Here is a 115,343-nt window from a genome sequence, read left to right on the forward strand (position 1 = left end):
CCGCATGCCCGAGACCAGGGCGACGCCCACTGCTGCCAGCACGACCTGAACCAGAAGCTCGATCCAGTCGAAGCCCTTGGTGTCGCTCAGCGAACCGACGATGGCGGTTCCGATGAGCGCAGCGACAATACCGACGACGATGGTCAGCCAGATCGGGATGTTCTGCTTGCCAGGGACGACAAGACGCCCCAGGGCACCGATGACCAAGCCGATGATAATTGCCCAGATGATGCCCGTGATGGTCATTGTGGTCACTCCTCATAGACATCCGGGCCGCTCCTCGGCCCGGTGCTGTCTCTAGATTGATCCACTTCCGCCAGAGCGCAATTCGAGAGCAATTTCGCTGGTCCGAAACCTTGACGACGAGTCGCCCAGCGGTGTCCGAATACGGCTCGGGCGAGTGGTCCGGTCATACTTCAGGAATGGACGAAGCCGGGCATAGCGGTCAGATCTTCGATCTCGGCCCCCGGCTGGCCTGGGTCTACCTGACCATCGGGGTCGCGCTCATCGCCACGATGGAGGCCATCGGGCTGGCCGCGCTGGTCTTCGCCCTGCTGCCCGCCACTCCCGCCGCCCTCGTGACAGCGGCCCTGCTCACCCCGTCCGTCCTGATCCTCGTGGTGATGGCCAGCGCGCTGAACGGCCGGATCATCGTTGATCCCGGCTCCCTGACCTTGCGCTTCGGTCTGATCGGGGGTGCCGCTGTGCCCCGGGCCATGATCGTCCGGGCCGAACGCTTCGACCCGACCACGGCCCTCAGCCCGATCGGTCTCGGGATCGACGTGCCGTTCGGCTCAGGCCGCGCCACCGTCACCCGGGGCGGTCCGGTGCACTTCGTCCGGGTGACGCTGCGCGGCCCGGCCCGGGTCCGGCTCACCGTGTGGCGGCACGCGATCGCGAACGAGCTGGTCCTGAGCACATCGCGCCCCGACGAGCTGGTCAGCTCATTGGTCTGAAGGTCGGTGAGCGCCTCGTCCATCATTCGTGCCTGACCGCAATCTGACCGCAACCTGATCGCACAGAGTGTCGCAACCCACCGGATTTGTGGTCGTTCGGCCATCGCCGCAGGGTGCAGTGCGGGGTCATGATGGATCGGTGACTACCGAGGCACCTCCGCACCGGAGGTTCAGCGCCGTCGATTCCGCCCTGACCGACCTCGGCCGGGGTGTCGAGATCTGGGGTCGCACGTCACTACCCGCCAGAAGGCTGCTCCTGGCCCGGGTGCATGCCCTGACCGCCCTGTACGCCCATGACTGGGTGCAGGCGGCGAGTGAGTTCAAGCAGCTCGCGCCCGACACCCCGCCGACCGGCGAGGAATGGCTGACCGGGCCGTACGCCCTGCTCAACGGCCTGGCCGCGCTCATCGACACGTTCCGCACCCTGCAGCGTGGTGGTAACCCCGTGGACGGGCACCGGTTCGGCACCGCTCCCGGCGGGCGCACCACGGTCAGGGTGCTGCCCCACGACCCGGTCGATCGCGTCATCCTCAACGGCTACACGGCCGACGTCTGGATGCCGCCCGGGGTCACGGCCGAGACCGTGAAGGCGCTCGCCGGCCGGGCGCAGTGCGAGACCGGGCGCACGGCGGGGATCGGTGCGGTGCTGGGTGCGGGCAACGTCACCTCGATCCCGGTGCTGGACGCCCTGCACGAGCTGTTCAGCGCGAACCGCGTGGTGCTGGTGAAGCTGAACCCGGTGACCGATCGGCTGCTGGGGGTGTTCCAGGCGATCTTCCGGCCACTCACCGAGCACGGCGTGATGCGCATCGTCACCGGGGGCGCCGAGGTCGGGGGTTACCTGGTGCATCATCCTGAAGTCGTACACGTGCACATCACCGGTAGCGCGCAGACCCACGACGCGATCGTCTTCGGTCCGGGGCCCGAGGGCACCGAGCGCAAGAAGGCCGGCACACCGCTGCTCACCAAGCCGATCAGCAGTGAACTGGGTGGCGTGGCTCCGGCGATCGTGCTGCCGGGGCGCTGGTCCACGGCCGATCTGCGGTTTCAGGCCGAGAATCTGGCGTCGCAGCGGCTGCACAACAACGGCTACAACTGCGTTGCCACCCAGGTGGTGGTGATCAGCTCGGACTGGGCTCAGAAGTACCAGTTTCTCGACGAACTGCGCGGTGCTCTGGCGCGGGCGCCGCGCCGTGCGGCCTACTACCCCGGCAGTGACGAGCGGCTGAAGGCCCTGCAGGCCGCTCTTCCCCGGGCCGAGAAGCTTCCCGGTGGACGCGTGCTGGCCGGTCCGATCGACGGTTCGGTTTCCTCCGCCGAACGCGACTACCTTTTCGATACTGAGGTTTTCGGACCGGGCCTGGGGGTCGTGACGCTGCCCGGCCTGGGCGCCGACTTCTTGGCCGATGCGGTCGACCTGGCGAACGACTCGATCAGCGGGAGCCTCGGCGCGCACCTGATCGCCCATCCCGCCACACTGCGATCACTCGGTCCCGAGTTCGAGAACCAGCTTGCCAGAATGCGTTACGGCTGCATCGGGGTCAACGTCTGGATCGGACTGGGATTCGCCCTGCCCGGTGTTCCCTGGGGCGCCTACCCGGGCAACCAACTCACCGACGTCGGAAGTGGAATCGGCACGGTGCACAACGCGCTGCTCCTGGGCGGTCCGGAGCGCACGGTCATCCGGGGCCCGTTCCGCCCGGCCCCGCGGTCGCTGTTCGCCGGTGAGCCGGCCCTCGCTCCGCCGAGGCCGCCGTGGTTCGTGACCCACCGCACTGCGCACCTGACCGGCGCGGCGCTCACGGCGTTCGCCGCCAAACCCGCGTGGAACCGGCTTCCCCGGATTCTGGCCGCCGCGCTCCGCGGCTGAGGTCCAGTTCACATCGCACGTCTGTCCTGATCCCGGGGGCCCGTGGCTCTGTCTGATGTGTCTCAGTCTCGCGTGTGGAATGGCGGAATGGTTCGCCCGGGGTGATCGTTAGCAAGCGTGGCAATGCCGCGTATTGCGTTGCCCCAGGCGTGTGCCTGGCAATAGTTAATGTTGCACGTCCTTTTTCGTTATGCGCCGCCCGGTCACTACTGCTCTGGTTGTACAACCTCAGGAGGATGCCAAATCGTCTGGGCGGCGATAAACCATTACCTAGGATTTCGGCCCCCGCTGTGGGGGCAGCGGCAATGTCGTCGAGTACAGGAGCATGACAATGCGGGTTCGCGCTCAGGCGAGGTGGGGAAAGGCGCTGGCCGATAACGGCTTACGCCACGCAGACGGCAGGATCGGCTAATGGCTCTGCTGCCTGTCGACTATGTGCCCCCACAGGTCGGTACGCAGGCGGCAACGGAGCCCAAACGCGTTGCGAAACAGGAGAAGTCCGAAGATCGGGTGCATCCCCGAGGCGGTGTGATCGGCCAGCTCGTGCTGGTTGTCGGCGCCTGGGTGCTCTATTCGATGGGGCGTTCCTTCTCCGGTCAGGACATCTCCGCCGCAGTACATCGCGGGCAGACCATACTGCGGCTGGATGACGACCTCGGGTTCAGCTGGGTGCTCGACGTCAATCAGTGGGCGTTGCAGCACGGCTTCCTTGCGGTGCCGTTGTCCATGGCCTATGCCAGCCTGCACTACCTGGTGACACCGCTGGTGCTGGTCTGGTTGTGGCGCAAGCGTCCCGCGGCCTACCAGTCCGCCCTCTGGTCGCTGATCGTGATGTCTGCCATGGGCCTCATCGTCTACATCACCATGCCCGTCGCGCCGCCGCGGCTCCTGCCCGGATTCGCCTGGATGGACATGCTGCGGGTCTGGTCGGACTACGGCTGGTGGGGTGCTGGGGCCAGCGCGCCCAAGGGTATGGAGCACCTCACCAACCAGTACGCGGCCGTGCCGAGTCTGCATGTCGGCTGGGCTGTGTGGTGTGCCTGGGCCTGGCACCGGAGCGGTGGCCGGTTCGCCCGGCGCTTCGGCTGGCTGTACCCCGCCGGGGTGGCCGTGACCGTGGTGCTGACCGGTAACCACTACGTGATCGACGTCGCCACCGGCGTCCTGGTCGCCGGGGTGGCCTGCTGGTTCACGCCCCGGCTGATGGCCCGGGCCGGCGCCTACCTGGCCTCCCGGAAGACCTCGATAGAACTACCGACGGCTTAGCCGATCACCGAAGTGGCCCATCCCGTCCGGGACGGGCCACTCGCGTCTTGCGTTCTTGACCCTCCCACCGTGTCAGGCCATAGACCAGGGGAGTCATGTTCACCATTGGAGACTTCGCCAGACACGGCCGGGTGACGGTGCGGATGCTGCACCACTACGACCGGCTGGGACTGCTGCGCCCGGCATCCGTGGACCCGGCCACCGGGTACCGGTTCTACGAGGCTGTGCAGCTGTCCCGGCTGAACCGGATCGTGGTGCTGAAGGGCCTGGGCTTCACGCTCGAGCAGGTGCTGTCGATCATCGACGGGAAGATCAGCACCGAGGAGCTGCACGGCATGCTGCGACTGCGCAGGGCCGAGCTCCAGGAGCGGGTACGTCAGGATCAGGACCGGCTCACCCAGGTCGCGGTGCGACTCTCCATCATCGATACGGAGGGCGTCATGCCAACCGAGGATATTCAGATCAAGTCCGTGCCGGCCGTCCGGCTGGCCCAGCTGTCCGCCCCGGCGGAGAACTTCGAGCCGACCTCGATCACCCCGGTGATCGGTCCTCTCTACCAGCAGCTGTACGACCGGCTCGCCCAGGCCGGAATTTCCCCGGTCGGCCCGGGAATCGCCTGGTACGAGGAAGATCCGGGCGGGGAAGGCGTCATCGTTCACGCCGGCTGCCCGGTGAACCTCGAGCTCGGCCCGTCCCATGATGTCGAGATCATCGACCTGCCGGCGATCACCCAGGCGGCGACGATCCTGCATCACGGCCCCATGGACGACGTGCTCACCTCGATCCAGCGGCTGGCCCACTGGATCGAGGCCCACGGCTACCGCTCCACCGGGCTGAACCGCGAGCTGTACGTCCATTACGGCACGGGGGACGCGGCGGAGTGGGTCACGGAACTGCAGGAGCCGGTCGTCAAGGTGTAGGGCCTGTCCTGGCACCTGCGTCGGGGTTCGGTCGGTTCCGCCGAACCCCGACGCAGGTGCGGACGCCTGAGGAGATTCCTTCGATGGACTCCGCCTCTGGCTTTGGGTCGAAAACAGTACTTTTATGGACGCGAGTACTACGGTGAGTGCCGAGGCGGTCACGATTCTTCAGTTCGGGCGGGGGTCGCATGATGTCGGAGTTCAGGCGCGTCGCCGCATCTGGCAGTGCAGTGGGGATGCCGCGGCCTAGGCTTGTGCTCATGCACGTGGCCTGGGACGACGAGGAACGGGCCGCTCTCGTGGCCCTCCTGCAGTCCAGGCCGGACGGGCTCTCGTGGGAACAGATCACCGATCGCGTTGCCGAGCTGGGCAGTGCGCGGGAGTTGTGGTCCCATCTCGTGCCCGCCGATCTGCTGGATCAGACCGGAGACGGCGACCCTCGGCTGATCGAGGCGCGTGCGCAGGTACGTTCCTGGCAGGATGCCCCTTTCGCGTTCCTGACCTTCATGAATGACTTCTACCCGGCCCAGCTGCGCGACGTGCAACAGATGCCACCGTTTGTCTTCGCTGCGGGCCGAGTGCTGGAAGACGATCGAGGCGTCTGCGTGGTCGGGTCCCGTCGGGCCACTGACCACGGTCTGAACATGGCTGCCGAGGTCAGTCAAGGTCTCGTCGAACGTTCGCTCACCGTGGTCTCGGGCCTGGCCCGAGGCATAGACGGCGCGGCCCATCGGGCAGCTCTCGATGCCCATGGTCGAACGGTCGCGGTCATCGGTACCGGGATCGAGCGTAACTATCCGCCGGAACATGCCGAACTACAGGCGCGGATCACATCGGAAGGCCTTGTGCTGTCGCAGTTCTGGCCGTCCTCGCCGCCGGGTAAGCAGACCTTCCCTCTCCGCAATGCCGTGATGAGTGCCTACGGCCTGGCCTCGGTCGTCATCGAGGCCGGGGAGACCTCAGGGGCGCGTATCCAGGCGCGGGTAGCAGTTGAGCACGGGCGGCCGGTTGTCCTGTTCAAATCTGTTGTAGAGAGCACCAGTTGGGCTCCTTCTCTGGTGGGTGCACCCGGGGTGTGCGTGGTGCGGTCGGCCGACGAGGCGCTCACCGCGATCGACAAGTTTCTTGAGGCAGATGCGGAGATCGACCGCTGGCTCAGTTCTGCCGGCGAGCCGTGGTAGGCGTAGACGAACGAGCGAGAATACGTCAGGTTCTGTATGACCGGGTCGGTGCCTTCTTCTGGAACACCAACTACGTCAAGGGATTCACGTGCCGGGTATGTAGGGGTCCCGCAGATCTTGAGTTCTGCGCTCGATGTCGTGGGCATCGAAGTGAGTATGGTTCGGAACTGGCAGATCTCGTTCTGACGTTGACCTATGTCAAGGGAGAGAAAGGCGCAGCGAACAGGCACCAGTCGGCCACAACGATGAGGCGGTACAAGTCCGAGCCGTCTTCACGGAGGGCCGCGGGGAACCTGGCGCTGATGGTTCACGCCGCATCGCTCCTGCATCAGGGCTGCATCACCGAAGCGTTGGGGACTGGGATGACCACCGGACTCTGCTCGACCGTCTCGCGGGGCCCTACGACGCGGCCCATTGTCCACTGTCGGGCATCGATGAGTCGGCCTGTCTCGGGGACGGGTCGGGGCGGCGCCGCAGACGTGGACCTCAGTGAGGATCACCTGGGTGTTGACGTCGCGGGGCACATAGAAAAAACTTACGGGTCATAGGTTTCCGGCTGCTTTGGCAGCCGGCGGTCCCCACCGACGGGTCAGCCACGATCCCGCTGCGTCGGCTGATATCAGCCGGAATGGCTCATGGTGCCCTCGTCACCCGTTTGCCAACTGCCGGGCGGGGCAACGTCGGTCCAGCGAGTGGTCGCTGTCTGAGGTTTTTGCGCCCTACCAAGGTAATCAGGATGATTCAGCGATGAGTTCATTGCAGGTCCTGACCAAGGGCGAGCCAGAACCTGGCGCCCGCCCCACCCCCGGGGGTCAAGAATCCGGGAGGCGTGCGCGTCTGGCGGCCGGAGCGCTGAAGGTCTGGAGCCGGGTCGAGATCTGGGTGATCAGCCGGGTCGCCGTGATCGGCTCGCTGCTGCTGCTCGGGAGTATGGTCAAGGTCTCCGACCAGCCCTGGGACGCCTCATCGGGTTGGGCCGCCCATCGCTTCGCGGCCTTCGACTCCGGGCAGTTCCTGCGGATCGCGGAGTCCGGCTACTTCCCCGGCCCGGTCCGCTGCTGTTCCCAGGCGTTCTTCCCCGGATACCCGCTGCTCATGCGCGCCATCGCTCCGCTGCTGGGTGGCCACGAGATCTGGGCCGGGATGCTGATCACGCTGGTTGCGGGCGTGATCGCGGCCGCCTTGCTGTGGCGTCTGGCGGCGGAGCACGGTGGTCCGGCGGCCGGGCAGGTGGCGGTAGCCGCTCTGGCCCTGAACCCGCTGAGCCTGTTCATGGCGGTGGTGTACAGCGAGGCCCTGTTCCTGGCCCTCGCGCTGGCCGCCTGGCTGCTCGCGCGACGGGGCCGGTGGTGGTGGGCCGGTCTGGCCGCGGCGGGAGCAACCGCGGTCCGGGTCAACGGGCTGTTCCTGATCTGCGCGCTGGCCGTGATGTTCGTGATCCAGCTGTACCGTCGGCGGCCGGGAGTGCGCTGGTACGCCGGTGCCTCGCTGGCGCTTCCAGTGGTTCCCGTCGCGACGTATTTCGCCTGGCTGCACTCCCAGACCGGGTCCTGGACGGAGTGGAACGACGCTGAGAAACTCGGATGGGACCGGAGGCTGGCGGCACCCTGGACCGGACTGGCCCAGGGCTGGTCCGATGCCTTCCTGAACGGTCGCGTCTCGATCCCGGCAACGGCTGATCTGGTCGCGGTGCTGGTCGGACTGGCGGTCACCGTGGCCCTGGTGGTGCGCAGGCGCTGGCCGGAAGTGACCTACATGGGCCTGAACATGGTGGTGCTGGTCTGCTCGACCACCCTGACTTCCTCCGCCCGGTACACCCTGACCTGGATCCCGATGTACATCCTGCTCGCCGAGATTCTTGCCAGACCAGGACGGCGCTGGCTGCAGATGCTTCTCGCCGCCGCCGCGATCCCGCTCCTGGTCTTCTTCACCGGTGCCTGGACGCTGCGTTGGTTCATCGGGTAGTTGCCCGCGACTCATCCCGCTGAAGCCGCCAAACGACGAAGCGCCAGACAGGTGCTTGTAGGCCTCTGACCTGGCGCTTGGTGGTGGAGCGGGTGACGAGAATCGAACTCGCACTGTCAGCTTGGGAAGCTGATGTTCTACCATTGAACTACACCCGCGTTGCCCGTCTTCCGACCGGGCCCGCACACACTATCAAGTCTGGGCGGCGTGTGGGGAATCCCGCCTCGTGGGATCTTGCCGCGGCGTGGCGGCTTGCGGGCGGTAACTCCTTGCTACCTTGTTCCGGTGCTGCTCAGCGACCGCGACATCCGTTCAGAGATCGAGAAGGAACGGATTGGCATCGACCCCTTCGAGGCGTCGATGATCCAGCCGTCGAGCATCGATGTCCGCATCGACCGCTACTTCCGGCTCTTCGACAACCACAAGTATCCGGTGATCGACCCGTCGGAAGAGCAGCCTGAGCTCACGCACCAGGTCGAGGTGCCGCAGGACGAGGCCTTCGTGCTGCACCCGGGCGAGTTCGTGCTGGCGTCGACCTACGAGAAGGTGACGCTGCCGGACGACGTGGCGGCGCGGCTCGAGGGCAAGTCGTCGTTGGGTCGGCTGGGGCTGCTGACGCACTCCACGGCGGGCTTCATCGACCCGGGATTCTCCGGGCACGTGACGCTGGAGCTGTCCAACGTCGCGACACTCCCGATCAAGATCTGGGCCGGGATGAAGATCGGTCAGCTCTGCTTCTTCCGTCTGACCAGCGCAGCCGAGCATGCCTACGGCAGCGCGCACTACGGATCCCGGTACCAGGGGCAGCGCGGCCCGACGCCGAGCCGTTCGTACCTCTCGTTCCACCGTACGATGGTCTGAGGATCTTCGACGGGAGGAAGCGTTCGTGGCGGCCCGCAGACGACGTGACCGGGCAGTGGAGCCCGTGGCCGAGGTGGAAGACGGTATTTCCGTCGTCGATCTTGCTGCGCGGCATCTGCTGCTCTGTCCGACCACTGTCGATATCGAGGTGGTCGACACCCTGGTGCGCGACCGTCTCCCGAACAGCGACCTCTACAACACCGGTGAGGTCCAGATCGGGCGGCACAGCCGCATCACAGGCCCCTACGAGCTCTCCATGGAAGATGCGGTCGACGCCGGCGTCCCCATGCCCTGGACCATCTGTTACTGCCTGGAAGCCCCGGTCGAGCGGGAAGACCCGCCGATGCCGGGCGTCGACGACCGCGACGGATTTGCCTACGCGTTCCCCGAGGGTCTGCCCTGGCGGGATGAGGGACGCGCGTTGCAGCTGCTGGTCAGTCTGGCGCGGCGGATCGGTGGTGCGGTGCGGGTGGCCGGCACCCTGCAGCTGATCCAGCCCGATCAGGAGCGTGCGGTCGACTACATCATCCACTCCCGTACGTGGCTCGAGCCCGACACCTTGCTGGGCATCGTGAACCGGGAGATGCCCGGCGCCGTGCTCGCCGTCGAGGGGGAGGACTGGCCCGGGCCACCGGATGCCGCCTACACCGGCGAGATCCTCATTGAAGACATCGGCCGGAGCCCGCTCAGCTCGCAGGATCTGGAGGCGCTGCACGCCCGCGCCGACGCCCGCGACCGCAAGATGCTTGCCGAGGACGATGTGATCGACGGCTTCGCCATCGTCGGTGACTTCGGCTGGGACGGCGTGGTCGAGATCCAGGTGCATCTCACCGACATCGACGACCCGACCGTGATCGGTCAGCCCTGGGCGAGCGAAGAACTCGTCACCTACGAGGTGCGCTGGCAGCCGCCGAACCCGGAAGACCGGGAAAAGCGCTATCCACCAGAAGCTTTCCGGGCCGGCCGGGCCCGCGTGGCTCCGGTCATCGCGCGTACCGCCCGGGCTCTGGTCGAGGCGGCCGGTGGTGTCGTCCTGGACGAGGACAATTTCGGGGTCGATCGCTACACACTCTGAGCACACCGTCTTTCATCAGCCCCTGGGAGCCCTGCTCCCGGGGGCTGCTCTGCGTGTTCGCGTCGTAGCGGTTCACTCCTCATAGGTATGGGGCTCTTTGGCGCCACCTAAATGATTCCTAAGGGGCCTCTGAGCAGGCCGCACGGCCTGATCCGGCTGATACGTTCTCGTATCGGCAGTTAATTTAAGACCCCTCACTAATCATGAATCCCACCCTGAAAGGGATCGCCATGAAGCGTGCTCGAATCGTCGTAGCCGGGCTAGCAGCCTCGGCTGCGGCCGTCGCGATGGTCGCGACACTGACTCCGCTGGGCGCCAGCGCGGCCAACCCTGAGGCCGCGACGGAATGCACCGGAGCCTCCTGGGCCAAGAACGCCTCGTACAACGGCGGCGACATCGTCACCTACGAGAATCACTCCTGGACCGCGAAATGGTGGTCCTACGCGGACGTTCCCGGCGCCAAGGGTGGTTCTGAGGTCTGGGTCGACGGTGGATCCTGCTCCGGTACCCCCACCGACGAGCCCACCGCGATGCCGACCGCCACCGGATCACCGACCGATGAGCCCACCGAACCTACGGACGAGCCCACCGACGGCACCACCACGGAACCCACCGACGACACGACCACCGAGCCCACCGACGGTTCGACGCAGGAGCCGACGACCCCCGCGGGTGGGGCCAAGGTCATCGGTTACTACACCAACTGGAGCACGTACGGCCGTGACTTCCAGGTGAAAGACCTCGACACCAGCGGTGCCGCCGACCACCTCACCCACATCAACTACGCCTTCGGAAATGTCACCGGCGGCAAGTGCGTGGTGGGTGACTCCTACGCCGACTACGAGAAGAAGTTCCCGGCCGAGGAATCCGTCAGCGGCGTGGCCGACACCTACGACCAGGCGGTCGCGGGCAACTTCAACCAGCTGCGCGAGCTGAAGAAGAAGCACCCGCAGCTGAAGATCGTCTGGTCGTTCGGCGGCTGGACCTGGTCCGGCGGGTTCGGCGAGGCCGCGGCCGACCCCGCGGCCTTTGCCCAGTCCTGCCGGGACCTGGTGGAGGACGAGCGCTGGGCCGATGTTTTCGACGGCATCGACATCGACTGGGAGTACCCGAACGCCACCGGTCTGAGCACGGACACCAGCGGCTTCGACAGCTACCGCAAGGTGATGTCGGCGCTGCGAACGGAGTTCAAGGACGACCTGGTCACCTCGGCGATCACGGCCGACGGCACCGACGGCGGCAAGATGGAGGCGGCCGACTACGGTGGCGCCGCGCAGTACGTCGACTGGTTCATGCCGATGACGTACGACTTCTACGGCGCCTTCAACGCGCAGGGCCCGACCGCCCCGCACTCACCGTTGACCGATTTCGCCGGCGCGCCGGAGCCGGGCTTCGATTCCGAGACGGCGATCGCCAAGCTGAAGAGCCTCGACATTCCCTCGGACAAGCTGCTTCTCGGCATCGGCTTCTACGGCCGCGGCTGGACCGGCGTCACCCAGGAGAAGCCGGGTGGTACCGCCACCGGCGCCGCGCCCGGCACCTACGAGGCCGGCATCGAAGACTACAAGGTGCTCAAGAAGAAGTGCCCGGCCACGGGCACGGTCGCCGGCACGGCGTACGCCAAGTGCGGCAGCGAGTGGTGGAGCTACGACACCCCGGAGACCATCGCCGGAAAGATGGACTACGCCAAGAAGCAGAATCTGGCGGGATCGTTCTTCTGGGACCTGTCCGGCGACACCACCGACGCCGAGCTGACCCGGGCCGTGGCGAACGGCCTCAGCTGAAAAAGCCTTTCGGTGCCCGGTCGGCCTGAACCGGCCGGGCCCCGCTGACCACCAGTTCGTGAACCTTCCCCGAAGAGGATCACCTCGCATGTCACAGAAACGTCTTTCGCGTACGCGCCGGACGGCGGTCGTCGCCTCCGGAGCGGTCGCAGCGGCCGTGATGGCGGCAGTCGCCGTCGCGGTGCCGGGTCACAGTGCGCCCGCCTCCACGGTGGCCGCCTCGACCGACGACTTCAGCACGGTCTGGTCGGACAACTTCGAGGGAGCCAAAGGCACCTCACCTTCGTCCGAGAACTGGCTCTTCGACATCGGTCACAGCTATCCCGGCGGTGCCGACGGCTGGGGTACCGGTGAGATCGAGGAGATGACCGACTCCACCGCGAATGCCGGCCTCGACGGCAACGGCAACCTGAACATCACCCCCATCCGCGACGCGTCTGGCAACTGGACCTCGGCACGCATCGAGACCCAGCGCACGAACTTCGCCGCTCCCGAGGGTGGCGTGGTGCGCTTCGAGAGCCGCATCCAGCTGCCCAATGTGAGTGGCGATGCGGCACAGGGTATCTGGCCTGCCTTCTGGTCGCTGGGCGAAGACTTCCGGGGCACGTACACCAACTGGCCGGGCATCGGCGAGGTCGACGTGATGGAGAACGTCAACGGCCAGAACACGGTCTACGGCACCCTGCACTGCGGCACCGCGCCGGGAGGTGTGTGCAACGAGTCAACCGGTCTGGGTGGCAGCAAGACCGGATTCAGCACCCGTCTGCAGAGTGGTTTCCACACCTATGCGGTGGAACTCGACCGCAGTGGGACGACCGAGGAGCTGCGCTGGTACGTCGACGGCGAGGAGTATCACACGGTCACCGAGGCCGAGGTCGGCGCGGACGTCTGGAAGAAGGCCACCGATCACGGATTCTTCCTGATCCTCAACGTCGCCGTCGGCGGTGGCTGGCCGGGCAGTCCGACGGCCGCCACCGCGTCGGGCAAGCCGATGACAGTCGACTACGTCAAGGTGCTCCAGAAGGGCGGGGACACGAGCGGCTCGGACGAACAGACGCAGGCACCCGAGCCCAGTGAGACGGCGACGACCGAGCCGGCCGCAGACCCGACCGCCGAAGTCCCTGCCACTGAGCCGGTTACGTCCAACGGTTCCGGAGAGCGCGACGCCTTCGGCACCATTCAGGCCGAGAGCTTCGACCGTCAGACGGGTATCAAGACTCCTGCGACGCAGGACGGCGGAAAGAAGCTGGGTTCCATCGCGAACGGCGACCTGGCGGTGTACGAGGGCGTCGACTTCGGTGACGATACGGCCCACACCTTCGTGGCCAAGGTCGCTTCCGGTGCGGACACCGGCGTGAGCGGTCTGATCCAGGTGCGCCTCGACAGCCCGGCGGCAGAACCGGTCGCCCAGATCTCGGTGGCGAACACCGGCGGCTGGGAGAAGTACAAGGCGGTGCCGGGCGAGCTGGCCAAGACCACCGGCACGCACGACCTCTACCTCACCTTCACGTCGGGCAGCACCCAGGAGTTCGCCGACGTGGACGCCTTCACCTTCAGTCGCTGACGAGAATTTAGGACGAAAAATGCCAAACCTGACTCGCCGCAACCTCATCCGTGGGGCCATCGGCGGTGGCATCCTCGGAGCCGTCGGTCTGACCGCGGTTCCCCAGCTGGTCCACGCCGCCAACGGGTTGCCCCTCAAGGTCGTGAACAACACCGGTAAGAGCAGCGACCAGATCTGGGTCCACGTCGTGGGTACCCACCTGTCCACCGGGAAGATGGGCCATATCACGGCGGACGGCAACTTTGCCGAGATCGCTCTTTCGGACAACGCTGCCAACGGCTACACCAACTACGGCATTCGCCTGAGCCAGCTCAACACGCTGCCGCTGGCCGCGCTTTCGGGACGCGTGTACATCTCGATCGGGGAGCAGCTCAAGTTCAGGGTGGTCGGCACCGGTAGTGGTATCGGTCTGCAGTACCCGGCCGGCTGGGTCAGCAGCGACCCGTCGTACAACATCGTGCACGACTTCATGGAGTTCACGAACAACGACAGCGGCATGTACTGCAACACCACCATGGTCGATATGTTCGGCCTGCCGATGTACATCACCCTGGGCGGTTCGAAGACCCAGTCGATCGCCCAGTACAAAGACGGTGCCCGGGCGAAGATCTTCGAAGCCCTGCGTCGGCAGAATGGTTTCGAGAAGCTGGTGCAGGGCGACCTGCGGGTGATCGCGCCGGGTCACGGTATCGATGCCGGGCTGTTCTCCAGTACCTACCTGGACGGGAACATCAACGCCCGGTGGTCGCAGTACAGCTCGCAGACCATGACGATGACGGCGAACAACCAGCAGTACACCGGCAAGATCGAGGGCTCGAAGTTCGTGTTCCGGCAGAACGGCGTGGTGAAGGCTTCGTTCGCCAAGCCGACGACCAAGGACGTCTTCTTCTGCAACGGCGCCCTGATCTCCCCGAACGACGGTGTGAGTGGCCCGATCGGGGCCATCCTCGCCGCCGGTCTCAACCGGGGAGTGTTGGTGCAGACCCAGCAGCCGGTCACCGACCCGGCCCAGTTCTACCCGGGCACCACGACGAATCACTACTCCCGCGTTCTGCACGCGAACACGGTCGACGGCAAGGCCTACGGCTTCGCCTACGACGATGTGTGCGAGCAGGCGTCGTACATCCAGGACAACGCGCCCAAGAACGTCACGCTGACGCTGCAGCCGTTCTGAGTCAGTGACTGAGACGACCTGAAGCGACCAGAGGTGCCCGGTGACCGTATCGACGGTCACCGGGCACCTCGTCCACCATCATCTGAAGGAAATCGATACATGCCGAACCTGAGTCGTCGCAATCTGTTTCTGGGTGCTCTCGGCGGTGGCGCGCTGGGCGCGGCCGGCCTGCTGGCCGTTCCCGAACTGGTGCACGCCGCGAACAAGCTCCCGCTGAAGATCGTGAACAACACGGGCAGGTGGAGCAGCGACAAGATCTGGGTGCACGTTGTCGGTACCGAGCTGTCGTCGGGACGTATGGGTCACGTCAAGGCCAACGGCACTTTCGTGGCCGCCAGCCTGGCGGACAACGGTGCCAATGGTTACGCAGCCTACGGAATGCGTCTCAGCTCACTGAAGAGCATTCCGATGGCCAGGCTTTCGGGTCGGATCTACATCTCTATGGGTCAGCCGCTCAAGTTCAAGGTGGTGGGTAGCGGCAACAGCGTCGGTATCCAGTACCCGGCGGGATGGGTGAAGACCGACCCTTCCTACAAGATTCTGCACGACTTCATGGAATTCACCTACGATGGCGGATTCCACACCAACACCACGGCCGTGGACATGTTCGGTCTGCCGATGTACATCACGCTCACCGGCGCCCGGAAACAGACCACCGGCCGGTTCGCATCGGGTTCCCGGGCCAAGGTCTTCGCCGAGATCCGCAAGCAGCCGGGCTTCAAGAAGCTGGCGATCGGGAACCTGCGCGTGATCGCCCCCAGCCACGGCCTGGACCGCGGGATCTTCTCGAACTCCTATCTCGACCCGTACATCGACGCCCGGTGGGAGCAGTACGCGTCGAAGACGCTCACGGTGGTGGCGAACAATCAGACCTATCTGGGCCGGGTCGAGGGCTCGAAGCTGGTGTTCCGCCAGGATGGCGCGGTCAAGGCCAGTTTCGTCAAGCCCAGCACCCGTGACGTGCTGTTCTGCGACGGGGCGCTGAACGCGCCGAACGACGGTGTCGGCGGGCCGATCGCCGCGGTGGTCGCGGCCGGCCTGAATCGCGGTGTCCTGCACCGCACGAAGCAGCCGATCAAGAACGACAACCTCTACTACCGTCCCTCGCGCACGAACCACTATGCCCGGATCCTCCACGAGCACACCGTTAACGGCAAGGCGTACGGCTTCGCCTTCGACGACGTCTGCGAACAAGCCTCGTTCGTGACCGACCCTGCCCCGAAGAGTGTGACGCTGACGCTGCAGGCCTTCTGATCGGCCGGAAGTCCCAGCAACGGGGGACGTCGCCGGTAGTTCCAGCGATGTCCCTCGTTGTTTGCGTTCGGGACTGTAACTCGTTCGGCCTCATCCGTTCTGGCGAGGTTGTCGGGATCTAGGCCTACTTGAGCCGTCATCTTTTCGGTTCGATCCGGTGGCGCTGATCTGATCGAGCGACGCGGTGTGCGGCTTTCTGGGTGAGCCCACCTGTGGCTTTTCGGGCGCACTCTCGACCGTTCGCGGCCCTCGCTCAAGATCGATCTGAGCGATCATGACCGGTTTGGGCGGCCTGTGTCTGCCGTCTCGCTCGGAACTGTGCAGGTGAGAGACCTGCGGGCGATCCGAAGGTCCTCGGTGCGACATTCGCGGTCACTGAACGTTAATAGACCGATTATCCGGTGTTATTCGTGATGCGTCCGGCGTCTGATGATGCGGGCGACACGTCGAGACAAGCCCTAAGTCATGACGCCATGTAGTCCTTCCCCTACAGTCTGTCGCGGGTCGCAGTCGTCGACCCGTGTCTGATCTCAGTGATAGCCCGACCCTGCCGGGCCCCTCCGCGACGGAAGTGCCGCGAGTGGGGGACGGGAGCTCACGGTCACGGGTCAAGGGGCGATCTCCACCGCCGGTGGGATCGCAGAGGAAGGAACAAGCTTGATGAACCTCCAGAGCAAAAATGCGCGCATTCCCATTGCGGCGCTGGGCGTCACGGCCCTCTGCAGCGCCGGCCTGGGGATCTTCGCCTCGCCGGCCTTCGCTGCGCCGGCGGAGATCGCGCTGAACAGTGGTGCGACATCGATCGCGGTCGGAAACTTCGGCACCGCCAGCGCCGCGACGGCCAATGCTGCGTATGCGTTGAAGATTCAGGAAGCCTCGGTTGCCAACGCGGTGCTGGCCGTGGACTCAGCGCCTACCAACGGTGTGCTCGCGTTCGATCAGGCGGCCAGCAACGCCGTGGCGGCCACCAATGGTTTCACGACGGTGCCGACTGCGGCGGTCAACGAGATCCAGACGTTGACCTTCGGTGCCACCCCTACCACTGGCAGCTTCGACATCACCATCGGCAGCAACACGACGGGCCCCCCGGTCTCTGCGCCGGTGACGAACACGAGCCTGGCGACGGCGCTCAACACCATTGTCGGCGACGGTGACGACGTGACGGTGACCTCGGTCGGCAACGTCTACAGCGCCACCTTTGCGGGGTCCATTGCCGGTACCGACGTGCCGACGATGACCTTCAGCAACAACACGCTGGAGGACGCCGGTACCGACCCGGTGTCCGCCACCGCGGCGACCCCGACGCCGGGAAGTGCGGCTACCGCGGTCGGCACTATCGGTTCGCTCGTGCAGACCGACTACGTGTACGTGACCGGCAACGTTCCGGGGACCTACAAGTTCCGGATCTTCTCGGACGCGAACTCCAACTCGGTCTACGACACGGCGGACGAGCGCAGTACCGCACTCGTCACCCTGAATGTCTTCGACACCGGTGGCCTGGGGACGACGGCATCCGACACGACCGACGACGTCAATCCGGTTCTGGCGACGACATCCCCTGCCCCCGTGGGTGATCCCATTACTGCGGATGTCACCTACAGCAAGACGCTTTCGTTGTCGGATGCTCGTGGTGCCTCGGTGGCCACCGGCCTGGGCGGGCGGCTGAACGATCTGACGTTCATCGACCGTACGTCCTCCGCCGCCGGCGTCGGGACGAACTCCAACCTGCAACCGACCTACTCGACCACCACCGGGAAGAGCACCTTCACGGTCGGTACGCCCACCGGAGCCGGGTCGATCACTCTGAAGAGTGACCTGGCCGCGGTCGCACCCGGGACCTACCCGACCGACAATGCCAAGACCATTGCCGTGGCATCCAACAATGTCGCCACGCTGACCCAGGGCACGACGGCGGTCGAGGGCAAGGTCAAGGTCACCGGCGGTACGGTGGCGGCCAAGTCCGGCACCGCTTCTCTGGAGTTCACCGCTACGGCGGCGGACAGCACACCGTTGCCGGTGGCCGGGGCGAAGGTCACCTTCACCGTTGCGGGCGACGCCACGAACGTGGCCAAGCTGACCGCTGACGGTACGGCCGGTACCGCGACGGCGACCAGCAAGGTCTACACCGCGACGACCGACGCGAAGGGTGTTGCCACCCTGAAGGTCACGTCGAGCGACTCGTCCTCGGGTACCTACACGGTCAGCGCGACCTCGAACAGTCACTCCGGCACCACGCAGACGGTCACCTACGCCGCGTCGGCGGCCACCGAGATCGCCACCACGAGCACCGCGGCCGAGCTGACGCCGACCGTCGGGGCGACGAGCGTGACGCTGAAGGGCGCCATCAAGGACCAGTTCGGGGCGCCGTTCGTGCCGTCCCAGAGCGACCCGCAGCAGGTGACCGTTCAGATTCCGGACGGCACGACCGCCGGATTCGCGCCGGTCTCCGCCACCGGAACGTTCTCGTACGTCTACACGGTGCCTGCCCCGGCTCCGGTGGTCGGCGACACGAAGACGTTCGACTTCGAGTACGGCTCGGTGCTCGATGGCGCATCGCCCGGGGGGACCATCCGTTTCGCCAGTGCTTCTGCTGCCTCGAAGGTGACGCTCACGACGCCGGTCACCGGCGCCATGAGCGTGGACATCCTCGGGAACGTCGCTCCGAGCCCGGTTCAGGACGCCACCGGTACGCCGCAGTTCGGCAACCTGACCGGTGCCGTGACCGGTACGGTCTTCGACGCCTCGAACGCTGCACTGGCGTACAAGGCAGTGACGCTCACGGGCGGCAACGGGGTCTGGTTCTCGACCACGGCCACTCCCAGCGCCACGGACAAGCTCGTCGAGTCGCTGGATGTCGTGACCGACGCGTCCGGTGCGATCAGCGGTGCGTACGTCTACTTCTCGAAGTCTGGTGAGCACACCGTCACGGCGACGTCGGGTACGGCCACCGCTACGTCCACAGTGACGGTCGACAAGCCGGCTGCCGCTGCCGGATGGACCGTTTCTGTCGACGACATCGCCGGTGCCCCGGGCTCGACGCTGATCGTGACCGGCAAGGTCATGGACATCTTCGGTAACGCGGTCCAGGGCGCGCAGGTCGACCTGAGCACGGGTACCTCGACGGTGGGATCGCTCGGCGACTCGACCCTGACGACCAACGCCGCCGGCATCTTCAGCACGACCTTCCTGACCGGCTCGAACTCCAGTGGCGATGTCGAGCTGACAGCGGAGATCTCCAACAACCCGGGCACCCTCACCGCGAACGCGACGCTGGTCGCATCCGGGTTCACCGCCCCGGCGGCGAAGGACACGGCCACCGGCGAGATCAAGATTGCCGTGGCCAAGCTGACTCTCAGCGCCACGGCGAGGGTCACCGCCAGTGCGACGGGTGGTACGGCGAAGCTGTCCGGCACCTACCTGCCGAACAGCTCGGTCGACATCTACTCGAAGGAATCCGGCGAAAGGTCTTACAGCCTGCTGGACTCGGTGACCACCGACGCCGAGGGTGAGTGGGGTCTCTCCACGAAGGTCAACAAGTCGACCTACTTCCTCGCCAAGTCGAACGGCCTGAGCAGCCCTTCCGACCTGACCGAGGTCTGGTCCAGCGTGAGCCTGACGGCCAAGGCCCTGGGTAAGGGCAAGGTGCGGCTCTCGGCCAACGGCGACCCGAACTCGAAGGCCACGCTGACCTTCTACCGCTCGATCGCGGGCGCCGACCCGGTGCTCAAGAAGGTCACATCCAGCTCCTTCGGTGCTGGGTCGGTCACGGTCGCGCTGCCGAAGGGCCAGCGTTCGGTCTACGTGACATACAAGGCCGCCGGTACCGGTCTGGGCACCAGCAAGACCCTGAAGGTCAACGTCAAGTGATTCCTGAGGGCCTGGCCCTCGTGAAGATCTGAACCGGCGATGGGCCGGCATCCCGAAGGGGGTGCCGGCCCATCCGTTTGGGCGGTCTGATGTCACCCCGGCTCGACCGGGAGCCAGAGCTCGCAGGTTGCGGTGCTGAAGTCGTCCGCCAGCTCGAGGATCGTGACGATCGACGGGCCCGGACGCAGGATCCAGGGATTCGAGGGGAACCACTCGGCCGCGGTCGCGGCCCAGGCATCCTGCAGTGCCTGGGGATACGGGCCGCTGGTGCGGAAGACCGCCCAGCGTCCGGCCGGCACCTCGATGGCGTCGAGGTCGTCCGGGACCGCAGTCCCGGCGGAAACGGCGACGCCGTGCAGGTAGGTCAGTTCGCTCCCCTCGGCCGCGTCGGGTGCGAGGTCGTCGGTGACCTGGAGCAGGCCGCTCGGCTCGATGTTCCCGAGAGCTTTCAACCGTGCGTGCTCCTCTGGCGGCAGCGATGAGATGTGCTGCTGGATCTGTGGATTGATCCCACGGTGAATGAGTGGGACGCGGACGGCGTGCCCGACCAGCCGGAACGAGGGCTGGTCAGCGATGCGGGTGTCCATGGGGGTGTTCCCTTCGACGGTCAGGCGGAACCTGAGCTGCGGTTGTGTCCGAAGGGGGCCTCCGTCGCGGCGGACGTCGCCGGGTCCCGAGCCGTGAACCGCCCGGAACGCCCGCCCGAAAGCCTCGGTCGATCCGTACCCGTACCGGACCGCGATGGTGAGCAGGTGCTCCTCACCCCGCACGACGGCGGCCGCGGCGACGGTCATGCGCCGCCGACGGACGTACTCCGACAGCGGCATCCCGGCCAGCGCCGAGAACATCCGGCGCAGGTGGTACTCGGTCGTGCCGAGCGCCCCGGCGAATTCCCGGACGTCGAGCTCCTCACCGAGGCGCTCCTCCACGAGATCCACGAGCTGGTTCAGTTCCGAGATCACGGACGACTCCCTTCCGGTATTCAGCCTGGATCAGGCTTCACCGCCCGCGCCCGATCGCAGTGATCCGATGCGATCAATCGAAGCAGTCTGAGGCTCAGTAGAGGTCGGCCGGCGTGATCAGCACGATGTCCATGTCATCATCCGCAGCAGCGAGGAGCTCGTCACTGAATCCCGGGCCGGCGAAACAGACAAGTTTCGCAGCTTCTGCGCCGTAGCGGTTCTGGCGGGTCAGGAGGTCTCGGATACGACGAAGCCGGTCCAGGTGCCCCAGGCCCATGACCTCACCCCACTTCGCCTCACCCACGGCGAGAAGGGGACGTCGATTGTCGTCTTCCAGGCCGAGAACGGCTACGTCGACCTCATGACTGGCCTTGCCGGCCGGATCGGTGATGGTTCCGCCGGCCACCAGGTTGGGATGCCCGGCGAACAGATCGAGCGGAGCCATGTATCGGGTCCAGTGCCGGCACACCTGCTCGAAGTGCGGGTCGAGGACCTGACCCGAGAAACGCCTCTGACTCTGCTGCCAGAGCCGGTTCCCGGATGACGAGTCCACAGTCTTCGAGCACGGTGAGCGGGTGCGCGAGGTCGCCCGATTTCCGGCCTAGATACGAAGCTATCCCGCCGCGGTGGGTGTTCCCGGTCGCTATTGCCGCGAGAACCGAGTGGTACAACGCAATGTCGTGGAGTTCTGGCTCGTGGGCCGACTTATGTGATCTGTGTCGCCTGAGAACGCCGGTCACGTGGGGTGGCTGGCTGGCCCGATCGGGTAGGTTTCTGCCCGGTCTCAAGATTCCCACTGCCCTGCCCGGGTATGAGCACAGGCCCAGGCCTTCATGCGTCCGGCCCAGCCACCGTGCGGCAATCGTCCGTGCTCGGGCGGCCTTGTACCGGCCGGGGGGAGGAGCTGCACCACCGTCGGTCACCGTCGCCGGCCGGCGTCTTCGCGCCTTCACCCGCCCGGCAGATATGGCCGTCACGCAGCCTCGGTAACTCTCAAGTAACGGGCCGTGACCGCATCGCCCGTACGTAGTCGTCCCTTGCGGATGGCTTGAGGGAGATGAGGGCTTGGGTGCCTGCTCGGCTTCGACTGGCTCTTGTGGCCGCACTGATCGCGGTGATCACTTTCGGATCGGCGCCCTGGGCCGCGGCGCAGGGCACCGGCACTCCGCCGGGGACGGCCAGCAGTGCGTACAAAGTCATGAAAGTTGTTCTCGACAGCGGAAAAACGATCAACGCACGGTGGAATCCCTGTCAGAGCGCCATCACCTACCGGGTGAACCTGAGCGGACTTCCGCAGAGCAAGAAGAAGGCCATGCTGAAGACGGTCAGGGCCTCGTTCGTCAGACTGAGCCACGCGACGGGCCTGACCTACCGGTACGCAGGACTGACCACATTCGTCCCCACCACCCGGAACCTGGCGAAGCAGCCGGCCGAGATCGTCGTGGCCGCGGTGGCGAGGACGAAGACTGACTTCCCGCTGACGAAGAACTCGCTCGGGTACGGGGGAGCACTCTGGTCGACCTGGTACGGCAGCCAGGGTGAGGGCGCGGCGATCGTCCGGGGTTACGTGATCCTCGAGGCCAAGGCCATCCAGAAGCTCAAGAGCGGCTGGGGCACGGGGACGCGGCAGAGCAACGTGGTCCTGCACGAGCTCGGGCACGCGTCCGGCCTGGACCACGTGAGCAGCCGTGAGCAGCAGATGTACCCGACCCTGACCTCGGCCTCACCGAGCGGGTACGGCAAGGGGGATCTTGCGGGCCTGGCGAAGGTCGGCACGAAAGCGGGCTGCATCGACATCCCGAGTTACGTCAGCGTGCGCGACCTGCGCTGAAGATCCACGAGGTCCCGGGCCCCGAAGTGGGGGCCGGCAACGACGGGCCGGTGAGCCACGATCGCCGTGGTGACACGCGTCCTCAATGCCCGCTCAAGAGTGAACCAGCCCCAGCCGATGAAAAAGCCAACGTCCGGACCCTGCGGTTGTCCTTGAAGGAGTGCGATGGAGGCGATCGACGAGATCGTTGCCGAGTTCCTGGTCGAGTCACACGAGAACCTCGACCAGCTCGACACCGACCTGCTCGCGCTGGAGCAGGACCCGACCTCACGGGATCTGCTGGGAAGCGTCTTCCGAACCATCCACACGATCAAGGGCACCAGCGGGTTCCTTGCGTTCAACAAGCTGGAGAAGCTCACACACGTCGGCGAGAACCTTCTCAGCCGTATGCGTGACGGCAAGATCCTGCTGAACGAGGACCGCACGAGCGCCCTGCTGGACATGGTCGACGCCGTGCGCGGCCTGCTCTCGAACATCGAGGCCAGCGGTGGTGAGGGGGATGTCGACCACACCGAGCTGGTGGCTCGGCTGGGTGATCTGCTCGAGGACGGGGTGATCGAGGCCCCGCCGCTGATCCCCGCCCAGGCAGGCAGCCCGGAGGCCGCCACCGGTGCCGCCGAGGCGGTCGCCGGGGCGGAGGACTCCACCGAGGCGGTGGTCGAGGCCGCCGCACAGGCCGCCGCCGCCCAGGCGATCGAGGCCGCGCACGAACTGGCCGAGGCCGCCAAGAGCCACCCCGAGGAGATCCCGGTCGGCGCGCAGGTCGTGTCCGCCGAGGTCTCGATCACGAATCTTCCCGAACCGCCTGCTGCGGCAGCTCCGCCACCTCCTGCCCCCGCCCCGAAGCCGGCGGAGAAGCCGGCCGCGAAGGCCGTGCCCGAACCAGGTGAGCCCGGTGAGCAGAAGCGCTCGGTCGTCGAGTCCTCGGTGCGTGTCGACATCGGGCTGCTCGACACCCTGATGTCGATGGTCGGCGAGCTGGTGCTGTCGCGTAACGCACTGGTCTCCGAGCTGGACGAGCAGAACGACAGCGCCCTGGCCCGGTCTGCGCAGCGCCTCTCACTGATCACCAGTGAGCTGCAGGAACAGGTCATGAAGACCCGTATGCAGCCGGTCGACACGGTCTGGTCCAAACTGCCCCGAGTCGTCCGCGACCTCTCCCACCAGCTCTCGCGCAACGTGCGCCTGGAGATGGAGGGCCGCGACACCGAACTCGACCGGAGCGTCCTCGAGGCCATCAAGGACCCGATGACGCACCTCGTCCGCAATGCGATCGACCACGGCATCGAGCCGCCGGACGTGCGGATCGGCAAGGGCAAGAACCCCGAGGGCGTGCTGATGCTGCGCGCCTATCACGAGGCCGGCCTGGTCCACCTCGAGATCATCGACGACGGTGCGGGTATCGACCACAACGTGGTCGGTAACAAGGCGGTCGAGCGGGGCCTGGTCACCCAGGCCCAGCTGGAGAAGATGACGCCGCGCGAGATCACCCAGATGATCTTCCTGCCCGGATTCTCCACGGCCGCCAAGGTCACCAACGTCTCCGGCCGGGGCGTCGGTATGGACGTGGTGAAGACCCGGATCGAGGCGATCGGCGGTTCCGTCGACGTCGTCTCGAACAAGGGCGCCGGCTCCACCTTCCGCCTCAGCATCCCGCTGACCCTGGCGATCATCCCGGCTCTGACGATCGGTTGCTACGGCCACCGTTACGCGGTGCCGCAGGTGAGTGTGCTGGAACTGGTGCGACTCTCGGGCGAGCACGCCCGCGGCGGCATCGAGCACATCTCCGGGGCGCCGGTCTACCGGCTGCGCGGTTCGCTGCTGCCCCTGGTGCAACTGGACGAGCAGCTCGAGCTGGTCTCGATCGGCACCTCCAGCGGCGGTGGCCGCAACGATGACGGGCGGGGCGGCTTCATCGTCGTCCTGCAGGCCGAGCAGCACCGCTTCGGCCTTGTCGTGGACGATGTCCTCGACACCCAGGAAATCGTGGTCAAGCCGCTGGGCCGGCACCTGAAGGCCCTGCCGATGTACCAGGGCGCCACGATCCACGGTGACGGCAGCGTGGTCCTGATCCTCGACGCGACCGCGATCGCCCGGCGGGCCGACGTGCTCTCCAACCAGGCCGCGGCCGCCAGCTCGTCGGTCATGGAAGAGACCACGCCGATCGACCCGGTGCTGGTGGTGGAGCTGTCCGGAGGACGGCGCACCGCCATCCCCCTGGACATGGTCACCCGGCTGGAGGAGATCCCCAACGAGACCATCGAGCGGGTGGGTGGTCGCGAGGTGGTCCAGTACCGGGGCCACATCATGCCGCTGGTACGCCTGGCGAACCTGCTCGGTGCCTACGGCGAGGAGACCGACAACGCGAGGGTTCAGCTGGTGGTCTACACCCGCGGCCAGCGCAGTGTCGGCTTCGCGGTCGAGCGGATCATGGACATCGCCACCGAGCGGGCCGGTTCGCGCTCCGACATCGACGACCATGCGCTGCTGGGGTCGATCGTCGTCGGTGACCGGGTGGTCGAGCTGCTCGACGTGCAGGCCGCGGTGCTCGCCGCCGACCCTGCGTTCTACCAGGACGACGCCGGCGCCACGACGGTGCAGCAGCTCGGCGACATGTACGAGGAGGCATTGTGACCCAGCTGTCGACGTTCCACGTCGGTTCCTACCTGTTCGGGGTGGAGGTTGCCCTGGTCCAGGAAGTGGTCCGGATGCAGACGTTCACCCCGGTCCCGCTCGCCTCGGCCGAGGTGTCCGGCCTGATCAACCTCCGTGGTGAGGTACTCACCGCCATCGATGTGCGGGCCCGGCTGGGTCTGCCGCCGACGACCGGTGAACGCGCCCAGGTCAACGTCGTGGTCCGGGTGGACGACGAACCCGTCAGCCTGCTGGTCGACGAGATCGGCGGCGTGGTCGAGGTTTCCCAGATCCCGTTCGAGGGAACCCCCTCGACGGTGAATGCCAGGGTCGGTTCGCTGCTGCTCGGCGCGTACACGCTGCCGGACAAGCTGCTCCTCGCCCTGGACGCTCGTGCCTTGCTGGCCTTCGACGAAAGTCGCTCGGCAGCTGCCTGAGGGCATCCGATAGAAGACCGAAAGGGGCGACGCGATGCGAGCCTTGGTGATCGACGACTCGCGAGCGATGCGATCGATCCTGACGAGGCAACTCGAGGCACTCGGTTTCGACGTCGCCCAGGCCTTCGACGGACGAGATGCACTGGACCTGATCGACACCGGTTACCTGCCACACGTGGCCCTCGTCGACTGGAACATGCCGCGGATGGACGGACTGACCTTCATCAAGGCGATCCGGGCCCGCGAATCGCTGAACGACGTTTCGCTGATGATGGTCACGACCGAGAGCGAACACGGCAACATCGTCCGGGCCCTGGCAGCGGGTGCGCACGAGTACGTCATCAAACCGTTCACCTCAGAGGTGATCGCTGAGAAGTTGGCGCTCTTGGGATTGGTGAAGGTATGAGCGGGGCAACCATCCGCGTTCTGATCGTTGACGACTCGGTGGTCATCCGCCGGTTGATCAAGGAGATTCTCGACGCCGACAACCGGATCGAGGTTGTCGGCGTCGCACACAACGGACAGGTCGCGATCGGCAAGGTCGAGGAACTGAAGCCGGACGCGCTCACCATGGACATCGAGATGCCCGTGATGAACGGCGTCGAAGCGGTCCGGGCACTGCGCAAGACGCATCCTCGCCTGCCGATCGTGATGTTCTCCACCCTGACCGAGCGGGGCGCGTCCGCCACCATGGACGCGCTCGCGGCCGGGGCCAGCGACTACGTCACCAAGCCGGCCAACGTCGGCAGCGTGATGGAGAGCCGGCAGAACATCAAGGAACAGCTGATACCGAAGCTGATCGCGCTCACCGGCGCGAGGAAGCTGGTGGGCACCAGAACCCCCATCCCGCCGGCCCAACCGCCGGCGGGAGTCTCGCGAGCCCCCGGAACGCCACGACGCACGCAGCCGTTCGGTCTGCTGGCGATCGGGAGTTCCACCGGTGGCCCGGACGCGCTGGCGACCGTGCTGGCGTCCCTGCCCGGAGACCTGCCCGTGCCGGTCGTGATCACCCAGCACATGCCTCCGGTGTTCACGAAAATGCTTGCTCAGCGCCTCGACTCGATCTCCCGCCTGAGCATCGTGGAGGCCGCCGAAGGTGACGCGGTGGAGCGCGGGAAGGTGCTGATCGCCCCGGGTGGTCTGCACATGGAGATGAAGTCGAAGGGCACCGGAGTTTTCGTGCACCTGAGCGATGCCCCGCCGGAGAACTTCTGCCGGCCCGCCGTGGACGTCATGTTCCGGTCGGTCGCGGCGGTCTACCGGAACCGGGTGCTCGGGCTGGTGCTGACCGGGATGGGGCGGGACGGGGCCGCGGGGGCCGGGGTGATCCGGTCTGCCGGTGGCGAGGTGTTCGCCCAGGACGAGGCGTCGAGCGTGGTCTGGGGTATGCCCGGTGCCACCGTGATGGCGGGGCAGGCCGACCGGGTTCTCCCGATCGAGCAGATCGCCCCGACCGTCGCAGCGGCGCTGATCCAGAGTCAGGGCGCCTCCACCCGTCAGGCAGCCGGCCCGGTGACGGGCGGGGTGCGGGCATGACCTTGCAGGACTCTGATTTCACCTTCGTCATCGGAATGATCCGGCAGCGCAGTTCGATCGACCTGCAGCCGGGAAAGGAATACCTGGTCGAGTCCCGGCTGGCGCCGGTGGCCCGGAAGTTCGGTGACAAGGACGTGGCCGCCCTGGTGCACCGCCTGCGGCGTAACGACCGGGAAGCCTGCGACGCGGTGGTCGACGCCCTGACCACGAACGAGACCTCGTGGTTTCGCGACGTCCATCCGTTCGACGCCTTCACCCGGCTGATGCTGCCCGAGGTGAAGAAGTTCGGCGGGCCCACCGTGAACGTCTGGTCGGCGGCCTCGTCCAGCGGCCAGGAGGCGTACTCACTGGCTCTGCTGCTGCTCGACTGGCTGCCGGTGAACCCGGGCCGGACGGCGAAGATCCACGGTACGGACATCTCTCCGACCATGGTGGCGCGGGCCACGGCCGGGAAGTACAGCCAGCTCGAAATCAATCGCGGTATGCCGGTCAAGTACATGGTCAAGTACTTCGATCAGGTAGGGAGGGACTGGATCGTCAAGCCGGAGGTGCGTGCGATGACCAGCTTTCGGCAGGGCAATCTGGCCCAGCCGCCGGTCGGCCTACCGCAGATGGACATCGTCTTTCTCCGGAACGTGCTGATCTACTTCGATCTGCCGACCAAGCGCCAGGTGCTCGCGAATGTTCGCAAAGTGTTGCGGCCCGGTGGATTTCTGGTTCTCGGCGGGGCCGAGAGCACCATCACCCTGGATACGAACTTCACCCGGGTGGAAACCGAAAAAGTAGTGATCTTCCGAAACGGAGGAGGGACATGAGCGTCTTCACCGAGCTGGATGACGATGCGCGAGAGGAACTCGGTGTGATCCTCACCGATGTGTTCTCCTCCGTGCTGAAGGAAGAGGCCATCATCACCAACAACCAGCTGCCGGTGGGCGACACCACCGTGTCACGCCTGGCCATTCACAACTTCGCTGACGACGGCGATCAGAGCGAGGAACAGTTCGCGGTGATCGAGGTCCGTGTCGGTGTCAGCCTGGCCCGGGTGATGGCGGCCAGGATGATGTCGATCAGCTCTCCGGGACCGAACGATCTGGTCGACGCGATCGCGGAGATCAGCAACATCGCCGGCGGGAACGTGAAGACGCTTCTGTGCACTCACGCCCGCCTGTCTCTGCCGACGGCGGAGATCATCGATGACGAGCGGTTCGAACAAGCGGAGCCCGCGGACGGCACCACGTGTGTGCGCGCCGTCGTGCTGGGGCACGTGGTCCAGCTCGCCATCCACCCCCATGCCCCGGTAGCTGGCCTCCTCTGGCCGCCGGAGATCAACGACGCAACCCTGGAGCCCACCTCATGAAGATCCTGGTAACTGACGACAGTCGAGCAATGCGGATGATCGTCATCCGGACCATGCGGCAGGCAGGTCTGGGGAAGCACGAGATCAAGGAGGCCGAGAACGGCCGCCTCGGGATGGAAGCCGTCAAGGACTTCAAGCCGGATCTCATCCTGTCCGACTGGAACATGCCGGAGATGACCGGCATCGAGTTCCTCAAGGCACTTCGCGCCAGCGGCAACACCACCCCGTTCTGCTTCGTCACCTCTGAGGGTGGCGGCGACAAGGCGGAAGAGGGTGTGGCCGCCGGTGCGATCGGATTCATCGTCAAGCCCTTCACCGCGGAAGCGTTCATGGACACACTCGGATCGGTGGTTTCAGCATGAGTGTCGAGACAGAACAGTCACCCCTGCCCAGCCGGCATTCGGTGCGCAACACGATCGAGGGCCTCGTCGGCCGCGACGTCGACCTGTCGGACGGCGTCCCGCCGCCGGCCAAGTCGACCAACGTGGTCGCGGTCTACGTCACGGACCAGCTGAAGACGTCTGCCCTGGTGGTCGTCGACCTGGAGTGCGCCGCACGGATCGGGGGCTCCCTGGGCATGATCCCCCGTGGTGTGGTGGACGAGAGCATCAAGGCTCGTGAGCTGCCGAAGGACCTCGAGGAGAACTGCTACGAGGTTCTCAACGTGATGGCGTCGATCTTCAACGTGCCCAACCACCCGCACGTGCGTCTCTACGAGATGTACGCCCCGGGCTCGGCCATCCCGGCCGACATCGCCGCGCTGGCCGCCACGGTCGGCAACCGGATGGACGTGAAGCTGAAGATCAGCGGATACGGCGACGGAACCCTGTCGGTCGTCATCAAGTAAGCGAGAGCGAATGTCATCGGACCCCGGATCCCTGTCCGAGGCCATCGCTGAAGCGCCGGTACCCACGGAAGCTCCACGGGTACCGGCGCAGACGCGCGTCCCGCCCGATGCGGTGCGGAACGTGCGGGTGGGCCGGCACGGGCTCTACGACGCCCGCCGCACCCTGATGGCCTACGAGGTGCTGTTCCACTCCGGCGAGAAGGACCAGGGTGACCGGGCGACGTCCCAGGTCATCGCCTCCACCTTCGGCACCTTCGGGGTGGACCGGATCGCCGGGCCCCGGCCCGTCTTCATCAGTCTCACCCGCGCCTTCCTCACCGGGATCATCCCGATCCCGGTGGAGCCCGCCGGTGTCGTCCTCGAGATCTCGGCGACCATGATGATGGACGCGGAACTGTTCGCCGGCGTCGAGCAGTTGCGTTCGGACGGATATCGTCTGGCGCTGATCGAATACCGCGGCCAGGCCGAGGCCTCGGTGCTCCTCGACCTCGTCGACTACGTGAAGATCGACGTGTCGGCCCATCCCGGCTGGCAACTCGCCGAGCTGGCCGCCCTGGTGACCGAGCGCGGTCGCGATCTCATGGCCGGTGGCATCCAGGACCAGCCCACGTTCGACCGGGCCCGCGAGCTCGGCTTCAGCCTGTTCCAGGGGTCGCTGCTGGAGAAGCCCAAGGTGCTGGAACGGCGCACCCTGACGCCGACCGAGTTGGTCTGTGTGCGCCTGCTGCGTGAACTGGCCGACCCCGACCTGGACATCGTCCGGCTCGAGCCCACCGTCGGCAGCGATCCCGGCCTGGCCCTGCGGCTGCTGCGCACGGCGAACTCGGCCGCGTCCGGTACCAGTGGCCAGATCTCCTCGCTGCGCCAGGCCCTGGTCGTCATCGGCCCGCGCCGCCTGCGTTCCTGGATCGTGCTGATGCTGATCGAGGGTCCGTCCAGCGCCTCACCGGTCAACGGCCTCTGGAAGGTGCTCGCCCGGGCCGGCACCTGCCGTCTGCTGGCTCCGAAGGAGGCCGGTGACCTGGCGTTCACCATCGGCCTGCTCTCCGGGGCCGCGGAGTTGCTCGGTGCGTCCCCGCAGACGGTGGCCGAGGCCGCCGGGGTCACGGGGGACGTCCGTGACGCCCTGGTCAGTGGGCTCGGCGGCGCCGGGGTCGCCCTGCACGCGGTGCTGGCCCACGAGCGCGACGACGACCAGGGCGTCACCGCCTCCGGTCTGAGTCTTCACGCCGTTTCGCTCGCCTACCTGGAATCGCTCAGCGAGTCGCTCCGCCTGGTCGAGGAGATCGCAGGTGCCGCTGACGATTGACGCCGGGCCGGTTTGAGAGACTGCTCCTCGTGAGCGAGCGCTTCTACTCCGCGTACCACCAGGGCTTCCTCCGGGTCGCCGCCTGCACGATGCGCACGGCCATCGCCGATCCGGACACCAACGCCGAGTCGGTGCTGCGGATCGCGCGGGACTGCCATGACGACGGCGTGGGGCTGGCGGTGTTCCCCGAACTCACGCTCACCGGCTACTCGATCGAAGACCTCCTGCTGCACGAGACGCTGCTGGCCGACGCCGAGCGCGCCCTGCGCACGGTGATCGACGGCTCGGCCGGGCTCACCCCGGTGCTGCTCGTCGGCCTGCCTGTGCGTTACCGGCACCGCCTGCACAACGTCGCCGCGGTGGTGCACGACGGGCGACTGCTCGGGGTGGCCCCCAAGTCGTACCTGCCGAACTACCGCGAGTTCTACGAGGCCCGCCAGATGTCCGCCGGGCGCGACGTGGGCGAGAGCATCGGGCTGGCCGGCGAACAGGTCCCGTTCGGTAACGACCTGCTCTTCGCCGCCACCGACGTGCCCGGTTTCGTGCTGCACGTCGAGATCTGCGAGGACATGTGGGTGCCCGTGCCGCCCAGTGCTACGGCCGCGCTCGCCGGGGCGACTGTGCTCACCAACCTCTCGGGCAGCCCGATCACCATCGGCCGCGCCGAGGACCGCAAGCTGCTCTGCCGTTCCGCATCGTCGCGCTGCCTGGCCGCCTACGTGTTCGCGGCCGCCGGGGAGGGCGAGTCCAGCACCGATCTCTCCTGGGACGGGCAGACGCTCGTCTACGAGAACGGGGTGTTGCTGGCCGAGGGGGAGAGGTTCCCGACCGGCGACCGCCGCACGATCGCCGACGTCGACCTGGACCTGCTGCGCGCCGAGCGACTGCGGATGGGCTCGTTCGACGACAACCGGGCCGCTCACGGCACCGATCTGCGCACGATCGAGTTCGAGCTCAAGCCGCCGGCGGGCGACATCGGGCTGCGGCGTGAGGTCGAGCGCTTCCCGTTCGTGCCGGCCGACGAGTCCCGGCTCGAGCTGGACTGCTACGAGGCCTACAACATCCAGGTCGCCGCCTTGCGGCAGCGGATGCGGGCGATCGGTCAGCCGAAGATCGTCATCGGGGTCTCGGGAGGGCTCGACTCGACCCATGCCCTGATCGTCGCGGCCAAAGCCATGGATGAGGAGAACCGTCCCCGCACCGACATTCTCGCGTTCACGCTGCCCGGCTTCGCGACCAGCGACCGGACGAAGAACCAGGCGGTCGGCCTGGGTCGCACGCTCGGGGTCACCTTCGAGGAGATCGACATGCGGCCGGCGTCCGAGCTGTTGCTGAAAGACCTCGGGCACCCGTTCGCCAACGGCTCGCCGGTGTACGACATCACCTTCGAGAACGTGCAGGCCGGGCTGCGCACCGACTACCTGTTCCGGCTGGCCAACCAGCGCGGCGGCATCGTGCTCGGCACCGGCGACCTGTCCGAACTTGCCCTCGGCTGGTCCACCTACGGTGTCGGCGACCAGATGTCGCACTACAACGTCAATGGTGGTGTACCGAAAACGCTGATGCAGCATCTGATCCGCTGGGTCATCACGTCGGGTCAGTTCGATGACGAGGTGGGCAAGATCCTGCAAGACGTGGTCGGTGGTGAGATCAGCCCGGAGCTGGTGCCCGCGGGCGAGGACGGCGTCACCCAGAGCACCGAGGCCAAGGTCGGGCCGTACTCGTTGCAGGACTTCTCATTGTTCTACACACTGCGCCACGGGTTTCGGCCCTCGAAGATCGCCTTCCTGGCCCTGCACGCCTGGGGCGATGCCGGGAAGGGCGACTGGCCACCGCATTTCCCGCCGGAGAGCCGCAACGAGTTCGACCTGCCGGTGATCCGGCACTGGCTCGAGGTGTTCGCACAGCGGTTCTTCGCGTTCAGTCAGTTCAAGCGTTCCGCCATGCCGAACGGACCGAAGGTCACTGCCGGTGGCTCGCTCTCGCCGCGGGGTGACTGGCGGGCCCCGTCGGATGCCTCGGCCCGGATCTGGCTGGACGAGATCCGTCGCGAGGTGCCCTGAGCGTCCTAACCGGCCTGGGCCCGGCGCTCAGCCTCTTCGGCGGCCCGCTTGGCCTCGGTCTCGGCCGCGTTCTGGGCGGCCTCGCGGGCGTCCGCCGCGTCCTTGTCGTCCCACTCCTGCTCGTACCGGCTGATCAGGTCCATGATCAGCGAGGCTCCGATCATGCACAGCAGAGCGACGATGCACCAATTCAGCACAGCTGTGTAGCCGTCGAGACCGCCTCTCTCGTACTGGATGTAGAGAAGCGGTCCCGCCAGCACGGCTGCGATCAAACAGCCGGCCTCCGGAGGAGTCGTCGTCACGAGTCCGCGCCACCCATGGCCAGCTGGGTGCAGAGCAGGGCGGCCCAGCCGACCCGGTCCACGCCGATCCCGTCGATCCGGACCACCGGCAGACCGAGCTGCAGCACCGACGCCGGCTCCCCGGAATCAAGGGCACCGTCCAGCGCCACCGCGTCGACCTTGCCCAGATACCTCACCCAGCGCTGGTTCTCCTCCAGCGACCGGGATCCGTCGAGTACTGCGATCACTGCCTCAGCTCCCACGGTCTGCAGGACCTTACGGACCTTGCCGGCATCTTCCGTGCGGTCGCCGTCGACCGGGACACTGACCACCACCGGACGGGTGATGGACACCAGATCCATGGCGCCGATCCGATCCGGACCCACCTCGTGCGGAACGGTGACCACCTTCCGTGGTTGTCCGTTGTGCGGCAGATCCAGTGCGGTGCGGGCGGCCTCGAGCCCGACGACATCAGAGGGGCCCACCACCGCGATCACCCCGACATCGTCCGGGATCGTCGGTTCGGGCATCGAGCCGAGCATCTGCACGACGGCCATGAACCGGTCACCGGACTGAAGATTCGCAGCCCATTCCGGCGGCACTCCGAGGTTGCCCAAGGCCGTCCGGTCGGCGGCCAGGGCCACGGCGGCGGTGGCCTGTTCGGTGGTCTGTTCGGTGCTCTCAGGTGCGGCCGGTTTCTCGGACATCGGGGACATCGGGGACGCCGTGGTCGCCCCGTCCTCACCGGCCCAGTTGATCTCCGGCTGGGTGGACCAGACAGAGGACGCGCTCCAGTCGGTGGTGTCCAGGTCCGGTGTCCAGGGGGCGGTCAGGGGGTCGCTCAGAGAATCGGCCGGTGCGGACAACTGGATCGGGATAGAACCGAAACTAGCGGTGGGAGAGGGCGCCGAGTCCGGTCCGGGATCGTCGGCGGGCGGTTGTGCGGTGATGCCGGGCAACGGCTCGGGCGGTGTGGACCATTTGATGGCGGACAGAGCAGCGTCGCCGGACAGGGCAGCGTCGGTCGGCAGGGCAGCGTCGGTCGAGGGAGCACCTTCGGTGAAGGGGGTCTTCTCGGGCGAGAACGCTTCGGGAGCCGGAGTGATCGGGATCGGCATCGTGATCGGCTCCGTCGAACCGGCCGAAACTATTTGCCCTGCGGATTGTTCCGGAACTGCAGTGATCCCGGGAAACGAGCCCGGCAGCGAGTCGGACGCCGACTCGGCGGCCGAAGGGGTGGTGGTTTCTGTCGCCGGCTCGGGTGCTGCACTGCTGGTGGAACCGAAAGGCGAGTCGAAGGGTGAGCTGAAGGGTGAGCTGAAGGGCGAGGGTGTGCTGGCCGGTGCGTTGGTTGCCGAAGGGGTGGTGGTTTCCGTCGTCGGCTCGGTGGCCGCGCCGGTGACCGAACCGAAGGGAGAACTGAACGGCGAGTCCGTCGTGGTGCTGGGCATCGCGTCGGACGGTGAGCCGGCAGCGGGAAGCGGGTCCGAGCCGAACGGTGAGGCCGCAATGCCCGGGACCGAGCTGGATCCGGAGTCCGCGGCCAGGCCGGCGGCCGAATCCGGCATCGAGGAGGTCGCCACCTCGGACAGCGGGTCGGCTGCCGTCGGTGTGACCGCCCCAGTGGCCGGTCCGGCCGGTGACCCGAACGGTGAATCGGCCGGTGCACTCAGGTTCGAACCACCCGACGATCCGGTCAGCGGGGCGGCCGTCGAGCTCGGTGCGGATCCGGTGACCGAACCCGGCGCTGAACCCGATACCAGACCCGGGCTCGAGCTCTTCACCGAACCCGGCGCCAGGCCTGGGACCGGACTTTCCGCCGATCCCGGTACTGATCCGGGTGCCAGGCCTGGGACCGGACTTTCTACCGATCCCGGTACTGATCCGGGTGCCAGACCTGGGACTGAACTTTCCACCGATCCCAGCGCTGACCCCGGCACCGGAGTCGGCTCTGAACCCGGCACCGAACTCTCTACCGAAACCGGGACCGAATCTGGCATCGAACCCGGGGTGGGGTTCGTGACCGCGTCCTTGGGCGCGTCCGTTGTTGGGGTTTCGGAGGTGGTGGCTTCCGGGGCCGGAACGGCCCAGGCCGCCGTGGCCTCGGCGGGGGAGGCCCAGCTCGACGTGGGGCCCTCATCGGGTGTTCCTGGCGCGGGGGCCGCGGGGGCGGGCCATTCCGGGCTGGTGTTGGCCGGGGTGGTGGCCCAGGTCGAGATCGTGTCCGTCTCCGCGCTGGGGGCGCTCGGCTGGGCGGGGACGATGGGCTGGGCGCTCATGTCCGGGGTGCCGGAGGCCGGGACTGATCCGGAAGTTGCCTGTGCCGAGGGATTCTGATCGGTGGCGGTCTTCTGGGCGGTCAGTACGGAGTGCGCGGCCGCGAGTTCACCCGCGGCCGCGGCCGCGCTGGCCCGGGCTGCCATGATCTCCCAGGCGGGAGGATCGTTGAGGGCGGCCCCGGTGGAGGATTCCATCCGCGGGGTCGGCACGGCCGGAGCCATCGGAATCGGGGCGACCGGGGCGGCGGTCTCCTTCTGGATCTCTTCCTGGGGCTCGTCCTTAGTCTTGGCCTTCTTGCGCCCGCCCAGTCGGATACCGAAAACCTTGATGCCGGAGCTCATCGCGGCCTCAGTAGGGGCAGTGCGAGCGGCGCTGACCGGCGCGGGGGCCACGGTGCCGTCGGCCGGCGTGCCCAGCGTCGGGTCAGTACCCGGGCCGGTGTGCCGCGCGTGGCTGCGGTCGCGGCGCGGGCGGTGCCGGCCACTGTCGTCGGTCATGGTCTCGGCGGACGTGGCGTCCGTCGGCGCGGTCGATCCCGGTGCCGTTGCCGGGCTCGGCGATGAAAGGGCGCTCGGCGTCGGCGCGGAGGGGGTGACTCGAAAAGAGGGAGCAGACATGGAGGTGGCTTCCGGCGTCTTTCGCGCAGTGGGCTCGTTCTTCTTCGAACGTCGTGACTTTCCCTTGGGCAGAACGGTTGTCGCCCGGGGAGCGGTCGCGGGAAGGTCGGACAGATCCGGCCCGGCGCCGAGAGTGGCCGTCGTCGGCGCAGCCGTGTCGGCAGACTGGTCGGACCCGGTGGCCGGGGCTTGCGGCGTGAACGCCGGGGGCGGCGTCCCGAACTGCTGGCCGGATTCCTGGGCCGCCTGGCCGAACTGCTGGCCGGGCTGGCTGAACGGGGATTCCTGGGCCGCCTGGCCGAACTGCTGGCCGGGCTGGCTGAACGGGGATTCCTGGGCCGCCTGGCCGAACTGCTGGCCCGGTTGGCTGAATGAGGACTGCTGGGCCAGTTCACCGAACTGCTGAGTCTGACCGGATTCCGGCGTCGGCTGACCGAACGACAGTGATGCCCCGAACGGCGAGGGGCCACTGAACTGCTGGCTCTGCTCTTCGGACGGCTGCGAACCGAACTGCGGCGTCTGCGGCTCGGCCGGGGCCCCGAACTGACCGAACTGTGCAGCGTCCGAACCGAACTGCTGAGCTGACGGGCTGAACGGAGTCGCCTCGGGCGCAGGAGCGGGAGCCGCGAACTGCGGTGTGACCGCCTCCGGCGAGCCCGGCTGGGCGGGGATCGACGCGACCGGGCCACCACCACCGGCGCTGGCACCGGCACCGGCACCGGCACCGGTAGCCGCGCCGAGGGCCGGGGCGGCCCACCGCTGGGCTTGGGCATCTTCGCCCCCGCCGGCCGGCTCGCCCCATCCTCCGATGAGCGTGGGGGTCTCCGCCAGGACAGGAGTTGCCGGAGAGGTCTCGGCCCAGGGCGATGCCGCCGTCGGTTCGGGAGCGGTCAATGGGCTGTCCCGCTCGACGGCGGGCTTGAGCGCCGGTGTGGCCGGCGCCAGGGCCGGGGTCCCGGCCCACTGTGCGGCCGCGTCATCGGGCGTGGGGACTACCGGTGGCGTGGGCGTGCTGAACTCAGGGGCCAGCGCCGGTCCGGTCGGATCCGCCCATTTCGCCAGAAGTTCGGCCTCCGGGTCTGGTGATCCCGGGAGTGCCGAGGCGACCGGGGACACTGCCGGAGCCAGACCCGGAACCGGGACGTCCGGTGTGGCCGTCCCGGCGCGGGCCTCGGCCTCGTCCGGTGCGGCAGCGTGCTTCGGGGGGTCGGAGGGTGCCCGTGCCGGGTCGTCCGCACCACCCGACCCGGAGCCGCCGGAGCGGGCCCGAGGTGGAAGCGGAAGAAGCTTCGGGATTTCCCTCACCGTCGATGGATCGGAAGGAACACTGCCCGTGTTGAGGGGTAGCGCACCGCCGGTCTGCGCAGGCTGTCCCCCGGACGGCGGCTGATCTGTCATCTCCACCCGGATGCCCGGCCGGGAGTCCGTCATCAGGGAACCGGGAAGCGCGGCCCGGCGCGAGAGGCCCTTGCTCGCCGGCAGCGTCAGGTCTGAGGTCGGCGCCGACCGGTCCGAGGCCGGGGGCGTCGTGCCTCGCGGACGGGCCCAGGCCGGCCGCAACTGGCTGAAGTCCAGGTCGTCGCCGCCCCGGGTCTCCACCGTCAGGCTTTCCGGGATCTCGATCTGCTGCGCAACTGTCGTCACGGTCAGGTCGACGGGGGCGGTGCGGCCCAGGGTGGACGCGGATGTCCTCCCACCGGCGTCGGTCACCTCGGTGCGAATACCGGCGGGCGGGGTGGTCACGTCGACGGAGGTGTGGCCCTCGGCGGTGCACGGTGAAGGGGCGTTGTGGCCGGCCACGACGGCAGATGGACCGGCCCCGGTGGTGGCCGCCGCGACATCGCTCCCCGTCTCCGCGCCGGTCGGGTGTTCCGCCTTCGTCGCGGCCGTACGCCGACGCGCAGCCGCCTTGGCCGCCTTGGCCCTGGCCTTGCGGGCCGCCTTGGCCGCCCGCTGGACGTGGATCTCCTCGGCCCGGGCGGCGATGCGGGCCGCGCGCTCCTCGATCTCCTGCTCCTGCGCCTCGAGACGCTCGATCTCCCGGCGCTCGGCCTCCCGATCCACCTCGTCCGGCTGGGACTCCGCAGCCGCGATGTCCTCTTCCCAGTCGTCCCACTCGGCCTCGTCCCCGGCGAATTCGCCCGGGTCTGCCGGTGCTGTCGGTGCTGCCGGTGTTGCCGAACGGGAGAGCGGCAGACCCCGGCCCGTCGGCACCCGGCGCTCGTGCGATCGTCCACTGCTCGGGGCCCGCCCGGCGGGGTATCCGCCATGACCGAGAATCTCCGCCAGATCGAGCGTCTCGCGAACCTCTTCCTGCCCGTAGGGGTCGAACGACGGACCCCGGCCACTCCGGGGAACACCGAGGCCCAGGACCGGCATGCGCTCGTCCGAGGCCATGGCCGCCTCGAACGCGGCCTGCCGGGCCATGGCCAGTACAGCGGCGTCCTCGGTCGACTCGTCCTGCGACCTGGCCTGCGACCCGGCCTGGCGGGCCAGGGTGATCAGGTCGCGGTAACCGGAGCGCTCCTGGTGCAGGGGAACGGCGGGCAGCGCGAGCTCTTCGTCGTCGAGCCCGTCACCGGGCACCTCGACGGCGACCTCGAAGCCCTCTTTGGCGAAGAATCCGAGGACGCCACCGCGGCGCACCTTCTCGGCCCGGACGATGCGGGCGAACGGACCACCCTCGTGACGTGCCTGCATGAGCAGCGCCTCGAGGTCGTCACCTTCAAGCAGCAAATTCATGACTACTACTCACCTGTCCGACGGTCTCGATCTGGTGAATGCCGGTCGCCTCGGTGAAGGCAATGACGGGCAACTGGGGCAGCGATCCACGCAGCAGTCGCCGCATCGGCAGCCGCAGAGGTCCGGATATGAGGAGAACCGGCAGCTCACCACGCTGTTCAGCAGTGGTCTGGAGGGCAGAGATGTCCGAGACCAGGCGTTGTGCCTGGACCGGGTCGAGAGCGATGACCACTCCCTGCTCACCGGCCCTCAGCGCCTCGCCGATCTGGGTCTCGACGGCGGGTTCGAGGGTGATGGCGCGCAGTACCCCGTCCCGCACGTAGTGCGCGGCGAGGGCCGGGCCGAGAGCGGCCCGGGCGGCCTCCAGCAGGGCGTCCGGATCGCTGGTGGAGCGGGCCCGCTGGCCCACACCCTCCAGGACCCGTCCGAGGTCGCGGATCGAGACCTGCTCGTCCAGCAGTCCCTGCAGCAGACGCTGCACCGCCGCGAGCGGCAGCACGCTGGGCACGAGTTCCTCGACCGCGGCCGGCCGGTCGTTCTTGAGCACCTCGAGCAGGTCGCGGGTGTCGTCCAGACTGAGAAGACGGGACGCGTTCTGGCGCACCATCTCGGCGAGGTGGGTGGTGACGACGGCGGCGCGCTCCACGATCGTGGCGCCGGCCAGCTCGGCCGAGGCACGGTACTCGATCGGTACCCAGACGGCGGGGAGACCGAACACCGGTTCGGTGGTGTGACGGCCGGGCAGGCTGTCCATCGAGTCGCCGATCGCCAGCAGGTGCCCGGGCGGGGCCTCGCCGGTGGCCACGCTGCTGCCGCCGATCCGGATCTCGTAGGTGCCGGGTGCCAGCATCGCGCCGTCCCGGGTCCGCACCGGGGGCAGCACCAGGCCCAGGTCCAGGGCGGTCTTGCGGCGCAGGGCCCGCACCCGGTCGAGCAGGTCGCCACCGCGGGCGGCGTCCACCAGGTCGACGGCGTCGGGGGAGAGCAGGAGTTCGAGGGGGTCGACGCGGAGCGAGTCGGTGACCGGGTCGCCGGTTCCGCCACCGGCCGGCAGCGGAACCTGGCCGGACGGCATCGCGATCGCGCCGCTGGCGGCGGCGGCCTCGGCCGCCATGTCGTCGCCGTGGGCGTCGGTGGAGCGGTAGGCCACGAAGAGCACCAGCCCGCCGACGATCAGGAACGGGATCTTGGGCATGCCCGGGACCAGGCAGAGAGCCAGCAGCGAACCGGCGCCGATCATCAGGGCCTGACGGTGGCGTCCGAGCTGCTGGATGAGGTCGCTGCCGACGTCGCCGGCGCCGGTCGAGCGGGTCACGATCACACCGGTCGCCACCGACATCAGCAGCGCGGGAATCTGCGAGACCAGCCCGTCACCGACGCTGAGGAGGGCGTACTTCTGGATCGACTCACTGGCGCTGAGGCCGTTCTGCAGCATCCCGATCGCGAAACCACCGACCAGGTTGACCAGGGTGATGATGACCGCGGCCATCGCGTCGCCCTTGACGAACTTCGTGCCACCGTCCATGGCGCCGTAGAAGTCGGCCTCGGCGGCGACGTCCTTGCGTCGCTGGCGGGCCGTGTCCTCGTCGATCAGGCCGGAGTTCAGGTCGGCGTCGATCGCCATCTGCTTGCCCGGCATGGCGTCGAGGGTGAAGCGGGCCCCGACCTCGGCGACGCGGGAGGCACCGCTGGTGACAACGGTCAGCTGGATGATGATCAGGATCGCGAAGATGACCAGACCGATGATCAGGTTGGCCCCGATCACGATGTGGCCGAACGCTTCGATCACGTGCCCGGCGAAACCGTCGCGCAGCACCAGCCGGGTCGAGCTGACGTTCAGGGCCAGCCGGAAGATGGTGGCCACCAGCACGATGGTCGGGAAGACCGCGAAGTCGAGAACGCGCTGCACCTGCAGCGAGACCAGCAGAACGATCAGGCTGATGCCGATGTTCAGGGCGATCAGGATGTCCAGGAGGGCGGCCGGCAGCGGCACGACCATCATGAGGACGACGAGCACGATCGCTATGGGTACGGCGATACGGGTCATCCGGTTGGACGGCACGGCGGCGACCTCCGACAGCAGGGCAGGTTGGATCTGTGTGAGGGCGGGCGCCTCACTCACGCATGAGGGTGAATCCCTTGGCCCCGCGGTTACGCCATCCGTGGCTGTTGCTCACATCGGCGGAGCACGGGTGGGACTTGAGTCGGGCGCGGCGTTCTGCCATCCGGGGGATATCCGGCCCGATCCCGGAGCCGGGCATCACCCCTGGGTTGCCTACCGTCTACTGGCTGTCAAAGTCTTTGCGGGGCGGCCCTGCCCGGTCGGACCACCTGACGTGCCGAGCGTGAAATGCGGCGTATTTTATGGTGAAGTGGCTCCTATCACTGTCGAAGCGGAGCAAAATAGACTCTGCTCGGCGGCCTGACACCAGACACCTGTTCCAGCCTCCGCACCCGACGACGTGTGCGTGCGCGTAGGTGAATGATGTCCGTATCCGTAATCGTTCCAGCACTTTTAGCACCGCCTCGGCGGAGGTCTCGAATGTCTGTTGTTATTGCCGTGATCGCTGTCTTCCCCGTGTTCACCCTGCTGATGATCGGCCTCGCCAAGGCTGAGAACGGCCTCTACAAGCGGAGCGCTCCGGCTGATCTCCCCTCGACCGCGGTGGAGTCGACCGTCAGCTGATCCCCCCGGCTACAAACCGTCTGCGGCCCGTATCTCGTTGTCGAGATCCGGGCCGCAGCCGCGTCTTCGGGAACTCACGTTCGGGCGGGGAGGCTGCGGACCAGCTGGGCGTGCACGTAGAGCCGCTCGGCGGCGGAGAACTCGGGGTGACAGGTGGTCAGGGTGAGCCAGGCGCGGCCCTCGGCCGTCTTCTGCTGGACGACCGAGATGTCCGCCGGATCGGTCACCCCCTCGCTGACCACCGAGTAGTCGAACCTTCCGCGCGCCGTCCAGACCTGAATCACGTCGCCGGGCCGGAGCTCGTTGATGCGCCGGAACGGCGCACCCCAGGTGGTGCGGTGCCCGGCGATGCCGACGTTGCCCCGCCGTCCCGGCTGCGGACTGCCCTCGTACAGGCCCAGCCCTTGCCGCAGAATGTCGGTCCCGGTACCGAGTTCCACCGGCATCCGCCAGTCCTGGCCCAGTCGGGGGATACGGACCACGGCGACCACCGGGCCGGCCACCCCCTTCGGGATCAGGACGGTCTCGGGTCCCTTCCCGACCGGAGACGTCCAGGCCTGGGTCGCGCGGTCGGCCAGACCGTGCGCGGTGGTGCGGGCCTTCCAGTTGGTCCACCACCAGCCGCCACCGACGCCGGCGGTCAGCATCACGCCGACTGCCAGGGCCACAAAACCGATGAGGCGGACCCCCGAGCCGCGGGTCCGCCCCATCGATGTCACTCCTGCATCCTTCCAGTTCTTTCGGTACGCGGCTGGTTACGCCACGTCGTCAGGGACGTGGAACTGGGTCTCGTCGTCCTCGCGCTGCGGGTCGAAACCACCGCCGACCGGACCGGCCGGCATCAGCGGCCGCCCGTCCTCGTCGTAGTCGTAGTCGTCGTAGTCGTCGGAACCCGGCTGCCAGGAGCTGGCGGTCCGGCGCATCCGCAGGCGCTCGGCGCCGAGCAGGCCGGTGCCGAGCAGCATCAGCAGCAGGCCCAGGGCCAGGCCCGGGATGAGCAGCACCGGGGTGCCAGTGAAGGCCAGGCCGCCCCCGGTGTCGTTGCCGCCGCTCCCGCCGGTGCTGCTGCCATCACCGTCACCGGTGTTGTTGCCGCCCCCACCGCCGGAGCCACTGCCACTGCCGTCACCGTCACCGTCACCGGTGTCGTTGCCGCCGCCTCCCCCGCCGCCGGTGCCGCCCGCCTCGACGACCGACACCTCGACGGTCTGCTCCGAGGTCTGGCCGAGGTCGTCGATCACCGACATCACGAAGGAGTCGTCGCCGAGTTCGTCGGCAGCCGTGTAGACACAGCTCTTACCGCTGTCCGAGATCTTCGTGGAGCCGAGCCCGTCCGGGGTGGAGCAGGCGGTCACCTCGAGGCCCGAGTAATCCGGGCCGCGCGGTGCGATCGCCTTACTGGCACCGAGCACCACATCGGTCCGGATCGTCACCGTCGCGGCGAGCACCGGGATGAAGGTGAACGCCTCCACGAAGCTCGTCGAGCCCGCCGAGTTCGTCACGGTCACCGTGGTGGGCCCACCGGCGTGCGGCGGCGTGGACACCGTCAGCACGTTCGAGGTCGCTGCCTTCCACCGGCTCAGCGCCTGGCCGGCCGACATCGGCCGGTAAGCCCGGGCCCTGGTGTCGTTGTCCCGGGTCGCGCGCCCCAGGCCGTTCTGCGTGGAAGCCTTCCGGGAAACCTTCTCGGGTCCGACCGAGGGGTCGTCCACGTCAGCACCGAGCGTCAGGTCGGTGCCCTGCACCCCGTCGAAGGTGACGGTGGTGGAGCTGTCGAACCCGGTCCCGCTGATCGTGACCCGGGTGCCACCGGTCACCGGCCCGACGTTCGGTGTCAGCCCCTGCACAGTCGGCAACCCGGTGCGCGGCACGTAGGTGAACAGGTAGGAGCTGCTGGTGCCCTGCGGGTTCCGCAGGAGCACGGCGATCCCCCCGGCCGTGTGGGCCGGTGTCTTCACCGACAGCGTGGTGCTGCTGACGAGTGTGAGGTCCAGGCCCTCGACCCCGTCGAACGTCACCCGGTTCACGTTCTGCATTCCGAGACCCCGGAACACCACGGTGGTTCCACCGGCGGTCGGGCCGCTGCGCGGCGTCATGCTGTCGACCACCGGCACGCTGTTCGCGGCCACGTAGGTGAAGTCGGAGGCACTGGCCCCGGTGCTGCTACCCAGCGGTGAGGTCACGATGACGCTGACCGTGCCGGCCGCGTGCTGCGGTGAGGTCGCGAGGATCGTGGTGCTGTTGATCACCGTGACGTTCGTGGCCGCACTGCCACCGAAGCTGACACCGGTGGTGGTGAGGAGCCCGGTGCCGTAGATCGTCACCTGGGTGCCGCCGTCGACCGGCCCGACGCTCGGCGTCAGGGCGGTGACCGTCGGCGCCACGTTCACCGGGAGGTAGGTGTACAGGCCGGTGTTGGCGCTCTCGATGTTGCCCGCACCGACGACGACCACGTTCACCAGACCGGCCGCGTGCTGCGGCGTGGTCACGGTGATCTGGGTGCCGGCGCCGTTCACGCTGAAGGCTGTACCCGCCGTACCGCCGAAGCGGATCCCGGTGGCCCCGGTGAACCCGGTACCGGTGATCGTCACGACCGTGCCGCCGGTGACCGGACCGGAAATCGGTGCGACCCCGGTGATGTTGGCGTCGAAGGCAACGTAGGAGTAGTTCAGCGTGACGATGCCACCCGCCGTGGCGATGATGATCGGGACCGTGCCCGTGGTCAGGCCGGCCGGCATGGTGAAGGTGATCTGGGTGTCACCGGTGACGGTGTAGTTGGTGATGACGTTGGCGCCGACGGTCAGCGCCAGGAGCGAGCTGAACCCGGTACCGGTGATGGTGACCTGGTTGCCACCCGGGAGGGGGCCGCTGGACGGCACGACCGTGGCCGGGCCGGCCGGGTTCGGCGTGTAGACGAACGTGCCCGCGGTGAGCGAGGTACCGCCCGGGCCCGAGAGGGTCACGGTGTAGGCGCCGGCGTCGTTCGACGGGGAGTCGAACTTCAGCGACGAGGCCGTGCTGCTGCCCTTCGGGTTCACCGTCTTGGTGCCGACCTGGACCGACGTGATCAGGTCGAAGTTGCTGCCGGTCACCGTCACCTCGGTACCGCCGCTCACCGGTCCGGTGATCGGGCTGATGCCGGTGGTCGTCGGAACCGGGTTGTAGGTGAAGTTGGTGCTCGTACTGGTCACCGACCCGGTCTTGACCGTCACCGCGATCGGGCCGGCCGAACCGGGCGGGGTGGTGACCCGCAGAACCGTGGGGCTCACGTACTCCGTGGTCAGTGCGGTGGTACCCCAGTAGGCGACGGACGACGAGGTGAAGTTGGTGCCGTTCACCGTCACCGTCGTGCCACCGGTGGCCGGGCCGTTGTCGGGGGTGAGGTTCCCGATCGTGGGCGTCGCCGCGACGTAGGTGTACGTACTGTCCAGACTGACGAGGCTCGTCCCACCGGCGGTGGTGACGGTCACCGGCACGACGCCCGGGGCGTCCCCGGGCGGGGTGGTGACCGTGATCGAGGTCAGCGTCGGGGTCCCGACCACCGTGGCGTTGTTGGCGCCGAACTTGACCGTGGTGCCGGTCAGGGTCACGAAGAGGCCCTGCACCGTCACGGTGTCGTTCCCGGCGATCGGCCCGCTGTTCGGGCTGACCGAGGTGATGGCGACGACACCCGGCACCGGGACCACCGGGGCGGGGTCGGCGAAGAGGAAGGTTCCGGCCGGAGTGGTTCCACTCGGGCTGATCAGCGTCACCGCCACGGACCCGGCGGCGTGGGCCGGGGTGCTGAAGGTGATGTTCGTGGCCCCGATGGTCGGGCCGGTGACGGCCGCGCCGTCGACCCGGACCTCGGTGACGGCGTCCAGCTCGGTGCCGGTGATGGTTACCGCGGTGCCGCCCGCTGTCGTGCCGGTCACCGGGGTCATCGCGGTGACGACCGGGACGGCCTGGTAGGTGAAGGTCTGGGGGGCCGAGGTGTCGGAACCGCGCTTGACCGTGACCGGCACGCCGCCGGCCGTCGTCGTCGCGGGCGTGACCGCGGTCAGCTTCGTGGCGCTGACGTAGGTTGTCGCCACCGCGTTGCCGTCGACGGTGATCTGCGAGTCGGTGGTGAACCCGGTGCCGGTGGCGGTGATCGTCGTGCCGCCGGTGATCGGCCCGGTGGTCGGGCTGATGCTGCTCAGGCCCAGGGCGTCCTGGTAGGTGTAGGCGGTGGCGGCACTCGCCGCCGACGTCCCCCCGTTGTTGGCGACCGTGACGAACACGGTGCCCGTTCCGGCCGGTGCGGTGGCCGTGATCGAGGTCGGGCTGTTGACCGTCACGTTGGTGGCGTTCGCGGCACCGAACTTCACGGTCGGGGTTCCCACCCCGGCTCCGCTGAAGCCAGTGCCGGTGATGGTCACCGACGTGCCCCCGCCCGGCGAACCGCCCGAGGGAGCCACATTGGTCACCGTCGGGGCGCCGACGTAGGCGAAGGTGTTCGTCCCGGTGCTCGCGCCGCCCGGCGTGGGGGTCGTCACGACCACGTTCGCCGCACCGGCCGCGTGAGCGGGGGCGGTCGCCGTGATCTGCGTGGTGCTGTCGATCGAGTAGCTGGCGGAGATCCCGTCGAACTCGACCTTGGACGCGCCGCGGAAGTTCGAGCCGGTGATGACGACGCTGGTGCCGCCGGTGGTCGGCCCGGTGGCCGGGGCGAGCCCACTGACCGTGGGCACGAGGGCGTTGGTGGTGGAGCACTCGGTGTGGCCGGCGATCACGTCACCGGCGCCGACGGCGTCCAGCAGGCCGCCGTTGCCGCCGAGCTTCAGGTGAAGGGCGTTGGTGACCAGCTTGGTCTTGCCGCCGGTCGTGGTCCGGATCTGCTCGTTCAGCGTCAGCGTGCCCAGGTTGGCCACGTTGATCACGGTGTTCGCGGCCGGCTGGTCGGGCGTCGCGTTGAGAACGCCGGAGAGCTTCAGCCCGGTGACGGTGGAGGTGGCGGTCACTCCGGAGGCGTCACCGGTGCACTGCGACGAGATCAGGTCGGCGGATACTCCCTGGAGGCCCAGCACGGTGCCCAGACCGAGGCCGTCGACCGCGGAGGTCGCGTGCGCGGTGTCTTTCAGGTCGTCACCATGGGCGGCCACGGTGGCCGTGCCACTGCTGAGGAGGCCGGGAACCCCGACGCTCGCGGTGGTCGCGGTCGCGGGACCGCCCGGCCAGTCGGCCTTCGGCGTCTGCTCGGTGCCGATCGCGGCGGCCCCCAGGAGCCGGACGTTGGCGTAGAGGCCGTAGGACGACGCAGCGGTCGAACCGTCGGCGGCCGCCGCGAAATTCTTCGGCCCGATCTTCTTCTTGTGCTTCGTCGGCTTCCCCTCCGCCGAGTGCGGGGAAGCGGCCGGGGCCGTGGACACGGTCGGGCCGGTCGTCAGGGGTGTTGCCGAAGCCGTGGCTGCGGCCAGGGGCAGCCCTCCGCCGGCGACGAGGAGACCCGCGACGACCTGCGCCACCCCTCGTCTGTGCCGGAAACGGGCACGGCCAGGTGAAAATGACCCCCCGCCCGGGTTCGTGCTGGTCCGTGTCAAGACACGCATGGAGGCGCCCCCGCTACCTGATTGCCAGGATCCATTGCGATCCGGTCGATCCGCGACTCTAGGTAGTGGTGTAATTACAGACTTGGGATTCCGTTCGGCGTGTCCTGAAAGATCTCTGGATGACTGACCGAATTTGCTCCTCGGTGACCGATTTTGGCGGGTGGAAGTGGTCAGCGCGCCCGATGTCGGGCTTCGCTGATTTCACGCCGCCGACGGGAGCTGAGCTCTGAACGGCTGGGCAGAACTTCCGGAACCGGCGTGAGAGTAGGTGGTTTCCGGGTTCCGGCATTGCGCCCCGGCTTGCCCGCCTGCATCACGAAAGCGAGGATCCGGGCGACGGCCATGTAGAGCTCGGCGGGAATCTCCTCGCCGACCTCACAGACCCGGAAAAGGGCTCTGGCCAATGGCTTGTCCTCCACAATGGGGACGCGGTTCTCCCGGGCGATCTCCCGGATCGCCATCGCCACGGTGCCGGAACCTTTCGCCACCACCTTGGGGGCGCCCTTGCCCGCCTCGTACCGCAGGGCGATCGACAGGTGTGTCGGGTTCGTCAGAATGACGTTGGCAGTGGGAACATCGGCCATCATCCGGTTGCGGGCCATGGCCATCTGCTTCTGCCGGATGGCGCCCTTCAGCATCGGGTCGCCCTCCTGCTGCTTGTACTCGTCCTTGATCTCCTTGGGCGTCATCATGAGTTGCTTCATGACCTCATGGCGCTGATAGCTGTAGTCGGCCAGGGCCAGCACCAGTCCCGCGGCAGCCGCGGCGTAGACCATCGAACGGATGCCGGCACTGGTGCGCTCCACCGTTGCCAGGAGCGGAAGCGTGCCTGAACCGACGAGTTCCGGGATCAGGTTCTTGCCCGTCATGTATACGACGAAGGCGAGCACGGCCACCTTGAGCAGAGCCTTCAGCGCCTCCCAGGCCGCGCGCAGACCGAACATCCGCTTGATGCCCTGCAACGGGTTCATCCGGCTGAACTTCGGCTTCATCGCCTTGGACGAGGGGTAGACACCCTGGGCCGCCATGGCGATGGTGCCTGCGAGCATCGAGGCCAGCACCATCGGCGCCGCACCGATCATCACGGTCATCGGGATGTCGTTCATGACCTGCAAGGCCCGGGGGACGCTCGGATCGTTGACGATGGCAGGTAGTTTCGAGAGCATCACGCGCAGGCGCTCATTGGTCAGGTGCACGCTGAGGGGAATCAGCGAGATCGCCACGGCGATCGACGCCCAGGTGCCGAAGTCCTGGGAGCGGGGGAACTGGCCGTCCTTGCGGGCGTCTTTGATCTTCTTCTGTGTCGGCTTCTCGGTCTTGCCGTCCTTGTCACCGGCCATGGATCACCCTCACCCCCCGACCAGCCGGACCATGGTCACCCCGGCGGTGTTGACGAAGCGTTCCAGGGCGCCCGGGATCTGCACCAGGATGAGGCCGATCAGGAAGAGGCTGAGCACGATCTTCAGCGGGAAGGCCAGGGCGAACGCGTTCAGGGCGGGGGCGGCGCGGGTGAGCAGGCCGAGGGCGATGTCCGCGATCAGCAGGGCGGCCAGGATCGGCGCCGTGATCTGGACGGCCGAGAGGAACATGGTCGAGAGCATCTTCAGCAGGGCCTCGGAGATCTCACCGAGGTTCATCCGGGCCATCGGTGAGATCTCGAACGTGCGCGAGAGACCGCGCAGGATCACCAGGTGCCCGTCGGCGCCGAACAACAGGGTGATGGCCATCAGCTGGTGCAGCCGGCCCATCACCGAGCTGTTCACCATCGACAGCGGGTCGAGGCTCTGGGAGATGCTGAAACCACCAGCCAGGTCGATGAAGTCACCGATGGCCTGGATCGCGGCCACGGCCATGAGCACGAAGTAGCCCAGGGCCACGCCGAGCAGCATCTGGAGCAGCATCTGCCCGATCATGGCTCCGGATCCCAGCTCGGGAGCAGTACGGATGGTCCACGTGGACAGCGGGATCGCCAGGGCGATGGCGGTGGCGGCGCGGACCTGGGAGGGAATGGCCCGGGTGTTGAACGGCGGGGAGGTCATCATGAATCCCACCGTGCGGCCCAGAGCGAGCAGGAACCCCGACAGGGTCAGCTCGGCGATCGTGAGGTCCACGGCAGGCTCTCAGCTGCGCAGGAGGGTGGGCACCATGTTGAAGAGCTCCCGGGTGAAACCCTCCAGAGTCCTCAGGCACCAGTTGCCGGTGAGCACCAGAACCACCGCGGTGATCACCAGCTTGGGCACGAAAGTCAGTGTTTGTTCCTGAATCTGAGTGGCCGACTGGACGATCGACAGCAGCAGGCCGATGGCCAGGGTGGCGAACAGCACCGGGCCGGCGACCTTGGTCGCGGTCATCAGTGCGGCCGCCACGATCTGGATGATTGAGTCTTCCATGGGGGACTCCTCGAACGGGTTAGCGGTAGCTGCCGATCAACGTGGTCACGATCAGCGACCAGCCGTCGACGAGTACGAAAAGCAATAATTTGAACGGGAGGGAGACGAGTGCCGGAGGCAGCATCACCATGCCCAGCGACATCAGGATCGCGCTGACCACGATGTCGATGACCAGGAAGGGTATGAAGATCACGAACCCGATGATGAAGGCGCCGCGCAACTCGCTGAGCACGAAAGCCGGTATCAGGGTGCGGAGGTCGACCTTCTCCCGGGTCACCGGGTTCGGTAGGTCGGCCGCCCGCGTCATCAGGGCCAGTTCCTCGTCGCGGGTGTGCTTCAGCATGAACTCGCGCAGTGGCTGGCTACCGGCCCGGTAGGCCTGCGTCACGGTCATGTCGCCCTTGGAGTAGGGCTGGATGGCCTTGTCGTTGATGGCGTCGGCAGTCGGCCCCATGATGAACAGGGACAGGAACAGGGCGAGCCCGACCAGCACCTGGTTCGGCGGTACCGACGGTGTGCCCAGGGCCTGCCGGGTGAGGGACAGCACGACCACGATCTTGGTGAACGACGTGCACAGCAGCAGCACCGAGGGGGCCACGCCGATGAGCGTCACCAGCAGGATGATCGAGATCACCTGGCTGCGCTGTCCCGGCACACTCACCGTGACGTCACTGCCGTCGGTGGCCGTGGGATTGTCCGGGTCGGCCGGGTTGTTCGGCTCCACCGGGGCCGAGACGGGGGCGGAGGTCTGGGAAGGCACCGCTGCCTGCGCGGCTGGACCCGGACCCGCGATCTGGAGGAGGCAGATCGCCAGGCCGAACAGCAGCCCGGCGACCAGCCGGCGACCAGCTCGCAGGCCCTTCCGGGGGGAATGGCCGGTCATGGTCACCCCCGCCGGACGGTCATATCACGCAGCGCGTCGACTCCCTGTCGCCACGTCCTGGGCGACAGCACCGATCCATTGATCTGAGGGTCTTGCTGCTGGGACCGGCGGCCCGAGGGCCGGGCCGGAGCCTGGGGTGCGCGTCCCTGCGCCTGGGCACGAGTCTGCTGGGTGGGAACCGAGGAGCGATCAACGCTGCCGGGCAGCTGGTTCCGGTCGGGCTGGGTGGATCGATGGGACTGAGTGGTGCGGCCCCGCTGGGCGGGCAGCACCGACTGGGCCCGGCGGGCCGGGGTGGGTGCCGGCACCGAGGCCGGCGGCTGGGCCCGCTCGGGACGTAGCGAGGGGTAGGCCTCGGCCTGGAACTCAGCCACCTGCCGCGCGGTGCGCTCCGGCAGGGTCTCCTGCCGTGCGGGACGCACATCGGCGCGAGAACGTGCCTGGAGATCGATGTTCGGACGCGGTCGGGGTGCGGTCGGGGTCTGGGCCCGGGTCTGGGCGTCGAGCGGCGCGGCCGGGGAGTCCGGGGCGAACGTGCTACGGGCGGCCCGCCTTCCGGGCCTCGCCTCGGCGGCCTGCCTCGGTGCCGGAACCGGTGTGGAAACCGGCCTGGAAACCGGCGCGGGCTGGGGTACTGGAGTGGGGCGGGGTGCCGGAGTGGGGCGGGGCATCTGGGCCGGCCGGGGCGCCGGGGCGGTCCGGCCGGCTGCGCGCAGTGCCGTGGCCAGGTCCGGGTAGTCGTCCACGTTCAGGGCACCCGGCAGAGGGGTGGGTGTGTCGTCGGCCGGGGCCTCACGCAGTGACGCCCGGTTCTCGGCGCGGGTGCGCGGGGCCAGGTCGACGGGCGGTCCCGCGGCCCGGCGGCCCGAGGGCCGGGGTGCCGGGGCGAGCGGGGGCGGGTTGTCCAGATCGAGAGCAACGGACGAGGTGCTCTCCCCGGTCGTCCCGCTCACCGTTGGTAGCGGGTCGACGGAGTCACGGACGTCGATGAGCAGCGAGTCGACCGGAGCCACGGTGTCGTGCTGTGCCTGCGTGCCCGGCCCGAACTCGCTCAGATGTTCGTAGCTGACGGCCGGCTCCGGCTCCGCGTACGTCTCGGAGTGGCCGTACGTCTCGCGGTAGTCGGATGTCTCGGGGTAGTCGGATGTCTCGGAGTTGTCATACGTCTCGGGGTGGTCATACGTCTCGCGGTGATCGTAGGTCTCGGAGCGGTCGTACGTCTCGGGACTGTCGTACGGCTCGGGCCGTCCGTACTGCTCGAGGTTGTCGGACCGCTCGAGGTTGTCGTACTGCTCGGTGTCGAAGGGTTGCTCGGCCCCGGACGGCTGGATCTCGTTCTGCTCGGTCGAGTTCTGCTCGAACAGGGCGGCCAGCTGCACCGCGGCGTCTTCGCTCTCGTGCAGCTCCTGGGAGTCGATGTGTTCCGGCCTGCTGACAGAACTGGGGATCCGGGTGGGCACCACGGTGGGAACCGTGACTCCCCGCGGACCGGCCCGGCGACGGCCCCGCCGCCGGGAGCGGCGGCTTGTCGGAGCAGGTTCGTCGTCTACCGTTTTCTTCCCGAAACCCAGCTGCTCGCGCAGGCTCGCCCCGATGAAACCGGTGACCCCGCTCGATGTCCGGGCGCCGGAACGGCTACGCCGGGATCCGGCCGAGTGGGCTGCGACCGCCTCGGCGAGCTGCTCGTGCTGCCTCTCGTTCCCCTCCTGCCCACCGTCGATGTCGGCGAGCATGGTCACCCCTTGCGCGGTGACGCCGAGAAGCAGCTTGCGGTCGGAGATCTCGATGACGGCCAGATTGGCCTCGCGGGAGAGACCGATGCGCTCGACGATCTTCAGGCCGCTGCCGCCGTTCTCACCGTGGGCCCGGCGGGCGATGCGGGCGACGAGCCCGATCGACACCAGCACCACGATCAGGCCGCCGACAACCCGGCCCAGCAGGTCCAGGTCGCCGCCCATCACGTCGCGTCCCGGGTAACGATCTCGGTGATGCGCAGGCCGAAGCTCTCGTCCACGACCACGACTTCGCCCCGGGCCAGCAAGGTGCCGTTGACCAGCAGGTCGGCCGGGGAGCCGGCGAGGCGATCGAGCTCCACCACGTCGCCGGGGGCGAGCGCGAGCAGCTGGCGCACCGACATCCGGGTCCGGCCGAGCTCGCAGGTCACCTCCATCTCGACGTCGCGCAGCATCTCGATGCCCCAGCTGTTGCCGCCCGTGCCCACGGCCGATCGGGAACCGCCCTGGGCGGGCACCGACGCGGCGGGCGGGGCCATCTGGGTGAGGGACAGGCCGATGACCGCGGTCGTCGTGCCGTCCGGTCCGGCCAGCGGGAGGATGACGACGGTGCCGCCGGTGAGCACGTCGAGGCATCCCTCGACGGGGGTCGCGGTCGGGTCGCCGTCCAGCCGGCCGCCCAGCGAACTGGCGATCGAGTCGAGCGCCGGGCGCAGGGCCTGAGCGGGCTCCAGTGTTCCGAAAGGGGTTCCGGCCAGGGCGTCGACCAGCTCCTGACCGACGACCAGGAGCACCTTGCCCTCGATCCCGCCGGAGAGGAACGCCGTGATCGCAGCCCCCGCCGGTTCGGGCAGGGTGGCCTGATCCGGTGCGTGGACGGGATCGCCGATGGTCAGCGGTGACGCGGACGGAATCTGCGGCAGAGCTTCCCGCACGGCCCCGATGGCGGCCTGGACCGCGGCGTCCCGGTTGCCGGCGCCGGCTTCGGCACTGCGCTGCTCAGGAACTAGGGGTGAGGCGGAGAAAGACATGAGGGGTCCTCGGTATGCGTGAGTCAGATGTTCGAGGTGGCTTCCATGCTGTTTCTCGGCTGCATCCCTGCGCTGATTGAGCTATCCGGGTGATCCGGCTGAAAAAAGCTTTCAGCCCGAGGCCGGGGGCCGTGCGTGGTTCGTCATTGCTCCTGCGGGTCGACGATCAGCGCTGCCAGCTGCTTGCCCGAGGCGCCCGGGATCGCGTACCCGAAGGTGGACGTCGCCGAGGTCACCTCCAGCGGCTTGGACGTGCGGTGACCCAGGCCGATCACGTCGCCGACGGCCAGGCTGCCGATCTGGGACGAGCTCATCTGGATCGGGTCGAAGCGGATGGACACGTCCACCTCGACATCGTTGAGCCGCTGGGTGGTCTTGGCGGCCGCGGCGGAACGCTGCTTCTGCTTCTCGCCGCGGTCCTGCGAGCGGGTGGCCTGCTCCAGCGCGGGCTGCAGCATCGCGTACGGCATGCAGAGGTCCATGGTGTTGATCCGCTCACCCATGACCAGCTGCAGGCGGGCCACGATCACCGGGTCGGTGGCCGCGGCGGCCTGCACGAACTGGGCGTTGCTCTCCAGCGTGAGCAACTGCGGGCGGGTGACCGCGATCGGTTCCATCGCGTAGGCGAACTCACGCAGCGCCCGGCCCATCAGATGCCGGATCAGCGTCTGCTCGATGTCGGTCAGCTGGCGCTCCGGCTGTTCGTCCACCCCGCGCCCACCCAGCAGATGGTCGATCATGACCATCAGTGTGCTGAGGTCGAGACTCATCAATGCCTTGCCCTGCAACGGTTCCAGCGACATCACGGCACAGATGCTCGCCTCGGGCAGTCCGGTGAGGAATTCGTCGTAGCTCATTTCCTCGACCTGAACGAGGCTGAGCACGCTGACCGCACGCAGACTCGTCGTCAGCACGGTGGTTGCCTGCCGGCCGAAGGTCTGCATCGCGACCTTCAGCAGGTGGGCATCTTCTCTGGCCAGCCTGACCGGCCGGCGGAAGTCATAGGTGCGAGCACCCGCCCGTGGGCGTCTGCCCGTGCTGGTCGCCTGATTGGAGTAGCCCACGAAAGTCCATCGGTGGGTTCCCCGGATTCCTTTAACGCGTGCTCCGAAGGTCGGCGGATTGCATGATCACGATCAGGAACGGGGCCACCGTCGGGACGACACAACCGCAAACTTACGGACGAAACCCAAAGAACGTAACCTTGCAAACGTTAGGCAACGCATGTAAGTTTTTGGCTGAGTCGAGATGCGAGCTACCGAGGAGCCACGATGAACGGCACCGTCACCGTCACCGAGATCGTTCTGCCCGGTCAGGTCGAGCCGGAGGGCCTGCAGATCCGCAGCCGCGAACTGCCACGGCCGGGTGCCGGGCAGGTCGTGCTGCGGATGGAGGCCACCGGGGTCTCGTTCGCCGAGCAGCAGATGCGCCGCGGCAAGTACTACGACCAGCCGGCGTTCCCCTTCGTGCCCGGTTACGACGTGGTCGGCACCGTGGTCGCGGTGGGGGCGGAGGTGGACGCCGCCCAGGTCGGCCGGCGGGTCGCCGCGGTCACCAAGACCGGTTCCTGGGCCAGCCATCTGGTGCTCGACGCGGCCGACCTGGTGCCCGTGCCGGCCGGTGTGGACCTGGCTGCGGCGGAGACGGTGGTGGTCAACGGCGTCACCGCCTGGCAGATGCTGCACCGCACCGCGAAGGTGGCCACGGGCGGCACGATCGTGGTGCTGGGCGCCAACGGCGGGGTCGGCACGACCTTGGTGCAGCTGGCCCGGCACGCGGGCATCACCGTGATCGGCACCGCGTCGCAGCGCAACCATCAGGCCGTGCGTGACCTGGGTGCGATACCGGTCGACTACCGCGACCCCGACCTCTACGAACGCATCCGCGAGCTCGCGCCCGACGGGGTGGACGCGGTCTTCGACCACGTGGGCGGTGAGGGCCTGGCGAAGTCGTGGCAGCTGCTGCGGCGCGGCGGCACGCTGGTCTCCTACGGCACCGCGGCGACCAAGGACGAGGAGGGCAACTCCCAGCTGCCGGTGCTCCTGCTCTTCGCCCGGCTCGCGCTGTGGAACTACCTGCCCAACGGCCGGGGCGCTCACTTCTACAACTTCTGGGCCGGCCGCCGCCTCCGCACCGCCACCCACCGGGCCCGGCTCGCCGAAGACCTGACCCAGGTGCTGCGCCTGCTCGCCGACGGTGCCATCGTGCCGCAGATCGCCGCCACGTTCCCGCTCTCCGAGGTCGCGGCCGCACTGACCCTCGCCGAGTCGCGTACCGTCGCCGGCAAGATCGTGCTGCTGCCCGACGCGTGAGCGCCGAAGGCGACCGCTCGGCGGCAGCCGGGACGAACGTCCACCATGAATTCCCCTGACCGGGCGCGCCGCCCCTTCGCAGGGAACGACGCACGCAGCCAGGGCGAACTGTCTTACTGCATCACGAACTCGGTGAAGTACACGTCATACACCTCGGGCTGAACGGTCAGCGCGGCGGCCCGCTTCTCCGCCTGCTCCGCGGTCAGCTCGTCGTTCTCATGGGCCTTACCCCCGCTGAACTTCTCGTTCGCCTTCTTGATCTCCTCGTGGGTGATCTTGTCGTGCGGCAGGTAGGCGAGTTTGATCCGGGCCACGAGCTCCTTCTTGGCGGCGTCCTTGCCCTCGGCCGACGTCAGTTCCTTGACGGTCCGGTTGCTGAACACATTGATGACCTGGTCCAGGGCCATCGAACCGTCAGGGGTCTCGGCCACGTCGGCGGTCGGTTGCAGAGCGATGCCGATCTTGAGGAAGTGGGCACCGGCCAGGTTGACCGTGATCGATTCGAGGGGGGCGATCGTGCCGGGAGTGGGGGCGGGCAGCGCCTTGGCCGCTCCGGACTCGTCCTTCGGCTTCAGTATGAAGAAGTAGGCGGCGGCGAGCACCAGCACGACGACGGGCAGCGCAATGATGATGAGCTTCTTGCGACCCCCACCAGTGGCTTCCTCGTCGCCCTCATTATCTTCTCCCTTGGCCATGTTTCGTATCCTCCTGTGAGCAGTTCATCCGTGAGATGGTCGGGTCTTCCGTGGTTGCTTGCGTGCCGGTACGGGGAGAAGTCAGTCGGCGCTGGAACTCGACGCGTTGCCGAGGTCCTCGACCGCCTGGCCGGCGGAGTCGTCGACCCGGGCCAGCACGATGATCTCGACGCGGCGGTTGACCACCACCGAGCGGGGGTCGCTCGCCGGCAGCCTCGGCTGGGTGTCGGCGTAACCGGTGAAGGTCATCCGGCCGAAGGGAATCTTGTCGCGGTTGTGCATGTAACGCAGCACATTGGATGCTCGATACCCGGAAAGCTCCCAGTTGGAACCAAACTTCGCGGTGCGGATCGGGATCGAGTTGGTGTGGCCGTCGATACTGAGCTGGTTCGGCAGGGCCCGGAGCGTGGGGCCCAGCGCGATGAGGATCCTCTCGCCCCGGGGCTGTATCTGGTCGCTACCGCTCTTGAAGAGCACATTGTCGGTGGCGATCGTGACCACCAGGCCGCGCTCGTTGAACCGGAAGGTTGCGCCATTCTTCAGGCCGGCCTTCTGGAGAGCCCTCTTCAGGTCGTCCCGGGCCTTCTTGAGGTTCTTCACCTCACCCTTGACCTGGGCCTCCTGTGTCGCCCGGGCCAGCTCGGCGACCTTCTGCGGGTCGATATTGCCCAGGTTGCCGCTCTTGCCCGAGGTGCCGTCGGTCTTCTGGTTACCGGACGAGCCGGACAGGTTCGGATCGTCCGGCGCGACCGCGCCACCCGCGTCCAGCAGCGAGGTGCCGCCCTCGAGAATCTGCGGCGGCGCCCCGAAACCATTGGCCAGGCCGGCCTTCAGCTCAGCGAAACGCTTCTCGTCCACCTGGCTGATGGCGAAGAGCACGATGAAGAGCACCATCAGCAGGGTCATCATGTCGGCATAGCTGACCAGCCAGCGCTCGTGGTTCTCGTGCTCCTCGTGTTCTTCCTCATGACCGCGTCGTTTACCGCCGCCCCCGCTCATCAGGCCGCCTCACGCACTTCGTTCGGGCCCGCCGGGGTCATCTTCGAGCGCAGCTTGGTGGCGACCACCCGCGGGTTCGAGCCGGCCTGGATCGCCAGCACCCCGTCGATGACCAGTTCCATCTTGGCGGCCTCCTGGGCCGTCAGGTACTTGATGCGCTTGGCCCACGGCAGGAACATGACGTTGGCCGACATGACGCCCCACAGCGTGGCGACGAACGCGCCGGCGATCAGGTGGCCGAGTTTCTCCGGCTCGCTGAGGTTCTCCAGCACGTGGATCAGACCGATGACGGTACCGACGATGCCGATGGTGGGTGCGTAACCACCCGCGTCGGTCCAGAAGGCCGCACCCACAGCGGCAGATGCCTTTTTCGCCCGTACCTCGGCCATCAGGATGTCGTACAGGTCGTCGGGGTCGGTGCCGTCGACGGCCATCTGAAGACCCCGCTGCATGAACGGGTCCTCGACCGAGTCCATCTCCGACTCCAGCGAGAGAAGCCCTTCGCGTCGTGCCTTCTCAGCCATCTTGACCAGAGGCTCGACCACCTCCTCGTGCTTCGGCGGCTTCGCGGTGAACGCGTAGATCAGCCACTTGAAGGCGGTCATCATCGATGCGATCGTGCCGCTGGCCATGCACGCACCTAACGTGCCCACGATCACCAGCATGATGGCCGGAATCAGGAAGATCGCCATCGGGCTGGAACCCTCAAGGATCATCGAGGTGAAGATGGCGCCCAGAGATACGACGAGCCCGGCAATCATGGCCACATCCATGGCTCACACCTCCCGCGAAGGCAGCCGCAGAACTCGGCCGAAAGTTGATTCATGGGCCGAGCGCTCCGCCGTGGAGACGTCATCCGCTGTCGCCGCGTCGTCCTCGCCGTAGCGCGCGAGGGTGAGTGCTGATGCGGCGACCGATGCCCGCCAGCTACGGACCAGATCGACGACTTGCGCCAAAGGTTCTTCGACGACCAGCTTGTGGCCGTCCACGAGGGTGATGACGGTGTCGGGCGTCGCCTCGGCGCGCTCGATCAGGTCAGGGTTGACGGCGATGGCCACCCCGTTACCCAGTCGGGTCACAATGATCACGCGAAGATCCATCCTTGGAGTTGTCGGGCCGTCCATGGGCCTCGCCCTTTCGTTCGGCATCGCAGCCGGGGGATTGAGACGTTCGGGGGGCGGCTACTCCGGTCGGGCTACCGAAAACTTTCCTGACTCACGGAAGGTGCCCTGGCTGGGGCGAAAAATGCCTTTCCGCGCGGTTACCCGGGGCTGAACGGTGGAACCGCCGAAAGAGGACCCGGTCGGCGACCAGTCCGGGTGGCAGGCCAGAGGGCCACCGGCCGCGCAGTGCGACCGATGGCCCTCGTCGGGTCGGGCCGTCACTACCTCTTGATGTTGACCAGTTCCTGAAGGATCTCGTCGCTGGTGGTGATCACCTTCGAGTTCGCCTGGAAACCGCGCTGGGCGATGATCATGTTGGTGAACTCGGCCGCCAGGTCGACGTTCGACATCTCCAGCGCGCCACCGGTGACCAGTCCGTGACCACCGGCGCCCGGGATGCCGATCTCGGCCAGGCCGGAGTTGGCGGTGTCGCGGTAGACACTGTCCCCCTGCTTCTCCAGGCCGCTCACGTTGTTGAACGTGGCCAGGGCGAGCTGCCCCAGGGACTTCTTCTGGCCGTTGCTGAAGATACCGGTGATGATGCCGTCGGGGCCGATCTGGAACTCGTTCAGGGTTCCTGCCGAGTAGCCGTCCACGGATTTCGGGGTCGGCGAGCTCAGCCCGGCGTAGCCGGTGAACTGGGTCAGGTCCACCGCCATCGTCACCCCGTTGACGGTGAAGGTGGGAGGGGTAGAACTGGCGGGGTCATACAGGCCGGCGCTGGTGAAGGCGATGGTGCCGGTGCCGATCGTGCTGCTGTTGTCGGCCGGGTCCTGCACATTGATGGTGTAAGTGCCGTCCGGTGGGTCGTTCGGCACCAGGTTCATGGGTACGGCGTAGGCCGCACCACCGGTGTCGTAGACGGTCGGGGTAACGGTCAGTGTCAGGGTGCCCTTCGGGTCCAGATTGCCGCCGAGGGAGACCGTGTTCGTCGCGTCGCCGGGAATGGTCAGGCCGGCCTGGAGCTTGAGCTTCGAGAGCTGGCCGTAAGCACTGATGGCACCGTCGACCGCCTGATAACCCTGAACGTACATGCCGTTCGGGTTGACCAGATAGCCGTCATTGTCCAAAGTGAAGGCCCCGGCCCGGGAGTACACCTGTGTACCCCCGTCGTCCAGTACGAAGAAGCCGTCGCCGTTGACCAGAAGGTCGGTCGACTTGTTGGTGATCTGTGTCGAACCCTGGGCGAAGTTCTGCTGCACAGCAGCAAGTTTCACGCCGAGGCCGATCTGGGTCGGGTCGAGGCCACCGCTGGTCTGGGTCGAGGCGCCGGCGGCGCGCATGAGCTGGCTCAAGGTGTCCTCGAAAACGATGTTCGAGGTCTTGAAGCCGGCGGTGTTGACGTTGGCAATGTTGTTGCTGACAACGTCCATCATCTGTGAATGGGCTTTCAGGCCACTGATTCCGGAGAAGAGTGAGCGGAGCATGCCGGACCTCCTGGTTCGGTCATCACTGCTGTCGGCATCCGTGCCGGTGTCGTCCGGCGCATCCTGCGCCCGGAACTTGCGGGCCGAACAGCGGGTATCAGGCCCCGTCGGCTTCCTTGCCGGACGAGGTGTCGGGGGTGGTGGACTTGGTTCCGGTGACCTTCACACTGGTCAGATCGGCCAGCGGAACCTTGACCGGAGTGCCGCTGGTGCCGGTGACCAGCAGCTGGGGGGATCCGTCCACCATCGTGATACCCGTGACGAGTCCGGAGCTCGCCTTCGTGCCCACGCCGTACTCGACCGTGGCTCCGATCATGCCCAGCGACGACTGCATCTGGCTGGCCGTCAGCAGGCTGGTGGTGTTGTCCACCATGTCGCCCAGCTTCTCCACGGTGGTGAACTGCGCCATCTGGGAGAGGTACTGGGTGGAGTCGGTCGGGTTCATCGGGTCCTGGTACTTCATCTGGGCCAGAAGAAGTTTCAGGAACATGTCCTTGTCCGACTTGGAGCTGTTGGTGGCTGCGGACACCGTCTTGGTGTCGGTCTTGGCGCTGTTGCCCGCCTGGATCTCGGCGATGTTTCCGATCGGTGAGGCCATGGGCGTTCCTCCTTGCGGGGGTGAGGTCAGATCATCAGATCGACATTTCCGTCACCCGACGCGCCACGGGTCGTCGCGGTGGCGTCCGGGCTGGTGCCCGTGCTGCGGGCTGTCGTGCTCACCGAGCTGACTCCCGATGAAAGCCCGCCTCCCTGGGGGGAGTTCTGGGGTGACGACTGTGAGCCGCCACTCATGGACGCCCCCGCGTCCATGCTCTGCTGCATCTGCACGTCGGCCAGGTTCAGGCCGGACTGCTGCATCTGCTCGCGCAGGTCGCTCAGGCCGGCCTGCAGCTGGGCCAGGGCCGCCGGGGCCGCGACCAGGTCGAGGCGCACATCACCACGGTGCACCGACAGCGTGACCGTCACGTCGCCAAGATCTTTCGGCGACAGGTGGATCACCGCACGGTGGCTGCCCTCCTTCAGGGTGCGCAGCTGGGCGGCGATCTGCTGCCCGATCTGTTCGGCCACGCTCTGGCCTGCGGTGTAGCCGCTACCCGGCACCGTGGCCGCCGGCCCGGCCGACTGGGTCTGCTGGGCCTGCCCCAGCTGGGTGCTGAAAGGCGATGCTTCGGTGTTGTTGTCGGTGGACTGCGTGCTCTCGGTGGTCGTGGACGCCGAGGTGGTGCCGGTGTCGGTCTGGGCGTCGTCATCGGAGCTGCCGGTCGGCGAACCCGTGCTTGAACCGGTGACTCCGGCTGCTCCAGCGGCTCCGGTCGCCCCGGTAGCCGCCGTGTCGGCGGTCGGCTCCCCGGTCAGGAGGGCCGCCGCGTCCGAGCCGTTCATCCACTGTCCGTCGACCATGATCCGGCCGGGCATCGGGGCGATCGCGGTGTCGGCCGCGGCACCCACCTTCTGGTTGCTGACACCTCCGTCAAAGTAGTTGTCGGCCTCGGAGCCGTTCATCCACTGTCCGTTGACCAAGACCTGGCCCGGTGTCGGGTTGGTGGATCCTTCCCCGAACTTGTTCAGGCCCGCGGCGGCAGCACCCGCGACGTCACCCGCGATCGCGGCCGAGGCGATGTCCGCGTCGGTCTTCACCTGGACGCCTCCGGGCAGCGGGGTGTTCGTGGTCTGCCCGGTGCTGCCGGCGGCAGGGGCTCCCACCGTGCCGGTCATGCTCTGCACGCCGGTGGAGGAATCGATCGAGGCATCCGAGTTCTGGCCGAGAAGTGCTTCCAGGGCTGTTTTCTCGTTCTGGCTGAGCGTCGCGTCCGGCACGGCGGTGCTCCCGGAGCTCAGGCCTGCCCCGGCCGTGCTCTTCGAACCCTCGAGACCGTTCAGGATGGCCAGGGTATCGGCGGCGGCGGCAGTCAGGTCGATCGACAGCCGGGTGTGGACGCCGTCCGGGCCGGTGGTGGTCTCGATCGACGTCCCGGTCGGCATCTTCCCCGCGGCCTGCGCGTCAGCGCCGGCCAGGGCCTGGGCGATCTTCTGCGCCACGGCCGCCTCGACGGCCAGAACCTGGGCCAGGGCCGATATTCCGGCCGCAGCCGTGGTCTTTTCGTCGTCGGCCGGGCGACCCCCGGCGTTCTGACCGGTATGGTCTTTCTGCTGAGCGGTTGTGGCGGCAGCCGTGTGATAGCGCTCGTTACCGCCCGGCTCGATCTGGGCTCCGTTCGAACCGTCCTTGCGAATCGCCTCGGCCAGGGCCCGACGGGCGGCGGCGCGCTGGTCGGCCGCCTTGTCCGCTGCCTTCTCGGCGGCCGTCCGGTCGTCGGCGGCCTTCTCGGACTCCGCTTCGGCGAGGACTTTCGACTCATGGTTGCGTCGGCGCGCAGCGTTCTGGGCTGCGCGTTCGGCGGCGTTCTGGCGCTGTAGGGCCTTCTCACTGCCGGCCCGGTCGCGGGCCGCAGAGAGCTGCTTCTCGAACTGCATCGCATGTTCGGCCGTTGCCGAAGAGTTGTTACGGAAGGTGGGCCGAAGGGCCTTCGGGCTGAGCAGGGCCTCGATCGAGCTCTGCATGTTGGTCGACGTCGTCATCGCAGTTGCCCCCAAGCTTTCTGTACTCGACGGACGTAATTCTCGGTTTCGGTGTACGGCGGAACGCCGTCGTACTTCCGGACCGCACCGGGCCCGGCGTTGTAGGCGGCCAGGGCGAGATCCACCCGGCCGAAAGTGCGCAGCTGGTCAGACAGGTACCGGGCCGCACCGTCCACCGCCTGGGCCGGGACCATCGGGTCCACACCGAGTTGCCGGGCGGTGCCGGGCATGAGCTGCATCAGGCCCTGGGCCCCGGCAGGACTCTTCGCCGAGGCGTTGTAATTGCTCTCGGTCCTGGCCACGGCAGCCAGCAGCGCCGGGTCGAGGCCGTAACGTTTCCCGGCCGCCGTGAAAATATCGGCGTACGGGGTTGATCCGAGGGCCGAAGCGCCCGTCGCACCGATCGCACCCGTCAGCTTCGCCAGGGTCGCGCCCACCGATCCCGGTGCCGAGGCGCCGGACGGATCGGCCGAGGTGCTGGCGGAGGTGTCGGTGAGCACCCGGCGGATCTGGCTGGGCGTCTCGTAGACGTCGCGGATGCGCACCACGTCACCGGCCTTCGGCGCGTCGATCATCTTGCCGTCACCCAGATAGATACCGACGTGGTGCACCGGAGAGCCGAAGAAGACCAGGTCTCCCGGCTGGGCCGCGGCGATCGACGACACCCGGGTGCCCTTCGTGGCCTGCATCGCACTGTTGCGCGGCAGCTCGATGCCGAGCTGGCGATACACCAGCTGGGTGAGCCCGGAGCAGTCGAGTCCGGTCTCCGGATCGGTGCCGCCCCATCGGTAGGCCACGCCCAGGTACTGCTTGGCGGTCGTGACCGCCTTCTCGGCGAGCGAGCCGGCCGACGAGGTGGTCCCCGGGGTCGGCCGGGTGCCTTTCACCAGGTCGAGCAGGCCGGCGAAGTTCGTCGAGCCGGCACTCTCGCTGGTGCCCGAGGTGGAACTCGGGTCACCGGTCGCACCCGTTGTACCCGTCGCCTTCGTCGGACTGACCGGCTGCGGGTTGATGAGTGACTCGATCTGACCGATCCGGCTGAGCACCGCGCTCATGCCTTCGGACATCAGGATCCTCCAGAGTCGTTGCCCGGGAAAACGCCCGGCCGGCGCCGGCCGGAGCCGGCGAGTTCGTCCATCTCCCGCTGCTCGGCGCGCTGGATCATCTCCGCGCGCTGCTTGCGGTAGCGGTCGTGCAGGGCGGCGACGGCGTGCACCTGCGCCCGGGCCTGTAGCCAGGTCTCCCGGCGCTCCGCCAGTCTCGCCGTGAGTTTCGTCATCTCGTGATCCACCTCGGCCAGGTCGCCCCGCAGCCGGAACCGGTACACCGCTTCGAGTTCCAGCTCGTGCGGGGTGTTCTGGCCGTGCCGCTGGGCCCGCAGGCGTTCCAGCAGGTCGTCCCGCCGCGCCTGGGCCTCCCGCACCGCGGACTGGGCCCGGTGCAGATCCTGTGCGGTCTCCTCGAGGCGCTTCTCCCTCAGTCGCTCCACGGTGGCCAGCCGGAAGCCCTTCCTGTTCATCGCCGCACTCCCAGCAGGGTGGCCAGTTCGGTCCACGACTGCTGCACCGGGATCGCCTCGTCCGGCCGCTGCCGCAGGAAGTTGTCGATCGCCGGGCGCAGCCGGATCGCGGCGTCGGCCACCGGGTCGCTGCCGCTCACGTAGGCGCCGACCTCGACCAGCTCACGGACGTCCCTCCACGAGGCCATCAGCCGCCGCAGGGTGAGCGCCAGCTGGCGCTCGTCCTCGGACAGCACCGCGCGTTCCACCCGGGACACCGACTCCAGCACGTCGATGCTGGGGAAGTGGCCGGCGGTAGCGAGGTCGCGGGACAGCACGACATGGCCGTCCAGGATGCCTCGGACCGTGTCGCCGATCGGGTCCTGCAGGTCGTCGCCCTCCACCAGAACCGTGTAAAGGGCGGTGATGGAACCGTTCTGGCCAGGACCTGAGCGCTCGAGCAGGCGGGGGAGCATGGCGAAGACACTGGCCGGGTATCCCCGGGTGGCCGGTGGCTCGCCCGCGGCCAGCGCGACCTCGCGCTGGGCCATGGCGGTGCGGGTGACCGAATCGACGACGAGGAGCACGTCCTCGCCCTGATCCCGGAACCACTCGGCGATGCGCGTGGCGGTGAAGGCGGCGGTGACCCGCAACAGAGCCGGGTCGTCCGCGGTGGCCACCACCAGCACGGTCCGGGAACGAGCCTGCGCGTCCAGGGTGTCTTCGATGAACTCCCGCACCTCACGGCCACGTTCGCCGACCAGGGCGACGACGCGGACCGGGGCGACGGTGCCCCTCACCGCCATGCCGAGCAGGGTCGATTTGCCGACTCCACTGCCGGCCATGATGCCGACCCGCTGTCCGGCGCCGACCGGGATCAGGGTGTCGAGCGCCCGTACCCCGGTGGGCAGGGCGTCTTCGACCCGGCGGCGCAGCAGCGGGTTGGGCGCCGAGGCCTCGACCGGGACCATGGTGACCCCGGTAGGTTTCGGCTTCCCATCGATCGGCCGCCCGAGGGGGTCGATGATCCGGTTCATCATGCCGTAGCCCGCGGGCACCCGGAGCTGGTCGCCCGTGCGCCGCACCGGGTCACCCGCCGCCACTCCGGCGGTGGTGCCCAGGGGCATCGCGCTGACGCCGTCCCGCTGCACCGCGATCACCTGGGCCGGCAACTGGCCGGCCGAGGTCTCGATCGTCAGCAGTTCGTTCACGGCAGCGGACAGTCCGCGGATACCGATGCCGAGGCCGACCACATCGCTGACCCGACCCTCGGCCTGTGGTGAGGCAGCATCGGCGGCGGCCCCGAGTCGTATCCGGAGCTCCTGCGCCAGAGAAGAACTCATGCGCGCATCACCTCCTCGGCGGCGGCCAGCGCCGCCGGGAGGTCCTGACGCAGGCGTTGTGCGGGCGTGAGCACGGCGACGCTGCCGGGGGAGAGGGTGATGTCGGGAACGATCGTCACACCCTCCGGGCCGTTGTCACCGAGCATGGCCGCGTCGTCGGGATGCAGGTGCACCACGGTCTCGTCGGAGGCCGCCACGTGCCGCAGGGCGGCCCGCACGGTCTGCCCGACCGCATCGTCCACCGTTTGCAGTTCTCTCCCCAACGCGGCGGCGGCGAGCTTCAGCGAACCCTCGATGAGCACGTCCGCCACCTCGTTCCACTCCGGCAGAGCGGCCTGACCGGCCTCCTGCACGGCCTTGCCCAGCATCTCGAGCAGCTCGGTCACCTGATCGGCAACCTCGGCCCGGATCCGCTGATTCTCCTTCTGTTGCGTCGCCCGGATCCGGGCGGTGTCCTCCGCCGCGGCCTGTCGCCCCTGGGCCCAGCCGGCCAGATATCCCTGTGCCTGGGCCTCCTCGCGCGCCGCCAGGCTGGCGGTGCGAATCATTTCCTCCAGACGTGGGTCGCTGTAATGCGGTTCGATCGTGGTGCGGGTCAGCGGCCGGTCCAGGTTCGCCGGCCGTACCGACGTCCGGACCTGTTCCGCCGTGAGCACCGGCGTCTCGGTGGTTCTGGACAACGTCACTCCACCATCGCCTCTTCGTCGCTGCGCTGGATGAGGATCTGACCGGTCTGCTCCAGGGCCCGGATCTCCTGGACCACCTTCGCCTGGGCCTCCTCGACCTGCTTGATCCGGACGGCACCGAGCATGTCGATCTCCTCGATGAGGTTCTCGGCGGCGCGGGTGGACAGGTTGCGGGTGATCTTCTCCTTGACCATCGGGCTGACACCCTTGAGTGCGAGTGCCAGATCGCCACTCTCGACGTTGCGCAGCACCAGCTGGATCGCCTTGTCGTCGAGCGTGAGAATGTCCTCGAAGATGAACATCTGGGCGCGCACGGTCTCGGCGAGTTCCTGGTCGACGGTCTCCAGGCCCTCGAGGATCATCCGCTCGGTCGACCGGTCGGCGCGGTTGATGATCGCGACGAGCGGCTCGACACCACCCACCGACGACATCTCCTGCGGGCCCAGCACCGTGGTCATCCGGCGCTCGAGTTCCCTCTCGACCAGACGGATCACGTCCGGGCTGGCGGGTTCCATCGAGGCGATCCGGTAGGCCACCTGGGCCTGCAGGCTCTGGGCCAGGCCCGACAGCACCACGGCGGACTGCTGCGGGGCCAGGTGGGCGAGCACCAGCGCGATGGTCTGCGGGTGCTCGTCGGCGAGGAACGAGAGCAACTGCCGGGCGTCGGCCCGGCGGATGCCCTCGAACGGCATCTCGGCCAGGGAAGCGCCGAGACGCTCCATGATCTCCTCGGCCCGGTCACTGCCGAGGCTCTGTGCCAGCAACTGCCGGGCGAGGTCCATACCGCCGCGCGACCCGGACTGGGCCGCCAGGTTGTCGTGGGCCTCGGACAGCACCGACTCGGCGTCGAGCGTGGTGACCTCTTTGAGGCGGACGATCTCCCCGGTGAGCTCCTCGACGATGTCCTCGGGGAGCAACCCCATGATCCGGGCGGCCTTCTCCTGGCCCAGCTGCACCAGGAAGATGGCGGCCTTACGCAGCCCGGTGAGGGGCTTGTTCGAGGTTGCGAGTGACATCTGCCACTACTTCCGTTCTGCCAGCCAGCCCTGGAGCATCGCGGCGACGTCGTCGGGCTGGTTGTCGACCATGGCGGATACCTCTTCGCGCATCCGGTCGCGAGACAGGTCGGCCTCCTGGGCCAGGGCGAGCTGCTGGTTGTGGGCGAGGGCCTGCGGTGACAGCAGCATCCCGTCGGGCAGGTCGGAGGCGGTGGCCTCGATCCGGGCCTCTTCCTCCTCGATCCGCCGCTTCTTGCGACGGCGCAGGAAGATGAGCACCACGACGAGCACCAGCAGGGTCAGGCCGGTCTGCTTGGCCAGACCCAGGTAGCCGGCCGTGCGCTCGGCGCTGGCCTGAGCCTCCAGGGCCTTTGACGCCGCATCGGCCGCCGTGGTGTCGAACGGCAGCACACTCACCTGCACGCTGTCGCCGCGGGCGGGGTCCAGACCGAGGGCATTGGTGACGAGTTGCGAAGCGGTATTGGTGTTCATGGCCCCTGCCGTCTTGCTGTTGAGCACGACCGCGACAGTCATCCGTTCGACCTTCCCCGGGGCCGCCTTGATCTCGGCCACGCTCTGGTTCACCGCGTTGTTCACGGTCGACTGGATCCGGTTGTAGTCCCCGGTGCCGCCACCGGCGTTGAGCGGCGTCGGCAAGGTCTGCCCGAGCGTGCCGCCGGCGGCCGCGCCGGTACCGCTGTACTTCTCGTTCACCTCGGCCTCGCTGAGCGGAGGGGGCGCTGGATCGGACTGGGTGTAGGTCTTGCTGGTGGTTTTCTGGGTGTCGAAGTTGAGGGTGGCGTTGACCTGGACCCTGGCGTTGTTCGGACCGACCACCGCGTTCAGCACGTTCTCCACCGACTTGTTCATCCGGCTCTCGAAAGTTGCTGTCTGATTGTCGGTCTGGCTGGCATCGTTGGCTGCCGACCCGGCACCGGAACCGGAACCCGAGAGCAGCTCCCCGTTCTGGTCGGTGACCGTCACGTCGTCGGGGCTCAGGTTCGCCACCGACCCGCCGACCAGCTGGGTGATCGACTGCACCTGGCCGTCGGCGAGCTCCGTGCCGGGTTTCAGCTTCAGCAGCACCGAGGCGGTGGGCTTGCGGGTTTCCTCGGCGAACACGCTCTCCTCGGGGATGGCGAGCTGCACGACCGCCTTGTCCACCCCGTTCATCGCCTCCAGGGTCTTGCCCAGCTCCCCCGAGAGGGCTCGCTGGTAGGCAACGCTCTGCTGGAACTCGGTGGCGGTGATGCCCTGGTCGTCGAGCAGCGACCAGCCCTCGCCGCTGCTGCCGTTCGCCGCCCCGGCGAGGCCGGCCGCGGCCAGCTTGATGCGCTCGGAGTAGACCTGTTCCTGGGGTACCAGGATCGCGGTTCCCGAGTCGGCGAGCTGGTAGGGCACCCCGTCGGTGTTCAGCTGTTCCGTGATCGCGTTGGCGTCCTCGCCGGAGAGGCCGCCGTACAGCGGCGTCCAGTTCGGCTGGGAGAGGTACTTGCTGAGGGCAAAAGCGGCCATCAGCAAGGCGATGACACCGATGATCACGACGGCGCGCTGTCCGGCGGTGAAACCGTTGGCGAACGTGCGGGCCCGCGTGGTGACTGCCTTGGCATTGAACTGAGGACTCAAAGCTGCATCCCCATGATCTGCTGGAACGACTCAAGCGCCTTGTTGCGCAGGGTCGTCGTCAGCTCGACGGCGGTCTGGGCCTCGACAGCGGCGATCACGTAGTCGTGCACGTCGTTGAGATCGCCGGTGGCGGCCCCGATCGCCTTGTTCTGGGCCGTGATGTCAAGGTTCTCGACGCTCTGCAGACCCTTGCCCAGCGCATTGCCGAACGATTCGCTGCGGGCCGACGCGGCCTCGGTGATCGCGGAGGTGCCGACCCCGGGCACCGAGATGTTCTCGATGCTGCCGACGTCGGCGGTGCCGAGCCCCGCGGCCATCTGGCTGTAGAGATCGGCGCCGGAGATCATGGCACCGGGGTCGGTCACGCCGACCGCGGCGACAGGCATGACGCTCATCTCAGCCACGTCCCATCTGGATCGCGGCCTGGTAGGCGGCCCGCACCCGGTCGAGATTGGCGGTGTTCGCCTGGTAACCGCGTTGTGCCATGACCATCTCGGTCATCTGGTCACCCAGGTCGATGTCCGGCCGCCGCACGTAGCCCTGGGCGTCGGCGTAGGGATGTTCGGGGTCAAAGACCAGCTGACCCTGGGCGTCGCCGAGCTCCACGCCGGCGACCCGCACGCCCGAGCCCACCCCACCGTTCTCGACCGACTGGGCGATCACGTAGCGGGCCTGGAAGGCATCTTCATTGCTCGGACGCACCGTGTTCACGTTCGCGATGTTGTCCGACACGGCGTCCAGCCAGTTCTGGTGGACATACATACCACTGCCGGAAATGTCGAGAGATTCAAACATGTCAGTTGCTCCTGATCGCGGCACGCAGCAGGCTGAAGCGATCGCCGGTCGCGCGAAGGGCCAGCTCGTAGCTCATTTCGGTCTTGACGCTGTTGACCGAGGCTTCGCCCAGGTCGACGTTGTTGCTCGTGAGATCGCCGGCGGCCCCGGAGTACGCAACCGTCGGGGTGACCACCTGGGTCGGGTCGTCGCCGTTCGCCAGTGCCTGCTTCAGCTGACCCTCGAAATCGACCGAGCGAGCCCGGTAATACGGGGTGTTGACATTGGCGATGTCATCGCTGATCGCCTGCTGTCGCTGGGACAGGCCGTCCAGTGCGGTGTGCAGGGCATTGATCGAGACGTCGTCGAGCATGGACATGGAACGTCGCCCTTCCCGGGAGAACGCGGGCACAATCGTCGAATGACTGGGGGTCGCGCCGATCCGTGGCGCTACAAGAGCGGTCCGTGCTCAGAACCAGGCTTCGACGTAAGCCCATCGGGTCTTGAGGGATGCTCCGTTCCTGTGAATGTCGTTCATCCGAAAGCACCAGTCGGTCTTGAGGTTCCCGGCATAATGAGATGCTGTGCGGGATTCGCGGCTTTTGACTGGCCCGGCCGGGCGACCACCGAACCGGTGAGGCGGACACGACCTCGAGAACGCGTTCTATGCGTCCAAAAGCAAGAAGCACGGCCATCGGTGGATGACCGTGCTCCTGCGGCTGCGCCTCAGCCGTTGATGTCCAGGGTGGAGCCCATGCGGGCCTCTGAGGCCCGGGTGAACGTGGGCCGGATACGCGAGATCTCGGATCGGAACTCCTCGCGCAGGAAGCGGGCGCGGAACTCCAGCTCGGTGATCCAGCGCTGAAGCTCCTCGGACCGGCGCCGGAAGGATTCCGGCGGCCGCCCGGGGGGCGGGGTGATCAGCGGCAGCGCGAAGACGTCGTGCCGGCTGAGGGCTATTTCGAACTCGTGCATCGACTGCTCGACGGCGTCGAAGTAGCCGTTCCAGGCGGTCATGGCCTCCTTATTGGCGGCCCTGACGGAATTGGTGGTGGTCATCGGATGTCAGCCCACCGGGAACGGGCTCGTCGATGCTTCCAGCGTGAGGGCCTGCTTCCAGGCGTCCCGCAAGGGTTCCAGCATCTCCCTTACCGCCAGAATACGTTCCGGCTGGGGTGGCAGGCGGCTGCTGCTCAACTCGGTGACCATCCACAGGTACAGGCTCTTGAGGCCTGTTCCCTCGGGCCAGATCGCCACGTCGAGGCTGCCCCACAGCTCCAGAATGATTTCCTGGGCATGCTGAATACGGTTTCCTACGGTCGAGTGGTCGCCGGTCCGCATGGCGGCCTCGGCCACCGCAAGATCACCGATCAGCCGGTCGTAGAGCATCGTCAGCAGGCGTTGTGGTGAGGCCGTGTGGGCGGTGTCGTCCGCGTACCGTGACCTGGCCAGTCCGTTCGGCATTGGTACTCCTTGACCTCGCAGGCATCTCTCCGGGCAAAGCTGAGCCGCAGGGCCCACGCCGGGATCGGGGCGGGCCCTGCGGATCGGATCAGCTGGACGACGAGCTGCTACTGCTGTTGAAGAAGCTCGCGAGAGAGCTCTGCTGCGCCTTCAGCGCGGAGAGCGAGCTCTCCATCGCCGTGAACTTCGCCGTGACGGTGGTGCGGTACGCCGCCAGGCGGTCGGTCCAGGCGTCGATCTGGGTCTGCAGATCCTTCACCTGGGTCTTGGCCGTGGTCTGCGCCTGTACCAGGGTGCCGGTCTGCGAGTCGCTCATCTGGCTGAAGAGCGAACCCAGCTGCTGGGCCAGCCCGGGCTTGTAGGTGAGGTCACCGATGAGCCCGGTGGTATTGCTGTTGACCGTGATCGACAGGCCGGCGGCGGGGTCTTCCGAGGCCGGCGGGACGGTCAGGATGTTGCCGATGCCCGTGGCCTCGATGCCATTGATGGTGCCCTTGATGTCGGCGCCCTCGGCGGTCTGGCTCACGGTGGCGCCGCTGACGGCGCTGCCGGTGGCCGTCTCGGTGAACTCCACATCGAAGGCGCCGGCCGAACCCGGGTTCGTCGAGGTGAAGGTGAGGTTGCCGCTGACGTCGGCGGCCGCGGTGATGCCCATGCCGGACTGCGCCAGCATGGTGTTCAGCTTGGCGGCGACGGCAGCGGCATCGTCGCCCGGGGCGGCGTCGTACTTGATCGTGGAGCTGCCCCGCAGCAGGGCGACGGTGCGGCCCACCACGCCGGTGCCGGGCGGAATCACCTGCCACTGCTCGGCCTTCGCCAGCGATGTGACGTTGATGGGGTAGTCACCGGCTTGGGTGGCCGCCGTTGCGCGGGTGTAGGTGGCACTGGCCGACACGCCGGAGAACGATGAGCTGGCGCCGTACGCCGCCATCGTGCCGGTCGGGTCGGACTTGAACGCCGTGTCGAACGTGGCCTTGTCGAACGTCACCTGTCCACCTGAGGTGACAGTCAGGCCCGGGGTGTTCATGCCGGCGACGGTGCTCAGGATCTGCTGCTGCAGAGCCCGGACGGTGCTGTCACCGAGCAGCGGACCGCCCTTCTTCGTGGCGGGGTCCCACGCGGTGTTCGTCGCGATCGAGCTGAGCAGATTGTTGATGTTGGTGACGACCCCGGAGACCTGGTCGGTCACCTTGGTGGTGTCGACCGAGCTGCCGACCGTGACGCCGGCCTCGACCTTGCCGACCGTGAACGAGAGGCCCTGGGCGACGTCGGTGAAGGTGTTCGTGGCCGAGGTGACGGTGTAGGCGTTGCTGCCGCTGCCACCGATCGAGATCTCGGCGTCGGTCCCTTCGGCCAGCACGTTCATCTGGGCGCCGGCGCCGGGGAAGCCGCTGAGCCCGGACAGGGTGAACTGGGAGGCCTCACCGGTGGTGGTCGAGGCGACCTGCAGGCGGTAGGTGCCCGGCGAGGTCTGGACCGCGGATGCCGTGACGCCGGCATTCGCACTGTTGATGGCCGAGACCACCTCGCTGAGCGAGCCGGTGCCGACATTGATCGAGGTGCTCGTGCCGTTCTTGTCCAGCGTGATGGTGCTGCCCGACGCCACCGTGGCGGCGAGCGAGTTCACCGAGCCGTTGGAGATCAGCGATTGCGCGCTGGCCACCGAGGTCACGTCGAAGGTGAGGGAGTTGGCCACACTGCCGGTCGCCGTCGCCGTCACCGAGGAAGACGAAGAAGTGGCCGAGGTGGTGGCCCAGGAGCTGGTGTTGGCCAGCGAGCTCATCTGGGTGACGAGCGAGCCGATGCTGCTGAGCATCGAGCTGTAGGCGCTGACGGCGCTGTTCTGCTCGATCTGACGGTTCTTCAGGAGTGTCTGGGAATTGCCCTGGACGGACACCAGTTTGTCGACGATCGATTTGGTGTCCAGACCAGAGACGATCCCACCGATGGTGAGCGAGGTCATGGGCGTGGTCTTCCTGTGCACTGTGCAGGGGCGGGGCTTGTGACGATGGGCCGGGCACGCGAAGCCCTGCCCGGCCCATCGTCACGATGTGAAACTGGAACCGGGTGGTGGTCTTTCGATCACCACCCGGTCCGGGATCACTGCAGCAGCTTGAGGATGCTCTGCGGCTGCTGGTTGGCCTGCGCCAGCATGGCGGTACCCGCCTGCGACAGGATCTGAGCCTGGGTGAAGAGCACCATCTCCGACGCCATGTCGGTGGCCTGGATACGCGCGTTGGAGGCGGTCAGGTTCTCCACCGACACGTTCAGGTTGTTCACCGTGTGCGTGAATCGGTTCTGGTAAGCACCCAGTGTCGCCCGGGTGGTGGACACGGTGTTCAGCGCGGTGTCGATGGCGTCGATCGCCGACTGCGCCGACGCCGTGTCGGCCAGGGACACCGTGCCGGTGTCCACGGCGAGACCAGCGGTGGTCATGGCCGTCCCGGTGAGGTCGGCCGTGATCCGGTCGTTCGCCGAGTTGTTGGCGCCGATCTGGAAGGTACCGGCGTAGGTGCCGTCCAGAAGGTTCTGGCCGTTGAAGTTGGTCGTGCCGGCGATCCGGTCGATCTCAGCCTGGAGCTGGCTGAACTCCACCTGTGAGGCGGCCTGGGCGTTGGCGCCCTGAGAACCACCGGATGATGCCTGAACGGCCAGGCTTCGCATGCGCTGCAGGATGACCTGCGTCTCGTTCAACGCACCGTCAGCGGTCTGGACGACGCTGATGGCATCCTGAGCATTACGGACAGCGACGCTCAGGCCGCCGATCTGCGCCTGCAGCCCCTGAGAGATCGCCAGGCCGGCCGCGTCGTCAGCCGCACGGTTAATGCGGTAACCACTGGACAGCTTCTCGAGGGAGCTGGTCTGGCTGGTCTGGGTGTTGTTCAGGTTGCGGTAGGCGTTGAGAGCGGCCGCGTTGCTGGTCACGTAGAGACCCATGATGTCCTCCTTGGTCGGGTCGAATTCCGATCCATCCGTGGACCGGGACAGCATCCTCATCGGCTGGAATGCTGCGGTCATGAAGGTTTCCGGCGAGTTTTCGCCGGGAACTACAACCGGGCGTCGACGTCCGAGGCGGACGAGAGGTATCGGCCGACGTCCACCCGGCTGCTGAGCGTGGAGCGCCGCGCGACCGCGTCCACATAGGCGTCCCGACGCCGTCCACGCGCTCCCTGGGTCGGCTGGCCAACAGCGCCCGCGCCGGCCTTGGCATCGGCCTCGAGCAGTCGGGACAAGGCCTCCCGCAGGAGTTCCAGCCCTTCCGCCCGCAGTTGCGACACCCGTGACTGGGTCACGTTCAGCTCGGTCGCGAGTTCGGTGAGCGGCCGGCCCTCCAGGTAGTACCCACTGACCACCAGACGCAGGCGGTCGGGCAGCTCGGCGATCGCGTCCCGGAGATAGCCCACCCGTTCCGCCGCGACCAGAGCGTCTTCCGGCTGCGGGGCCGGATCGCGCAGGGTCGCGGCCAGGCCCTCCCCCTCGGGGGTGAAGGAATCGAGGGAGAGCAGGGAGGCGCGGTCCTGGCCACCGCGGATCTCACCGATCTCGCTCTCGGTCAGGCCCGATGCGGCGGCGAGTTCGCTGTCCACCGGTGTGCGCCCGAGCGCCACGGTGAGTGCCTCGGACGTGACCGCCAGGGCCCGGGCCCGGCTGCGCAGCGAACGTGTCGCCCAGTCGCGCTGGCGCATCTGATCGATCATTGCCCCGCGGATGCGCGTGTTCGCGAACCGGGCGAACGGCACACCCAGGCTGGGATCGAACGATTGCGCCGCCTGAACCAGGGCGAGCGCACCGGCACCGGTGAGGTCGTCAGAGTCCAGGTGCCGCGGGAGGCGGGAAGAGGTCTCCCGGGCGATGTAACCCACCAGGGGCAGGTGCTCCCGGACCAGCGCCTCCACCTCGGCCGCCGAACGGGGGGAGGCGGACTTCCCGGACGTCTGGGGGGAGTTCAGAAGATCGGCCACGCTTGGTCTTCGACCGTTGCGGGCCCCAGCTCGACCACCGCCCAGGAGTTCCCCGGCAATGCATCCGGATGGAGCAAGACCCCCCGCCCGGGGGAGCGATTTCGGCACGGGACGGGCGGATCCAGGCAGATCGCAGTGACTGGATCGCCCACGAGGGCTCAGGTCGGCCACCCGGATGCCGACAGGCTTTGCATGCCCCGGTAGCGCCGGACCGTGTGCGCCCGGAAATGAAAGCCGCCAGGTGGATGAATACCCCGCCGCAGCGGTCAGCATCCCGGGACGCCCGCCGATCGACTGACTGGATGAACGCGTCCGGTGCTTGAAGAAACCGAACTCGGAAACCCTTTGGAGATGTCCCGATGAGCCTTCCCGATCTCGCCGCCGTGCTGTGGCGACAGCGAGAGCTGATCGAGCGGCTCTGCTACCGCCTGGAGTGCGAGCAGCTTCTGCTCGCCGCCGGCCGGATGAACCGAATCGCCTTTGCCGTTTCCGAGGTGGAGACGGTGGTCGAGGACCTGCAGGTGCTGGAGCTCCAGCGGGGCGAGGCGGCCGACCGCGCCGCCGCCGAGCTCGGTCTTCCGGCCGGCAGCGGCCTGTCCGACCTGGCTGCGGCGTCGCAGCCACCGTGGACCGGGGTGCTGCTCGAGCACCGCGCCGCCCTGATCGCCCTCACCACAGAACTTCACGCTCTCGCGGATGCCAACAAGGCCATGATCAGCAGCGGCATGGCGCTGGTCGAGGCCGCAATGAACTCTCTCGGATCGCTGTCGCCCCACCAGGCCGTGGGATACGACGCGACCGGCCATGCCGATCCAGTAACCGGGCGTCTGCCCGCCGTCATCGATCGGGTGCTGTGACCACATGAGCTTCAACATCCTGGGCAACGGACTGACCGGGTTGCAGGCGTCCCAGCAGGCGCTGAATGTCATCAGCCAGAACATCGCCAATGCCAGTACTCCCGGATACGTCCGCCAGCGGGCCATTCTCGAGAGTCAGCAGACCGCGCCGAGTGTGAACGTCTACACCGGCAACAGCGCCCAGTTTATGGGCGTCAAGGTCACCGGCGTGGAACGCATCTCCAGCGCGTTCAAGCAGGCCGCGCTGAACAGCGCCGTGGGCAGGCAGGAAGCGCTCTCGGCCCAGGCCGCCCCGCTGGACAACGTCCAGGGGCAGCTGCAGGAACCCGGCACCACCGGCCTGCAGAGCCTGATGACGCAGTTTTACCAGGGCTGGACCGACCTCGGGAACAACCCGGTCAAGGGCACTTCGGACGGCGGGGTGGCCATCAACGGTGCCGCCGCCGGCGTGGTGATCCAGCAGGGCGTCACCCTGGCCGGGAAGCTGAACTCGCTCTCCGACGGCGTGGCCTCGGAGTACCTGAACCAGTTCGCCAACCTGACCGGCATCGTCGAGCAGGTCAACGCGCAGACCCAGAAGGTCGCCGCCCTGAACCAGCAGATCATGCAGGGCACGGCCGGTAACAACAACGTCAACGCCCTTCTGGACCAGCGGGACTCGGCGATCACCGAGATCGTGAAGCTGACCGGCGCGACCGCCACGAGCCTGGACAACGGCTCCGTTCAGGTGTCTGTCTCCGGTGTGACCGTCGTGTCGGGCAATGCTTTCAACCTGATGTCGGTCTCCGGTTCCAGCAGCATCGAAGAGGCCGGTGGCGTCAACGCTCCCGGACTGCTGGTCGGCACCGTCAAGGCGTCGCCGGCCGGCGGCCAGGCCGCCGGCGTGCTCTCCGCCCTGAACACCGACCTTCCGGCGATCAGCGCCTCGCTGGACACCGTCGCCAACGGTATTCGCGACGCCGTGAACTCCGTGCACAGCGCGGGTTACACGCTCGACGGTACTCCGGGTGGGGACTTCTTCACCGGTGAAGGGGCTCAAGAGCTCACGGTGGCGGTGACTTCGCCCGATGAGCTAGCCATATCGAACGTGGCCGGGGTCTCGGCCGACGGCAGCAACGCCGGCAAGATCGGCGATCTGGTGAATCCCAGTGTGATCTCGGCGGTGCTCGGCGGGGCCACGGCACCACAGTCGGTGTACTCCGGGATGGTCACCCAGATCGGTACCCAGCTACAGGGTCTCAACACCGCGATCGATTCCCAGAGTGGCATTGTCGCCACCGCTCAGAGCGCCGTGGACTCTGAGTCCGGTGTCGACCTGAACGAGGAACTGACCAACATGATCCTCTTCCAGCGGTCGTTCCAGGCGAACTCCAGGGTGATCTCGGCCGCCAACGAAATGCTCCAGTCTCTGATCGGAATGGTGTGACATGGCTAGGGTGACCACGCTCGGCCAGGTGAACCAGTCTCTGGCCGCTCTCCAGGCCAGCCAGACGGCGGCCTCGCGCCTGCAGGAGCAGGCTGCCAGTGGCAAGCGCATCAACAAGGCGAGTGACGACCCGACCGGCACCGCCATCTCGATGCAGCTGCGCGACCAGCAGGCGGCCAATACGCAGTACACGCGTAACGCCGGGTACGCCAACAGCCAGCTCTCCACGGTCGACAGCACGCTTCAGTCGATCGTGTCGCGGTTCGGCCAGGTGCGCTCCAACATCATCTCGGCGACCACCACCACGAACGCGAACTCGCGATCGGCCCTCTCCGCCAACGTGACCCAGATCAAGAACGAGCTCGAGGGTCTGTACAACACCCAGTACCAGGGCCGTTCGATCTTCGGTGGCACCTCGGCGGTCGGGGCGGTGGACGCCTCCGGCACCTACACCGGTGACGGGAACCCGGTGATGGTACGGCTGAACGCGTCGACCAGTGTGCGGGTCGACGTCGACGGCGCCTCGATCGGGGCCGGCAACTTCAGCGGCCTGCTGGACAAGATCGCCGGCGACATCGCGAACGGCGAGGGCACCGACAGTCTCGACGACCTGGACTCGCTGATCAACAGCGTGATCACGGCCAACGGGAACGTCGGTGCGATCCAGAGCCGGGTGACCTCGAGCCAGGTCGCCGTCAACGCGCAGAACTCGGACATCACGGTGTCTCTGGCCGAGAACGAAGACGTCGACTACGCCGATGTCCTGACCCGCTTCTCGTCCCAGCAGGTGGCCTACCAGGCCGCACTCGGCGTGACGGCGCGGATCAACCAGACGTCCCTCCTCGATTTCCTGCAGTAACCCGCCCAGGTGCGTGCAGGAAAGCGCGCACCGCTACCGAAGGGTGCGCACCCGTTGGGTGCGCACCTCGCCCAAGGTGCGTGCAACCGTGCGCACCGGAGCCGAGAGGTGCCCGCTCAGCGGGACACCAGGATGGGGTGACAGGTCTTATGCATCCTGCTCTTCTCACTAACGCCAATGCCGATGCGGCGACCACCGCCGACGTCCCGGAGATTAATTTTATCCGGCCGATTCCCGGTTTCAGCGATCTGCGGCACTTTGCGCTGACCCGGATCGACGACCGGGAGGCGCTGATCTCGGAGTTGCGGAGCCTGGAGCGACCGGACGTGCGGTTCGTGGTGACCGTACCGGCGATTTTCTTCAGTGATTATGTGGTGCAGCTGGACGACCAGGACTGCGAACAGCTGGGACTGGAGTCTGCGGCGGACGCGCTCATCCTGACCGTTCTCACCCCGGGTGAGAACGCGAAGACCACGACCGCGAATCTGCTGGCGCCCATCGTCATCAACTCCAAGACCCGGGCTGCGGCCCAGGTCATCCTCACCGGTACGGAATGGCCGGTGCGCGCGCCACTGGGTTGATCGATGCTTACTTTCCGCTAGCCTCTCCTTACGGCCTGAAGTCGGCCGTGGTCGCGGCCCCTTGCTGATCGCGATCCAACGGGGTCCAGGGAGGGAGCCGCGGTGCTGGTACTGACACGTCGAGCTGGCGAGAGCATCGTGATCGGGGACGACGTGCGAGTCGTCGTCCTCGACGTGCGAGGAGACACCGTCCGCCTCGGGATCGAGGCTCCACGCAGCATCCAGGTGCACCGCGCGGAGGTCTACGCCGAGGTTCAGGCCGCCAACGCAGCTGCTGCGGCGGTTTCCGGGGAAAGCCTTGAGGAAGTGTCCGAGAGGCTGCGCCGCATGGCCCGCCCGGTGGTTCCTCGTCCGACCGCGCCGCACCGTCAGCCGGGAGAGCGGCGTCAGGGAAGGGCATCGACGCCGTCGACGCCCAAACCCGGTCCATCGCCGTCCGGTCAGCCCGGCCCAACGGCGGAAACAGCACCTGGTCAACAGCCCTCGCCGTCTTCCAAGTCGGCCGGGGCGCCGGTACCGAGCGCAGCGACGCGACCGGTGCCGGCACCACCCGCCCGTGGAGCGGGCCAGCAAGAACAGCGGGCCGGCCGCACCATGCAGGCCTCCCGGCCCGTTCCCGCGCCACCTCGGCCGGGAGTTCCGAAACCGGGTCCGATTCCGCGGCCCGGCCCGCCCGCCGAGGAGACCTAGAGCGTCCAGGTCATGTTTCGTGAGTCCGGTCCGGCCCGTTCATTCGGGCCGGACCGCTTGCGTTGGGGCTTCTGGTCGCGGGTTTCGTCGATGAAAGACGATGCGCTCACCGGACAGCGGCGGTCGCTCAGGGAGGACGATGCCCTCGCCGTTGTCACGCTCTCGTCGTCCGTTCGTCCCCTCTTTGTTCGTTCGTTCACCCTGAGCACGAACGGTTTGGGAGGGGTTCTACTCCGCGGGGGCCTTGCCGCGCTGCACCGCGGCCAGCAGCATCTGGGCCACGTCCAGCACCTGGACCTCTTCCCGCGCAGCACCTTCGGACTGCTGGGCGGTGAGCCCGTCGGAGAGCATGACCCGGCAGAACGGGCAGCCGACGGCGATCGTGTCGGCGCCGGTCGCGACGGCCTCCTCGGTGCGGGTGAGGTTGATGCGCTTGCCGAGCTTCTCCTCCATCCACATCCGGGCGCCGCCGGCGCCGCAGCAGAAGGAGCGTTCCTGGTTGCGCGGCATCTCCCGCAGCTCGACGCCGGGCAGCGAACCGATCAGCTCACGCGGCGGTTCGTAGATGCCGTTGTGCCGGCCGATGTAGCACGGGTCGTGATAGGTCGCTGTACTCGTACTGCCCCCATCGATGGGTGCGACGGGGGTCAGGCGCTTCTCCCGCACCAGCCGGTTCAGTAGCTGGGTGTGATGGACGACCTCGTAGTTGCCGCCGAGCTGCGGGTACTCGTTCTGGATCGTGTTGAAGCAGTGGGCGCAGGAGACGACGATCTTCTGGGCCTTGGACTCGTTGAGCACCTCGACGTTCTGCATGGCCAGCTGCTGGAACAGGAACTCGTTGCCGGAGCGGCGGGCCGAGTCACCGGTGCAGGCCTCGCCGTCACCCAGCACCGCGAACTCCACGCCGGCCTCGTTGAGCAGCTCGGCGATGGCGATGGTGGTCTTCTTCTGGCGGTCTTCGTAGGCGCCCGCACAGCCGACCCAGAACAGGTACTCGACCTCGGTGAGGTCTTCGATGTCGCCGCCGACCTGCTTCACCTCGAAGGACAGGCCCTTGGCCCAGTCCATCCGCAGCCGGGGCTTGAGGCCCCAGGGGTTGCCGTTCTTCTCCAGGTTCTTGAACAGGCCGTTCAGCTCGTTCGGGAAGGCCGACTCGATGAGCACCTGGTAGCGCCGCATGTCGACGATGTGGTCGACGTGCTCGATGTCGACCGGGCACTGCTCCACGCAGGCCCCGCAGGTCACGCACGACCACAGCACGTCCGGGTCGATCACGCCGCCCTCGGCGTTGTACGCGCCGAGCGGGTTGTCCAGCTCGTAGCCGGTGTCGCCGATCAGCGGACGCCCGGCGAGCGGCTGGGCGGCCTTCAGCACCTCGGAGGAGTCGGCGTTCTGGCGCGCCTCCTCCGATGCCAGCAGCCACGGTGCCTTGGCATAGGCGTGATCGCGCAGCGACATGATGAGCATCTTCGGCGACAGGGGTTTGTCGGTGTTCCAGGCCGGGCACTGGCTCTGGCAGCGACCGCACTCGGTGCAGGTGCTGAAGTCGAGCAGTCCTTTCCAGGTGAAGTTCTCGACCACCCCGACGCCGAGCGCCGCGGTTTCGTCCAGCTCGTCGACGTTCTCGAAGTCGAGAACCTGCCCCTTGATCGAGATCGGCTGCAGCGGGCCCAGGCTCGTGGTGGAGTCGTTCACCCGGGTGGGAGTGGCGTTGCGCTTGAACCAGATGTTGGGGAAAGCCAGGAATCGGTGCCAGGCCACACCCATGGTGTTGTTGAGGCCGATGGTGATGGCCCACGACATCGAGATGGCGATCTTGATTCCGGCCACCAGCACGATCAGGTTTTCGAGCGTGCCTTCGGACAGGCCTTCGAAGGCCCGGCCGAGGATCTGGCCGAAGGGGAAGTGCAGGCCGCTGGGGTTCAGCGCGTACTCCAGGCTGCGCAGCAGCAGGACACAGACCAGCACGCCGAGGATGACCGCCTCGACGAAGTAGGCCTGCCAGAAGCCGGACCCGAAGAACCGGGAGGAGCGGCCCTCACTGCGCGGGTGATGCTTCTGGCGCACCGCGATCAGCAGCAGGATGCCGGCCAGCCCGATCACGGTGATGCCCTCGGCGACCCACTCGTACGGAGGGAACGTGCCGATCAGCCACAGGGTCGTGTGCGGGTCGAAGATCTGACCGTACGCGGTGACCAGGGTGGTGAACAGGAGCCCGAAGCCGACCATGGTGAACCAGTGCGCGATCGCGACGATCGGCAGCCGGGCCATGCGGGTGTGCCCGAGGAACTCCCGCACCAGCGTCGTGGTGCGTGCGACCGGGTCGTCCGAGCGTGATCGGTCGGGCTCGCCGAGCCGGATGACCTGCACGAAGCGGTTCGCGGCGCGCGCCAGCAGCGCGATCCCGGCCGCGGTCATGGCGATGCTCACCACGATCACCGCGATCTGGAGCGGAGTGTTCATGGCCGAAGTCTCGCAGTCACAGATTCCCGCTCGGCAACGACCCGGCGTGGCGCATCTCATTCAGGACCGGCTTCACCCCCTCCGACCGGCGGGGGATCCGGTCCCGGCGGCGGGACGGCGATCAGAGCCCGATACCTCGGTAGCGCGCCAGGCGGGTGCTCAGGCGTTGTGCCGGGTCGGCCCCGAGCACGGTGTGCAGTTCGCGTTCCAGCGCGGCACCGATCCGTCGCAGGAAGGCTTCGGCGGTGTCGTCCGGGTACTCCGGCACCACGATGTCCACGATCCGGTCGCGCAGCAGGTCACGGGCCCGTACGCCCTGGGCGTCGGCGATCTGGGCGGCGCGGGTGGGCGTGCGGTGAAGGATTTCCGAGGCACCTTCCGGGGGCAGGGGCGAGATCCAGCCGTGCTCCGCGGCGATCACCCGGTCCGCGGGCAGCAGGGCCAGCGCCATCCCGCCTGCGCCCTGTCCCAGCACCAGACACACCGTGGGGGCGGTCAGGGTGGTCAGGTCGGCCAGCGACCGGGCGATCTCCCCGGCCAGGCCGCCCTCCTCGGCCTCCGGGGAGAGCGCGGCCCCGGCCGTGTCCACGATCGAGACCAGCGGCAGACCCAGCTCGGCGGCCAGCCGCATGCCCCGCCGGGCCTCCCGTAACCCCGCCGGGCCGATCGGTGACCCGGTGGCGGCCCGCCGGTCGTGTCCCAGCACCACGCAGCCGGTGTCACCGAACCGGGCCAGCGCCAGCAGCATCCCCGGATCGGCCTCCCCCTGCCCGGTGCCGTTCAGCGGCACGACCGGGCCCGCGGCGACCTCCAGCAGCTCCCGTACCCCCGGTCGTTGCGGGTCCCGGGACGCGGTGATCGACTCCCAGGCCGGGCGGTCCGGCAGATCGGCCACCACGGTCGTCGAAGGGGTCGTCGAAGGAGCCGCCGGCCCGACGACCGGTGAGCTGGTGAGCACGTCGAGTGCGTCGATCGCGATCGCCCGCAGGGCTGCCGGCTCGACCACGGCATCGATCAGGCCGTGCCGGAACAGGTTCTCCGCGGTCTGCACATCGGCGGGGAACGGCTCCCCGTTCAGGGCCTCGAACACCCGGGGGCCGAGAAAACCGATCAGCGCCCCCGGTTCCGCGGCGCAGACGTGCCCGAGCATGCCCCAGGAAGCCAGCACGCCGCCCATCGTCGGGTTCCGTAGGTAGACCAGGTACGGCAGCCCGGCCGCCCGGTGCGCGGCGACCACGGCGGAGATCTTGACCATCTGCAGAAAGGCCACCGTCCCCTCCTGCATCCGGGTGCCGCCCGACGCCGGCGAGGCGATGAGCGGCAGCCGGCGTTCGCGGGCGCGGTCGGCGGCGGCGACGAAGCGCTCGGCGGTGGCCACACCGATCGATCCGCCGAGGAAGGAGAAGTCCCCGACCACGAGCGCCACCGGGCGGCCACCCAGTCGTCCCTCTCCGGTCACGATCGACTCGTCCAGCCCGCTGCGCTCCCGGGCGGCCGCGAGAGCCTGCGCGTAGGCCTCGTCCACCGGCCCGTACCGCTCGTGGTCGGCCGGTGCGTCCCACGACCGCCAGGTGCCGGGGTCCAGCGTGAGTTGGATGAGATCGCGGGCATTCATGCCGCTCAGTCTGCAACGGCACTGCACCGTCGTCCGGCCTGATCGGTGTGGTGAACGAGACCGTGGCGGGTTGCCGGGGCTCTGAACAGGATTCGCGTTCAGGGCCGGTCAGGCGGCTGTCCGGCAGCGCTGCGGGCGCCGGGCGGAAAATCCGGCGTATCGATGCAACGTGGGCCCGGATCAGTGCGTCTGTAGACCGTTGCGCCTTAAGCAGACGGGTGCAAAGACCGTCAATCCGGAAGGGGCAACGATTCAGTCTCAGCATTAGCCCGATAGGCGGGAACTGTGCTGGAGCTGTGCATCCGTCCGATACGGTCGAGTAAGAACTGCGGACCCCTGGGCATCTGCTCGGGAGGTGCCGAACATCCGGTCGGCGAGGGGCCGAAACCGGACCAACAGCAAGGGGTGGGGTAGTGAACACGCGTTCCAAGGCAATGGCATTCGCGGGCTTCGGCCTGGCGGCCGCAGTCGGGATCACCGGCTGCGGATCGGGTTCCGACTCGGCCGACGGTGAAACTGGCTCGGGCAGCAACAGCGGCGGGTCTCCGAAGGAGAAGGTGGCCGCCGCGTTCCAGAGCCTCAACAGCTCGTCCAACGTCGGCTTCACCCTGAAGCTGGACAGCTCCACGGCCGATCTCGAGAAGATCAGCGCCGCGCAGGACTCGACGGAGCAGCTCGACGCCGAGGACAAGAAGACGATCGGTTACCTGCTCAAGGGCAGCGTCACGATGAACGTGTCCGCCCCCGAGGGCAAGACGTTCGCCGACGTCACCACGAGCAGCGCGGCGACCAAGTCCGACAACCTGCTCAAGGACCCGGCCGCGTTCGAGGCCGCGCTGAAGGACTCCGGTTCCGTGGCCACCTCCGTGGTGTACGACGGTTCCGGTCTGGTCGACTTCGTCAGCAAGGACGGGGTGTTCTACCTCCGGGCCGACGCGGACAAGATCGCGACGCTGTCCGGTCAGAACCTCAGCAGCCTCACGGGCACGCTCGGCCAGCTCCCCCCGGTCATCGCCACGCCGGCCCAGAAGCTGTTCGACGGCCAGTGGGTCTCTCTCGACCTGGTGAAGACCGTGCAGATCCTCGACAAGCAGGGTCTGCTCGACGAGCTGTCGAAGAGCCAGGACACCACCGCCGCCGACGCTGTCGACCCGGCCAAGGTGCAGAGCCTGATCACCTCGCTGCAGGCGTCGTACGACAGCGACTCCGAGGTCACCGAGGTCGATGGTGGCTACCAGGTGTCGGTGCCCTACGAGAAGACGGCTGACGCCGTCAACGACGACCTCGTCGCCCTGATCGGTGCGGACGAGGTGGCCGACTTCCGCAAGGAGCTGAAGCAGGCTCCGAACAAGAACCTCGTCTTCACCGTCAAGGTGGACGACGACAAGCTCAGCGGCGTCAACATCGACCTGCAGCAGTTCATGACCAAGCCGGTCGAGGGGGCCACGTTCGCGGTCGACCTCGCCGTCGACACCGGCGCCAGCGCGGTGCAGGTGCCGACCGGCGCCACGGCCGTCGACATTCAGGGTCTGTTCAACCTGATCCCGGCCGACAGCCTGGCGGGTCTGGCCCAGGGCTCCGGTCTCTGATCGGGTAACCCGTACCAAGCCGGCGGGGCCGGAACCTTCGTGAGAGGGTTCCGGCCCCGCAGTGCGTCTACCAGCTGTTTCAGAACATGGGATGCCGATCGGCGAAGTCGACCGCGAACACCCAGAGACCGATGATCTCACCACACACGGCGACCAGCGCGACCGTCGTCTGAATACCGCGCGACTGGCCCGGCAGCAGGGTTTTGGCCAGACTGCGGTTGAACTTCCAGAGCTTGTCCCAGAGCCAGTTCACCAGATCGACGAAGACGAAGAACGTGTCCCTGACGAGCCTTCCGGTTGCGTCGATCATCGCTGTCCTCCCGTCGTCCTGCGCTGAGGGTCTGTCCCGCGGATCACCATTCTGCGCACCGGCAGGCGCGGGCCGGGATGTACGCGCACTGTCGGGGTGCGAAGCCGCCGTGCACTCACCGGCACCGCCCTGTGCTCGGTTCCTGGGAGAGGCATGCGGGCATTGTCCCAATTCTTGGCGTCGTGCCGAAGGATTTCGGCCGGGCCAGGGCTGAGAGGCTTGCCTCATGGATCTGGCACCGCTGACCGCGTCCGGCGACCCTCGCCTCACCGCGCCCGTCATCACCACCGCCGACGGCTTCCCGCGCAGCGTGCTGCGTGACCGGCATCCGGAACTGCTCGCGAAGGTGCTCGACGGGGTGCCCTACCCGCCGGAGGTCCGCCTCGCCGTGAACGGCCTGCTCCAGGAACTCGACGGGCCGATCCTGCCCCTGTCCGACACGCATGCCGATGCGGCGCAGTGGGCCGAGTGGTCTGCGCCCTACCTGGGCCAGAGCTGGTACGAAGTGCCCTTCCTCTGGGCCGAGAACTTCTTCTACCGCAAGCTGCTGGGCGCCACCGGCTGGTTCGCCCCGGGGCCCTGGCAGAGCATCGATCCGTTCGGTCCGCAGAAGGATGCCGAGCTCGCCGGCGCCGCCGTACAGGCCGAGCTGGAAGCCCTGGAACAGCTGGAATCACTTCCCGACGGCCCCGACAGCAAGGCCCTCGACTCCCTCGTCCTGGCCGCGCTCTGGGGCAACCGGGCCGACCTCGGATTCAAGATCCAGCGCCCGACCGGCGACGACGGCGCTCCGGTGGTCGACAACCTGATCGCCGACCACCGCGAGGCTCTGCTTCCGCTGCTGACCGATGCGAGCCGGATCATCCTGATCACGGATAATGTCGGACGTGAGCTGCTACCCGATTTGGTGCTGGCTGACCGGCTTTTGGTAGGCCGATCAGGCGTCACTGCTTGGTTGCACGTGAAACCGAGCCCATACTTCACCTCCGACGCCATGCCCGCCGACGTGCTGAAGACCGTGCAGCGGATGATCGACGGTCCGCCGGCGGCGTCTGACATGGGCCACCGGTTACGGAATTTTCTCTCCGAGGGTCGCCTGGTGCTCGTGGCGCACCCGTTCTACGTGGCGCCCCTGACCTTCGATCAGGCTCCGGCCGATCTTCATAGGCACTACGAGCAGGCCGATCTCACGCTGCTCAAGGGCGACCTGAACTACCGCAGGCTGGTCGGCGACGCGTCGTGGCCCGCGACCACGCCCTTCAAGACGGTCACCAGTTACTGGCCCGGCCGGGTCGCGGCCCTGCGCACGCTCAAGTCTGACGTTCTGGTCGGTGTGGACGAAGGGCGGCTGGCCGACCTCGACGCGACCGGAGAGGCGTGGCGCACGAGCGGGCGCCACGCTGTGATCCAGCTGAAGTGATGGTGCACCCGGCCGCCATCGGGCCCTGACCCCCGATGGCAGCCGGGCCGTCTTATCGCCGGTACCTGAACAGGTTGTCCCTGTCGTAGAGAGGCACCGGGGTGAGGTTGGACGCCCGCGAGGTGAACACCACCGTCGAGCCTCCGCGGGAGATGGCCAGGCCGTGCCCGCCGCTCCAGGCGTTGGCCTGCGTGCCCGTCGAGCTGACGGAGACCCGACGCGTGGAGCCGGTCTTCAGGTCGCGGCGGAAGACGTCGTAGCCACCGTTGGTGTCGTTCGCGACCAGGTCACCCGCGAAGGAACTGAAGGTCACGAAGCGACCGTCCGGTGAGATCGTCGCCTCTCCGGAGGCCTCGGTGGGTGCCCTTCCGCTGCGCGTGACGGCGGCCAGGCGGGTCTTGCCTGTCGTGCGGTCATGGACGTAACCCCGGCCGATCTGCCGGGCCGGCTCCGGGCTGATCAGGCCCAGCAGAGCGAAACCGTTGTAGGTGACGACGCTGCCGTTGTGTGAGACGGTCGGCTGCCCGGCACCCAGCCCCTGCGAGGCGACGCCACCGGTGATCTGGCCACCGCCCGGGCCGATCGAGACCCGCCTCGTCTTCCCGGTGGTCAGCGAATGAGCGAAAACATCGGTGAGCCGGTTGGTATCGCCCGGTACGAGGTTGGCCGCCCCGGAGCTGAACACCACGGTCCGGCCGTCGCCGGAGATCTGCGGGTCGATGGAGTCCGGTCGCCGGAGGTCGGGTGCCGAGGTGGCCTGGCGGCCTGACGAGGTCACGCTGACCCGGCTGATCCTTCCGGTCGAGCGCTTCCAGACGAACACGTCACCCAGGCCGTTCGTGTCGCCGGGCACCAGGTCGTCGGCGGAGGAGAAGAAGGCGACCCGGCTGCCGTCGGCCGAGATGGACGGGCTGTCCCCGCCGCCGGAGTCGGGGGTGCCGCTGACCCCGACACTGATCTTGGTGGTCCTGCCGGTCTTCAGGTCTTGGAAGAAGACGTCGCCGCGGTAGGACAGGTCGTCGCCCGCCACCAGGTCGGTCGCCCAGGACGAGAAGGCCACGTAGCGGCCGTTCGAGGAGATGTCGATCTGCGGGCTGTCTCTGTCGGCCGAGGAGCCGCCCCCCGAGGTGGTCGACACCATGGTGGTGATGCCGGTCTTCGTGTCGCGGACGAAGACGTCCCAGCCGTTGTTGGTGTCTTGGAGGTTGCGGTCGATGTTCGTCGCCGTGGACGGAAAGGCGATGTACCGGCCGTTCGGCGTGACGGCAGGGTTCTTCTGGTCGCCGTTGGGTGTGCCGGTGCCCGGCGCCGCGTCGACCGGGAGTACCAGTTCGGTGGTGCTCCCGGGCGCGGCGGCCTGCGCCGGAACGGCCAGGAGGCCGCCGGCGACCACGACCGACACGGCGGCCAGTCCTGCAAGCCTGATGACTGCATGCTGCTGCACGGACGTTCCCCCTTGCACGCTGTTGCTCACCCCCGAGCAGAATCAGGCTAAGCAGGGATCGGGCCGCCCGGAGCCCAAACGGTGAAATTGCCCCAAAGCCCCTCCTTGAACCGATCGTGATCGGCCGGGCGACGGTCAGCCACCGAGGGCAGAAGACGGGCGCCGGATCAGATCGGCACGGGTGGACGCCGGTCACGCGGTCAGGCGGTCAGCACCGGTGGGTCCCGCATTTCCTGAGGGCTGTGGACAACGTGGGGAAGTTCCGGACCCGCCGGTACGGCAGCCCCTGGGGATTCTGCGAAATCCGGTGTGGGTATTCGCGAAATCTCAACGAAAGAGCGGTATTTCGATGTCATCGATGAAGCTGGCATTGTCCCCAGCCTGTGCAGAAACCTGTGGATAAGGAACTACAAGAATGAACGCGACAGTGCCCGGCAGGCATGCCGAACGGGTCCAGACTGGGCCAGGAGCCCAGGATCTGGGGCGTCGGTGGATAACTGGACCCTTTCCGGAAATTTTCGTCGCCCGCGGTTTTCATCGGTGTAACCGGAAAGACGTTGTGCGGAAACGTCGCTGCCTCTGGAACCGAGCCGCCCGCGGTCGCCGTTGTCCCATGCGGTGGCCACGAACGTTCGCCGGCACTCACTGGTTCGTGGTCATGTAATCCCCCGCCTTCGGCCGGGAGGTGCCCCCAATTCCCCGGGAAGTGGGGCATGATCACGAACGGGAGGATGGCCACCGCACTAGCCTGGGCACCCATGAGCGGTGTGGAGATCTTGCTGATCGTGGGCGCGGGCATCGCGGTGTACGCGATTGCCGGCAAGCGTGGCCTGCAACCCGGCATGGTCGTGGTGGTGCTCGCGGCCGTGGTCTCGTTCATCCCCGGCGTGCCGAGGCTGGAGCTGGAGAGCGAGCTGATCCTGGCGCTGGTCGTGCCGCCGCTGTTGTACTCGGCGACCCGGGCCACGCCGGTCAGCGGGTTCGCGGCCAACCTGGGGCCGATCGTCAGCCTCGGTGTGGTGCTGGTCGTGATCACCACCGGCGTGCTGGGGCTGGTCTCGAGCTGGCTGATGCCCTCGATCGGGCTGGCGGGGGCGTTCGTGCTCGGAGCCGTACTCGCCCCGCCCGACACCATCACCACCGTCTCGCACGGCCGGGAACTCGGCCTGCCCCGGCGTGCCACCCAGATCCTGACCGGCGAGAGCCTGGTCAACGACGCCACTGCGCTGACCGTGTTCAGCCTGGCCATCGCGGCGGTCAACGGGCAGGGCACGTCGGTCGGCGGTGGACTCGCGACATTCCTCCTCACCGTCGTCGTCGGTCTCGTGGTCGGCCTGGTGTTCGCGGTCGGCACCCTCTCGCTGCGCAAACGCCTCGGCAACCCGACCCTGGAGGTGGCGCTCGTCCTCTTGGTGCCGTTCACCGCGTTCCTGGTGTCCGAGGAACTGCACGGCTCCGGCATCCTCGCCGTCGTGGCGGCCGCGTTCATGGTCAGCGCCAACCTGACGTTCGACCCGAAACACCAGTACCCCGGCGCCCATCGCACCCGCCTGGCCGAGGAACAGGTCTGGAAGGTGATCGATTTCCTGCTGGAGAACTTCGTCTTCGCGTACATCGGGCTCCAGCTGAAGTTCGTGCTGGAAGACCTCGCCGACGCCGAGGAACTCACCGTCACGCTGATCTCCGCCGGGGTACTGCTCGTGGTCGCCATCGTGGTCCGGATGCTCGGGGTGTTCGGTCTTTTCGGGCGGCGGGCGCTCGCCGAGCGCTGGGCCGAGTGGATCATGAAGAACGACCCGCGGGCGAGGCTGCGCCGGCAGCAGCGCAACGAGCTCTTCGAGCAGAGACGTCAGGCTCTGCCCCTCGGGGCCACCAGTTTCCGGGAGAACGTGCTGGTCGGCTGGACCGGCATGCGCGGCATCCTGACCCTGGCCGCGGCCGCCGCGGTGCCGGAGACCACTACCTCGGGGGCCCCGTTCCCGGGCCGCGACGCGATCCAGGCGATTGCCCTGATCGTCACCCTGGGGACGCTGCTCGTGCAGGGCACGACGATCCGGAAGGTCGCCGTGGCCCTGAAGTTCGATGTCGAGGCCGAGAAGCTCGAGACCGTCCGGAACGAGGAACGGGGCCGCGAACTGGTCCGTGACGCCGTCGGCCCGGACGGCCCGCGGACTCCGGAGGACTACCAGAAGCAGCGTGACGCCGTGGGTTTCGCGATGGCGACGGAGCATCTCGACGAGTCGGTCATGCGTGAGATCGTTGAGGACATCGACCTGCGCCAGGCTGCCGCGGAGCGAGCTTAGAGCCGAATCAGCCAGCCGTCGTGGTGATCTCATCGAGCCGGGGGGAGCTGTTCGCCGGCGCGTGGTCGTGGTTCACCGGGTAGAGACCGGTCATCGCGTCTTCGAGCAGCACCACGTGATGGTCCAGGGTGCTGCGAGGTACTACCGCTCCTGCTGATCGGGGTGATCGGTTGTGGTACCGACGGCGGCCAGCGACCGGTCGGGCAGGACGAGGACGGTTCCGAGCAGGCCGACGGCGATCATGAAGACGGCCAGGTGATGCAGCCCGCTGCTGCCGGCGGCGTCGCCGAGCAGAGCACCCGAAGCGACGGACGAGAGAATGGCACCCAGATAGACGAAGGTGCGCAGCAGCCCGGCGGACGAGGCGATCCGGGCCGGTTCCGCCTGGTGGTAGACGGCGTTCTGGTTGGCCAGGTTCACCAGTCCCTGCGGCACCCCGAGCAGAACGGTGATCACCAGGAGAAGCCAGATCGGACTGTGATCGTTCAGCAGCAGGAGCAGGAAACAGACCGCCACCTGGCTGATCGCGCCGACCAGGAGCTTCATCCGGATCTCGGCGCGGCGCCCGGTCAACGTCGAGACCAGGATGCCCACCCCGAACAGCGGCAGCAGCACCAGCCCGGTCTGCGAGGCCGAGAGCCCTCGCCCGTCTTCCAGCCACTGCGTGTAGCCGTACAGGAAACAGTACGAGATCAACGCTGCCAGCATGCTTCTCAGATACGTGACGACCAGGGGACGATTGCCCGCCAGCACCCGCAGGTCGACGAACGGGTCACCGGTGCGGCGCTCGCGGATCACGAAGGCCACGGCGGCGACCGCGGCGATCACCAGGAGATACAGCAGGCTCGTGTCCGGCTCCATGAGGAAGAGCAGCAGGGCGATGAGAGTGCCTGCGAAGAGCGCGATCCCGGGCAGGTCGAGGGAATGGTCGGTCTTCTCGTCCAGTTGTGCGTTCTTCGGCAGGTACAGCAGGGCCAGCACCAGACAGGCCAGCCCGAGCGGGATGTTGAGTGTGAAGGTCGATCGCCAGCCACCGAGCCCGATGAGCAGTCCGCCCAGCGTCGGACCGACCACGAGGATGGTCTGGCTGGCCACCGAGAGCATGGTGAGAATGCCTGCCGGACTGTCCTGCCCCGTGCGCCGGGACTCGCTGCGGATCAGGTACATCGCCGCCGGGTAGCCGGCGCAGGTGCCGAGCCCGAGAATCACCCGGGCCACCACCAGAAAACCCAGGTTGGGGGCGAAAGTGCCGATCAGTCCGGCGATTGCGGTGAACAAAGCACCGGCCAGATAGAGATTGCGGGGGCCGAACATGTCGACCAGGCGACCCACCACGGGCTGCCCGATCGCCGTGGCCAGGTAGAGGGACGAGACCAGCCAGGCCGTCTCGGAAGGGGATGCGTGCAGCGCCCGCCCGATCGGGATCAGGGCGACCGCGATGATGCTGGAGTTGATCGGGTTGAGCACTGCCCCGATGATCAGTGGGGCTATCAGGGTGCGGTCGAAACTGGTTCTCGTCACCGTGGTTGCGCTCATACCCGGGTGATCCTCTCGATCAGGAGCAGGGCCTCGCGCAGATCGGCGATCTCGGCCTCGGTGGCGTGCTCGCGCAGCATCCGGGCGAGCCACTCGTCCCGGGCCTTCCGGTAGTCGCGCACGTAGTTCTCGCCGGTGCCGGAGAGGTTGATGAGCTGCCGTCGCCCGTCGTCGGGATCCGGCCGGCGGGCGATGAGCCCGCGTTCGTCCAGGGCACTCAGCGTGGCGGCCATGGATTGAGGACGCACGCGCTCGGCTTGCGCGAGCAGGCTCAGGGACGATTCGCCCTCCTTGGAGAGGCGCGAGAGCACCGACGTCTGCGACGGCGTCAGGTCGGAGGCGAACTCCCGGATCCGGCGCCGCATCCGGCTGTAGCTGACGATCAGCTCCTGGGCTGCCAGGGCGGCAGTGTCTTCCTCGGGTTCCACGAGTTCGACCCTAAGTTGTTCAGTCCAGACTGACAAGTTTTACCTGAGCAACTGCCGGAACGGCCGGGTGTTCGGGAAAGATGTCCGATATGCGTAGTCGCCTGGCCGGCCTCAGGGCTCTGCCGAACGATCTCTGGCAAGGAATTGCCCTGTGGGCCGCGATCTTCGGCGTCTTCGCCATCGGCCACGCCAGCGACCTCGTCAACGCCCGTCTCCAGGGGGACGAGTGGGCGTCCCCGGTCGTCGAGCTGGTCCTGGTGGCGCTCCTCCCGATCGAGGTCGCGGTGGTGATCCTGGTCGTGGCGCTGCGCCGCCCGGTGGTCGCCCTCGGTGTGGCCGTGGCCCCGGTCGAGGTCGTACTGGGGTGGGGGCTCCTGCTCGCCGATCAGGGCCCGATCGACGTCCCGAGCGTCAGGCCACCCCTCGCCACCCTGTGCGGCCTGATCGTCGTGATTTCGGCCCCCTGGCTGTGGTCGGCCCTGCCCCGAGCCCGGGCGACGCTGGCGGGGTTGCCGATGCAGCCGGACGAGGGCGCTGTCGCCGGATGAGCCGGGCTGGGCCCGGCAGAGCGGGCGGGCCGGCCGGGTTACCGATGGCCTGGCCGGACGGGTGTCAGTGGCGGCGCCAAGTCTTCTTGCTCGTCAACTGCGAAACTCGTTGGGGAGAAACCCCGAGCACGCGAGCCACTTCGAGCCCCGCAAGTCCGGAGTTCTTGAGCGCGTTCGCGGTATCCCGTATGGCTCGAGCCGCGACCTCCTGGGCGCGGTCCGCTTCGTCTCGTGCCTGCTTGGCTTCCTTGACCTTGGCAGCCATCCCGGGGCCGGGATCGATACTCACCAGCGAGACCAGGATGTTTTCGGCCGGGACACCTCGCATGAGGGATACGTAATCCGTGACCATCTCATCGACATCGCCCAGTGACTTCACCTGGGTCGTGCCGCCGTCGTCCAGGCGCAGAACCCACCATTTACCCTGCCGCTGAGCATGCACTTCGACGGTGATGTCGGCGCTCGTCATCCCAGCCACCCCTTCGGTCCACAAGCGATATCGGCTTCGATGCTGTCCACCACACCTGGCGAGATCTGCCGGTGCCGAGGAACTGCCGTTCGGTGTTTGTCGCTGCAGTCGCATAACCAAACCGTGTGCTTCCTGCCCTCGCGTAGTACTTCGCACCCAATGGCCCGCAAGGCGCGCTCAACGGCCCGCCTCTTCATCGGCGCTGTCACAGTCTAGTCCCCCTAGATACATTGATCTAGAGGGACTATAGCCAAGCTTGTCGACTAAGAGTAAATGGTCGGTTGCGCTACGAATTCACGGGGCTCCTCGCCACCGGTACTCGATCTCCGGGCGCCCGGCCCCGCCGTAACGGGAACCCCGATGGGCCAGGCCGGTTTCGACCAGATACTCGAGATATCGGCGGACCCCGACGCGGGACATACCCACAGCCTCCGCCGCCACCATGGCGGTGATGGCGCCGTCGCTCGAGCGCAAGGTGCCGATCACGCGTTCCAGGGAGTCGGCGCTCATGCCCTTCGGGAGTTGCTGTTCCGAGGATCCGCCGCGCAGGTCGCCGAGCATGCGATCTACCTCGCGTTGGTCGATCTCGTCGCCCGCGACCGAGGTGACCTGGGCGCGGAAGTCGGCGTAGCTGGTCAGGCGGTCGCGCAGGGTGGCGAAGGTGAAGGGTTTCAGCAGGTACTGGGCCACGCCGTTCGCCACGGCACCGCGCACGATGGCCAGGTCGCGGGCCGAGGTGACGGCGATGACGTCGGCATCCACGCCCCGGGCCCGCATGATCCGATGTACCTCGAGGCCGTGCAGGTCGGGCAGATTCATGTCCAGGAGCACGAGATCGACGCGCTGGTGCGTGACCTCGTGCAGGGCCGCGGCGCCGGTGCGGGCCACGCCGACGACGGAGAACCGGGGCAGGCGGCGCACGTACTCGGCGTGGGCACGGGCAGCGAGTTCGTCGTCCTCCACCACCAGGGTGCGGATCGGGGCGTCACTCATGTCAGGGGCAGCCTTACCTCGAAAACTGTTTCGCCGAGCGCATCGTCGCGGTACAACGAGATGGTGCCGGCATTCCGCTCGACCGCCTGGCGCACCAGCGCGAGCCCGAGGCCGCGGCCCGACCTGGTCTCGGTGCCGTTCAGACCGAACCGGGCACCGGCCTCGTCCACCTGCTTCGTCGACCAGCCGCGCTCGAAGATCCGTTCCGGGTCCGCCACCGGTGGCCCGGAGTTGGAAACCCGTAGCCGCAGTTCGGAGGTGCCCGCGTCGTCCTCAATTCTGGATGAATGGTGGACGTTCGCGGCCACCGCGACCCGACGCTCGCCGGCCGGCGTGGTCGGGTCGGAAAGGGTTGCCTCGAAAGCGTTGTCGATCAGATTGCCGAGCACGGTGAGAAGATCGCGGGAAGGGAGGACGCCGTCGGGCACCTCCAGGTCGGTGGGGAACTCCAGCCGGATGCCGCGTTCGGTGGCCTCGGCCGCCTTGCCCAGCAGGAGAGCAGCCACCACGGGTTCCTGGGCCTGCCCGATCACCCGGTCGGTGAGTTCCTGCACGTCGGCCAGCTCGGAGGTGGCGAACTCCAGGGCCCGGTCGGTCTCGCCCAGTTCGATCATGGTGATGACCGAGTGCAGCCGGTTCGCCGACTCGTGCGCCTGGGAGCGCAGCGACTCGGTCAGGCTCCGGGTCTGGCTGAGTTCGTCGGCCAGGGCCACCAGGTCGGTATGGTCGCGAAGGGTGACGACGCTGCCGAGGATGCGGCCGTTCCACCGGGCGGGGGACTGGCTGACCACGAGCACACCCTCGCGGGTCAGCTGCAGTTCGTCGACCTGGGTGTCGCCGCGGCTCATCGTCTCGCTCAGACTCGCGCTGAGGCTCTCGGGTAGGGGGAGGTCGGCCAGGCGCCGGCCGATCGCGGTCTGGTCGAGGTGGAGCAGGCGCATGGCCTCGTCGTTCATGAGCTGCAGGTGCCCGGCGGTGTCGACGATGAGCAGGCCCTCGCGCACGGCGTGCAGCACGCCCTCGTAGAACTCGAACATCTGCCGCAGCTCGGCCTGGCCCAGGCCCAGCGTCTGCTGTTTGAGCCGCCAGCCGAGACCGTAGGCAGCGCCGGCCCCGGCGATCAGCACCAGACCGCCCACGATGAACAGTGGGGGCAGCTGTCGCTGGGTCAGCTCGCCGACGTTGTCGATCGTGACGCCGACCGCGACCAGGGCGATCACCTGGTCACCGGCGTTCTTGATCGGTGCCACCGCGCGCACCGAGGGGCCGAGGGTGCCGGTGTAGGTCTCGGTGAAGGCCTGCCCGGCGCGCGCCTGCTCGGTGTGGCCGAGGAAGGGCTTTCCGATCAGCTCCGGGTTGGTGTGGGTGTAGCGGATGCCGGAGGGGGTCATCACCGTGATGAAGTCGGTGTTCGTGGCCTGCCGGAGTCGCTCGGTGTAGGGCTGGAGCTCGGCCGACGGATCGTCACCGGTCAGCGCGGACGTCACGCTCGGGGTGGTGGCGATGGTGCGCGCCAGGGCCAGCATCTCGTGGGCCGTGGCGTCGCGGACGCGATCGCGGGTCTGGACGTAGGCGGCCACCACCGTGGTGCCGACCAACAGCACGACGGCGGCCACGACGAGGCCGAAAGCCTGCCGGGCCACGCTCCAGTGCCTGGGGTCCATGGGCACAGTCTGCCGATCCCGGCCGGTTACTCAATGAACGAAAGCGCGACCAGCGCCGGATGGGCGGGCAACCTGCCCTGAGTGGCGCAGTTCACAGATGCGCCGGCGCACGACACCTCATTCGACGACGCAGGAGGCGGCCATGTCCGACACCCATGCACCCACCGCGCAGCAACCACCGCCCGTCAAGCGGGACCGCACGCACTTCCTCTACATCGCCGTGATCGCGGCCGTGGTGGCCGGCGCGATCGTCGGCCTGGTGTTCCCGGACCTCGGCAAGGAACTCAAGCCGCTGGGCACCGGTTTCGTGGCGCTGATCAAGATGATGATCTCGCCGATCATCTTCTGCACGATCGTTCTGGGTGTCGGCTCGATTCGCGAGGCGGCCAAGGTCGGCAAGGTGGGTGGCCTGACCCTCGCCTACTTCCTGACCATGTCGACCATCGCCCTGCTCGTCGGCCTGGTGGTCGGTAACTTCCTGCACCCGGGCTCCGGGCTCGACCTGAGCGGTCTGGAGGGTTCCGGCGCCGAGGCCGCCGGTGACACCGCGGCCGAGTCGACCACCGACTTCATCCTGGGCATCATCCCCACCACGATCGTCTCGGCCCTGACCGAGGGTGAGGTGCTCCAGACCCTGCTCGTGGCGTTGCTCGTGGGCTTCGCGGTGCAGCAGATGGGCTCAGCCGGTCAGTCGGTGCTGAACGCCGTGGGCGTCGTCCAGAAGCTCGTCTTCCGGATCCTCAGCATGATCATGTGGCTGGCGCCGGTCGGTGCCTTCGGAGCCATCGCCGCCGTGGTCGGCGCGACCGGTACGGACGCCCTGGTCAGCCTGGCCCGCATCATGATCGCCTTCTACATCACCTGTGCGATCTTCGTGTTCCTCTTCCTGGGCACCCTGCTCAAGGTCACCACCGGCATCAGCATCTTCTCGCTGCTGAAGTACCTGGGCCGCGAGTTCCTGCTGATCGTCTCCACCTCGTCGTCCGAGTCCGCCCTGCCGCGGCTCATTGCCAAGATGGAGCACCTGGGGATCTCGAAGCCAGTCGTCGGCATCACCGTGCCCACCGGCTACTCGTTCAACCTGGACGGCACGGCCATCTACCTGACCATGGCCTCGCTGTTCATCGCCGAAGCGCTGGGCGACCCGCTGAGCATCGGTGAGCAGTTCGCCCTGCTGGGCTTCATGATCATCGCCTCGAAGGGCGCCGCGGGCGTCACCGGCGCCGGCATCGCGACACTCGCCGGCGGTCTGCAGTCACACCGCCCCGACCTGGTCGACGGGGTCGGCCTGATCGTGGGCATCGACCGGTTCATGTCCGAGGCCCGCGCCGTCACCAACTTCGCCGGTAACGCCGTGGCCACGGTCATCATCGGTCACTGGGTCGGTGAGTTCGACAAGGAGACCGCGCTGCGTACCTTCCGCGGTGAGAATCCTTTCAACGAGCAGTCTCTCGTGGACGACCACGGCACCCCGTCGGTCCACGGTGGCGAAAATACCTCTGCCGTAGATATTTCGGCGAACGACCGGCCGGACCGGGTCGCCGTCTGAGGTCTTCCGCATCGAGGGGCCGGGGAGTCAAACCTCCCCGGTCCTTCCTCTTGGGGCACTCGTGTGACGCATGGGCCAAACGGTCCAGTTGAGCCCGGGGTGAAGGGCTGTTCTTTGGATTGCAGTGGAGCGTCCGGCTTGTCTGGTTCGTACCGTGCTGAGTATGGGACGCCAATTCAACTCGCCACCAGGCTGGCCGACCCCACCCGACGGCTGGGTTCCGCCGCGACGGTGGCAGCCCGATCCGCAGTGGCCCACCCCGCCGTTCGGGTGGCAGTACTTCGTCGAGGACCAGATGGAGGACGCCGATCACGACTCGGGTGGGTCCGGTTGGGGTCCGTCCGATGCGGACGAGGTCGCCCCGGCTCGGGTCCCACGGGGGTGGGCCCGATCCGACCTGGACGCATCGGTCGGGCTCGACGTCCCGGTCGATCCCTCGCGGTGGGCCGAACGCTCGGAGTGGCTACGCGAGGTCCAGGCCTCGGGTTTCTCCGATGACGGCTACCTGCCCGAACAGGACCTCGGCTCGCTGACCTGGGCCGCCTCGTCCTACGTGACCTCTGGCCCCAGCGACCCGTCGGACTGGCTGGACCGCTTCTACGGTTTTCCCGGCCAGGACGTGCCGCACCTCGACCTCGACCCGGCCGACCGCTCGTTCCGCCGCGGCCCCGCCCACGTCGCCGACGCCCCGGGCCGCTTCCGCGAGCCCGCCATGGGAGCGCACTGCTCCCCGAGGCTGCCCTGGTACACCAGGAAGGCCCTGATGGTGCCCATGGTCGTGCTGATCGGACTGGGTGGCTTAGGGCTGGGTCGCGGGGTGCTGGAGGCCGTGAACCCACTGGACGAGCAGGTGACGCTGGCCGACCCGCCGTTGCTGACCGGCCAGAAGGGTCCACACGGCCTGGTGAGCATGTCCGACGACACCCGGGCCACCACCAAGACCGGCGAGGGCAAGCTCAAGGCGGGAGTGAGCGCGACGACCGCACCCAGCGCGTCCCGGACCGATCAGAAGCCCGGGAAGAAGACGCCGGACAAGAACCCCACCACCACCGCCACGGCGCAGAAGCCGAGGGCGAACCGGGGCGACCGGACCCCGTCCTCGGGCACCGGCCTCACCCATCGTCCCGACTGGACGAGCAGTGGACGAGGGGACGAGGACGAGTCGAAGCCGGACCGGACCGACCGGGAGTGCGACCCGAACTACGCCCGGGCCTGCGTGCCCATCGCCATGGACGTGGACTGCGAGGGCAGCGGCGGCGACGGCCCGGCCTTCCTGAGCCGGCGGGCGCGCGTGGTGGGGGAGGACATCTACCGCCTGGACTCGAACGGGGACGGCTGGGCGTGCTGAGATTCGCCACGGAGGGTGACGAATGGGGATGGATCAGGTGGTCGCGCGGCCAGGCCGTTAACCGATTTCGTACTTCAGTCGAAGAACCGCTAAGGTAGATACCGCTCCCCAGGGAGCAAGCGCCCGTAGCTCAACGGATAGAGCATCTGACTACGGATCAGAAGGTTAGGGGTTCGAATCCCTTCGGGCGCACTCGTTGAGACAGCGACGAGAACGGCCCTGATCTGCGGAAACGCATTGATCGGGGTCGTTTTCGTTGGGCGGTGCTGGGCAGAGCACCCACAGCTTTCGAGGTGCACCTCTGACCGACCAGCTAGCTTCCACCGGGAGTTAGGGCGCTTACCCGTGACGTCGACAGTCCTGCGGCTTGTGGCGAAGGATCCGCGCGAGACGGACGGTCAGCGATTGAGGCCCTGTCGCAGAGCGCTTGAGTCGATGGCCTCGGATCGATCTCTGAGTGCATCAAGGCGCCGGCTTCGCGGTCGCAACCGCCGGGCTCAGCCCGGCGGATCACCCGCGTTGCCCTACGGAGCAGTGGGAACACGTGCTGCTCGCCTATCGGTGAAGCGCAGGGAGCCAAGCCGAGCCAATCACCCATATCTCGCGGCTCACCTTCTGATACCACGTCCTGACTCCCCATCAACCCCGCAGTCCCAGCGTGGTCCAGGTCTGTGCTCCGCACAGGCGCGTGCGGACGCAGGAGGTGGGGCGGGGCTCGAGTCGCAAGGACATCGGGGAACATTCGTGCGGTCACAGCGCACGGATCTTCCCCAGTCTGGTTGTGCCGACCGTAGCGGGTCGGTGTGCCATGGAACTTCTTACCCCGGCAACGTGTCCATGGCCCGGTCGAGCAGCACTTCGCGGGAAACTGCCCCGTCGCACGTGCGCCAGGTGTCGAGGGCGGCGTTCCAGCACTCCACGGCCGAGGCGACCAGGGCGCGGGGGCGGGGGTCCTGGTCGGCCGGCACCTCTCCGGGTAGCCGGGCGGCGACCACGGGACGCAGCAGTTTCTCCCACTCGTGCTGCTTCTCCCGGCGTCGCGTGCGCATCGTCGGGTTGGCCTCGAGCATCCGCTCGAAGTCCAGAGACTTCTGCGGGGCGTCGGCGTTGATCTGGAGCAGGACGTCGAACGAGCGGCGTAGCGAATGCCACGGCGGTTCCGTGGTGGGACGGGCGGAGAAGGCCTCGGCCAACTGGGGGCCGAGATCGGCGATCCAGGTGAGCACCACGTCTTCCTTGGTGCCGAAGTAGCGGAAGAACGTGGTGCGGGACAGCCCGGCCTCGGCGGCGATCTGCTCGACCGTGGTGTTGGTGCAGCCCTGCTCGGCGAACAGGCGCGTGGCGATGGTGCTGACCTCGTCGCGCATGGCCAGCCGGGTCCGGTCTCGCAGGGAGCGCTTTTCCGACGTCTCACTCACAAGCAGCAGCGTACCTGGTACCAACCTGCTACTCGGTACCACTTCGGGTTAGAGTCCCTGAAGTACTGACGTGCCGATGAGGTCGCGTCCCGAGAAACCAGAGCAAGGAAGAGACCGTGACGTCGGAATCCGTGAAGCTGTTCACCCCGGTCACCCTGGGCGCGCTGGAGCTGCGTAACCGCCTGGTGATGGCGCCGCTGACGCGCCAGCGCACCCAGGACGACGGGGTGCCGACCGATCTGCACGTCGAGTACTACCGCCAGCGCGCGTCCCTCGGCCTGATCATCACCGAGGGCACCTTCCCGATCCTGGAGGGGCGTACCTGGCTCGGGCAGCCCGGCATCGAGACTGCCGAGCAGATCGCGGGCTGGCGCCGGGTGGCCGACGCCGTGCACGCGGACGGCGGCTCCATCGTCATGCAGATCATGCACGGTGGGCGCATCTCGCACCCCGCGATCACCGGCACCGGTCGCACGGTCGCGCCCAGTGCGGTGGCCGCGCCGGGAGAGATCCGGATCACCGGCGGGGCCAAGGCCGAGCTGCCGGTGCCGACCGCCCTGACCCGGGACGAGATCCAGGGCATCGTCGACGGGTTCGTCACCGCGGCCCGCAACGCCATCGAGGCGGGTCTGGACGGTGTCGAGATCCACAGCGCCAACGGCTATCTCGTGCACCAGTTCCTCGGCCCGACCTCGAACCTCCGCACCGACGAGTACGGCGGCTCCCCGGCCAACCGCGCCCGGCTTCCCATCGAGATCCTCACCGCGGTCGCGGCTGCCATCGGTGCCGAGCGCACCGGTCTGCGCATCTCGCCGGAGCACAACATCCAGGGCGTCGTGGAGAGCGACTCCAACGACCTCTCCGCCACCTACACCGCCCTGGCCGAGGGCCTGGCGCCGCTGGGTCTCGCCTTCGTCGACATCCTGCACATCGACCCGGCCGGGGCACTCGTGCAGCAGTTCCGCAAGGTGGTGCAGACACCGGTCATCGTCAACACCGGCTTCTCGGTCAACACCACGCGCCAGGAGGCGATCTCCCACCTCGAGGAAGGGCTCGCCGAGGCCGTCGCCGTCGGCCGGGCCGTGATCGCCAACCCCGACCTGGTGGCCCGCTGGAGCCAGGACACCGGTGAGAACGCCCCGGACCCGAGCACCTTCTACACCCCCGGCGCGCACGGCTACACCGACTACCCCACCCTCGCCCAGAGCTGATCCACCGCAAAGGAACCACCATGAAAGCCGCTGTGTACTACGAGAACGGGGGCCCCGAGGTCCTGCGTTACGAAGACGTCCCGGACCCCACCCCCACCCCGGACGGGGTGCTGCTGCGGGTCGAGGCCGTGGGTGTGCAGGGCGGTGACCTGCTGCACCGGCAGCTGAGCCCGCTGCCGGCCACCCCGCACGTCGGGGGTTACCAGGCCGCGGGCACCATCATCGCCGTCGGATCGGAGGTGACCACCGTGAAGGAAGGCCAGAAGGCCGTCGCCATGGTCAATTCCGGCTCCCACGCCGAGCTGGTCGCGACGTCGGCGGGCAACGTCTTCATCGTGCCCGACGACATGGACCCGAAGATCGCCTCGGCCATCCCGGTCGAGTTCGCCACCGCCGACGACTGCCTCTTCGGCGTCGGCCGGCTGCAGGCCGGGGAGACCGTGCTGATCCAGGCCGCCGGCAGCGGCGTGGGCCTGGCCGCCGTGCAGCTGGCCAAGGCGGCCGGAGCCGCGGTCATCGGGACGGCCGGCAGCGACGACAAGCTGGCGCGCCTGAAGGAGTACGGCCTCGACCACGGCATCAACTACCGTACGGACGACGTGGTCGCGAAGATCAAGAGTCTCACCGACGGTCGTGGTGTCGACCTGGTGCTCGACCCGGTCGGCGGCCGCACCCTCGAGATCAGTGTCGCCTCCCTGGCCTTCCGCGGGCGGATCAGCTGGATCGGCAACGTGGCTCGCGACCCGGAACGGCCCCGGCTGGACGGCCTGATGGCCAAGAACGCCACACTCAACGGCGTTTTCCTGGGCGGGGCAAGGCCGTTCGAGGCTGAGCGGGTGCGCGGCGTGATCGAGCGCCTGATCGCCCGGATCGCCGCGGGTGAGCTGAAAGTCGTTCTGGACCGTACGTTCGCGCTGTCCGAGGCAGCCGAGGCCCACCGCTACATCGAGAGCCGGGCCTCCTTCGGCCGGGTGACCCTCGTTCCCTAGGCACCTTCTTGTTCGTGATCATGCAGAACCTCCCCGGGGAGGTTCTGCATGATCACGAATGTGAAGAAGGGGCAGGCGCTCAGAAGGCGACGAAAATCCCCAGAATCACCATGAAGAGCCCAGCCACAGCTGGAATGCGCCCGGCGGCCCCGGCTGCCTGGGCGGCGGCGCCGAGGAGAAGGAACACCACTCCGCCCCCGATCGTGTGTGAACCGAATACCCTTCGTGTACGTACGCATTCCGGTGCCGAAGGAGGTGGATGGGCCGGGCTTGACCCGAATTCCAGTTGCGCTTAAGACGGCCGCCCCTAGCGTGCTGGCCCGTCAGACCCATCCGAAGAGAAGGGCCAAGCATGCTCACCCTGAGAGCAAAGGCCGGAGTCCTGCTGGTCGGTGGTGTCGCCGCGACGGCGCTCGCCGCCGGCATCACGACCGCCGTGGTGTCACCCGCCCAGGCGACGCCCGCGGCCAAGCACCGTCCCCGGCCAACGGCCAGTGCCACAGCCACGGCCACAGCCACAGCGACAACTCAAGCGGCCCAGGACCTGGACTCGGCGGCGAAGAAGGAGATCGCGATGCAGCTGGTCTCCAGCGCCGAGAACTCCTCGCTGGACTGGAAGGCGCAGTACGGGTACATCGAGGACATCGACGACGGCCGCGGCTACACCGGCGGCATCATCGGGTTCACCTCGGGCACGCACGACATGCTCGAACTGGTCGAGCAGTACACCGCCGATCACCCGGTCAACGGCCTGGCGAAGTACCTGCCGGCGCTGCGCGCGGTGGACGGTACCGACTCGCACACCGGTCTCGGTAGTGGCTTCGTCACCGCCTGGACGGCGGAGGCCCAGGTCGTGGCCTTCCAGGAGGCCCAGAACAGTGAGCGGGACCGGGTCTACTTCGACCCGGCCGTGGCACAGGCCACGAAGGACGGCCTGCGGGCACTGGGTCAGTTCGCCTACTACGACGCCATGGTCATGCACGGCCCGGGCGACGATGCGGTGAGCTTCGGCGGCATCCGGGCCACCGCCCTGGAGAAGGCCAGGACCCCCGCCGCCGGTGGCGACGAAACCGCTTATCTAAATGCGTTTCTCGATGCCCGTAAGGCGGCGATGCAGACGGAGGAGGCGCACTCCGAAACCGGCCGCGTCGACACCATGCAGCGCAAGTTTCTGATCGAGGGCAACCTGGACCTCGATCCGCCGTTGCGGTGGACGGTGTACGAGGGCGACCCCACGTACGAGATTCTCTGAGTCACTGTCCCACCACGGGTTGCCCCCACCTGGATTCGGACGTATGCCCGAATTTAGGTGGGGCCCCAGTTGGGCTTAAGGCACGGTCCAAGATCATGCCGCCATGCAGAAAACCTCCACCCCGGGCGGTGGCCGGAGGGTTCCCTCCTGGCGCCTCGCGGTCCTGAGTCTCAGCGCGGTGGTTCTGGCCATTGCCGGCACCACCGTCGCGCTCCAGTCGGCGAATGCCGAACAGCCGACCGCTGCGGCCACCACGACCGAGACCGCCGCGAAGAGCACGACGAGCACGTCCACCACCGCTGAGGCGGCAGCCGAGAAGACGACTACCACCGCCGCGACCACCACCGCGGCCAAGGCGACCACGTCGTCCTCCGCCGAGACGACCGAGACGAACGAGACGACCGTGACCACCGCGGCGACCACGTGCACGCGCACGGCGTCGAAGACCGCGAAGACCCGGATCAGCAACATCAAGCTGCCGAACAAGGTGAAGGGTTACGGCGGCGAGGGTGACACCGAGGTGCTGCCGATGGCCATCGCCTCGGCGCCCAACGGCCGCTCCTGGCTGGCCTGGGTCAGCACGAACGACCGGGTCTACCTGCAGCAGCTCAGCTGCGCCGACAAGCTCATCGGCAAGGCCACCAGCTTCGCGGGCATCGACCTGCAAGACGTCTCGGCCGACGCCAAGGGTGGCGTGCTGCTGATCACCAAGAAGGGCAGCTGCGGCACCGGCCCGCTCTGCGGCGGCGCGTCCAGCCCCTGCAACACCATCCACATGATCCGGTTCAACACCAGCGGCAAGCAGGTCTGGGACCAGCAGGTCACGAACCTGACCAGCGCTCGCAAGGGCTACACCAGCGGCGCCCGCTTCGCCTGGTGGTACCAGCACCACGGCCGGCTGGCCTACGACGGCACGAACTACGCCGCCTACTTCGGCACCGCGATCACCGTGAAGAACGGCAACTGCGTCGACGTCCACGAGGGTGACCGCATGCAGGTGGTCAACAACGCCGGCAATATCGTCAAGAGCAAGAGTGTGGACGTCGGTTGCAGTCATGCGTGGACCTCGCGGATCATCTACGACCCGACGAAGAAGAAGTTCGTGATGGTCTGTGCCACGGACAACGACTGCCGCATCGCCCAACCGAATCCGTATCGAACGGTCGCGGCGAGCAAGTGTGACGGCACGCTGTTCGGTGGCGACCTGGTGCTGGCCGGCACGGGTTACTGGACGGCCTGGAGCCAGGGCAACGCGGTCAAGATCTCCCGCTTCACCACCGGCGCGGCCAACAAGACGGTGAAACCCGGCGTCGCGACCCAGCACCCGCACCTGGTGCGGTACAGCAAGAGCAAGATGCTGCTGACCTGGGGTTCCGGCACCAAGACCAAGGCCAAGGTGCTCAGCCGCTCGACCGGTGCCACCATCGGCTCGACGCTGACGATCAACGTGAAGGACCACGACTACATGTCCTTCAAGGAGTTCAAGGACGGCAGCGCGGCCTACGCGGCTGCCGGCGCCACCACGAACTACATCAAGATCGCTCGGGTCATGCCGATCTCCTGATCGTTCGGACACCAAAAAGCGCTCTCCCAGCCGTCCGCCCGCGGCTGGGAGAGCGCTTTCGGTTTGCTGAAGGGCTTACACGGCCCGGCGGTCCGCCCCGGAGACGGCGTCCTGGTCGGGGTCGGCCCGGCGGCTCGACACGATCAGGCTGGCCACGGTGGTGATGACCAGGGTGCCGATGATGACGGTGAGGGAGAGCCAGATCGGGATCTCGCCGTCGAAGGGGGCCCAGTCGGCCCAGTGGTAGGTGTGCATCGCGTGCAGCACGAGCTTCACGCCGATGAAGGCCAGGATCACCGAGAGGCCGAGCGACAGGTAGATGAGCTTCTGCAGCAGGCCACCGATGAGGAAGTACAGCTGGCGCAGGCCCATCAGCGCGAACACGTTCGCGGTGAAGACCAGGTACGGCTCTTCGGTGAGGCCGTAGATGGCGGGGATCGAGTCGAGGGCGAAGAGCAGGTCGGTGCTGCCCAGCGCGACGATCACGAAGAACATCGGGGTGATCATCCGCTTGCCGGCCTGCGAGACGGTCAGCGAACGGCCGTGGAACTCGTTCACCGAGGGAAGACGGCGCTTGACCAGGCGCATGAGCGCGTTGTCGACCGGTTCCTCGTCTTCGTCGTGCTTGCGGTACTCCTTCACCAGGTTGATCGCGGTGTAGATGAGGAATGCGCCGAAGATGAAGAAGACCCAGGAGAAGCGGCTGATCGCGGCCGCACCCACGGCGATGAAGATCGCCCGGAAGATCAGGGCGAGGATGATGCCGATCGTCAGGGCGTACTGCTGGAGGTGCCGCGGCACCGCGAGCTTGCCCATGATGATCAGGAAGATGAACAGGTTGTCGATCGACAGGCTGTACTCGGTCAGCCAGCCGGCGAAGAACTCGCCGGCGTAGCGCGAGCCGGCGGTGGCCCAGACGCCCAGACCGAAGACGATCGCCAGGGCGACGAACGTGGCCACGAAGGCCCCGGCCTCTTTCATGGACGGTTCGTGCACGTTCCGCCCGATGACGAACACGTCCAGGGCGAGTACGGCGACGAGGACCACCGAGGTGATGAGCCAGGTCGAGGTAGAGACGTCCATAGAGACGAGGGGCCTTCCGGTTCGCGGTGTGGTCAGGGCAGGGATGGGGCAACTGCAAGGCCCAACGCTGTCCGTACACAGGTGGTTCCGGGGAAGCACGCAGGGGCGTCCCAGGTCACACCGTCACACCGCGAACCGAAAGATGGTTGCTCGGAAAAACTATTGCAGGGTGACCCGGATCGCGCTCCAGGAGACCGCGGGGAGGGCCAGCCGGAGCTCACCGTCTTCCACCACCACTCCCTCGGCCGCCACCGGCACCACCCGATCCGGATCGTCCGCCGTGTTGGAGGCAGACAGATCATCGTCGGTGAGCGTCCACGCCTCGGCGACCGTGAACGTCCCCTGCTCGAAACTCCCCAGTGGCACCGACAGGGTGACCGCCTCGTCCTGAGACCGGTTCACCACGAACACACTGATCTCACCGGCCTCCTCGTCATGGGTGGCCACCGCGTCGATCACCGGCACCTCACCGAACCGGGCTGTCTCGTACACCGGCCCGTGCGGCTCCACCCGCAGCACCTTGCCCCGGGCCAGTCGGGAGGTGATCGCGAACGGATGGAAGATCGTCTGCCGCCAGGCCGGACCGTCCGGTTCACTGCGGATCGGCGCGATCACGTTGACCAGTTGTGCCTGGCAGGCCGCCGTGACCCGATCGCTGTGCCGGAGCAGGGAGATGAGCAGGTTACCCACCACCACGGCGTCGGTGACGTCGTACCGGTCTTCGATCACCCGCGGGGCGATCCGCCACTCCGACGACAGATTGCCCAGGCTTGCCTCGAAATCGCTTTGGCGCCAGACGTTCCACTCATCGAACGACACCATGATCCGCTTCTTGCTCTTCAGCTTGGCGCCCACGCTGTCCGCGGTGGCGACCACGCTGTCGACGAAGTGGTCCATGTCGACGGCCGAGGCCAGGAAACTCGCGACATCCCCGTTGAGCGGCTCGTAGTACGCGTGGGCCGAGATGTAGTCGACGGCGTCGTAGGTGTGCTCCAGCACCTCCGCCTCCCAGGCCGCGAACGTCGGCATGGACGAACTGGAACTGCCCACAGCGACCAGCTCGAGGTCCGCGTCGGCCGAGCGCAGGGCCCGGGCGGTCTCGGCCGCGAGCCGGCCGTACTCCGCCGCGGTCTTGTGCCCGGTCTGCCAGGGACCGTCGAGTTCGTTGCCCAGGCAGAACATCCGGATCCCGTACGGCTTCTCGCTGCCGTTGGCCCGCCGCAGCTCGGCGAGGTGGGTGCGGTCGGGCTGGTTGATGTACTCGTGTGCGTCGAGAGCCTCCTGCACACCCCGGGTGCCCAGGTTCAGCGCGTACATCACCTCCACCCCGGCCTTGTCCGCCCACTTCACGAACTCGTCGATGCCGACCTCGTTCGTCTCCAGGCTGTGCCAGGCGAGATCTCTTCGGACCGGGCGCTCCGAGACCGGGCCGATGCCGTCTTCCCAGCGGTAACCGGAGACGAAATTGCCTCCGGGATAACGCACCAGGGAGACCCCGAGTTCACGGGTGAGGGCCAGCACGTCTTCCCGGAAGCCGTCACCGTCTGCCGTCGGATGGCCCGGCTCGTAGATGCCGGTGTAGACGCAGCGGCCCATGTGCTCGACGAACGAGCCGAACGTGCGACGGGAGACGGGAGCGACAGTGAAGGCCGGATCGAGCCGGAACGAGGCGGAGAGCACAGGTTTTCTCCCGTTGTGTAGCCGAGTCAGGGTCACTTGAGGCTTCCCACCGTCAGGCCGCCCTGCCAGTAACGCTGCAGGGTCAGGAAGGCGAGCACGAGCGGGAGGACCGAGACCAGTGAACCGACGATGATGAGGTTCCAGAGTGACTGCCCGCCACCGTTGTTGGAGGCGGCCAGTTGTTCCCACAGGCCGATGCCGACGGTCAGCGGGTACAGCTTGGAGCTGGAGAGCATGGTCAGGGGCAGGAAATAGTTGTTCCAGGTGGCGACGACGCTCAGCAGCATCACGGTGACCACCCCCGGGCGCATCAGGGGCAGCGCGACCTGCAGGAAGATCCGCAGCTCACCGGCCCCGTCGATACGCGCGGCGTCGACCAGTTCCTCGGGGATCGACCCGGCCGTGTAGACCCGCATCAGGTACACCGCGAACGGGCTGAGCAGCGACGGCAGGATCACCGCCCAGATGGTGTCGGTGAGCCCGGCGTTCGACATCATCACGAACGTCGGGATCACCAGGGCGGTGAGCGGAACCATGACCGACCCGAGCACCGCCGCGAAAACCAGGTTGCGTCCGGTGAACCGGTACATCGCGAAGCCGTAGCCGGCGAGTACCGAGACGATCGTGCACCCGATCCCGCCGACCCCGGCGTAGAGCACCGAGTTCCACAGCCAGCGCAGGTATTCGCCGTTGTTGTAGGTGAACAGGTCGCCCAGGTTGCCGAACAGGTGGAACCCGTCGAACCAGAGCGCACCGGATCCGGAGAACAGACCCTGCGCGTTCTTCGTGCTGGCCACCAGCAGCCACCAGACCGGCAGCAGGAAGTAGCAGACCAGGGCCAGCAGAATGAGTTTCGCACCGACGTGACGAGGCTTGCTCATGTGAACAGCCCTCCTCGCTTACGGGTGGCGAAGGTGAAGATCGCCACCGCCAGGAACACCACGAACCCGAGCGAGAACGAGATGGCCGAGGCGTAGTTGAACTGCGCGTACCGGAAGGCCAGGTTGAACGCGTAGATGTTCGGCGTGAACTCCGGTGTCACCGAGCCGTTCGCGATCGGGCTGACGATCTGCGGTTCGGTGAAGAACTGCAGGGTGCCGATCAGCGAGAAGATCAGGATCAGCACGAGTGCCGACGTGACCAGCGGAACCTTGATCCGCAGGGCGATCTGCCGGGCGTTGGCGCCGTCGAGCCGCGCCGCCTCGTAGAGCGAGGAGTCGATGCTCTTCAGGGCCGCGTAGATGATGATCATGTAGTAGCCGGACCACTGCCAGGTGACGATGTTCAGCAGACCGTAGAAGATGTTGCCCTGACTGAGCAGGAACGGTGCCTGCACGTTGAACAACGAGGCGATCTGCTCCATCGGGCCGAAGCTCGGGCTGTAGAGGAAGCCCCACATCAGGGCTCCGATCACAGCCGGCACGGCGTACGGCAGGAAGATCATCAGCCGGCTGAAACTGGCCAGCCGACCGGTGATCTCGTCCAGCAGCAGGGCGGCGACCAGCGCCACCCCGATCTGCAGCGGGATCACCACCAGGCTGAACCGGACCACCAGCCAGAGGCCCTTGCGGAACGCCGGGTCACTGAACGCCCGGGTGTAGTTGTCGAACCCGGCGAAGGTGGTGCCGGTGGCCAGGCCCTTGGTGTAAAGGCTCAGGTATCCGGCGTAGAGCAGAGGCGCCACCAGGAAGGTCAGGAAGACCACCAGGAAGGGCAGGACGAACAGCCAGCCGATCTGGTCCCGGCGAAAGCGTCTACGTTTGGACGATGTGGGCACCCGGGTAGCCGGGGAGCCTTTCGCGGTGATGACGGTCATCGCACGGTGAAACCTTGGCTCTTGGCGTACTCCACGAGCTGCTTCTGCAGATCGGCCGCCGCCTGGTCACCGGTGGTCTCGCCGGCGAAGAGCTTCACCAGCTGGGCCTGTAGCTGAGCGTAGTAGTAGACCGTGAAGGGGCTGTACGTGGCGCCGGCGTAGGCGTTCTCGGCCGGGACGTAGATGTCCTTGTTCGCGGTCTGGCCGCCGAAGAATTCCACCTTGGCGTTGACGAACTCGTCCGACTTCAGCACGTTCTGGTTCAGCGGGAAGATGGTCTGGGTCTTCCAGCCGTCTTCCAGCGAGTCGTCGTCGGCGTAGAGCCCCATCGCCACCTCGGCCGCGGCGGCCTTGTCCTTGGCCTGCGAGGTGACCGCGAAGGTCGAGCCGCCCCAGTTCACCGAGACCGGGTTGCTCTCGTCCCACTGCGGCAGTTCCGCGACCGCGAACTGGCCGGCGTCCTCACCCTCGCCCACGCCCTGGCCCGTCAGGTAACCGGGCGCCCAGGCGGCCGAGACATAGGTGGCGTACTTGCCACCGACCACACCGGAGATGTAGTCGGTGGTGAACTGGTCCTCCTTGCCGACCAGGCCTTTCTTCACCAGGTCACCCCAGTAATTGAGGACGTCCTTGGTCGCCTGGTCGTCCAGCTTGATGCCGATGTTCAGCTTGTCGGTGAGGTCGTACTGGAAGGGCTGTGCGCCCTTCTGGATCATCAGTGCGGTGACCAGCGCCTGCACGTTGCTGCCGATGTCCCCGAAGGCCGGACCACCCGCGTCCTTCAGTTTCTGGGCCGCCTCGGCGTACTCCGCCCAGGTCTTGGGCGGCTCGATGTCGTACTTGTCGAAGATGTCCTTGCGATAGATCATGGCCATCGGGCCGCCGTCGATCGGGATCGCATAGACCGCGCCGCCCTGCGACACGTCCTTCCAGGCGCCCTCGCTGAAGTTGCCCTTCACCTTGTCGGCGCCGAGCGGTGCAAGATCCACCAGAGCGTCCTGGATCTCGAAGCCGGTGAGCTGCTCGGCCTCGAGCATGATCACGTCCGGCGCGCCCTTCTTGGCCGCGATCGCGGTCTGGAACTTGTCGTACTGGGGTTGGCCCTGACCCGCGTTCGACCAGCACACCTGCACGTCGGTGTGCTGGTTGTTGAAGTTGTCCACGACCCTGGCCATGTTCGGGTACCAGGCCCAGACCGAGACCTGCTTGGCGTCGGCGTGAACGATCTTGTTGGTGCACTTGGTGGACGAGGCGGACGAACCGCCGTCACTTCCACCTCCGCACGCGGTCAGGCCGATCGTGGCGATCAGGCCGGTGACGATGACTGATGGTTTGCCGAAGCGCATGTCGATGCCTCCTTTGGTCATGACATGGGGTGGTGCCGCCTGGGACTACGTAAAGTCACGCATGGGGCAGTTGGCCCGGGCCGGTGAGGGCTTCCGGGCTGCGTGTGTCTTATGTGGTCCAAGTCCCATTGCAGCGCTGCAAAGGAGTATGCCCGCGCCATATCGGGGTGACAAGGGTTGATCTGACGGAAATACGATGGGCGGTGCGGGTGCGTGGGCCCCGCCTAGGTGAGAGGGTGCCCATGAAAGAGGCAACACTGCGTGACGTAGCCGATGTGGCCGGGGTGTCCCCGCGCACGGTGTCGAACGTGGTCAACGGCTACGCCCGCGTCACCGAGTCGACCCGGCTGAAGGTGGAGCAGGCCATCGCCCAGCTCGGCTACCGGCCCAACGTGCTGGCCCGGCACCTGGCCACCGGCCGGTCGGGTCAGATCGTCGTCGTGGTGCCCTACATCGACACGCCGTACTTCGCCGAGCTGTTGCAGGCCATCATCCCGGCGGCCCGGCAGGCCGGCTACAACGTGCTCATCGACCAGTCCGACGGTGACCGCGAGCACGAAGGTCAGCTGATCGGAACGCATTCGCACCGCAGCCTGTTCGACGGCATGATCTACAGCCCATTGGGTCTTTCCCAGCAAGACCTTTCGAATCGTGACCCGGCACTTCCCCTGGTCGTGATCGGAGAACGCACGTCTGCGGCCAATTTCGACCATGTCGGCATCGACGACGTGGCGGCCTCGACCGAGGCGGTGCGGCACCTGATCTCACTGGGGCGTCGTCGCATCGCCGCGATCGGCGACCAGCCCTACCCGACGGGCGAGGCGGCGCAGCGGCGCACGGCGGGTTTTCGGGCCGCTCACGCCGAGGCCGGTCTGGAGGTCGACGAATCGCTGATCGTCGGGACCCCGCGCTTCAACCGGGTGGACGGCGCCGATGCCATGAAAGCCCTTCTGATGCTGGATAACCCGCCGGATGCGGTGTTCTGTTACAGCGATCTGGTGGCGTCGGGGGCGATCCACACCGCTCTCGCGCGCGGGTTTCGGGTGCCGGAAGACATCGCGGTGATCGGGTACGACGACATCGAAGACGGCCGCTACAACCGGCCCACGATCAGCACCATCTCCCCGGACAAACGCGAGATCGCCCGGCTGGCGGTGGAGCGACTGGTGATCCGGATCGGCAGCAAAGAACCGGTGCCCGGCGTCGATCTGAAGGCGGGATACCGGTTGGTGGCGAGAGAGAGCACCACGGGGGGTCACATTGATCAGTAAAGTCACGATGGCGGCAATCTGTGGACGAGGCGCTACAGCCCACTCCCGAACTGGACCGCCCCGCCGACCGACTGGGCACCCCCGGTCGGCTGGCGGCCCGACCCGTCCTGGCCCCCGCCCCCGGAGAACTGGCAGCTGTGGCTCCCGGACAACCCGGAGGCATCGTGGCTGGAATCGCTGTCGGACGGTGAGCCCTCACGGTCGGCCCAGGTGGAAGGGATAACCTCAACTTTCACCCCAAAGTCCGCGTCTGCCCCAAGGCGGCCGTTTTGTCCGATGGTGTAAGTATGCGTGCAGGGTCCGACAGTCTTGAATTCGGCGCCGGTCCAAAGCACGGAAGTGGTCTGCCACCAGGTGGCAGACCACTTCCGTAGGCTTTATCGGTCGTTCCTACTCCGGCACCCGCCGGTACGCACCGTCCGAGGCTGCGGTGGCCATGGAGGCGTAGGCGCGCAGAGCGGCCGAGACCGGGCGCCGGCGGTCGGTCGGGGAGTAGGGCTTGTCGCGCTTCTCCTGGGCCGTACGGCGCTGGTCGAGCACGAGTTCGTCGACGTCCAGCGAGATCTGGCGGTTCGGGATGTCGATGGAGATCGGGTCGCCGTCTTCGACCAGGGCGATCAGGCCGCCACCGGCCGCCTCGGGCGAGATGTGGCCGATGGAAAGGCCACTCGTGCCACCGGAAAAGCGGCCGTCGGTGATGAGGGCGCATTTCTGGCCCAGGCCGCGGCCTTTCAGGAACGACGTGGGGTAGAGCATCTCCTGCATGCCCGGGCCGCCCTTGGGGCCCTCGTAGCGGATGACGACGACGTCGCCCTCGACGACCTTCTTGCCGAGGATGCCGTCGACGGCCGCTTCCTGGCTCTCGAAGACGATGGCCCTGCCGGTGAACTTCCAGACCGCCTCGGGCACCCCGGCGGTCTTGACCACGCAACCGTCGGGAGCCAGGTTGCCGAAGAGGATGGCCAGGCCACCGTCGACCGTGTAGGCGTGCTCGATGTCGCGGATGCAGCCCTCGGTCGCGTCGGTGTCGAGCGAGCTCCACTCGTTCTGGGTGGAGAACGGCTCGACCGTGCGCACGCCACCGGGCGCGGCCTTGAACAGCTCCAGAGCCCTCGGTGAGGGCGAGCCACCGCGGATGTCCCACTCGTCGAGCCAGGTCTTCATGTCCGCGCTGTGCACCGGCTTCACGTCGGTGTGCAGCAGTCCGCCACGGTTCAGCTCACCGAGGATGGCGGGGATGCCGCCGGCCCGGTGCACGTCTTCCATGTGGAACTTCGGCGAGTTCGGCGCGACCTTGGACAGGCAGGGCACCTTGCGGGAGATCGCGTCGATGTCGGAGACGGTGAAGTCCATCTCGGCCTCGCGGGCGGCGGCCAGCAGGTGCAGCACCGTGTTGGTCGAACCGCCCATCGCCACGTCCAGGGCCACGGCGTTCTCGAAGGACGAGCGGCTGGCCACGTTGCGCGGCAGCACGGACTCGTCGTCCTTGCCGTAGTAGCGGTTGGCCAGGTCGACGACCACGGTGCCGGCGTCCTTGAACAGCTGGCGCCGGGCCTCGTGGGTGGCCAGCGTGGAACCGTTGCCGGGCAGCGACAGGCCCATCGCCTCGGTCAGGCAGTTCATCGAGTTGGCAGTGAACATGCCCGAGCAGGAACCGCAGGTGGGGCAGGCCGAGCGCTCGATCACGTCGAGCTGGTCGTCGCTGATGTTCGGGTCGGCGGCCGCGACCATGGCGTCGACCAGGTCGAGCTTGGAGTGCACGATGCCCTCGATGGCCGTGGTCTTGCCGGCCTCCATCGGGCCACCGGAGACGAACACGGTGGGGATGTTGAGGCGCAGGGCCGCAAGCAGCATGCCCGGAGTGATCTTGTCGCAGTTGGAGATGCAGACCAGGGCGTCGGCGCAGTGCGCGTTGACCATGTACTCGACCGCGTCGGCGATCAGCTCACGGCTGGGCAGTGAGTAGAGCATGCCGCCGTGGCCCATCGCGATGCCGTCGTCCACGGCGATGGTGTTGAACTCCTTGGAGACCGCCCCGGCCTCCTGGATCGACTCCGCGACGATCTGGCCCACGTTACGAAGGTGCACGTGGCCGGGCACGAACTCGGTGAACGAGTTGGCGATGGCCACGATCGGCTTGCCGAAGTCGTTGTCGGTCATACCGGTCGCACGCCAGAGCGCCCGCGCTCCCGCCATGTTGCGACCGCTGGTCGAGGTGGCCGACCGGAGCTGTGTCATGGGTGAAAGTCTTCTCTCATGCGTCTACGGTCGCGCGGTCCCGGGGCAGGGCCGTAGCAGCGACCAGATGTCGATGGACGCACGGTGAGGCCCGGGTCGGCCACGTGCGTCAGCGCCCGGTGCTGGAGGACGGTCGCTTCTGGCGACACATCGATGGTAACTCGGGTTACGCCGAGGTATTCCTCGGGCCAGAACGATCGGTCCGTCTTCTCGACTTCACAGCATCTCCAAGGGTCCGGGCGACGCGGCGCGACGTGCCGCGAGGGTCGCCCTCTGCTAAGAAATGTGCAGAAAAACGTGTCATCTGCGGAAGATCGTGAGGGAATACGTCAAGAACGGCACCGTGGCTTGTGGCGTTACCTACCGTTTGGGTTGTATCTGGACCCTAGCCCCAGCTGCAGTTGAACAGTAATCTTCACCGGCAAGATCGCAGAGTGAGCGGAGGCGTCATGACGCTGCGAATTCGTGCGTGCGTCAAGACGCATCCCGGGTTGCGGCGTACGAACAACGAGGACTCCGGCTTCATCGGCCGACGACTGTTCCTCGTGGCCGACGGCATGGGCGGCCACGACTTCGGCGAGGTCGCCAGCGCCATCGTGGCCCGTACCGTCGCCTATCTCGACGACCACCTCTCGTTGTTCGGGCCGGAGCGCGACATCGTGGGCGCGGTCGAGTTCGCCGACCAGCGCCTCGCCCGGGCCATCGAGAACAACGCGGCTCTGGGCGGGATGGGCACCACGCTCACCGCGATGCTCATCCACCACGACACGATCGCCCTGACCAACATCGGCGACTCCCGGGCCTACGTCCTGCGCAACCGGGAGATGATCCAGCTGACGCACGACGACACCTACGTGCAGATGCTCGCCGACAAGGGCTGGCTCGACCCCAAGCTGATCCCCCAGCACCCCCAGCGCAGCGTGCTGCTGC

95 protein-coding genes and 2 tRNA genes (2 of these 97 cut by a window edge) are annotated in these 115,343 nt (G+C 67.5%); 44 read left to right on the forward strand and 53 right to left on the reverse strand.

All coding sequences use genetic code 11. The annotated features are described in order from the left end of the window. A protein-coding gene (locus tag QSK05_RS01580) for a GlsB/YeaQ/YmgE family stress response membrane protein (protein WP_285593132.1) crosses the window boundary here: on the reverse strand, window positions 1-246 show its 5' portion. The gene continues 21 nt to the left of window position 1, outside the view; the window shows 246 of its 267 coding nt (coding positions 1-246); the start codon lies at window positions 244-246; the stop codon falls past the left edge of the window. A 176-nt stretch (window positions 247-422) separates the two neighbouring features. On the opposite strand from QSK05_RS01580, the gene QSK05_RS01585 reads away from it, so the two are divergent. From QSK05_RS01585 to QSK05_RS01610, 6 genes are all read left to right on the forward strand, one after another. Next, a complete protein-coding gene (locus tag QSK05_RS01585) occupies window positions 423-956 on the forward strand; it encodes a hypothetical protein (protein WP_285593134.1) in 534 nt (177 codons plus the stop codon). 139 nt (window positions 957-1,095) lie between these two features. Continuing rightward, complete coding sequence (locus tag QSK05_RS01590) at window positions 1,096-2,826, forward strand: aldehyde dehydrogenase family protein (protein WP_285593136.1); 1,731 nt, start codon at window positions 1,096-1,098, stop codon at window positions 2,824-2,826. A 411-nt stretch (window positions 2,827-3,237) separates the two neighbouring features. Next, window positions 3,238-4,092: a phosphatase PAP2 family protein gene (locus QSK05_RS01595; protein WP_285593138.1), complete on the forward strand. Its 855-nt coding sequence runs from the start codon at window positions 3,238-3,240 to the stop codon at window positions 4,090-4,092. A gap of 95 nt (window positions 4,093-4,187) precedes the next feature. Beyond that, entirely contained in the window at window positions 4,188-5,012 is an 825-nt protein-coding gene (locus QSK05_RS01600; protein ID WP_285593140.1) for a MerR family transcriptional regulator, read from the forward strand. A 260-nt stretch (window positions 5,013-5,272) separates the two neighbouring features. Further along, window positions 5,273-6,193: a DNA-processing protein DprA gene (locus QSK05_RS01605; RefSeq protein ID WP_502879723.1), complete on the forward strand. Its 921-nt coding sequence runs from the start codon at window positions 5,273-5,275 to the stop codon at window positions 6,191-6,193. 747 nt (window positions 6,194-6,940) lie between these two features. After that, a complete protein-coding gene (locus tag QSK05_RS01610) occupies window positions 6,941-8,158 on the forward strand; it encodes a glycosyltransferase family 39 protein (protein WP_285593143.1) in 1,218 nt (405 codons plus the stop codon). An 84-nt stretch (window positions 8,159-8,242) separates the two neighbouring features. On the opposite strand, the gene QSK05_RS01615 is transcribed toward QSK05_RS01610, so the two are convergent. Then, window positions 8,243-8,316: transfer RNA gene (locus tag QSK05_RS01615), tRNA-Gly, on the reverse strand. A gap of 127 nt (window positions 8,317-8,443) precedes the next feature. Between QSK05_RS01615 and dcd the strand changes: the two genes are divergently transcribed. The 7 genes from dcd to QSK05_RS01650 all read left to right on the forward strand — a co-directional run bounded on the left by dcd (window position 8,444) and on the right by QSK05_RS01650 (window position 19,737). Beyond that, entirely contained in the window at window positions 8,444-9,019 is a 576-nt protein-coding gene (gene dcd / locus QSK05_RS01620) for a dCTP deaminase (protein WP_285593144.1), read from the forward strand. 25 nt (window positions 9,020-9,044) lie between these two features. Then, the gene (locus QSK05_RS01625; RefSeq protein ID WP_285593146.1) at window positions 9,045-10,094 is read left to right on the forward strand and encodes a hypothetical protein; all 1,050 of its coding nucleotides are present in this window, start codon (window positions 9,045-9,047) and stop codon (window positions 10,092-10,094) included. A 230-nt stretch (window positions 10,095-10,324) separates the two neighbouring features. Continuing rightward, window positions 10,325-11,878 carry a glycosyl hydrolase family 18 protein gene (locus QSK05_RS01630; protein ID WP_285593149.1) on the forward strand — a complete coding sequence of 518 codons (1,554 nt, stop codon included), beginning with the start codon at window positions 10,325-10,327 and terminating at the stop codon, window positions 11,876-11,878. An 88-nt stretch (window positions 11,879-11,966) separates the two neighbouring features. Then, window positions 11,967-13,442, forward strand: a complete 1,476-nt coding sequence (locus tag QSK05_RS01635; RefSeq protein WP_285593151.1) for a carbohydrate-binding protein — start codon at window positions 11,967-11,969, stop codon at window positions 13,440-13,442. Window positions 13,443-13,461: 19 nt separating this feature from the next. Continuing rightward, the gene (locus tag QSK05_RS01640) at window positions 13,462-14,616 is read left to right on the forward strand and encodes a beta-1,3-glucanase family protein (protein WP_285593154.1); all 1,155 of its coding nucleotides are present in this window, start codon (window positions 13,462-13,464) and stop codon (window positions 14,614-14,616) included. A gap of 99 nt (window positions 14,617-14,715) precedes the next feature. After that, entirely contained in the window at window positions 14,716-15,870 is a 1,155-nt protein-coding gene (locus tag QSK05_RS01645) for a beta-1,3-glucanase family protein (protein WP_285593156.1), read from the forward strand. Window positions 15,871-16,530: 660 nt separating this feature from the next. Then, on the forward strand, window positions 16,531-19,737 hold the full coding sequence (locus QSK05_RS01650) for a beta strand repeat-containing protein (RefSeq protein WP_285593158.1): 3,207 nt from the start codon (window positions 16,531-16,533) through the stop codon (window positions 19,735-19,737). Between the two features lie 92 nt (window positions 19,738-19,829). Here QSK05_RS01650 and QSK05_RS01655 read toward each other — a convergent pair whose 3' ends face one another. Further along, window positions 19,830-20,699 (reverse strand): AraC family transcriptional regulator, encoded by an 870-nt coding sequence (locus tag QSK05_RS01655; RefSeq protein WP_285593160.1) that lies wholly within the window; start codon window positions 20,697-20,699, stop codon window positions 19,830-19,832. Window positions 20,700-20,793: 94 nt separating this feature from the next. After that, window positions 20,794-21,144: a hypothetical protein gene (locus QSK05_RS01660; RefSeq protein ID WP_285593162.1), complete on the reverse strand. Its 351-nt coding sequence runs from the start codon at window positions 21,142-21,144 to the stop codon at window positions 20,794-20,796. Between the two features lie 624 nt (window positions 21,145-21,768). Here QSK05_RS01660 and QSK05_RS01665 point away from each other — a divergent pair. The 11 genes from QSK05_RS01665 to QSK05_RS01715 all read left to right on the forward strand — a co-directional run bounded on the left by QSK05_RS01665 (window position 21,769) and on the right by QSK05_RS01715 (window position 32,713). Continuing rightward, window positions 21,769-22,530, forward strand: a complete 762-nt coding sequence (locus tag QSK05_RS01665; protein WP_285593164.1) for a matrixin family metalloprotease — start codon at window positions 21,769-21,771, stop codon at window positions 22,528-22,530. Between the two features lie 165 nt (window positions 22,531-22,695). Beyond that, window positions 22,696-25,164: a chemotaxis protein CheW gene (locus QSK05_RS01670; RefSeq protein WP_285593166.1), complete on the forward strand. Its 2,469-nt coding sequence runs from the start codon at window positions 22,696-22,698 to the stop codon at window positions 25,162-25,164. Next, window positions 25,161-25,601 (forward strand): chemotaxis protein CheW, encoded by a 441-nt coding sequence (locus QSK05_RS01675; protein WP_285593167.1) that lies wholly within the window; start codon window positions 25,161-25,163, stop codon window positions 25,599-25,601. Before QSK05_RS01670 ends, QSK05_RS01675 begins: the two co-directional genes overlap by 4 nt. A 34-nt stretch (window positions 25,602-25,635) precedes the next feature. Further along, window positions 25,636-26,007, forward strand: a complete 372-nt coding sequence (locus tag QSK05_RS01680; RefSeq protein WP_285593170.1) for a response regulator — start codon at window positions 25,636-25,638, stop codon at window positions 26,005-26,007. Further along, window positions 26,004-27,137, forward strand: coding sequence for a protein-glutamate methylesterase/protein-glutamine glutaminase (locus tag QSK05_RS01685; protein WP_285593175.1), 1,134 nt, complete (start codon window positions 26,004-26,006; stop codon window positions 27,135-27,137). Before QSK05_RS01680 ends, QSK05_RS01685 begins: the two co-directional genes overlap by 4 nt. Then, window positions 27,134-27,952: a CheR family methyltransferase gene (locus tag QSK05_RS01690; RefSeq protein ID WP_285593177.1), complete on the forward strand. Its 819-nt coding sequence runs from the start codon at window positions 27,134-27,136 to the stop codon at window positions 27,950-27,952. Before QSK05_RS01685 ends, QSK05_RS01690 begins: the two co-directional genes overlap by 4 nt. Next, window positions 27,949-28,494, forward strand: a complete 546-nt coding sequence (locus QSK05_RS01695; protein ID WP_285593179.1) for a hypothetical protein — start codon at window positions 27,949-27,951, stop codon at window positions 28,492-28,494. The genes QSK05_RS01690 and QSK05_RS01695 overlap by 4 nt, the downstream gene beginning before the upstream one ends. After that, a complete protein-coding gene (locus tag QSK05_RS01700) occupies window positions 28,491-28,856 on the forward strand; it encodes a response regulator (protein ID WP_285593181.1) in 366 nt (121 codons plus the stop codon). The genes QSK05_RS01695 and QSK05_RS01700 overlap by 4 nt, the downstream gene beginning before the upstream one ends. Beyond that, the gene (locus QSK05_RS01705; RefSeq protein WP_285593183.1) at window positions 28,853-29,341 is read left to right on the forward strand and encodes a hypothetical protein; all 489 of its coding nucleotides are present in this window, start codon (window positions 28,853-28,855) and stop codon (window positions 29,339-29,341) included. The genes QSK05_RS01700 and QSK05_RS01705 overlap by 4 nt, the downstream gene beginning before the upstream one ends. 10 nt (window positions 29,342-29,351) lie before the next feature. After that, window positions 29,352-30,650: an EAL and HDOD domain-containing protein gene (locus QSK05_RS01710; protein ID WP_285593185.1), complete on the forward strand. Its 1,299-nt coding sequence runs from the start codon at window positions 29,352-29,354 to the stop codon at window positions 30,648-30,650. A 29-nt stretch (window positions 30,651-30,679) separates the two neighbouring features. Then, window positions 30,680-32,713: an NAD(+) synthase gene (locus tag QSK05_RS01715; RefSeq protein ID WP_285593187.1), complete on the forward strand. Its 2,034-nt coding sequence runs from the start codon at window positions 30,680-30,682 to the stop codon at window positions 32,711-32,713. A 5-nt stretch (window positions 32,714-32,718) separates the two neighbouring features. Here QSK05_RS01715 and QSK05_RS01720 read toward each other — a convergent pair whose 3' ends face one another. The 3 genes from QSK05_RS01720 to QSK05_RS01730 are packed head-to-tail and all read right to left on the reverse strand — an operon-like array spanning window position 32,719 to window position 40,755. Continuing rightward, entirely contained in the window at window positions 32,719-32,973 is a 255-nt protein-coding gene (locus tag QSK05_RS01720) for a hypothetical protein (protein ID WP_285593189.1), read from the reverse strand. Window positions 32,974-33,011: 38 nt separating this feature from the next. Further along, window positions 33,012-38,633: a hypothetical protein gene (locus QSK05_RS01725; protein WP_285593191.1), complete on the reverse strand. Its 5,622-nt coding sequence runs from the start codon at window positions 38,631-38,633 to the stop codon at window positions 33,012-33,014. Next, a complete protein-coding gene (locus QSK05_RS01730) occupies window positions 38,617-40,755 on the reverse strand; it encodes a flagellar biosynthesis protein FlhA (RefSeq protein ID WP_285593193.1) in 2,139 nt (712 codons plus the stop codon). Before QSK05_RS01730 ends, QSK05_RS01725 begins: the two co-directional genes overlap by 17 nt. Window positions 40,756-41,175: 420 nt before the next feature. Here QSK05_RS01730 and QSK05_RS01735 point away from each other — a divergent pair, with 420 nt between their 5' ends. After that, window positions 41,176-41,319 (forward strand): hypothetical protein, encoded by a 144-nt coding sequence (locus tag QSK05_RS01735; protein WP_285593196.1) that lies wholly within the window; start codon window positions 41,176-41,178, stop codon window positions 41,317-41,319. Between the two features lie 74 nt (window positions 41,320-41,393). Here the strand turns inward: QSK05_RS01735 and QSK05_RS01740 are convergent, their stop codons facing one another. The 9 genes from QSK05_RS01740 to QSK05_RS01780 form a co-directional block, all read right to left on the reverse strand. Next, a complete protein-coding gene (locus QSK05_RS01740) occupies window positions 41,394-42,029 on the reverse strand; it encodes a class E sortase (protein WP_285593197.1) in 636 nt (211 codons plus the stop codon). Window positions 42,030-42,074: 45 nt separating this feature from the next. Continuing rightward, window positions 42,075-46,805 (reverse strand): beta strand repeat-containing protein, encoded by a 4,731-nt coding sequence (locus QSK05_RS01745; protein ID WP_285593198.1) that lies wholly within the window; start codon window positions 46,803-46,805, stop codon window positions 42,075-42,077. A 254-nt stretch (window positions 46,806-47,059) separates the two neighbouring features. Next, on the reverse strand, window positions 47,060-48,229 hold the full coding sequence (locus QSK05_RS01750) for an EscU/YscU/HrcU family type III secretion system export apparatus switch protein (protein WP_285593199.1): 1,170 nt from the start codon (window positions 48,227-48,229) through the stop codon (window positions 47,060-47,062). A gap of 9 nt (window positions 48,230-48,238) precedes the next feature. Beyond that, window positions 48,239-49,000: a flagellar biosynthetic protein FliR gene (locus QSK05_RS01755; RefSeq protein ID WP_285593200.1), complete on the reverse strand. Its 762-nt coding sequence runs from the start codon at window positions 48,998-49,000 to the stop codon at window positions 48,239-48,241. Window positions 49,001-49,009: 9 nt separating this feature from the next. Continuing rightward, entirely contained in the window at window positions 49,010-49,279 is a 270-nt protein-coding gene (locus tag QSK05_RS01760; protein ID WP_285593201.1) for a flagellar biosynthetic protein FliQ, read from the reverse strand. Between the two features lie 19 nt (window positions 49,280-49,298). Further along, window positions 49,299-50,162 (reverse strand): flagellar type III secretion system pore protein FliP, encoded by an 864-nt coding sequence (gene fliP, locus QSK05_RS01765; RefSeq protein ID WP_285593202.1) that lies wholly within the window; start codon window positions 50,160-50,162, stop codon window positions 49,299-49,301. A 2-nt stretch (window positions 50,163-50,164) separates the two neighbouring features. Continuing rightward, a complete protein-coding gene (locus QSK05_RS01770) occupies window positions 50,165-52,120 on the reverse strand; it encodes a flagellar biosynthetic protein FliO (RefSeq protein ID WP_285593203.1) in 1,956 nt (651 codons plus the stop codon). Then, window positions 52,120-52,926, reverse strand: a complete 807-nt coding sequence (fliN, locus tag QSK05_RS01775) for a flagellar motor switch protein FliN (RefSeq protein WP_285593204.1) — start codon at window positions 52,924-52,926, stop codon at window positions 52,120-52,122. Before fliN ends, QSK05_RS01770 begins: the two co-directional genes overlap by 1 nt. 143 nt (window positions 52,927-53,069) lie before the next feature. Continuing rightward, entirely contained in the window at window positions 53,070-53,990 is a 921-nt protein-coding gene (locus QSK05_RS01780; RefSeq protein WP_285593205.1) for a flagellar motor switch protein FliM, read from the reverse strand. A gap of 207 nt (window positions 53,991-54,197) precedes the next feature. On the opposite strand from QSK05_RS01780, the gene QSK05_RS01785 reads away from it, so the two are divergent. After that, window positions 54,198-55,238, forward strand: a complete 1,041-nt coding sequence (locus QSK05_RS01785) for a medium chain dehydrogenase/reductase family protein (RefSeq protein ID WP_285593206.1) — start codon at window positions 54,198-54,200, stop codon at window positions 55,236-55,238. Between the two features lie 113 nt (window positions 55,239-55,351). Here the strand turns inward: QSK05_RS01785 and QSK05_RS01790 are convergent, their stop codons facing one another. The 21 genes from QSK05_RS01790 to QSK05_RS01890 all read right to left on the reverse strand — a co-directional run bounded on the left by QSK05_RS01790 (window position 55,352) and on the right by QSK05_RS01890 (window position 74,453). Further along, window positions 55,352-55,933, reverse strand: a complete 582-nt coding sequence (locus QSK05_RS01790) for a flagellar basal body-associated FliL family protein (RefSeq protein WP_285593207.1) — start codon at window positions 55,931-55,933, stop codon at window positions 55,352-55,354. 81 nt (window positions 55,934-56,014) lie between these two features. Continuing rightward, window positions 56,015-56,932 (reverse strand): OmpA/MotB family protein, encoded by a 918-nt coding sequence (locus tag QSK05_RS01795; RefSeq protein WP_285593208.1) that lies wholly within the window; start codon window positions 56,930-56,932, stop codon window positions 56,015-56,017. Then, a complete protein-coding gene (locus QSK05_RS01800; protein WP_285593209.1) occupies window positions 56,932-57,705 on the reverse strand; it encodes a flagellar motor protein in 774 nt (257 codons plus the stop codon). Before QSK05_RS01800 ends, QSK05_RS01795 begins: the two co-directional genes overlap by 1 nt. A 3-nt stretch (window positions 57,706-57,708) precedes the next feature. Continuing rightward, entirely contained in the window at window positions 57,709-58,032 is a 324-nt protein-coding gene (locus QSK05_RS01805; RefSeq protein WP_285593210.1) for a flagellar FlbD family protein, read from the reverse strand. A 284-nt stretch (window positions 58,033-58,316) separates the two neighbouring features. Continuing rightward, the gene (locus QSK05_RS01810) at window positions 58,317-59,522 is read right to left on the reverse strand and encodes a flagellar hook protein FlgE (protein WP_285593211.1); all 1,206 of its coding nucleotides are present in this window, start codon (window positions 59,520-59,522) and stop codon (window positions 58,317-58,319) included. A 97-nt stretch (window positions 59,523-59,619) separates the two neighbouring features. Further along, window positions 59,620-60,120: a flagellar hook assembly protein FlgD gene (locus QSK05_RS01815; protein WP_285593212.1), complete on the reverse strand. Its 501-nt coding sequence runs from the start codon at window positions 60,118-60,120 to the stop codon at window positions 59,620-59,622. Window positions 60,121-60,146: 26 nt separating this feature from the next. Then, window positions 60,147-62,102, reverse strand: coding sequence for a flagellar hook-length control protein FliK (locus tag QSK05_RS01820; RefSeq protein WP_285593213.1), 1,956 nt, complete (start codon window positions 62,100-62,102; stop codon window positions 60,147-60,149). Further along, on the reverse strand, window positions 62,099-63,169 hold the full coding sequence (locus tag QSK05_RS01825; protein ID WP_285593214.1) for a transglycosylase SLT domain-containing protein: 1,071 nt from the start codon (window positions 63,167-63,169) through the stop codon (window positions 62,099-62,101). Before QSK05_RS01825 ends, QSK05_RS01820 begins: the two co-directional genes overlap by 4 nt. Further along, window positions 63,169-63,621, reverse strand: a complete 453-nt coding sequence (locus QSK05_RS01830; protein ID WP_285593215.1) for a flagellar export protein FliJ — start codon at window positions 63,619-63,621, stop codon at window positions 63,169-63,171. The genes QSK05_RS01825 and QSK05_RS01830 overlap by 1 nt, the downstream gene beginning before the upstream one ends. Continuing rightward, window positions 63,618-64,943 carry a FliI/YscN family ATPase gene (locus tag QSK05_RS01835; protein ID WP_285593216.1) on the reverse strand — a complete coding sequence of 442 codons (1,326 nt, stop codon included), beginning with the start codon at window positions 64,941-64,943 and terminating at the stop codon, window positions 63,618-63,620. The genes QSK05_RS01830 and QSK05_RS01835 overlap by 4 nt, the downstream gene beginning before the upstream one ends. Next, window positions 64,940-65,623 (reverse strand): FliH/SctL family protein, encoded by a 684-nt coding sequence (locus tag QSK05_RS01840; protein ID WP_285593217.1) that lies wholly within the window; start codon window positions 65,621-65,623, stop codon window positions 64,940-64,942. The genes QSK05_RS01835 and QSK05_RS01840 overlap by 4 nt, the downstream gene beginning before the upstream one ends. 2 nt (window positions 65,624-65,625) lie before the next feature. Continuing rightward, on the reverse strand, window positions 65,626-66,645 hold the full coding sequence (gene fliG / locus QSK05_RS01845; RefSeq protein WP_285593218.1) for a flagellar motor switch protein FliG: 1,020 nt from the start codon (window positions 66,643-66,645) through the stop codon (window positions 65,626-65,628). Between the two features lie 6 nt (window positions 66,646-66,651). After that, window positions 66,652-68,253 (reverse strand): flagellar basal-body MS-ring/collar protein FliF, encoded by a 1,602-nt coding sequence (gene fliF, locus QSK05_RS01850; protein WP_285593219.1) that lies wholly within the window; start codon window positions 68,251-68,253, stop codon window positions 66,652-66,654. After that, window positions 68,250-68,648, reverse strand: a complete 399-nt coding sequence (gene fliE / locus QSK05_RS01855; protein WP_285593220.1) for a flagellar hook-basal body complex protein FliE — start codon at window positions 68,646-68,648, stop codon at window positions 68,250-68,252. The genes fliF and fliE overlap by 4 nt, the downstream gene beginning before the upstream one ends. Before the next feature lies 1 nt (window position 68,649). After that, on the reverse strand, window positions 68,650-69,048 hold the full coding sequence (flgC, locus tag QSK05_RS01860; RefSeq protein WP_285593221.1) for a flagellar basal body rod protein FlgC: 399 nt from the start codon (window positions 69,046-69,048) through the stop codon (window positions 68,650-68,652). A 1-nt stretch (window position 69,049) separates the two neighbouring features. Continuing rightward, the gene (locus QSK05_RS01865; protein WP_285593222.1) at window positions 69,050-69,406 is read right to left on the reverse strand and encodes a flagellar basal body rod protein FlgB; all 357 of its coding nucleotides are present in this window, start codon (window positions 69,404-69,406) and stop codon (window positions 69,050-69,052) included. A 347-nt stretch (window positions 69,407-69,753) separates the two neighbouring features. Next, a complete protein-coding gene (locus QSK05_RS01870; RefSeq protein ID WP_285593223.1) occupies window positions 69,754-70,044 on the reverse strand; it encodes a hypothetical protein in 291 nt (96 codons plus the stop codon). 48 nt (window positions 70,045-70,092) lie between these two features. Continuing rightward, complete coding sequence (locus tag QSK05_RS01875; protein WP_285593224.1) at window positions 70,093-70,491, reverse strand: flagellar export chaperone FliS; 399 nt, start codon at window positions 70,489-70,491, stop codon at window positions 70,093-70,095. 88 nt (window positions 70,492-70,579) lie between these two features. Beyond that, the gene (gene fliD, locus QSK05_RS01880; protein ID WP_285593225.1) at window positions 70,580-72,454 is read right to left on the reverse strand and encodes a flagellar filament capping protein FliD; all 1,875 of its coding nucleotides are present in this window, start codon (window positions 72,452-72,454) and stop codon (window positions 70,580-70,582) included. A gap of 137 nt (window positions 72,455-72,591) precedes the next feature. Next, window positions 72,592-73,428, reverse strand: a complete 837-nt coding sequence (locus QSK05_RS01885) for a flagellin N-terminal helical domain-containing protein (protein ID WP_352300201.1) — start codon at window positions 73,426-73,428, stop codon at window positions 72,592-72,594. A 110-nt stretch (window positions 73,429-73,538) separates the two neighbouring features. After that, complete coding sequence (locus tag QSK05_RS01890) at window positions 73,539-74,453, reverse strand: sigma-70 family RNA polymerase sigma factor (RefSeq protein ID WP_285593227.1); 915 nt, start codon at window positions 74,451-74,453, stop codon at window positions 73,539-73,541. 359 nt (window positions 74,454-74,812) lie between these two features. On the opposite strand from QSK05_RS01890, the gene QSK05_RS01895 reads away from it, so the two are divergent. From QSK05_RS01895 to QSK05_RS01915, 5 genes are all read left to right on the forward strand, one after another. Continuing rightward, a complete protein-coding gene (locus tag QSK05_RS01895; protein ID WP_285593228.1) occupies window positions 74,813-75,310 on the forward strand; it encodes a flagellar protein FlgN in 498 nt (165 codons plus the stop codon). A 4-nt stretch (window positions 75,311-75,314) separates the two neighbouring features. After that, entirely contained in the window at window positions 75,315-76,736 is a 1,422-nt protein-coding gene (gene flgK, locus QSK05_RS01900; RefSeq protein ID WP_285593229.1) for a flagellar hook-associated protein FlgK, read from the forward strand. A 1-nt stretch (window position 76,737) separates the two neighbouring features. Then, the gene (locus QSK05_RS01905) at window positions 76,738-77,595 is read left to right on the forward strand and encodes a flagellin N-terminal helical domain-containing protein (protein WP_285593230.1); all 858 of its coding nucleotides are present in this window, start codon (window positions 76,738-76,740) and stop codon (window positions 77,593-77,595) included. Window positions 77,596-77,744: 149 nt separating this feature from the next. Continuing rightward, complete coding sequence (locus QSK05_RS01910) at window positions 77,745-78,176, forward strand: flagellar assembly protein FliW (RefSeq protein ID WP_285593232.1); 432 nt, start codon at window positions 77,745-77,747, stop codon at window positions 78,174-78,176. A 153-nt stretch (window positions 78,177-78,329) separates the two neighbouring features. Next, window positions 78,330-78,866, forward strand: coding sequence for a carbon storage regulator (locus QSK05_RS01915; protein WP_502879724.1), 537 nt, complete (start codon window positions 78,330-78,332; stop codon window positions 78,864-78,866). A 228-nt stretch (window positions 78,867-79,094) separates the two neighbouring features. On the opposite strand, the gene QSK05_RS01920 is transcribed toward QSK05_RS01915, so the two are convergent. Together QSK05_RS01920 and QSK05_RS01925 are read right to left on the reverse strand one after the other, a co-directional pair. Continuing rightward, window positions 79,095-81,329 (reverse strand): heterodisulfide reductase-related iron-sulfur binding cluster, encoded by a 2,235-nt coding sequence (locus tag QSK05_RS01920; protein WP_285593236.1) that lies wholly within the window; start codon window positions 81,327-81,329, stop codon window positions 79,095-79,097. Window positions 81,330-81,450: 121 nt separating this feature from the next. Next, window positions 81,451-82,944, reverse strand: a complete 1,494-nt coding sequence (locus QSK05_RS01925) for a carboxyl transferase domain-containing protein (protein WP_285593237.1) — start codon at window positions 82,942-82,944, stop codon at window positions 81,451-81,453. Window positions 82,945-83,357: 413 nt separating this feature from the next. Between QSK05_RS01925 and QSK05_RS01930 the strand changes: the two genes are divergently transcribed. Then, window positions 83,358-84,533, forward strand: coding sequence for a hypothetical protein (locus QSK05_RS01930; protein ID WP_285593238.1), 1,176 nt, complete (start codon window positions 83,358-83,360; stop codon window positions 84,531-84,533). Between the two features lie 79 nt (window positions 84,534-84,612). Here QSK05_RS01930 and QSK05_RS01935 read toward each other — a convergent pair whose 3' ends face one another. Beyond that, the gene (locus tag QSK05_RS01935) at window positions 84,613-84,843 is read right to left on the reverse strand and encodes a hypothetical protein (RefSeq protein ID WP_285593240.1); all 231 of its coding nucleotides are present in this window, start codon (window positions 84,841-84,843) and stop codon (window positions 84,613-84,615) included. Window positions 84,844-85,069: 226 nt separating this feature from the next. Between QSK05_RS01935 and QSK05_RS01940 the strand changes: the two genes are divergently transcribed. Beyond that, window positions 85,070-86,263 (forward strand): damage-control phosphatase ARMT1 family protein, encoded by a 1,194-nt coding sequence (locus QSK05_RS01940; protein ID WP_285593242.1) that lies wholly within the window; start codon window positions 85,070-85,072, stop codon window positions 86,261-86,263. A 52-nt stretch (window positions 86,264-86,315) separates the two neighbouring features. Here QSK05_RS01940 and QSK05_RS01945 read toward each other — a convergent pair whose 3' ends face one another. Beyond that, window positions 86,316-87,707, reverse strand: coding sequence for a TolB-like translocation protein (locus tag QSK05_RS01945; RefSeq protein WP_285593244.1), 1,392 nt, complete (start codon window positions 87,705-87,707; stop codon window positions 86,316-86,318). Between the two features lie 758 nt (window positions 87,708-88,465). Here QSK05_RS01945 and QSK05_RS01950 point away from each other — a divergent pair. After that, entirely contained in the window at window positions 88,466-90,010 is a 1,545-nt protein-coding gene (locus QSK05_RS01950; protein WP_285593246.1) for a cation:proton antiporter, read from the forward strand. Window positions 90,011-90,151: 141 nt separating this feature from the next. Here the strand turns inward: QSK05_RS01950 and QSK05_RS01955 are convergent, their stop codons facing one another. Together QSK05_RS01955 and QSK05_RS01960 are read right to left on the reverse strand one after the other, a co-directional pair. Further along, window positions 90,152-91,546, reverse strand: a complete 1,395-nt coding sequence (locus QSK05_RS01955; RefSeq protein WP_285593248.1) for an MFS transporter — start codon at window positions 91,544-91,546, stop codon at window positions 90,152-90,154. Next, window positions 91,543-91,911, reverse strand: a complete 369-nt coding sequence (locus tag QSK05_RS01960; RefSeq protein WP_502879725.1) for a MarR family winged helix-turn-helix transcriptional regulator — start codon at window positions 91,909-91,911, stop codon at window positions 91,543-91,545. Before QSK05_RS01960 ends, QSK05_RS01955 begins: the two co-directional genes overlap by 4 nt. Window positions 91,912-92,063: 152 nt before the next feature. Between QSK05_RS01960 and QSK05_RS01965 the strand changes: the two genes are divergently transcribed. Continuing rightward, complete coding sequence (locus QSK05_RS01965) at window positions 92,064-92,522, forward strand: hypothetical protein (protein WP_285593252.1); 459 nt, start codon at window positions 92,064-92,066, stop codon at window positions 92,520-92,522. 64 nt (window positions 92,523-92,586) lie between these two features. On the opposite strand, the gene QSK05_RS01970 is transcribed toward QSK05_RS01965, so the two are convergent. From QSK05_RS01970 to QSK05_RS01980, 3 genes are all read right to left on the reverse strand, one after another. Continuing rightward, a complete protein-coding gene (locus QSK05_RS01970; protein ID WP_285593254.1) occupies window positions 92,587-92,991 on the reverse strand; it encodes a hypothetical protein in 405 nt (134 codons plus the stop codon). A gap of 294 nt (window positions 92,992-93,285) precedes the next feature. After that, window positions 93,286-93,984 carry a response regulator gene (locus QSK05_RS01975; RefSeq protein WP_285593256.1) on the reverse strand — a complete coding sequence of 233 codons (699 nt, stop codon included), beginning with the start codon at window positions 93,982-93,984 and terminating at the stop codon, window positions 93,286-93,288. After that, a complete protein-coding gene (locus tag QSK05_RS01980) occupies window positions 93,981-95,648 on the reverse strand; it encodes a sensor histidine kinase (RefSeq protein ID WP_285593258.1) in 1,668 nt (555 codons plus the stop codon). Before QSK05_RS01980 ends, QSK05_RS01975 begins: the two co-directional genes overlap by 4 nt. A 142-nt stretch (window positions 95,649-95,790) precedes the next feature. Here QSK05_RS01980 and QSK05_RS01985 point away from each other — a divergent pair, with 142 nt between their 5' ends. From QSK05_RS01985 to QSK05_RS01995, 3 genes are all read left to right on the forward strand, one after another. Continuing rightward, window positions 95,791-97,197, forward strand: a complete 1,407-nt coding sequence (locus QSK05_RS01985) for a cation:dicarboxylate symporter family transporter (protein ID WP_285593260.1) — start codon at window positions 95,791-95,793, stop codon at window positions 97,195-97,197. Window positions 97,198-97,360: 163 nt separating this feature from the next. Then, on the forward strand, window positions 97,361-98,545 hold the full coding sequence (locus QSK05_RS01990) for a hypothetical protein (RefSeq protein WP_285593262.1): 1,185 nt from the start codon (window positions 97,361-97,363) through the stop codon (window positions 98,543-98,545). A 119-nt stretch (window positions 98,546-98,664) separates the two neighbouring features. After that, window positions 98,665-98,737 (forward strand) — tRNA-Arg (locus QSK05_RS01995). Between the two features lie 626 nt (window positions 98,738-99,363). Here the strand turns inward: QSK05_RS01995 and QSK05_RS02000 are convergent. Next, a complete protein-coding gene (locus QSK05_RS02000; RefSeq protein WP_285593264.1) occupies window positions 99,364-99,963 on the reverse strand; it encodes a TetR/AcrR family transcriptional regulator in 600 nt (199 codons plus the stop codon). A gap of 131 nt (window positions 99,964-100,094) precedes the next feature. Between QSK05_RS02000 and QSK05_RS02005 the strand changes: the two genes are divergently transcribed. The 4 genes from QSK05_RS02005 (at window position 100,095) to QSK05_RS02020 (ending at window position 104,979) form a co-directional block, all read left to right on the forward strand. Beyond that, complete coding sequence (locus QSK05_RS02005; protein WP_352300203.1) at window positions 100,095-101,174, forward strand: alkene reductase; 1,080 nt, start codon at window positions 100,095-100,097, stop codon at window positions 101,172-101,174. Between the two features lie 20 nt (window positions 101,175-101,194). Beyond that, on the forward strand, window positions 101,195-102,163 hold the full coding sequence (locus QSK05_RS02010; RefSeq protein ID WP_285593268.1) for a quinone oxidoreductase family protein: 969 nt from the start codon (window positions 101,195-101,197) through the stop codon (window positions 102,161-102,163). Window positions 102,164-102,515: 352 nt separating this feature from the next. After that, window positions 102,516-103,415: a chitosanase gene (locus QSK05_RS02015; protein ID WP_285593270.1), complete on the forward strand. Its 900-nt coding sequence runs from the start codon at window positions 102,516-102,518 to the stop codon at window positions 103,413-103,415. A 103-nt stretch (window positions 103,416-103,518) separates the two neighbouring features. Then, complete coding sequence (locus tag QSK05_RS02020; protein WP_285593272.1) at window positions 103,519-104,979, forward strand: hypothetical protein; 1,461 nt, start codon at window positions 103,519-103,521, stop codon at window positions 104,977-104,979. A 75-nt stretch (window positions 104,980-105,054) separates the two neighbouring features. On the opposite strand, the gene QSK05_RS02025 is transcribed toward QSK05_RS02020, so the two are convergent. From QSK05_RS02025 to QSK05_RS02045, 5 genes are all read right to left on the reverse strand, one after another. Beyond that, a complete protein-coding gene (locus QSK05_RS02025) occupies window positions 105,055-106,062 on the reverse strand; it encodes a TerC family protein (protein WP_285593274.1) in 1,008 nt (335 codons plus the stop codon). Window positions 106,063-106,221: 159 nt separating this feature from the next. After that, window positions 106,222-107,742, reverse strand: a complete 1,521-nt coding sequence (arfA, locus tag QSK05_RS02030) for an arabinosylfuranosidase ArfA (RefSeq protein WP_285593276.1) — start codon at window positions 107,740-107,742, stop codon at window positions 106,222-106,224. 32 nt (window positions 107,743-107,774) lie between these two features. Next, window positions 107,775-108,623, reverse strand: coding sequence for a carbohydrate ABC transporter permease (locus QSK05_RS02035; protein WP_285593277.1), 849 nt, complete (start codon window positions 108,621-108,623; stop codon window positions 107,775-107,777). Then, entirely contained in the window at window positions 108,620-109,558 is a 939-nt protein-coding gene (locus QSK05_RS02040) for a carbohydrate ABC transporter permease (RefSeq protein WP_285593279.1), read from the reverse strand. The genes QSK05_RS02035 and QSK05_RS02040 overlap by 4 nt, the downstream gene beginning before the upstream one ends. Continuing rightward, window positions 109,555-110,904 (reverse strand): extracellular solute-binding protein, encoded by a 1,350-nt coding sequence (locus QSK05_RS02045; protein WP_285593281.1) that lies wholly within the window; start codon window positions 110,902-110,904, stop codon window positions 109,555-109,557. Before QSK05_RS02045 ends, QSK05_RS02040 begins: the two co-directional genes overlap by 4 nt. A 242-nt stretch (window positions 110,905-111,146) precedes the next feature. Here QSK05_RS02045 and QSK05_RS02050 point away from each other — a divergent pair, with 242 nt between their 5' ends. Then, window positions 111,147-112,175, forward strand: a complete 1,029-nt coding sequence (locus QSK05_RS02050) for a LacI family DNA-binding transcriptional regulator (protein ID WP_285593283.1) — start codon at window positions 111,147-111,149, stop codon at window positions 112,173-112,175. Between the two features lie 390 nt (window positions 112,176-112,565). Here the strand turns inward: QSK05_RS02050 and ilvD are convergent, their stop codons facing one another. Next, the gene (gene ilvD, locus QSK05_RS02055; protein WP_285593286.1) at window positions 112,566-114,413 is read right to left on the reverse strand and encodes a dihydroxy-acid dehydratase; all 1,848 of its coding nucleotides are present in this window, start codon (window positions 114,411-114,413) and stop codon (window positions 112,566-112,568) included. A 449-nt stretch (window positions 114,414-114,862) separates the two neighbouring features. Between ilvD and QSK05_RS02060 the strand changes: the two genes are divergently transcribed. Next, window positions 114,863-115,343, forward strand: the 5' portion of a protein-coding gene (locus tag QSK05_RS02060) for a PP2C family protein-serine/threonine phosphatase (protein ID WP_285593287.1). 389 nt of this gene lie beyond the right edge of the window; 481 of the gene's 870 nt are visible here — the first part of the coding sequence; it begins with the start codon at window positions 114,863-114,865; the stop codon falls past the right edge of the window.

This window comes from Kineosporia sp. NBRC 101731, from assembly GCF_030269305.1.
GTDB lineage: Bacteria > Actinomycetota > Actinomycetes > Actinomycetales > Kineosporiaceae > Kineosporia.

What these genes read in the sequence shown, in the direction of transcription:
- QSK05_RS01585 (WP_285593134.1), top strand. Translation starts at nt 423, where the DNA reads ATGGACGAAGCCGGGCATAGCGGTCAGATCTTCGATCTCGGCCCCCGG.
- QSK05_RS01595 (WP_285593138.1), top strand. Translation starts at nt 3,238, where the DNA reads ATGGCTCTGCTGCCTGTCGACTATGTGCCCCCACAGGTCGGTACGCAG.
- QSK05_RS01600 (WP_285593140.1), top strand. Translation starts at nt 4,188, where the DNA reads ATGTTCACCATTGGAGACTTCGCCAGACACGGCCGGGTGACGGTGCGG.
- QSK05_RS01605 (WP_502879723.1), top strand. Translation starts at nt 5,273, where the DNA reads ATGCACGTGGCCTGGGACGACGAGGAACGGGCCGCTCTCGTGGCCCTC.
- QSK05_RS01610 (WP_285593143.1), top strand. Translation starts at nt 6,941, where the DNA reads ATGAGTTCATTGCAGGTCCTGACCAAGGGCGAGCCAGAACCTGGCGCC.
- QSK05_RS01630 (WP_285593149.1), top strand. Translation starts at nt 10,325, where the DNA reads ATGAAGCGTGCTCGAATCGTCGTAGCCGGGCTAGCAGCCTCGGCTGCG.
- QSK05_RS01635 (WP_285593151.1), top strand. Translation starts at nt 11,967, where the DNA reads ATGTCACAGAAACGTCTTTCGCGTACGCGCCGGACGGCGGTCGTCGCC.
- QSK05_RS01640 (WP_285593154.1), top strand. Translation starts at nt 13,462, where the DNA reads ATGCCAAACCTGACTCGCCGCAACCTCATCCGTGGGGCCATCGGCGGT.
- QSK05_RS01645 (WP_285593156.1), top strand. Translation starts at nt 14,716, where the DNA reads ATGCCGAACCTGAGTCGTCGCAATCTGTTTCTGGGTGCTCTCGGCGGT.
- QSK05_RS01650 (WP_285593158.1), top strand. Translation starts at nt 16,531, where the DNA reads ATGAACCTCCAGAGCAAAAATGCGCGCATTCCCATTGCGGCGCTGGGC.
- QSK05_RS01660 (WP_285593162.1), bottom strand. Translation starts at nt 21,144, where the DNA reads ATGGCTCCGCTCGATCTGTTCGCCGGGCATCCCAACCTGGTGGCCGGC.
- QSK05_RS01670 (WP_285593166.1), top strand. Translation starts at nt 22,696, where the DNA reads ATGGAGGCGATCGACGAGATCGTTGCCGAGTTCCTGGTCGAGTCACAC.
- QSK05_RS01680 (WP_285593170.1), top strand. Translation starts at nt 25,636, where the DNA reads ATGCGAGCCTTGGTGATCGACGACTCGCGAGCGATGCGATCGATCCTG.
- QSK05_RS01685 (WP_285593175.1), top strand. Translation starts at nt 26,004, where the DNA reads ATGAGCGGGGCAACCATCCGCGTTCTGATCGTTGACGACTCGGTGGTC.
- QSK05_RS01690 (WP_285593177.1), top strand. Translation starts at nt 27,134, where the DNA reads ATGACCTTGCAGGACTCTGATTTCACCTTCGTCATCGGAATGATCCGG.
- QSK05_RS01695 (WP_285593179.1), top strand. Translation starts at nt 27,949, where the DNA reads ATGAGCGTCTTCACCGAGCTGGATGACGATGCGCGAGAGGAACTCGGT.
- QSK05_RS01700 (WP_285593181.1), top strand. Translation starts at nt 28,491, where the DNA reads ATGAAGATCCTGGTAACTGACGACAGTCGAGCAATGCGGATGATCGTC.
- QSK05_RS01705 (WP_285593183.1), top strand. Translation starts at nt 28,853, where the DNA reads ATGAGTGTCGAGACAGAACAGTCACCCCTGCCCAGCCGGCATTCGGTG.
- QSK05_RS01710 (WP_285593185.1), top strand. Translation starts at nt 29,352, where the DNA reads ATGTCATCGGACCCCGGATCCCTGTCCGAGGCCATCGCTGAAGCGCCG.
- QSK05_RS01725 (WP_285593191.1), bottom strand. Translation starts at nt 38,633, where the DNA reads ATGAATTTGCTGCTTGAAGGTGACGACCTCGAGGCGCTGCTCATGCAG.
- QSK05_RS01735 (WP_285593196.1), top strand. Translation starts at nt 41,176, where the DNA reads ATGTCTGTTGTTATTGCCGTGATCGCTGTCTTCCCCGTGTTCACCCTG.
- QSK05_RS01740 (WP_285593197.1), bottom strand. Translation starts at nt 42,029, where the DNA reads ATGGGGCGGACCCGCGGCTCGGGGGTCCGCCTCATCGGTTTTGTGGCC.
- QSK05_RS01750 (WP_285593199.1), bottom strand. Translation starts at nt 48,229, where the DNA reads ATGGCCGGTGACAAGGACGGCAAGACCGAGAAGCCGACACAGAAGAAG.
- QSK05_RS01760 (WP_285593201.1), bottom strand. Translation starts at nt 49,279, where the DNA reads ATGGAAGACTCAATCATCCAGATCGTGGCGGCCGCACTGATGACCGCG.
- fliP (WP_285593202.1), bottom strand. Translation starts at nt 50,162, where the DNA reads ATGACCGGCCATTCCCCCCGGAAGGGCCTGCGAGCTGGTCGCCGGCTG.
- QSK05_RS01770 (WP_285593203.1), bottom strand. Translation starts at nt 52,120, where the DNA reads ATGGGCGGCGACCTGGACCTGCTGGGCCGGGTTGTCGGCGGCCTGATC.
- fliN (WP_285593204.1), bottom strand. Translation starts at nt 52,926, where the DNA reads ATGTCTTTCTCCGCCTCACCCCTAGTTCCTGAGCAGCGCAGTGCCGAA.
- QSK05_RS01785 (WP_285593206.1), top strand. Translation starts at nt 54,198, where the DNA reads ATGAACGGCACCGTCACCGTCACCGAGATCGTTCTGCCCGGTCAGGTC.
- QSK05_RS01790 (WP_285593207.1), bottom strand. Translation starts at nt 55,933, where the DNA reads ATGGCCAAGGGAGAAGATAATGAGGGCGACGAGGAAGCCACTGGTGGG.
- QSK05_RS01795 (WP_285593208.1), bottom strand. Translation starts at nt 56,932, where the DNA reads ATGAGCGGGGGCGGCGGTAAACGACGCGGTCATGAGGAAGAACACGAG.
- QSK05_RS01800 (WP_285593209.1), bottom strand. Translation starts at nt 57,705, where the DNA reads ATGGATGTGGCCATGATTGCCGGGCTCGTCGTATCTCTGGGCGCCATC.
- QSK05_RS01805 (WP_285593210.1), bottom strand. Translation starts at nt 58,032, where the DNA reads ATGGATCTTCGCGTGATCATTGTGACCCGACTGGGTAACGGGGTGGCC.
- QSK05_RS01810 (WP_285593211.1), bottom strand. Translation starts at nt 59,522, where the DNA reads ATGCTCCGCTCACTCTTCTCCGGAATCAGTGGCCTGAAAGCCCATTCA.
- QSK05_RS01815 (WP_285593212.1), bottom strand. Translation starts at nt 60,120, where the DNA reads ATGGCCTCACCGATCGGAAACATCGCCGAGATCCAGGCGGGCAACAGC.
- QSK05_RS01820 (WP_285593213.1), bottom strand. Translation starts at nt 62,102, where the DNA reads ATGACGACGTCGACCAACATGCAGAGCTCGATCGAGGCCCTGCTCAGC.
- QSK05_RS01825 (WP_285593214.1), bottom strand. Translation starts at nt 63,169, where the DNA reads ATGTCCGAAGGCATGAGCGCGGTGCTCAGCCGGATCGGTCAGATCGAG.
- QSK05_RS01830 (WP_285593215.1), bottom strand. Translation starts at nt 63,621, where the DNA reads ATGAACAGGAAGGGCTTCCGGCTGGCCACCGTGGAGCGACTGAGGGAG.
- QSK05_RS01835 (WP_285593216.1), bottom strand. Translation starts at nt 64,943, where the DNA reads ATGAGTTCTTCTCTGGCGCAGGAGCTCCGGATACGACTCGGGGCCGCC.
- fliG (WP_285593218.1), bottom strand. Translation starts at nt 66,645, where the DNA reads ATGTCACTCGCAACCTCGAACAAGCCCCTCACCGGGCTGCGTAAGGCC.
- fliE (WP_285593220.1), bottom strand. Translation starts at nt 68,648, where the DNA reads ATGAGCGTCATGCCTGTCGCCGCGGTCGGCGTGACCGACCCCGGTGCC.
- flgC (WP_285593221.1), bottom strand. Translation starts at nt 69,048, where the DNA reads ATGTTTGAATCTCTCGACATTTCCGGCAGTGGTATGTATGTCCACCAG.
- QSK05_RS01865 (WP_285593222.1), bottom strand. Translation starts at nt 69,406, where the DNA reads ATGTCCATGCTCGACGACGTCTCGATCAATGCCCTGCACACCGCACTG.
- QSK05_RS01870 (WP_285593223.1), bottom strand. Translation starts at nt 70,044, where the DNA reads ATGACCGCCTGGAACGGCTACTTCGACGCCGTCGAGCAGTCGATGCAC.
- QSK05_RS01875 (WP_285593224.1), bottom strand. Translation starts at nt 70,491, where the DNA reads ATGCCGAACGGACTGGCCAGGTCACGGTACGCGGACGACACCGCCCAC.
- fliD (WP_285593225.1), bottom strand. Translation starts at nt 72,454, where the DNA reads ATGACCTCGCTCACCATCGGTGGGATCGTCTCTGGTCTGGACACCAAA.
- QSK05_RS01885 (WP_352300201.1), bottom strand. Translation starts at nt 73,428, where the DNA reads ATGGGTCTCTACGTGACCAGCAACGCGGCCGCTCTCAACGCCTACCGC.
- QSK05_RS01895 (WP_285593228.1), top strand. Translation starts at nt 74,813, where the DNA reads ATGAGCCTTCCCGATCTCGCCGCCGTGCTGTGGCGACAGCGAGAGCTG.
- flgK (WP_285593229.1), top strand. Translation starts at nt 75,315, where the DNA reads ATGAGCTTCAACATCCTGGGCAACGGACTGACCGGGTTGCAGGCGTCC.
- QSK05_RS01905 (WP_285593230.1), top strand. Translation starts at nt 76,738, where the DNA reads ATGGCTAGGGTGACCACGCTCGGCCAGGTGAACCAGTCTCTGGCCGCT.
- QSK05_RS01910 (WP_285593232.1), top strand. Translation starts at nt 77,745, where the DNA reads ATGCATCCTGCTCTTCTCACTAACGCCAATGCCGATGCGGCGACCACC.
- QSK05_RS01920 (WP_285593236.1), bottom strand. Translation starts at nt 81,329, where the DNA reads ATGAACACTCCGCTCCAGATCGCGGTGATCGTGGTGAGCATCGCCATG.
- QSK05_RS01925 (WP_285593237.1), bottom strand. Translation starts at nt 82,944, where the DNA reads ATGAATGCCCGCGATCTCATCCAACTCACGCTGGACCCCGGCACCTGG.
- QSK05_RS01935 (WP_285593240.1), bottom strand. Translation starts at nt 84,843, where the DNA reads ATGATCGACGCAACCGGAAGGCTCGTCAGGGACACGTTCTTCGTCTTC.
- QSK05_RS01940 (WP_285593242.1), top strand. Translation starts at nt 85,070, where the DNA reads ATGGATCTGGCACCGCTGACCGCGTCCGGCGACCCTCGCCTCACCGCG.
- QSK05_RS01950 (WP_285593246.1), top strand. Translation starts at nt 88,466, where the DNA reads ATGAGCGGTGTGGAGATCTTGCTGATCGTGGGCGCGGGCATCGCGGTG.
- QSK05_RS01955 (WP_285593248.1), bottom strand. Translation starts at nt 91,546, where the DNA reads ATGAGCGCAACCACGGTGACGAGAACCAGTTTCGACCGCACCCTGATA.
- QSK05_RS01960 (WP_502879725.1), bottom strand. Translation starts at nt 91,911, where the DNA reads ATGCGGCGCCGGATCCGGGAGTTCGCCTCCGACCTGACGCCGTCGCAG.
- QSK05_RS01965 (WP_285593252.1), top strand. Translation starts at nt 92,064, where the DNA reads ATGCGTAGTCGCCTGGCCGGCCTCAGGGCTCTGCCGAACGATCTCTGG.
- QSK05_RS01970 (WP_285593254.1), bottom strand. Translation starts at nt 92,991, where the DNA reads ATGACGAGCGCCGACATCACCGTCGAAGTGCATGCTCAGCGGCAGGGT.
- QSK05_RS01975 (WP_285593256.1), bottom strand. Translation starts at nt 93,984, where the DNA reads ATGAGTGACGCCCCGATCCGCACCCTGGTGGTGGAGGACGACGAACTC.
- QSK05_RS01980 (WP_285593258.1), bottom strand. Translation starts at nt 95,648, where the DNA reads ATGGACCCCAGGCACTGGAGCGTGGCCCGGCAGGCTTTCGGCCTCGTC.
- QSK05_RS01985 (WP_285593260.1), top strand. Translation starts at nt 95,791, where the DNA reads ATGTCCGACACCCATGCACCCACCGCGCAGCAACCACCGCCCGTCAAG.
- QSK05_RS01990 (WP_285593262.1), top strand. Translation starts at nt 97,361, where the DNA reads ATGGGACGCCAATTCAACTCGCCACCAGGCTGGCCGACCCCACCCGAC.
- QSK05_RS02010 (WP_285593268.1), top strand. Translation starts at nt 101,195, where the DNA reads ATGAAAGCCGCTGTGTACTACGAGAACGGGGGCCCCGAGGTCCTGCGT.
- QSK05_RS02015 (WP_285593270.1), top strand. Translation starts at nt 102,516, where the DNA reads ATGCTCACCCTGAGAGCAAAGGCCGGAGTCCTGCTGGTCGGTGGTGTC.
- QSK05_RS02020 (WP_285593272.1), top strand. Translation starts at nt 103,519, where the DNA reads ATGCAGAAAACCTCCACCCCGGGCGGTGGCCGGAGGGTTCCCTCCTGG.
- QSK05_RS02025 (WP_285593274.1), bottom strand. Translation starts at nt 106,062, where the DNA reads ATGGACGTCTCTACCTCGACCTGGCTCATCACCTCGGTGGTCCTCGTC.
- QSK05_RS02035 (WP_285593277.1), bottom strand. Translation starts at nt 108,623, where the DNA reads ATGAGCAAGCCTCGTCACGTCGGTGCGAAACTCATTCTGCTGGCCCTG.
- QSK05_RS02040 (WP_285593279.1), bottom strand. Translation starts at nt 109,558, where the DNA reads ATGACCGTCATCACCGCGAAAGGCTCCCCGGCTACCCGGGTGCCCACA.
- QSK05_RS02045 (WP_285593281.1), bottom strand. Translation starts at nt 110,904, where the DNA reads ATGCGCTTCGGCAAACCATCAGTCATCGTCACCGGCCTGATCGCCACG.
- QSK05_RS02050 (WP_285593283.1), top strand. Translation starts at nt 111,147, where the DNA reads ATGAAAGAGGCAACACTGCGTGACGTAGCCGATGTGGCCGGGGTGTCC.
- ilvD (WP_285593286.1), bottom strand. Translation starts at nt 114,413, where the DNA reads ATGACACAGCTCCGGTCGGCCACCTCGACCAGCGGTCGCAACATGGCG.